Here is a 115,343-nt window from a genome sequence, read left to right on the forward strand (position 1 = left end):
GTCATCAGCCGGTCAAAGGTCAGAAGATCAAGAAACAGGTCTCTGGGTTTGCTCTTGCCAAAGGCTTTGTTGATTACGCGGTTCATACGGTCTTGCCCTTAAACTTCTGCCGCCTGATATGATTTATGCCGACTCATAACCTAATTTCCCGAAAGACATAAGGCCCTATACCTGCCCTACGGTTCTCAGGCGAACCTTGGGGTGGATTTCGTTCTGGCTCATGACCACGGTGCTGCCTCTGAAACGCTCTACGATGGAGCGCACATAGGGCCGCACGCCCGGACTGGTCAGCAGCACCGCCACATCGCCGTTCATAGATACGCGCTCAAACGTATCGCGGACGGCGCGAATGAAGTCCTGTAGCTGCGACGGGGCCATACTGAGCTGGCGTTCTTCGCCCGCCCCAACCAGCGATCCGGCAAAGGCATTTTCCCAGTCATTTGACAGGGTTACGATGGGCAGCGCGCCGTCTTCGGCGCGGTTCTGCCAGCACAGTTGCCGCGCCAGACGCGCCCGCACATGCTCGACCATATGGGAAATGCTTTTGGTGTGCGGAGCGACTTCGCCCAGACCTTCGAGAATGGCCGGAAGGTCGCGAATCGAGACGCGTTCTTTCAGAAGCGCCTGTAGCACGCGTTGCAGGGTGGCGACCGTCACCACAGAAGGGATCAGGTCTTCGATCAGTTTTTTCTGATCGGTCGGGGCATCGCGCAGAAGTTTTGAGACATCGGCATAGGACAGAAGCTCCGGCATATTGTCCTTGAGGATTTCCGTCAGGTGGGTGGTGATGACGGTCGCCGGATCGACAATGGTGTAACCGAGGAAGGTGGCTTCTTCGCGCAGGGCATTGTCGATCCATGTGGCTGGCAGGCCGAAGGCCGGTTCTTTCATATGCTCACCGGGCAGTTCCACCTGACGACCGGCGGGGTCCATGGCCATCAGATGCCCGATACGCACCTCACCGGCACCGGCCTCCATCTCCTTGATGCGTATAGTGTAGCCCTGAGAGTTGAGGCGCATATTGTCCATCAGGCGCACCGACGGCATGACGAAGCCATATTCCTGCGCCAGTGTGCGGCGCAGGGCCTTGATCTGGTCGGTCAGGCGGTGGGCCTCAAGGTCGTTGATCAGGGTCAGAAGGCCGAGGCCCAGTTCGATCTTGACCTCGTCTATGGCGAGACTGGCGGCGATGGATTCTTCTTCGGCTTCGGTCTCGGTCTGTACCGGCACGATTTCTTCGACAACCGGCGGCGGTTTTCGCCCCTGCTTCCAGGCCATAAAACCGGCCGCGAGAGAAATGGCGGCGAACGGTATCAGGGGCATGCCGGGCACCAGCCCGAGAACGCCCGAGGCGGCAGACACCATGCCGAGCACCACCGGATTGGTCGACAGCTGGGCCGCCAGCGCCTTATCGGCGGCCCCATCAACACCGGCCTTGGAGACAAGGAAACCGGCAGCGATAGAGATGATCAGGGCCGGTATCTGCGTTACCAGACCGTCACCAACCGTCAGGCCTACATAGACACTGGCCGCTTCACCGGCAGGCAGGCCGTGGGTGAGGATACCGATCAGAATGCCGCCAACAATATTGATGGCGGTGATGATCAGACCGGCAATGGCGTCACCGCGCACGAATTTCGAGGCACCGTCCATGGCCCCGAAGAAGCTCGATTCCTGTTCGACCTCCTTGCGACGGCGTTTGGCTTCTTCCTGATCGATCAGGCCGGAACTGAGGTCGGCGTCGATCGCCATCTGCTTGCCGGGCATGGAATCGAGGCTGAAGCGCGCCGAGACTTCGGCGATACGGCCGGAGCCCTTGGTGATGACGACAAAGTTCACCAGCACCAGAATGGCAAAGATGATCACGCCGATAATAAAATTACCCTGCATGATCAGCTGGCCGAAGGCCTGAATGACCTGACCGGCGGCGTCAGTGCCTTCGTGGCCATGTGTTAGCACAAGGCGCGTCGAGGCGAGATTAAGCGCCAGCCGGAACAGGGTCGCAATCAACAGAACCGTCGGGAAGGCCGAGAACTCAAGCGGTTTCTTGATCAGCACCGCCGTCATCAGGATAAGCACAGACGAGGTGATCGATATCGCCAGAAGGATATCGAGCAGCATCGACGGCAGGGGTACGATGAGCATCACCACGGTCAGGATGATCCCGACCGCGAGTAAAACCTCGGTACGCTTCAGCCAGCCCCAGATTTCACCGGCCTTGAAGGGCGCTACGCCTGATGTCGCCGTGGCTTCAGCCATTACCGGGCATCCTCCCCTGCGAAGCGGGGGCAAAGTATAAGTTTCGTTAGCGTAGAGTATGGAGCGCAAGCGGACATGACGCAGGAGGCAAAACCACCGCCGCTATGCCCCCTCCGTCGCAGACTTCGCTGCGACACCTCCCCCGCTTCGCAGGGGAGGATGTTATGTTTGATCTCAGGCGACATGGGTGCCGGACTGTGGGGCAGGCACGTCGATGCCGGCGTCGGAATATTCCTTCAGCTTGTTGCGCAAGGTGCGGATCGAGATGCCGAGAATATTGGCCGCATGGGTGCGGTTGCCGAGGCAGTGGCTTAGGGTATCAAGGATCAGGGTCTGTTCGACCTGAGCGACCGTTGAGCCAACAAAGGTGCGGGCGGCGCTTTCGGCGGCTTGTGAGGCGCGGTTGATATAGTCCATGCCGATGGGGGCGGTGGCATTGAGCGGCTGGCCGTCCGGCAGACGGATAGCCTCGGCGTCAATCTCATCGCCCATAGACAGCAGCACGGCGCGGTGCATGGCGTTTTCCAGTTCCCGCACATTGCCCGGCCATGAATGGGCCTGAAGGCGGCGTTTGGCCTCAAGCGAGATGGGTTTGAGCGGGATGGCATTGGCTTCGGAATATTTTTTGGCGAAATAATCCGACAGGGCGAGAATGTCTGCCGGACGTTCCCGCAGGGGCGGCAGGGCCAGATTGATGACGTTCAGGCGATACAGCAAATCTTCGCGGAAAGAACCTTCCTTGACGGCACCGGCGAGATTGCGGTTCGAGGTGGCCAGTACGCGGATATTGACTGGCACAGGCTTTGCGCCGCCGACGCGGTCAATGACGCGTTCCTGAAGGGCGCGCAGCAGCTTGGCCTGCAGGCGCACATCCATTTCCGAGATTTCATCGAGCAGCAATGTGCCGCCGTCAGCTTCCTCGAACTTGCCGATGCGTCGTGCGGCGGCACCGGTAAAGGCCCCTTTTTCGTGGCCGAACAGCTCGGATTCCAGCAGATTGTCAGGGATGGCGGCGCAGTTGACCGAGATAAACGGCTTTTGTGCGCGCTTTGATTTTTCGTGCAGGTATCGGGCAATGACTTCCTTACCGACACCGCTTTCGCCGGTGATCAGCACCGAAGCGTCAGAACCCGCGACCTGATCGGCCAGTTTCAGCACCGCCTGCATGGCCGGATCCTTGGTGACCAGCGGGCGCTGATCATCAGATACAGCGGCCAGCACGGCGGCAATCAGTTCGGCATCGGGCGGCAAAGGAATAAATTCCTTGGCCCCGGCGCTGATGGCCTGAGCCGCCTTGCGCGGATCGGGATTGACGCCACAGGCGACGATCTGAACGTGGATACGTTCGCGCTCATTGGCGGCGATCAGACCGGCAATGTCGAGCTCATAATCGACCAGCAACAGATCCGCGCCCTGACCTTTGCGCAGGGCCTCGGTCGCCTGTTCGACAGTTTCGACATGGGCGACCTTGGCGCCGGTATCCATCGCTATTTTCACAGCGGCGGAAAGCTGACCGCTTAAACGTCCTACAACCAGAAGTCTCATCTTACGGCCTCCTTTCCTTACACATTATCTTCGGATTTGATGATTTCGGTCATGGTTACCCCAAGGCGCTCATCGACCACCACGACTTCGCCACGGGCCACCAGCCGGTTATTGACATAGATATCAATGGCTTCACCGACCTTGCGATCCAGTTCAAGCACGCTGCCCTGACCAAGTTTCAGCAATTGCGAGACCGACATATAGGCGCGACCGAGAACCGCAGAAATATTGACCGGCACATCAAACACCGGCTCAAGATCGGCGGCGGTTTTGTCACCTTCGTCGTCGGCAACGACCGGCAGGGTCTGATCGTCACCGAACTCTTCGAGTTGAAATTGATCATTCGCCATGGTCAGGCTCCTTTTGCGAGGGGTTGCCCCATCGCCTTTTGCTTGTGATAGGCCTCAGCCAGCAGAACCTCTTTCAGGGCGCTGCGCAGGGCCTCATAGACTTTCGAGGGGTCGTAGGCGGCCCGTCCGTCGGGCCACTGGATTTCAAAGGCCCCTTTGGCGGCGTGGGGCTGGTCGCGGAACTGAATGGCACCGGTAAAGCCGGTCAGGGCGGCGGCTTCGCGCACGGCCTTTTGCAGGGCGGCGTCAGGGCTTTGGGCGGAAACGATCAGGCGCGGACTGCCGGAGACTTCGTCGCCCAGTGCCGCAAGCGCCGCCTTGATGGCCGCGTCAGGAAACAGATCAAGCGCGTGTGAGGCAATCTTGTGGGCACAGACCAGCGCCAGCTCAACGCATTCTTCCTTATGCTGCGCCAGAACGCTGTGCAGGGTCTCAAGGCCTTGTCCGGCGGCATCGGCGAGCGCCTGAACGGCCTCGGCCTGTAAGGCCTGCGAAGCGGCCAGCGCTGAGAGTTCGCCCTGTGTGTAGGCCTGCTGGCGAATTTGCTCAACTTCTTCGGGGGTGAAGTATTTTTTCGGGCGTGGCGGCGGGGCAGAGGTGACGCGGCCGCCTTCGTCATAGACCGTACCGAAGTCGAATTTCTTGTATTTGGGGGCATCACTCATAGGGTGTCTCCCTGAAGTGTAGCCGACAATGGGTCTTGGCAGGCATCGCAAGATACCCCACCACCCCGCCGGTGAACCGGCGCGGTCCCCCTCCCCGCCAGAGGCAGGGAGGAGTGAACGGCGACAAAATCACACGCTTGCGCCCTGTCGGTGAAGCCGAGCTTAATAGATAAGTTCATCATCACCTCCCTGACCGGCCAGCATGATTTCACCCTTGGCGGCCAGATCCTTGGCTACCTGAACCATGGTCATCTGGGCGTTATCAACGTCCTTGAGGCGCACCGGCCCCATGGAGTCCATGTCATCGCGCATGATCTTGGCGGCGCGCTCGGACATATTCGAGAAGAACATATCCCTGAGGCCATCCGATGCGCCTTTGAGGGCTAGGGCCAGCTGATCCTTTTCCACGGCGCGCAGCAGGGTCTGGACGCCGCCGGGATCAAGCTTGCCCAGATCCTCGAAGACGAACATCAGGGCACGGATGCGTTCGGCGGACTCGCGGTTTCTTTCTTCGAGCGCGGTGACGAAGCGGCTTTCGGTCTGGCGGTCGAAATTGTTGAAAATTTCAGCCATCAGTTCGTGGGAGTCACGCTTTGAGGTACGTGCCAGATTCGACATGAATTCAACGCGCAGGGTCTGTTCGATCTTGTCGAGGATTTCGCGCTGTACCGGTTCCATGCGCAACATGCGTTGCACGCACTCGAGGGCAAAGTCTTCGGGCAGGGACGACAGAACGCGGGCGGCATGGTCGGCCTTGATCTTGGACAGCACCACGGCGACGGTTTGCGGGTACTCGTTTTTCAGATAGTTGGCGAGGACGGCCTCGTTCACATTGCCGAGCTTGTCCCACATGGTGCGACCGGCCGGGCCGCGAATTTCTTCCATAAGGGCGTCAACCTTATCGGCGGGAAGAAAGGATGACAGAAGGCGTTGGGTCTGCTCAAAGCTGCCCATGATGGTGCCGGACGATGACATGCCCGACACAAATTCAACCAGCAGTTCCTCAACTACGTTTGAGGTCACCGTGCCCAGACCGGACATGGCCTGAGACACTTCCTTGATTTCTTCTTCGTCAAGCTGTGCCCACAGGTCTGTGTGCTCTTCGCCGAGCGCCAGCATCACCACAGCGGCTTTTTCAGCCCCGCTCAGCTTCTTTGGATCATCAATGACATTCGCACGCGCCATGATCTATCCTTGGGTTTCATGCAGCCATGACCGGAGAATCGAGATCGATTCTTCGGGGTGGCGGTCTACAAATTCGGATACCCGTTTGACGGAGGATGCCTTAACCTGACCTTCGATGCGGGCAATATCGATGCGTGAATCCATCTCACTCGGCAGGTTGGCATCGCCATTATAGGCAATGGCGGCATTGTCGCCTGTAGGGCCGGCAAGGGCTGCGCCACCGGCGATAGCTGGCCCGCCCAGCGCAGGGGTTCGCAGACCACCGCCATTGGCCGGATTGATATATTTCAGCATCGGACGGGCGACAAAGAAGATGATCAGCAGGGCGACGAGCGCCAGCACCAGCATCTCGACGGCACGCATGATGTCGTCCTTGGTAAAGTCAAACATGCCCGCACTGGCGGAGGTACCGCCTGCGGCCACGGCGGCATCATGGCTGAAGCGTACGTTCAGTACCTCGACCGTGTCGCCGCGATCGGCACTGAAGCCGACGGCAGCCTTAACCAGCTGATCAAGACGCTGCATGTCCTCGGCTGAGCGCGGGGCATAGGTGGGAGCGGCATTGGCGTCGGCGGCAGGGGTCAGGACGCCATCGACGACCACGGCCACAGCCAGTTTTTTGACGCCGCCGGGCATGATGACTTCGGTGGTGCGAGTATTGGAAATCTCATAGTTGGTCAGTTCGTCGGTCTGATCGCTTGAGGAGCCGTTCACACCGGCACCGGGCTGGGCATTGACGTCGCCGGGGATATTGGCCTCGGCGGTGACCAGACCATCGGGTGACGGCTCGGTTGAGGTATCGGTGGCCGAGGTGGTGCGGGTTGAACGGACAACCTGACCGTCAGGATCGAACTGGGTCTGCTCACGGGTGATGGAGTTCATATCGAGTTCGGCGGTCACGGTGACGCGCGCGGCCCCTGTACCGACCACGCCTTCGACGATTTCTTTAACGCGACGACGCAGGTTTTCTTCGATTTCGGTGCGCTTTTCGGCACCAGCCGCCCCAAGAAGCGGGTCGTCCTCGCCACCGGCGGCCAGAAGACGGTTCTTGTCGTCCACCAAGGTCACATTGCTGGCTTTCAGGCCCGGCACGGCACCGGCCACCAGATTACGGATCGAGCGTACCTGTTCGCCGCTCAGGTCCTGACCGGAGAGGCCGACGACCACTGAGCCGGTAGGCTGGGCGGCTTCTTCCTGAAACAGTTCACGGCGCGGCATGACCAGATGCACGCGCGCAGAACTTATGCCCTTAAGGGAGGCGATGGTGCGGGCCAGTTCGCCTTCGAGGGCGCGTTTGTTATTAATGTTCTGGACAAATTCGGTCTGACCGAGGGCGGGGGCATTATCAAACACCTCATAACCCACCGATCCGGCGGTCGGCAGGCCCTTTGAGGCCAGCATAAGGCGGGTGGAGGCGACATTATCGCGGTCAACCATTACGGTCGAGCCGTCACCCTTGGCCTGATACTTGATGCCCGCCTGATCAAGGGCGGCGGTGATTTCAGCGGCTTCTTTAAGATCGAGATTGGAATAGAGCAGGGATTGCGGCTTGCCGCCCATATTCAGCATGACGGCGGCCAGCACGGCGACCACGCCTATTGCGACGCCCGCAATAGCCGCCAGACGGCCTATACCGAATTGTTTGATAAACGAATCCACGTCCGCTTAGCCCCATAATCCACATGCACGGGACACACATCCACCAGGCTGACGCGATCCACTAGGCAGTAATTTCCCAGTGAAGCGTAAACGAGGTGTTAACGGGCGTTAATTTTTCGGATTATTTGGAGACAAGACGGGGACTTAGGGCCTGGAACAAGGAACCTGTAAGTCCTGAGGTTTGCCTGAGGGTTCGCAGAAACAGAAATGGCCCCGTTCTTCACGCAGGAAGCGGCGGGGCCATCTGATTCGTTTACGCCTTTGAACCGTATTAGCGGTACTGCTGGATACGGGTCGTGCGCAGACCGGCCATGCCATGGCTATCAATAGCCTTTTGCCAGCCAATAAACTCTTCGGAAGTAATGCGGTAACGTTCGCATGCTTCCTCAAAGCTCAGCAGTCCGCCACGTACAGCGGCCACTACTTCTGCCTTGCGGCGGATGACCCAGCGCTCCGTGCCCGGAGGCGGGAGGTCGGAGAGGGTCAGCTTTGCCCCGGTTGGTCCAATCACGTATGTATCGCCTTTGCTATCGCGGCGTTTTTCTTGCAGCATGACTTTTTCACGCCTTTCTTACCATCACCATTGATTAGCAAGTTAGCATGAGGAATCTAACATCCGCTTAACCGCCTTAGTAAATTAAGTCCTAATGACGGTATTTGCAGACGTTAATAAGTCATTTACTTTAAGTAACGCCTGTTATTCATTATTAATCCCTGTTAATACTTATCGCTTGATGTTGAGTAGCTCCTGCAACATCTCATCAGCGGTTGTGATGATCTTTGATGAGGCCGAATAGGCGCGCTGGGTGGTGATCAGGCCGGTAAATTCCTGAGACAGGTCAACGGCTGAGGCTTCAAGGGTGGCGACGCTCAGGAGGCCCGAACCGCTATCGCCCGGAACCTTGAGGACATAGGGGCCGGAGGTGGTGGAGACGCGATAGGCGTTACCTGAGACCGGCACCAGACCGTCGGCATTGACAAAGGTCGCCAGAGCCACCTGAGCGATGTCGCGGGTCGAGCCATTGGTAAAGATGGCGGTAACCATGCCGGTTTCGGAAATGGTGATCTCATCGAGAATGCCAAACGCCGTACCGTTCGAGGTGACCTTATGGGTGACGGAGGACGCATTATACTGCGTGAAGCCTGTGCCCAGCGAGTTGAAGTCAATATGGATGTCCTGACCGGCGACGCCTGTGTCAGAACCCCAGCGCACGCCGGCACCGGCATCCCAGGCACCGATAACCAGTTCGGCATTGCCAAAGGTCGCGCCGGTATAGGTCGTGCCGCCGACAATCATGGTGCTGTTGGCCGGGTCGAGCTTGGCGGTGTTTTCGTCGAACATCAGAATGCCGCTGGCGACCTGACCGTTACCGCTGGTAGTGTCCGAACCCCAGGCGGCACCGGCGGGTGTGCCTGAACCGTTTACGATGTCCGGCGACCAGATTTCATAGGCCCACTGGTTGGCACCGATCTTGACCAGTGACATGGTCAGGTTGCGCTCACCGCCAAGGCTGTCGGCGACGGGGATGGTGATTTCCACGTCGGGTTTGGTGGTCGCCAGTGTATTGGGTGTGTTGATATTGTATTTCGACATGGGTAGCGGCGCGGTCGGCGGCGTAGCCGTCACAGCGGCGGCATAGGCTGCACCACCGGTGGAAACCGCCTGAGCGGCATTGAGGTTGGCGCTCAGGCGTGCCGCACTTGAGGCTTCGGCGGTGCCGCCGATGTCGCTGATCTTAATGGGCGCCAGCTGATTGAAGTCGGACGACGAGGTGTTGACTGCGCCCAGTTCGTTTACCGGCCAACCCTGAAGGTAAAGACCGGCGGCGTTTTTCAGGAAACCGTTTTCGTCAGTCGTGAACGAGCCGTCACGCGTAAACAGGTGCAGGTCATTGGCCGTTGCCGTTGGCGACTGTGTGGTGACAAAGAAGCCCTGACCGTCAATGCCCAGATCAAGATCGCTGTTGGTGCGCGACAGACCGGAGATATTCGAGATGACGTGACGTGTCGCGGCATTGACGCCACCGGCATTGTAGCTGCGTTGCTGGGTCGCCGAAGTGACGATGGCCGAAAAGTCAGTGCGCACGCGCTTATAGGCGGTGGTATTGACGTTGGCGATATTGTTCGAAATCGCCGACAGGGCGGTGGCATTGGCGGCCAGACCCGATACACCGGCTTGCATGGAAGCATTCAGACTCATGAGATTAACTCCTTCGCAGAGATATTTCTTATTATGTTGAGGTTAGCTCGCCTTCGCCTGTTCGACGCCGGTGATATAGCTAAGGGGGATGAGGGACATGCCGACCCGCAGGACGGATTGCCCGTTAATGAATTCGGCGGCATCGACCGTGCCGCGCATATAGACCGCAGATTTGATGTCCGCGCCGCCTGCCGTTTTGGCTGTAACCTGTAAGGTATAGTCACCGGCGCGCACCGTCTTGCCGGACGCGTCCTTGCCGTCCCAGACGAAGGTGTTTTCACCCACATCCTTGCCGTCGGCGGAACCGCTCCAGATGACGGTGCCGTCCTTGTTGGTGACCTTGAGGTCAACGGTCTCGGCGGCGGTGCCAAGCGCGTATTTCCATTCAAGGGGCTGATCCTTGAAGGTTTGCGCATCAATATCGGCGGTAACATTCTTGCCAATAAAGCCGACGACGGCGTTCAAGTTGCTGGCACCTTGCGCCACAAGTGTGGCCAGATGCTCGTTCTGCTTAAGTTGCTGCTCGACCGAGGTATATTGCACCAGCTGGTTCGTCCATTCGGTCGAATCCATTGGGCTTAGGGGGTCCTGATTACGGATCTGTGCCGTCAGGAGGCCTAAGAATGTCTCATAGGTCGAGGCCAGACCGGTCATGCCACCAGTCATGGAGGGGGCGGCGGCATTATTACCAACAGCGGTAACCATAGGGGTGCTCCTTAGACCAGCATACTGAGGGACAGTTGCTGTCCGGATGAATAAAGACCGTCGACAGGCGCACCGGCATAGGGGCGATTGTGAACGGGAAGAGGGGCGGGGATATCATTATCCGTGTCGTTAACAGGCAAGGCAGGGTGCTGCCCGTCACGTGAATGGCGCTCACGCGAGGAGAAGCTTAAAGACCCGTCCTCAAGCTGGAAACCGGCCTGCTCGAGCTGGCGGCGCAGTTCGTCCTGACGGCCGCGGAATTCGCTTTCGCTGATCGGACTGTCGAAGCTCAGGTGGGCCGACAGCTTACCATCGGCATTGATTTCAAGGCGCACATCGACGCGGCCCTGATCGGCGGGCTTAAGCTGCATGTCGAACTGCGTGGTCTTACCGGCCAGTTTGCGCGTGATCTGGGCGCTTAAGGCGGCAATGTTTTCCACGGCATGGGACGACAGGTGTGACCCTTGCGGGGCTGGTGCCAGTGGTGGAGCGGCGGTCATAAGCGCAGGCTGTAGCGGCGCTCTGGGGGCTGACAGTTCAGCGGTGGGCGGGGTGGCCGGAAGCTGGGTCGGGCTTTGCGCCGGTGTGGTTTCAGGCGCAGCGGTATCGGGTTTGGCTATGGCCGAGGCCGCATCAGGGGCAGGTTCAGCCTTAAGGGCGACCGTGGTCTGAGGGGTGGGCTCAGGACGGGCAGAACCCAACGGACTGTGCGGCGGTTTGGTGTCTGCGGGGGCCTGTGCCTCTGCGCGTGTGGCCGCAGGGACAGGGGTTTCGCCGTCCGTTGTATCGTCAGCCGTATCTATAGGGAGGGCCAAGGGTGCTGAGGTTAAAGGCGTCCGGGGGCGGGTCACAGGCGTCAGGGCAGCCTGCACGGCGGCGGGCACAGTTTCAGGCGCGGTTGCAGAAGCGGGTGCGGGCGTGACCGGTGCGCGATCAGGGGCGGCGTCCGTCAGGTCAGTGTCCAGCGAAGCCATGTTGGGTGCGGGTGCGGTTACTGACGGTCTGTCTCTGACCGGCAAGGTATCAGCCTGCACGGTTGCAGACTGTAGGCGCGGTGCGTCCGGTGACGGGGCCTGAAGCTCAGGGGCATCAGAGGGTGTTGCCCATGCGATGTCAGACTGTGCCTGTGTATCCGGGATGGCTCTGCCCTGAACGGGGGCATTGTCAGACGCGTTAGGCTGAGGCGCGTTAGTCTGAGGTGTCTGAACGACGGGCGCAGCGGACGCAAGGGATTGAGACTGAACCGGTGGGGTCGCAGACATATTCACGGGGGTCTGCGGGGTTTGTGGCGTGAGCGTGTCGGCAAAGGGCAGCGACGGCGCGTTGACGGTTAGTTCCGGGGCGTCAGAGGCTGTGCTGGGTTGGGCCATGCTCTGGACCGTCGGGGTCTGAACAGAGGGGGTTTGGTCAGGCTTGTGTGTCGACGGTGTTACGGACAAGGGCGCTGCCTGAAGGGCGGTGTCTGCCGGTGCCGCTACGGATGCGCGGGGCGTTGCGAGGTCAGGCTTGGCCATAGCGGCCTGAGGCGTCTCGGTAACCGGCGTCTGGATCGCCTGCGCAAGCTGAGTTACCGGCTGGGCGAGCGTTTCAGGGCGGTTTATGGTGGGCTGACCCGCAGGCAGGGGCATCTCCGCCGGAGCGTCGATTGCCGAAGCCGGAGTCGATACTGATGGTGTCGATACTGATGGTGTCGATACCGATATTGCGGCATCTGAGGACAGGGCCGCAGCGGGCTGTACCGGTGGCCAGATCAGGGTTTGGGTTTCACCTTCTGCGCCAGGCTCCGGAGCGGTGTGCGTATCCGGTGCGAGGGTGAGCGTGGCCGCTATGTAGGTAAAGGCAGGTAAATCCGGTTGGGTTTGTGCCTGCGTATCGGTGTCCGCCAATACCGTATCCAGAAGTCTGGCGAATGCGCCCGACGTTTCACCCGACGCAGCTGTACCGCTCACCGTCAATGGGGCGGTGGGGCCTTTAAGTTCCGGCAGAGGCAGGAAGACGGACGTCATAAGGGTCAACTTCGCAGAATAAGACACAGCCCGACCGGATTGTTCCGGCTTCTGTATTCGGTGAACGCCTTTTGCGTCCAATCACCATCGGCCTACGCAAGGCCTGTGCCATTTGTTAAGGCATTGAAATTTAATGATATAATTTTAGATAAGGCGCAAAGTGCCTAGGTAAAAAGCGCTTTCGCCGGATCAAATTTGCCGGGTAGGCCGCAGGCTGCCGCAGAGGGCCGTGGGCGATTTTTCGGCCTGAGGGGCGCGCGTGGCATCAGTCTTGAAACCCTGTGGACTGATATTCACTTTGTGCGCAGGCCGTTACAGGTAAGATTTTGAAATATAACAGAAAAATTTTATCGGCTAAAAAAACAACCGGGCAAAATCTGCCCTGTTGCAGGCAGGTCTTGCCTGAATCTCATGCGCTCAGGCAGGAGCCGGTATAGAATATGTCGATCCAGTCGATCTTTAATATAGGCACGTCCGGCCTGATGAACGCGCAAAACCAGTTGCGCATCGTCTCGGACAATATCTCCAACGTCAATACACCGGGCTATATCCGCAAAGTCGGCAGTCAGCAGGCGCAGGTCTTTTCCGGACAGGGCGCGGGCGTCAACAGTGGTCAGGTGACGCTGGCGACCAACAAATATCTGCAAAGTGCCGCGCTCAAGGCCACCGCCGCCAGTTCGCAGGCGCAGGCCTTTTATCAACTGTTTGACCAGATACAGTCGCAGTTCGGTGATCTGACGGATGATGCCAGCCTGTTTAATCTCGGCAGTACGGTTCTGGGGTCACTGACGCGGGCGACGGAAAATGCCTCATCACCCGCCATGCGGCAGGAAATTTTAAGCGGTCTGCAAAGCTTTGTCAGTGAAGGGGCGCGTATCTCTGAGCACATTCAGTCGGTGCGCGATACCGCTGAGGGGGAGATTGCCTCGGTTGTCGATAAGATCAATTCTCTGGCCAAGAACATTGGCGACCTGAATGCGCCGATTGCCCGCGCCTTTGCCGGTGGTACGGACGGGACAGGGGCGCAGAATTCACAGGCCAACTTCATTGATGAGCTGTCGAAGCTGATTGATATCAATGTCGTCAATAATTCGGACGGCAGTGTCACGGTACGTACCCCTTCGGGGGCGGTGCTGGCGGGACCCGGGGCCGTGACCCTGAGCTATAATCCGACCCGACCTGTGGCCAGCGATACGGTTTTCAAGGCCATTGTTGCTACGGGGCCAAACGGTGAGGCGCGGGATTTCAGCGAGCACGTTGGTTCGGGACAGCTTAAAGGGCTTCTGGAGCTGCGCGACAGGGACTCGGTGGCTGTATCGGATCAGTTATCGGAATATATGTCGGCCTTTGCCGAAGAACTGAATGCCGCGCACAATGCCTCAAGTGCCGTGCCGCCGCCGGAAAGCCTTACGGGTAAGGCGATGAATCTGACGCTTGAGGAGGCTCTGGCGGGCTTTTCGGGCACCACCAATCTGGCGATCATCGATCAGAGCGGTAATCTGGTGCGGCAGGTGGAAATCAATTTCACCAGCGGCCAGTTGGAAGTTGACGGTGTGGCGGCGGGGCCTTTCACGCCGGCGAGTTTTGTCGCCGATATCAATGCGGCGCTGGGCGGCGCAGGCACGATCGGGTTTGCTGACGGCAAGCTGTCGTTCAGTGCCAGTGGCGGCAATGGGGTGGCGGTGGCTGAAGATCCGGCCAGCCCGTCGACCAAGACGGGTAAAGGTTTTTCCCATTATTTCGGCCTGAATGACCTGATCCGTGCGGATGTGCCTGTAAACTATGCGACGGGTTTGACGCCTGGCTCTGACCACGGTTTTACGGCAGGCGATACGGTGCGCTTCAGCGTGAAGAACGCGCAAGGCAATGGTGTCGCGCTGGTGGATATTGCCATACCCGCTGGCGGTAGCATGACCGATCTGGTCAATAGCCTGAACAATTCGACCAGTGGTCTGGGGCGGTATGGCACCTTCTCGTTGAATACGGATGGTGTCTTAAGCTTCAAGGGCTTTGGGTCACCGGCCTATCAACTGGGGGTGGCCGAGGATAATACCTCGCGGCTGGGTAACGGGGCTTCTTTGAGCGAATTTTTCGGTCTAGGCGGGAACGCTTCGGCGCGTGCCCAGCATTTGCAGATTGATCCGCATATTCTGGATAATTCCAACCATCTGGCGCTGGCGCAGGTTAAGTTGTCGGTGACCACGGGGCCGGTTCTGGTCGGGTCGGATGGCTCAGGCGCCGGTCTGATGGCGGCCATAGGTTCGAAAAACGTCAACTTCTCGAAAGCCGGTTATCATGGCGGCGGCCTGTCGACCTTAAGCCAGTACGCCTCCAATCTGGCCGGTCAGGTCGGTACGGTGGCGGCCAATGCCGAAAACCGCATGACCGGTGCGCAAACGGTGGCCAATGAGGCGCGTAACCGTTTGTCAGCTTATCAGGGGGTAAACCTTGATGAGGAGGTCATCAAACTGACGACCTTCCAACAGGCTTATGGGGCGTCTTCGCGGCTGATACAGGCGGCGAAGGATATGTACGATGTGTTGCTGGGTCTGGTATAGGAGATAGGCCATGCGGGTATCAACCGGACAGATGTGGGACAGCGCCCTGTTTAATCTTTTGCAGGCACAGTCTCGCCATGCGGACGTCAACAAGCAGATTGGCACGGAAAAGATCGCCACGGATATCGGTGGCTATGGCCGTCAGAGTGAGGTCATCGCCAGTTATCAGTCGTCCGCTAAGTCTATCGACACCTATAAGGATCTGGCCAAGAGCGTCGGGGCGCGGCTTGATGTGCAGAATCTGGCGCTCGAGCAGAGCGGTGAGGCACTTCTGAGTGCGCGCGACAGCCTGATGGATGCGCTGGCGACGGATAATCTCGATAATCTGATGTCGACGCTTGAGAGCCACTATGCGGCCTTTGCCGGTGGGCTGAACACTCAGTATCAGGGCCAGTATCTGTTTGGTGGCGGGCAGGATCGGGACGCGCCACTGGCCTTTGGCTCGCTGTCGTCGCTTGAGACGCCTGCGGTCAGTGAGACGTTTGTTAATGGCACGGTCAAAAAGGTGTCGAAGATTGATCCATCCACCTCATTGCAGACCGGTATGCTGGCCAGTGAACTGGGCAGTGAAGGGGTGGAACTGTTTCGTGAACTTAAGGCCTTTGCCGATGCCCGTGGTGGCCTGTCCGGTCAGATGGATAGCGCGACACGTGACTATATCCAGACCCTGACGACCAGCTTTACCAAGGCCTATGAAGGTATGGTGCAGAAGACGGCTTTGAATGGCTCCTATCAGGCGAAGGTCGATACGACGATCACCGCGCTTGATAACCAGAGCCTGACGCTCAATGGTCTGATTTCTGACAAGACGGCGGTTAATATGGCCGAGGCCTATGTCAAGCTGGAGCAGGCCGATCTGGCCATTCAGGCGTCTGCGCAGATTGTTGCCAATCTGAAATCGACGTCGTTGCTTGATCTGTTGCGCTAGCTTTAGAGTCTTTGACCACCCGTCAGGCCCCCTCACCCTGACCCTCTCCCCGGAGAGGAGAGGGAAGCGGATACCGCTCACTGTTTTGTGAAAATGGGAAACTTGTCCACAGGCTGTAACGGGCGTATTATGGGGTTGTGGAAATCGACAGATGAGCCACGTAAAAGACCCCGCGCGGGGCCATCGGAAAGCCGGATAGTAAGTCTATTTCCTGCGGGAAATCTTACCGTCGTTTCGCGGTGAACAGAAAGAGACCTCGCCCTCAGTGGCGGGGTCTTTTTGTATTTCAGGTATATTTTTTTGGGTTAACTGGCGCCGGACAGGACGTAGGAGGCGACGGTGATATATTTGCGGCCCGCTTCCTGCGCATGGGCGACGCAAGCCGCCATAGGCTCAATCTTACGCAGCGAGGCCAGTTTAATGAGCATCGGCAGGTTGATACCGGCGATGACTTCGGCGCGGGTCTGTTCCATGACGGAAATGGCCAGATTGGACGGGGTGCCGCCGAACATGTCGGTCAGCAGGATCACGCCATCACCGCTGTCATTGGCAAAGGTGGCGTCGAGGATGTCCTGACGGCGTTTGGCGACATCGTCATCCGGGCCAATGCAGATGGCCGCGACTGCATCCTGTGGGCCCACGACATGCTCCATGGCGGAAACAAATTCCTCAGCCAGTCTACCGTGGGTAACAATCACAAGACCAATCATATATAGTCCACTATCCTCAAACATCCGCCCTTAAGAGACGGCGACTTCAGGCACATAAACGGCAATTATAGCGCAAACGCACTGCACTGCAAAAAGAGATTTCAAGGTTTAAGGCGAAAACATGTGCCTGCCAAGTCCGCAAGTGTCGGGCTGTGTTTACTGCCCAAGGGCCACACGCAACTTTGAAACGGTGGAAGTTTCAAGCGGATTCAACCGCAAGGCGGGTATGGACTTTCCAAGGAAGACTGTCTCCATAGGTTCCGGCAGGCGCTCAGGTGCCGTGTTTTGACAGTGGACACAAAGGCTTATGCGGCTCAAAGGGCGGAAGGGGCGGGGTAAAATACCTATGCCGCGCACTTCGATCCGTCCGGCAATGGTGTCCGGTGCGCGCGCATAAAGGTGATGACCCGAAAGCCACAGGTGGGAATAATCATCACTGACCAACTGAAATCCGTCATCAAGTGCCCTGAGTGCCAGATCACTCTTGCCAATGCCGGAAGGGCCCATGATCAGTACGCCTTGCCACTGTCCGCGCATAAAGGTGGCGATGGTGGTGGCATGAACGATGATTGTCTTTGGCGTCAGACTCATTTGCGGGGAGGTCATTTGCGCGTTGGGCCGCCCAGCAAGGGCAGGCAGATGACAAAGCGCGCGCCGGTAATCTCTCCGGTATCATCCAGACGGTTTTCTGCCCAGATGCGGCCATTGTGGGCTTCGACGATCTGACGGGAAATAGACAGGCCGAGACCTGAATTGCGTCCGAAAGACGTGCCCTTGGGACGTGAGGTATAGAAGCGCTGGAAGACGGTTTCGAGATTGTCCGGCGGAATGCCCGGACCGTCATCTTCAACGGAAATCAGCAGGGCAGGCTTTTGGGCCATATCGCTGTGGGACAGGTTTATGCGCACAGAGCCGTCTTCGGGGCTGAAGGAGCGGGCATTGTCAATCAGGTTGCGGAACACCTGCCCGAGCGGGCCTTCGCGGCCATTGACACGCACGCCGTCCTTAAGGGCGGTGCGATTAAAGATGACCGGTGCGCCGGATTCGGCCGGCATGTGCTGATAGAGCGAGATAATGTCCTCAAGCAGGGCAGGGACGTCCACCGGTTTCGGAGCATCACGTGACAGTTCAGCATCGAGACGCGAGGCATTGGAAATGTCGGTGATCAGGCGGTCGAGACGATGCACGTCCTGTTTGACCACATTAAGCAGCCGCAGCTTGGATTTGTCGTCCTTGACCAGATCAAGGGTTTCAAGGGCGCTGCGGATAGAGGTCAGGGGGTTTTTGATCTCATGGCTGACATCGGCGGCGAAACGGTCGATTTCGTCCATCCGACGTGACAGGGTGTCGGTCATGGATTCAAGTGAGCGGGCCAGTGTGCCGATCTCGTCCTTGCGCGCCTCAAGATCCGGCAGGGAGATGGCGCGGGATTTCTGCATACGCACATGGTCGGCGGCGGCAGACAGGCGGTGGATCGGGCGGCTGACCAGCCAGTGCAGCACCAGCGATGAGAAGATGCTCGTGCCTACGGCCACGAGAATGAAGGGCAGCATGGCCCAGCGTTGTGCGGCGACGATCTTGTCGACATCACCGGCCTCGATGGTCAGAACACCCAGCACGGCCTTGACGCGCTTCAGGGGCACCGAGACCGACACCACCCGTTCGCCACGCTCATTATATCGGACGGTGGCGACTTCGCGTCCGGTTAGGGCCTGCTCGACCTCAAGGCTGAGGGCCTCACGGGCGCGCTCAAAATGCTTGTCATGGGCGAGCCTGTTGTCGCCGTCTTCCGGTATCGGCGGCAGGTCGCGCACATCGACGCCTTCGGACACCGTGTAGGAATCGCTGACCAGATGACCTTCGGCGTCAAACAACCGTGCGCGTTGTTCGCGCGGAATAAAACGCGACAGGACAAAGATGGCGCTGCCGACATCAAGCTGTGGCACCGGAACGCCATCAGTGGCGGCATAGGCGATGACCTCACCCATCAGTTCGGCCTGAGAGGTCAGGGCTTCTTTCTGGGTGTCGATCAGGCCCTGACGAAATTCGTTGAGCACCAGTGAGCCGATGGTCAGAACCAGAAGACCCACGGCATTAAGAAACAGGATCAGCCGCCCCAGACGCGAATTGCGTAAGGGTAGCGCGAGGCGTGGCCCGCGTTTTTCAGCGCGGGGCCTCTCACTTTGGGGCGGCTGAGTTTGGGACATCAGACTTCGCGGTAACGATAGCCCACGCCATAGAGCGTTTCGATGGAGTCAAATTCGGGGTCAACGACACGGAATTTCTTGCGCATGCGCTTGACGTGGCTGTCGATGGTGCGGTCATCGACATATACCTGATCGTCATAGGCTGCATCCATCAGGTTGTCGCGGCTTTTGACAAAGCCCGGACGCTGGGCCAAGGCATGCAGCAGCAGAAACTCGGTGACCGTCAGACGTACCGGCTTGCCGTCCCAGGTGCATTCGTGACGGGCGGCGTCCAGCACCAGCTTGCCGCGCTTGAGCGACTTGGCATTAAGGGCTTCGGTGACTTCGGGGGCTTCACCCTGATCGACAATACCGGCGCGACGCAAAACAGCCTTGACGCGTTCCAGCAGCAGGCGTTGCGAAAAAGGCTTATGCATATAGTCGTCGGCCCCGAGATTGAAGCCCAGAACCTCGTCGATCTCATCGTCCTTGGAGGTCAGGATGATGACCGGCAGGTTGGAATTCATGCGCAGGCGGCGCAGAACTTCCATGCCGTCCATGCGTGGCATCTTAACGTCAAGTATGGCCAGATCGGGCGGATTTTTCTCAAGCGCCGCCAGACCGGACGCGCCGTCATAATAGGCTTCGATGGTATGGCCACCGCTTTCAAGCGCCAGGGATACGCTGGTGACTATGTTCTCGTCGTCATCGACCAAGGTAATGCGCGCCATGAAATCTCCTGTAAATGACTGTTTAGCTTAACATACTATCTGCATGACGAAAACGCGGCGGTAAAGAGGCTGAAATCAGGCCCGAAAGCGCTTCAACGCTAATTTAACAGGATTCCGGTAAAAATCAGCGACATAAAGACGATCCTATCAGAAAAGCATACCCGCAGATGTCGGCACAGATCCATTTCGAGGTCTTCTCAAGGAAAACCCCTCAGGCCAGCTGGGTGTTGCAACTGGCGACCGAAGACAAGGAAACGGCGCTGCATACGGCGGATACGCTGATCAATAGCCTGCATGCGGCCGCAGTGCGTGTCAGTCGTGAAGTCTTCAATGCCGGTACGGGCGAATTTCACAGCTATCAGGTCATGCAAAAGGGCACCATAGCCCCGGCGGGTAAGCCCGCGCGGCGGCCTGTGACCGAGCCGGTCTGTACGACGCCGCAGACCCTCTATACCTTGCCGGCGCGCGAAACTATCGGGCGTTTGATGGAGGACTGGCTCAGGCGCTGGCGGGTGACGCCGTTTGAGTTGCTGCATAGCCCAGTGCTGGCCGAAAAGCTTGAGGCGTCGGGGCATGAGTTGCAACACGCTATACAGAAACTGTCGATCCCTGAGGCGCAGGAAACCGGCCAGCCGGTGCACGAGATCATTCGCCGCTGGACGGGCCTGATTGAGCGCGCGGTCGGGCGGGTGATCGAGGACGGTCGCAAGCGGCGCTTTCCCGAGATTACGCCCGAAACCGTGGTGGCAGTGGTACAAAAAATTTCGGGGCAGTCTGATCGTGACTATCTGCTGGGTGGGGCGGTTACCGTTTGGCTTGAGACCGCAAAGGGGGCGGCGGCAAGGTTAGAGGCGTTGCTGGCCCTTGCCGGGCCACTGATCAAGGCGGGGTCATCCTGTGATTGGGCCGTGCGTGTCGTGGAAATTCCGGTCTGTGAGATACTGGCGCAAAAAGGAGCGGTGGCTGATATAAGCGGCACGGGCGCAGAGCCTGGCATGGCTCTGGCGGCGCTGACGCGGTTGCTGGCGGGCAGTGAAATCAGCAAGGCGGCGGCATATGATCCGCAAATTGCCCGGGTTCTACCGCCGGTGAGCGGTGCGTTGCAGGCGTATGCCGTGTGGCTTGAGGTCGGACATTTTAGCGACGTGAAGCGCCAGTCGATCCGGCACATAATCAGTGAATTGCGCGGGCCGCGCCGACTAAGGCCATCGGATGCCGTGTCGGAAATCGAGCTTTTGCGGGCCATGGCTGTGGTGCTGACCATGACCGGTGGCGATGAAGCGCAGCGCGAAGACCTGACGAGTGCGTTTGTGGAACGGTCGCGTATGCTGGTGTCTTCGACCTTTATTGATGCCTTGCTCCAGGGGGCGGATGATGGGGCCGAGGAACTTGAGCGGCTGGTGTGGCTGTGTGAGAATGTCGTCGGCATCTCGAATAAACGCGAAGCCGCCCGCTGGATGCTCACGGCCCTGACGGGGGTGAAATTTGAACGGGTCATGCGCGAAAGCCACCGTCCCGTCGGGCAGAAGCTCAGGCAACTTGCGGGGCTGCAACAGCGGATATCCGGTGCCGGACTGAACGAGAAAGACAGTCAGGAAGCACACGAGCGTCTCGGGCAGATGGGCGCGGTAATGGCGCAGGAGGCGCAGGTCATTAAACAGATTGCGCGCACGCCGCAACCGATGCAAAGAGTGGCGGCGCTCCTGGGCTTCGCCACGGGGCAGGCAGCCCCTGCTGGCCCCCTGAGTGATCAGGCCCGTGCCGAGGTCATGCGGCAATTAAAGGACCCTGATGTCCGTGCCGAATTGAGTAAAGACGGCACGGGCCTTATGGCGCTTAAGCCGCTGTTGCAGAAGATTGGCATCGGGGGGTAAATTTCCGTTGTGTTTTATTCAGATGTAAAGGCAGGCTGATCGCACGAAAAACGGGGGCCGTGAGTCTTGGTTCGACGATGCGCTATCTTGCGCGAGGAGGCCGGTCATGAGTCATGATCTGTTTAGCGGCGCGCCCTCTGGATGTGCTAACAGGACACAGGGAGTGTCGGCGTTCGAAGCTGCGGTGACGCTCATATCCCAGTTGCCGAAGCTTGTGGCCTGAGTTTTCAATCATGCATACCGGATAATTTCTATCTGCGATCACAAAGAAGACATTTTCAAGAAAATTTTAACGAAGCTTAAAGCATGAAAATGCCACATTGGGCGACAGCACCTCACATGTAAGTGCCTCTGCACCCTGTGAATAAATACAGTCCCATTTCATGCCCTTTTCGGCATATCACATCGGCGTGGAGTGGTCTCAAGCCTCCGTGTCGCCCGTTCAAATTGCGTTAGTCTGAGGCTTCCTATGACCCATCCTACCTTCTCACGTCGTACTGGCCGAAAAGCCGCGCTTTATCTGGGCAGTGCCCTGCTCACACTTGCGGCGCAGTCGCCTGTACTGGCTCAAACGGTTACCTGGCAGGGCGGCACAAGCTCAGACTGGCAGGACGGGAGCAACTGGAGCAATGGCCATGTGCCTGCAAACAACACCGTTGTCATCGCGCCTTCCGGAGGGGCGAGCAATCCGGTCGTCGATGGCGGAACGGCAGCGACAGGTACGATTTGGCTCGGGTCTGTAGACGGCGCTAATCTTACCTTCCAGAATGGCGCACAGGCAGAGAGCGGAACGGTTACTATCGGCAACCGGACCAATAATGGTGCCGTAGCAGGTATCCATCAGGAAACCGGCATCGCCACGGCCACCGGAATCGGCACCGTCTGGAATACAGATTCGGTGACGGTGGGTTATTACGGGAAAGGCACGCTCAATGTGAGCGGCGGCGCGGTGGTGAGCAGCGCCAACGGCCTGACCATTGCCAGTATGGCTCTTAATGCTGACGCAACCAATACAGGAACCGTGTCGGTTTCGGGTGCGGGCAGTAAACTTGTGACGACACAGGGCATGAGTGTTGGCGCGGATGGCAAGGGCGACCTGAACGTATCCGGCGGCGGACGGGTCGAAAGCCGTAGCGGCAGCATCGGCACCAACAGTGGATCAAATGGTACGGCAACGTTCACAGGCGATGACAGCTTTTGGAACATAGTCGGCAGCAATCTCACCGTTGGGCAATCCGGACAAGGGTCGCTGACCATTTCCGATGGTGCCGGTGTGCAAACCTCTCACCGTGTGAGTATTGGCAACAGCAATGGTTCAACCGGTAAGCTTACAGTCACGGGTGCTGGTTCGACCCTGACGTCTCTGGCCACCGGTTCAGGGGATTATATTGGTATTGGTATTAACGGCACCGGCGAACTAGAGGTGCTTGATGGCGCAGAAGCTACAGGTATCCGCACCATACTTGGTTATACTTCGGGACGGTCGGGCACCTTAAAGCTTGATGGCACAAACTCGCTTTTCCATCTCACCGACTACGCCATGATCGGGATGTCTGGTACCGGTAAGGCGACGGTATCCAATGGCGCCACCTTACGTGCAGACGGGGTTGGCGGCGTTCTTCTGGGGTACGGAGCAACGGGAAATGGCACCCTGAATATCGGCGCAGCCGCCGGTGATGCAGCTACCGGTGCGGGCACTATCACGGCTCCAAAGATCCAGTTTGGTGCCGGTACGGGCGAGCTAGTGCTCAACCATAATACGGCCAATTATGAACTGACAACCCCGCTTGTCGGCGCCGGCACGATCAGCGTTCTGGCCGGTGATACGACCTTAAGCGGGGACAGCACCCTGTTTACAGGCACTACCACCATAGACGGCGGAATTATCCGCGTAACCGGTACGCTGGGCGGGGCTACAACCGTCAACAATGCGGGCGCGCTGTATGTAGGCAATGGCACGAAAAGCGGCACGCTGACCGGTAATATCGTCAATAACGGGGCTGTGATTTTTAATCCATCAGGCGACAGCAGCTATAGCGGCATGCTCAGCGGTACGGGGAGTCTGAGCCATATCGGCACCGGCACCACGAGACTGACGGGTAACAACAGCCTGTACACAGGCACGGCCTCTGTAACCGGTGGCACGCTTGAGCTGGCGCATCTTTTTGGCGGGGCGGTTACAACCGGCAACGGCGGTACGCTTAAGTTAAGCGATGGCAGCTTCTATAATGGCAGCATCATCAATAACGGGGCCACGGTTTTCAACCGTACCAGCCACTATAACTATACCGGCAGCCTGAGTGGCTCTGGTGAGATTACAAAGCAACAGAGCGGCATTCTTACCCTTACCGGCAATAGTTCCGCCTTTACCGGCACAACCACTGTGGCAGAAGGTGCGGTTTTGCTGACGGGGGCATTGGGTGGATCGGTGGCGATCAATAGCGGCGCGATGTTCCAGGCCGGGAACAACTCGCATAGCATTGGTTTCAATGGCAATGTGCTCAACAATGGCGCATTTCTTCTGAATAACAGCCACGGCAATTACCAACATAGTTTTGCGGGAAATATTTCCGGCAATGGTACCAATACCATCCATACCACCCTCGGCCGCACCCTTATCCTTTCGGGCAACTCAGGTGCCTTTACAGGCACCACCTATTTTACAGGCGGTGGCACCTACTTGACGGGTGCATTGGGTGGCGCTGTGGTGATTAACGCAGATGCCGGACTGGCTGTCGGGAACGGCACGGTAGGTGGTGAACTTCTGGCGACAGACGTGACCAATAATGGCCTGCTTTATTTCTGGCAGCCTGGCCAAACCACCTATGCCGGAAGCCTGTCAGGCAACGGCACCATAGGACAGGCGGGAAATGGCAAAACCATTCTTGCCGGCAACAGCAGCGCCTTTACAGGCACCACAATGGTGCAGACCGGTTCGATTGAACTGACCGGAACATTGGGCGGGTCAGTGTTTGTTTCCAACGGCAGCAGCTTTATTTTCAATCACTCAGGCGACTATGTGCATCTGGGGGCGCTAACGGGTGCCGGGAACCTGTATAAGGAAGGTGATAACAAGCTGATCCTGTCGGCTGATAACAGCGGCTTTACGGGTCTCACGACCGTAGGCGCGGGCACACTGCAACTGATGAATGCGCTGGGTGGCCATATCGCCATAAACAGCGGTGGCGAATTGTCCCTGTTGCGTTCAGGTGATTATAGCTTGACCGGCGGCATCAGTGGTGCGGGCTCATTCCGCAAAGGTCAATCCGGCATTCTGACTCTGTCAGGCAGCACGAACTTCAGCGGCACAACCTATGTTGATGGCGGCATACTGCGTCTGGACAGCGGATTAAGTGGCAATGCCCTTATCTCATCCAAGGGCACGCTTGAACTGGCTAACGGCGCTTATGATGGCAATATCGTCAATAACGGCATGCTGATCCTTAGCCGTGGCGATACCCTTTCAACGAGCCATTCCGGTCAGATATCAGGCGGCGGCGCAATTATTAAACGCACAGCGGGTAATGTCGCCCTGACGGGTGATAATAATGGCTTCAATGGCAATATTACCGTAGAAGCGGGCGCACTGACCGTGGGCAATGTCCTGGGGGGCGCTGCGACCGTTCAAAGCGGCGCGACCTTCGGTATAAACAATAATGCTGTCTTCAATGGCAACATTCTGAACGATGGGACTGTCATTGTGTCCCGCACCACAGATTACGCTTATGGCGGTGTCCTGTCGGGGTCAGGCGAACTTATAAAGCAGCGTGGCGGCACGCTGACCCTGAGCGGTGACAACAGCGGCTTTAGCGGTACAACCAGCGTGACCGGCGGCACCTTGCTTCTGACCAATGCTCTGGGCGGGAATGCCTCGGTAAGCAATGGCGCGACCTTGCGCCTCGGCAGCCAGTTTGGCGGGAATATCGTCAATAACGGTACCCTGAGCTTCGAACAGAGCGGTGACAACACCTATGCAGGCAAGCTGTCCGGCACAGGCGTGATCACCAAGGCGACGACCGGACTCCTGACCTATGCAGGTAACGGCAGCGGCTTTACCGGCACGACCCATCTTGATGCGGGCACCCTGCTTCTGACGGGATCGCTTGCCGGAACCGTACATATCAACGCCAATGGGGCATTGCGTGTGGGTAACGGGACAACGGACGGCGAACTTTTGGCCAATGCCGTCAACAATGGTGTTCTGATCTTTGATCAGACCGGCGATTATGACTATACCGGCGCACTTTCGGGCAATGGCGGGCTGGTCAAGCGGGGGAACGGAACTCTGCTGCTGTCCGGCAACTATAGCTACACCGGCACCACACAGGTTGAAGGCGGGCTGGTCAGGCTTACGTCGCAACTGGATACAGAAACCGACCTCAAAATTGACAACGGGACTTTCGATCTCAGTAACCGGACGCAGGAGGTTTCTGGTCTGAGCGGCAATAGCGGCACACTGGCGCTCGGCAGCACCGGAAATCTGGTGGTCCAGCAGAACGAGAACAGCACCTTCGGCGGCAGCCTGAGCGGCGGCGGCACCTTTACCAAGGCCGGTGAAGGTAATCTCAATCTGACTGGCAACAGCACCTTTACAGGTGAAGTGAACGTCAATGAAGGACGCCTTGCCCTGAACGGCACCCTGCCTGGGCAGGTCAATGTCAATTCCGGTGGCGCACTTGGTGGTACAGGTACAGCCGGACAGGTGACGGTCCGCAGCGGCGGCACCCTGGCACCGGGCAATTCCATTGGTACCTTGCGGGTTAATGGCAGCGTACTGTTTGAGGCCGGTTCTGTCTATTCGGTGGAGGTTGATGCCGCCGGTCAGTCCGACCGCATCGACGCCACGGGTCAGGCCAGACTTCAGGGGGGTATGGTGGAGGTATTGGCCGAAGAAGGCAATTACCGTCCGCAAACAGACTATACCATTCTTACGGCTGTTGCGGGTGTACAGGGCACCTTTACGGATGTTTCGAGCAACTTCGCCTATCTGACGCCGCGCCTCATCTATTCAGCTGATCGGGTTGTGCTCTCTTTGTCCCGCAATGATGTGGAACTGGGCGATATCGCCCGCACGCCGAACCAGATAGCCACTGCCGGTGCTGTAACCAGCGCTTTCTCAGGCATCAGCGATCTCTATATCAACATGGTCGGTCTGTCGGAAGACGGGGCCCGCACGGCGTTTGACAACCTGTCGGGTGAAGTGCATCCGTCCTCTCTGAGCGCGGCGGCAAACCACAGCGAAAGCCTGCGTCGCGCCCTCACGGATCGTCTGGACGTATCGGTTGAAGATGGCGCGCTGATGTGGATCGAGGCGATCGGTGAGCGCGGCGAACTTGAGGCCACGTCTAATACCGCCCGTGTAAGCGGACATAATGCTGGCGGCGTACGTCTTGGGATTGATACGCAACGCGAAGGTGTACGTTTCGGTGTAGCGGCGGGCTTTACGGACTCCAGCCTGAATGTGCATAATCGCAGCAGCTACGCCGATGTGAAAACTGCCCATATTGCTGCCTATGCCGGTGCGCGTGCCGGTGCGGTTAATCTGCGCGGTGGTATCAGCTATAGTGATCTTGACTTCAAAACCCGCCGTCATGTGCGGATCGGCGACCTGTCCCAGCAATTGACGGCGTCCTATGGTGGCAAGGCGACCCAGTTGTTCGGTGAGGCCGGTTACGACCTTAACCTCGGTGGCACGACGGTCGAACCTTTTATCGGCCTCAATGCCCTGTGGCTCAATAATGACGGCTTCAGCGAAAACGGCGGTGATCTGGCCTTGACGGCCCGTGAACAAACCCGTGAGCGCACGTGGTCCACACTTGGGGTCAAAACCCAATACAGCTTCGGTGAGGTGTCGCCGGTGACCGTCAATCTGAAAGCCGGATGGCAACATGCCCTTGGCAAGCAGTCAGTGGCATCCGATCTGGCGTTTGCCAATGGTCAGAACTTTGCGGTTCAGGGTGCCCCATTGGCAAAGGATTCAGCCCTTATCGACATCAGCCTTAACTGGACATTGTCACCATCGGCCAATCTGGGGGTCGGTTATACCGGCACCTTCGCCGATCAGGGCGAGTCTCAGGCGTTGAAAATCGTCGTCGGTGCCCGCTTCTAGAGTATCGTCTGGCCATCCCAGCTGAATCCAAGAATAATGCCGGCCTGAAATATCAGGCCGGCATTATTGCCTTAGCCGCCTTATGGCGCTTAAGCCGTTATTGCAGAAGATGAGGATCGGGGGTAGATTCAGCTTGTGGCTTGTTCAGGCGTGGGCAGGGACAGGCTGATCGTTTGCATGATGCGGTCTGTTTCCGACAGAATTTTGATGATGTTCTGATAGTGTTTAACGTCTTCAAAGCTGAGTTCGCGGCCCTTGCGATCCTTAAGCCATTTCTGGGCTGGTTGATAACCGCCGATATAAAAGCCCCATGAAATATCCGGCACATTATCGAAATACTGGGTGGCATTGATAAACACCTGATTGCCTTCGAAGCGGACCGTTTCCACCCTGCTGTCACCTTCGCCCTTAAAGGGATAGGGGGCCGGGCCGATGGCGGCGGGTTCCATAAGGTGCAGGCGACGAAGTTGCCCGCCCTTGTCCGAGACATCCCAGAATTCCGCCGGTGAGGTCGGCCAGGGAATGCGCGGGAAGTCGATTTTAAGGAACTCGGCATAGGTGCTGCGATAGGCCGGACAATGCAGCACGCCATAGATGTAGTCAAACACCGCCACTTCATCAGGCGTGCCTCGCACATCGTCCGTGGCCAGCTTTTGCAGTTTTTTGTAAAGCTTGGGATCGAAATTGACGCGGCGCGCTTGGTCGAGTTCCCCATCTTCGGGGTAAAGGTATAGGGGAAAAATATAGGCACCGCCGCGCCTAAAAAGGTTAAGGTCTGATGCGTGCCTCGAACTAAATACGGCATCAAAATTCGGTGATCCTATGGCGCCGGAATTTTTGGTAATTATTAAGGAAATATTTTCTTTGTTAATAAAATGCTTAGAGACTCTATGGCGAATATGAACTAATATATTTTTATTGAAAATGCTCCATCTATTATCTAGTGGTCTATATGATACTACGTTTGCTAACGATTCTATGTCTTTAACTTTTATTTCTTGAATCGCCCTAAAATAATTCCACTGCTTTTGAGCGCAAAGACTGAACATTTGTCTCGCATTTTCTTCAGATGTAGACGATAAAAATTTTTCAACTTTGCTTAATGCTTCGACTTTCGAAGATGATATTGCAAATTCATCATGTTGGGTTGCAAATCCTGGGCTTGGGCTGCCATTTCCTGAAAATAGGCCTACAATTGAAATTCCATCCTGATAAGTCGCATCCAGAATTTTATTTACTGACTTGAAGCGCCAAGGCGCGACTTCAGGACTGACATCCTCTGAAGCAAGTTCTGTAACTGTGCCCTTCCATAGCGCCTGATACTTTATTGCGCGGTCACCCCATAAATCACCGTGCAATATTTTGGCAGCTTTTTTTGATGGATTATCATTGCGACGTTTCACCGCAACAATTATAGCCACTCCCTGCATAATATCGAATACATTTTTATCAGGAGTGCCATCTGGGCTGACCTCCTTCTTCTTCGCATTACCATGAAGATCGAGTATATAAATGCGGTCAAAGGTTTGTCGCAAATGATTCCGCATATCAACGAAAGTCGGATTGTCTAGGTAGCCATGATTAGTAATGAAGCCCAGAACGCCTTCACCATTCTTTCCAATCATATGCTCGGCAAAGCGAATAAACTTCACATAGTCGTCTGATAACCATTTAGCTTGTGCTGGCCGTTTTAATTCCGGGCTAACCTTATAATCAGACATAAGGTTTTCAATCCACTCACCTTTATTCGATGAATGACCAGAATAGGGCGGGTTGCCGATGACGCACATGATCGGCATGTCGCGTTTGATGGCATTGGCCTGTTTGACCTCGTTGGACAGCCATTGCGCGAAGGGCAGGGTCTGGTTGGCGGGATCGCCTTCTTCGAGTGAGTTGGTCAGGTAAACGCTCAGGCGCGGTGGCGTGCCCGTCGGCCTATAGCCCATCTCGGTCAGGATCATATCCAGCTTCATGTGGCACATGGCATAGGAGGCCATCAGAAGCTCAAAGCCATGCAGGCGCGGGATCAGGTCGCGTTCGATATAGGATGACCACATGCCTTCGGCGACGCCCTTGATTTTGGGCGCGATCTGCTTGATCGCCTCGGCCAGAAAGGTGCCTGTGCCGGTGGCCGGATCAAGTATCTGAACGCGGTGAACCTCTTTTTTGGTTTTAAGCGGCCTGCCTTTGTTGTCGGTCTGACCGGTGTCCCAGTCGATAGTGACTTTTGACGTGTCTGCCAGACCATCGGGCAGACCGAATTCGGTGATCAGCACCTCATCTACGGCGCGCACGATGAAATTGACCACGGCTTCGGGGGTGTACCAGACGCCGCGCGCTTTTCGCTTCGCCGGATTGTAGGCGGCCAGAAAGGTCTCATAGAAATGGATAAAGGGGTCGCTGCGACCGGTAAGCTCACCGAAGCCGGTCATGATCTTCTGCACATTGGCAGCCTGAAACACATTGGCCAGATCATCGATAATCCACCGAATGCGTTCGTCCAGATCGGGACCGGCAATATAGCCAAACAGGCTGCGCAGGAACGGATTAGATTTCGGCAGCAAATCCAGCGCCTCATGACGCGTAAAGGTATCGAGAGTCGTATCGTGCAGGCGAGCGGCGAACATGCCGTAAGCAATGGTTTCGGCGTAGATGTCGGCAAAGTCTTCGGGCGTGATGTCGTGAATCAGATGCTCACGGAAGGCCTGAAACTGACTGGATAATTCTGTGCGGGCGTCACGGTCCTCTTTGAGTGTATTGTTGAGGATGTCCTTAATCAATGCCGCCTTGCCGGCCATTTTTTCAGCCAGAACCTTAGGCGAGGTGATCGTCTGGGGGCGTTGCGCAATAAAGTCACGCAACAGATTCTCCAGAACTTCAAACTGATCGGGCTTCGGCTGTATGCCTATCAGGAAATCGCCAATGGAAACCGAGGCAATCAACACGCCATTGCGGTAAAAATCCCAGTCCAGACAATTGGTATAGACAAGGTTGGGGAGCGCCTTGAGGTAGCGCTGCTGCTGTGCCTTATTGGCATCTTTCAGCGCGCGCAGGCCGATAGGCAGGTCTTTGGCTTCAATATGGCCGATGCCGATTTGGCCGCGTTGCAGGATAAAGTCAGGCGCCCCAACCGCTTCGCGTTTGGGTTCGTTGATGGCGCAAACGGCACTGTCAAAGCTGTTTATAAGCTTTTGAAGGGCCGGTCTGTAGGAATGTTCAGTGGCTCTGCCCGTCTGGAAATAACTTCATGCAAAAAGACTGTGACAGCTCATAGTTCCCCGGCCCGTTAATCTCGTAGCCAGTGGTATGACGGACTACAAACGACTTTACTCAACCACTATGCAGAGGTGTGCAGCGAAGGCAAGCTATCGGAAAGATTGTTATGGGGAAATTCAGGGGTTGGAGCGTGGTTGCTTTGCAACTGGCTAGCCTATGGTGCCCAGGAGAGGACTCGAACCTCCACGACCGTTAAGTCACTGGCACCTGAAGCCAGCGCGTCTACCAATTCCGCCACCTGGGCAATAGTTAGGCTGCGGGCCGATCGCTTGCGACCGGAGGCGGGTGAAATAGCGATAAAGGCTCATGAGGTCAATGGCCTTTTTCAATAGTTTCGAGATTTCCACAGTCCTGTGCCGATAAAAAGTCCGGACGGGGTCGGCCGAGGGATTGCGCCCCTCAGGGGCATGGGGTAATTGACGATCCATATAGCGCCTGAGCGGTGCAAATGGTTTTAGTATAAAGGTCTTGCCATGACGGGTCTGGTCACGGTTTTCGGGGGTTCCGGTTTTGTAGGTAAGCCGGTTGTGCGGGCGCTGGCGCAAAAGGGCTGGCGCGTGCGGGTGGCCGTGCGTAAGGCCGCCGAAGCCTATGACCTTAAGCCATTAGGCGATGTCGGGCAGATTCAGGTGGTGCGCTGCGATGTGCGTTCCGAAGAGGATGTGGCCAGAGCGCTTGAGGGCGCATCGGCTGTCGTCAATCTGGTGGGGATTCTCTATGAAACCCTGTCGCTCAAGTTCGAAGCCCTGCATCATCAGGCCAGTGCGACCATTGCCCGTCTCGCGGCAGAGCGCGGCATTTCGGCCTTTGTTCAGGTATCGGCTATTGGCGCAAATCCGAAGGCGGCTTCAAAATATCAGGCAACCAAGGGGCTTGGGGAAGAAGCGGTGCGCCGCTTTGTGCCTGACGCGGTTATCGTACGCCCAAGCGTCATTTTCGGGCCGCAGGACGGGTTTCTGACCGGTCTGGCCAATCAGGCGAAACTGTTTCCGCTTCTGCCGTCGATTGGTGGCGGAGAGACCAGGTTTCAGCCGGTATATGTTGGTGATGTGGCGCGCGCTATTGCCGAGGTTCTGGGCAATGCCGAGCATGCCGGAGAGACCTTTGAACTTGGCGGGCCGGGTGTGTTCAGCTTCAATGAGCTGGTGCGCTATGTCGGTGAAGAAACCCATACGCAGCGGCCACTGGTGTGGATGCCGTTTGCTGCTGCCGGATTTATTGGCTTTATCGGCGATATTCATGCCGGTCTGCACGGTATGATTCCGGCTATTCCGGCGCCATTGCTCACTTCGGATCAGGTGAAGCTGCTGAAGAGCGACAATGTCGCCTCAGAGCAGGCCAAGGGGCTGAGGGATTTGGGGATTGCCGGCACGGCTGTGGCGTCGATTGCCCCGTCATATCTGTGGCGTTTCCGCAAGAACGGTCAGTTCGCTGAGGTTGTCGGATAATCAGGCATAATAAATGAAAAAGCGGGCAAGATGCCCGCTTTTTTTGTGTCCGCTTTCCGGGGCCTATTTACAGGCCGATGCTGAGCAGGGTCAGGCCGATAATGCCAACGCCGATACGCCACAGGGCGAAAACGCCATAGCCATTCTTGCTGACGTAATCAAGGACGGCGCGCACGACCAGAAGTGCTGTGACAAAGGCGGCGAGGAAGCCCACCACAATCAGTCCGGCATCATTGAAGTCCATCTGGTCATGCGTCTTGTAGACATCATAGGCAAAGGCACCGGCCATGGTTGGCATGGCGAGGAAGAACGAGAACTCGGCGGCGGCTTTTTTGCCGACCTTCATCAGCATGGCACCGATCAGGGTTGAGCCGGAGCGCGACATGCCGGGGATCATGGCCAGACACTGGAACAGGCCGATGATCAGGGCGGTTTTCCACGTCAGTTTCATGGGGTCTTCATGTTCGGGTGTCGGGGCGTAGCGATCGACCAGCCATAACAATATACCGCCGACAATCAGGCTGACGCAGATCAGGCGCGGGCTTTCGAACAGAACGGTTTTGATGAAATCATGCGCCATGACGCCAATAACGACGGCGGGCAGGAAGGCGACCAGAACCGATATGACGAAACCGCGTGATTCCGGTGAGGTGGGCAGGGTGACCAGCACCTTCCATAGACGATGAAAGTAAAGGCTGAGGAGGGCGAGAACGGCCCCAAGTTGTATCAGAACCTCAAAAGCGCGGCCCGTAGACTCAAAACCGAGAAAATGCGCCAGAAGTAACAGGTGGGCGGTCGAGGATACCGGAATAAATTCGGTCAGCCCTTCGATGAAGCCGAGAAAGGCTGCGATAAGATAGTCCATTTAATCCCCTTGCCGGTTTAGTTGGGCCGGTTTAGCCCGCTTAAGCTGTCGCGGCAGACTTACCCTACGGGGTCGGGTGAGACAAGCGGGGGTTCGCCAATATATCTGAGGCGGACATGGGGGCTTGATCTGGCTTCCATCTGTTCAATGGCATGGGCCAGCCAGCCCGCCGTGCGACCTATGGCATAGAGGGTGAAGGGGGCTTCGCGGGGGAGGTCAAGGTGACGGCCGACCAGCGCCAGAGCCAGCGTAAAGCCTACGGGGCGACCGGTGATATCCTCACCGGCCTGCCATATGGCTTTCAGGTCATCGCCCATATGGGCGGCGGCGGCCATCAGGCTTTCGGCGCGCAAGGCGTCGGATTCTGACTGGTTCGCTTCGAAGCCGGGAAGCTCCTGACCTTGTTTTAATACAGTTTCGGCGGCCAGATGGGCATTGCCCTGACGGCGCGCCTGAGTGACATAGCTTTCGGCGCGCATAATGCGCCCTCCAAGCCCTGCGCCGGTAACCGTGGCGCAGGCGGCGATGACCGAGGCCGCTAACGGGCCGTGCGCAGCAGCGGCAACGCGGGCCGCCAGTGTCGCCTCATCCAGTCCATTATCGGCAGACAGGATCAGGGCACGGCGCAGGAGGTCAACGTCCTGAAGGTTATAGACCTTCCAGGCGCGGGCCAGTCTCTGATGCAGGAACAGGCGCGGGCCGCCATTGGTGACGCCATCGACCATCTCATTGAGGATGCTGGCGGCTTCAGACGGCAGGTTGCGCGGTGCGTGGCGATCCTGAATGGCGTCCTCTTCGAGGCGGCGACTGAGGACGCCCCACAGGCGTGTGCGCGGACTGCCGGGGAAGTTTACGTCCGGACGCGGCTTGATGGCGGCAAAGGGCGTCGGGTTTTCGTCACGCCACAACAAGGTAGCGACGGTTTCAAAATTCTCGCGTTCGCTCAAAGAAAGGGCGTCGTGACGGCGATAATGCGGGCGACCGTTGAAGGTAACGGAAATTTCGGTGTCGAGCACCGCTTCGCCTCTGCCGACGGGCCCGCCGGAGAGGACGCGCGGTGGAGCCGACAGGGCCGGATTGCCACGACCCGGCGTGCGCTGTGACAGGCGCTCTATGTCATCAAGCGCATAGAGGCTTTTGCGGGGGTGTTCAGGGTCAGCACGTGCGGCAACCCTTTGACGACTGACATAGGCATAGAGGGTCTGTGGTTTGACATCGAGGCGTTCAAGCGCCTCGGCGCGGCTAATCCATACACGTGACATAGACAACTCTGATAAAAATTGCCCCTGTAACCGTTCCACCTTCTTAAGGTTTCGGTAACCACAGGGATCAAGATTGATTATTCAGCAGCGAAGTGTGGACGAGATCATATTCCGGATAAGAAATCCATCATGGATTATTTATGCCCTTAAGGTTTTATAGGGAGTTAATGGCGTAAAACCTTCACAAATAGTTTACCATACGGAAGTCTGGCAGCCACATGTCCCTGATTGAGCGATTTTCGTTTAAAAATCTGACACCTGATGAGATGGTTCTGCGGGTATCGGGTCTGTCTCTCTTGACGGCGTTTGTGCTTATTTGCCTGAAAACCGTGGCGGTGATGGCGTCGGGGTCGATGGCGCTTCTGGCGTCTCTGACCGATTCCGGCCTCGATCTGGTGGCCTCCCTTATTACTTTTTTAGCCATCCGCTTCGCCCGCAGGCCACCGGATACCAATCATCCGTTCGGCCATGGCAAAGCGGAAGCCTTCAGCGCCCTGTTTCAGGCGGGGCTGGTGTTTTTCTCGGCGGCCCTGATTTTGCGCGAGGGGGTGGTGCGTCTGTCTGATCCGCCGCCGCTAACCGCCGGTAGTCTGGCGATCGGGGTGATGATTATCTCCATCCTGTTGACGGGGGCATTGGTGACGGTGCAGGGTATGGCGGCAAAGGCGTCGGGTTCGGTGGCCATCAAGGCCGATCGGGCGCATTACATGGTCGATCTTCTGAGCAATGGCGTCGCCTTGCTGGGCATTGCGGCGGCGGTATCGGGATATCCGGTGGTCGATGCTCTGGCCGGTATTGTGATTGGACTGTGGCTGGTCTGGGGGGCAATCGGGGTGCTGCGGGAAGCGTCCGATCACCTGATGGATCATGCCATGGAAGAGGCGGACGTCGATCGTATCCGTATGCTGGTTCTGGCGGATCCGGATATCTTCGATGTGCATCGTCTGCGCACGCGCATATCCGGCCCCTATATACTTATTCAGATGCATATTGTTCTGGGGGCGGATCATAGCCTTGTCAGTGCGCATCAAATCATCCTAAGCGCTGAGAACCGGTTGTTGGCGGCTTACCCGAATGCCGATATACTGATACATCCCGATCCGGAAGGGGCTTCTGAGCCTCACGGCGGCGTCTTCCGGCACAATCCGAACTAGGTCCTGAGTTTTATGAGCCTCCCCCCCCAGCGTTTGCTGCATCATTTTGCCTTTGATCCCCATTCCCGAATGGTCAGGCTGGCGCTTGGCGAAAAGCGCATGGCGTTTGAGGAGTCGCACATCAAATACTGGGAGCCGTCTGACGCCCTGATCCGGCTCAATCCGTCGGGACTGTTGCCGGTTCTGTCAGAGACCTATGCCAATGGGGTGAGCCTGAATATTTGTGAGACACGCGCGATTGTCGAGCATCTGGAGGAGGCCGAGCAGAATATCCGCCTGTGGCCGCTTGATCCACAGGAGCGGGCCGAGGCGCGGCGTCTGACAGGCTGGTTTGAGCGCAAGTTCGACTATGAGGTCAATGCGCTGTTGCTGCACGAAAAGATGGAAAAGCGCCTGATGGGGCTGGGGGCGCCCAATCTGGCCAATCTCAGGGCCGGACGTGAGGCCCTCAGAGATCACTTAAGCTATTTCGAAAGTCTGCTTGAAGCGCGTAACTGGCTGTCGGGGCGACATATCTCCTATGCCGATTTTGCGCTGGCCTCGCACCTTAGTGTCATCGACTATTTTGATGAGATGAACTGGGAGCGTTATAAGCACCTCAAGACCTGGTACATGGTCGTCAAGTCACGTCCGGCGTTCCGGCCATTGCTGGCGGATATATTACCCGGTGTGGCGGCTTCAGCCCATTATACGGAACTGGATTTTTAAGGGACAATGGAAGGGGCCGTGCCGACCTTTTCGTTTATTGTCCTGTCCTATCAGAGCGGACATTATCTGCGGGGGTGTCTTGAGAGCCTGTTTGCGCTGGAGGGGTCTGATTATGAGGTCATTCTGGCCGATAATGGCTCAAGTGACGGCGCACCTCAGGCGGCGGTCAGGGACTTTCCTGATCTGAGGTTTGTCGATAATGGCGCAAATCTTGGCTATGCGGGCGGTAATAATGCGGCGGCAAAAACCGCACGCGGGCAGTGGCTGTGTTTCATAAATCCAGATGTTTTGGTGCATGGGCATTGGCTTGATGCCATGCGGGCCGCGATCTCTGCGTTTCCTGACACGCACATCTTTACGTCATTGCAGATTGATCCTGCGGATCCCTCACGGCTCGATGGGGCCGGTGACGGGATGACGGTGTTCGGCTTTCCCTTCCGTATGGGCTATGGCCAGCCGCGCCCGCGTGATCTTATGGTGAGTGAAGTGTTTTCACCCTGTGGGGCGGCCTTTGTTATTGAACGCCGGTTGTTCGAGGCCCTGAACGGCTTTGATGAGCGGTTTTTCCTTTATTGCGAGGATGCCGATCTGGGCTATCGCGCACGATTGACGGGAGAGCGCACGCTGCTCATCCCTGAGGCGGTGGTTGAGCATATTGGTTCGGCGACGCTTGGGGCGCGGTCGGATGTGGCGCTTTATCATGGCTATCGCAATCGTATCTGGCTTTATGTGAAAAATACGCCTTCGGCAGTGATAGCCTTAACAATCGTGCCACATATCGTCTTTAGCTTGTCTATGGCGCTAAAGGATGTATGGAAAGGACGTGGTTCCGTTGTTGTGCGTGCCCTGAGGGATGCCTTTGAAGGTATGGGCGCGGTGATGCGGGATCGCCAATATGTGCAGACAACGCGCACCTTAAGCGCGGGCGCCTTATTACGACAACTGACCTGGAACCCGCGCGTGATCTTACGGCGCGGGCTTGATCTTCGGAGACCGAAATGACCCTCGCTGCGGCTATTGCCACTCTCAAATCCCGCGCTGATGCTGAACGTGATCTGCGCATTGTCGATCAGTTTGCGGCTGATCCGGCGCGCCTTAAGTCCCAGACCCTTAAGGTCGCGGGGCTTTATGTCGATGTTTCTAAGCAATCATGGTCGCAAGCCGGTTTTGCCGACGCGCTGAAGCTGTTTGAAGCGGCGGGCCTTGAGGCCGCACGTGAGAAGATGTGGACGGGGCAGGCGATCAATGTCTCGGAAAACCGCGCCGTGCTTCATGTGGCCTTACGTGACAGTGATGCGGAAAACAAGCGCCTGCGGGGTGATGAGATTACCGAAGATGTGAAGGCGGCGCGTGAGGCCATGAAGGCCTATGCTGACGGTATCCGTTTGGGGACGATTGTGGGTGCGACGGGCAAACGGTTTAAAACCATTGTCCATATTGGTATCGGTGGGTCTGATCTTGGGCCACGTCTGGTGTGGCAGGCGCTTTCGCCGCTGAAGCCTTTGGTTGACATCCGTTTTGTCGCCAATGTCGATGGGTCTGAGCTGGCGATTGCCACGGCGGATATCGATCCGGCGGAGACGCTGGTGATTGCGGTCTCCAAGACCTTTACAACTCAGGAAACACTGGCAAATTTTCTGGCCGCTCGTGAGTGGCTGGTGACGGGTCTGGGTGAGGCGGCAGCCTCAAAGCATCTGGCGGCGGTGTCGGCGGCACCGGCCAAGACGTCGGCCTATGGCATTCCGTCCGATCGCGTATTTGGTTTCAAGGACTGGGTCGGGGGGCGTTATTCGCTGTGGTCGGCGGTGTCCTTAAGCGTGATTATCGCGGCGGGTTATGAGGTCTATGAGCGCTTGCTCAACGGGGCCTATAAGATGGATCAGCATTTCCTGACGGCACCGGCGGAAAAGAATGCGCCGCTTCTGCTGGCGGCGGCACAGCTTTATAATCGTATCGGGCTGGATCGGCCTTCGCGCGCCGTGATCCCCTATGCGCACCGTCTGCGCCGTCTGGCAGCGTTTTTACAGCAGCTTGAGATGGAATCGAACGGCAAGCGCACGGATGGCTATGGCAAGCTCTTGCCGACCAAGACCTGTCCGGTGGTGTTCGGTGATGAGGGCACCAATGCCCAGCACGCCTTCTTCCAGATGTTGCACCAGTCCGAAGACATCGTGCCGCTTGAGTTTATTGCGGTGAAGACCAATGCCGAGGCGTCTGTTGATATGCAGCAAAAACTGCTGTCGAATGTCATTGCGCAGGGTGAAGCCTTTGCGGTGGGCAAAAGTCTTGAGACATCCGAAGCCGAATGCAAGGCACTTGGGTTCGATGCCGAGAAGACTGCGATCATTGCCCCGCAAAAGGTATGCCCCGGCAATAAGCCTTCGACGCTGGTGCTGCTTGAGGCGCTGACGCCGGAAACTCTGGGGGCGCTGCTGGCGCTTTATGAGCACAAGACCTTTGCCGAGGGCATTGTCATGGGCCTGAACTCGTTTGACCAGTGGGGCGTTGAGCTGGGCAAGACTTTGGCCAATGCAGTGCTTGAGGATATTACCGGTGCCGATATCAAGGCGCATGATCCGTCAACAACGGCGGCGATCAGAGCGGTGAAGTAAGACGGGCCCCTCACCCCGACCCTCTCCCCAAAAGGGAGAGGGGGAATGCCCCCTCCGCCTCGACTTCGCTCGGCACCTCCCCCGCTCCGCAGGGGAGGATGTAAGGGAAAGGGCCATCTGCCTCGGGGCAAGCGGGTGCAGGGCCTGAGGCCCTGCCTGCCTATTTGGTCAGAGCTTCGACCTTACTGGCATCGACTGAATTGACGGCCTTTTTCAGGGTGTCCATTGGGACGCCGGAGCCATCGGCCTCGATGAGGACGCGGCTGCCGATCAGCACGGCGTAGCTGCCGCTCTGGGACGGATTGTCATAGGATTCGGTGATCATGCGGCCGTTTTGGGCGGAAACCTTGCGGTAGCCGTTTTCATCCTTTTCAGAAGATTCCATCTGAACCATACCGGCGACGGCCCCCATGGCGCCGATGTCAGTGAGCTTTAGGGTCACGTGGCCGTCATTCAGGGTATATTCGGCTTCGGCAAGCGAGGTCATATAGCCACCGGCACCCCCCGATGAGGTGCGGGCATTGCTGGCGGCCACGCCATTAAAATTGGCGGGCAGAAGGGCCTCAAGCTGGTCGGCGGCTATGGCCTGATAGGTGCCGTCCTCGACGGCCTTGGCCGCGGCTTCCATCTTCTTTTGGGCTTCCTCAAGGTTGTTAAGGGTGACCTTGCCTTCAGAGGTATTGAGCGTGATGCTGTTGCCTGCCTGATTGGCCAAACCACCGGCCATGCCGGCCCCCATGAGGCCCACAGCGCTGACTGCACCGACAATAGCCCAGATAACCAGATGGACGACAATGGCGATGATGACCACAACCGCTGTAAAGCCCATGCTCTTTTCCGGCGGGCTTTCCATCAGTTTGGGCAGGCCTTTATAGAGCAGATAGAGGCTGTAGAGGCCCAGAATACCAAGCACCGCCAGCATGGGAATGATGGCGAAGATACCGGCAAGCCAGGCGGCGGTTGAGGAATAGGCCGCGACCTTGAAGGCAGCCAGATCATCTTTCTTGCCGTCAAAACTGGGGGACAGGGCATTAATGATAAAGCCCAGAATAAAGACACCTGCGACCGACAGGACATAGGTGAGGATGGCCTGAATCAAGGCGGCAATAAGAGGTGTTTTGGTCGTAATGCCCAGAAGGCTTACGCCGATGAGCGACATGCCGATAAATCCGGCAATGGCCGGAATGGCCGCAAGGATCAGGACATAGCCGGTGGTAATACTGGCCTTTGAGGAAGGCTCAAGCCTGATGCGATCCCACTCAAGGCTGGGTTGCAGCAAGATACCTTTGACGCGGGAAACAAGATTGCCGGTGTCGATCCGGTCGTTTTCAACAGTCATGAACAGCCTCATTAGGTTTGAAATGCGTGTTGGCAAACACGGTTACGCGAAAAAAGAGGCCGGTTCACATCACGGATGTGTGAACCGGCCCCACTCTGATTTGGTCTGTTTAGCTGATTACTGTGTCAGATCGTTATTCTTGCCTTCCTTGACGAGGAAAATACCGATGACAAGGGTAATGGAGGCAATAATGACCGGATACCATAGCCCGTTATATATATTGCCGGTGGCCGCAACCACGGCAAACGAGATGGACGGCAGCAGTCCGCCAAACCAACCATTCCCGATGTGATAGGGCAGGGACATGGAGGTGTAACGGATACGCGTCGGGAACATTTCCACCAGTGCCGCCGCAATCGGTCCGTAAACCATCGTCACATAGACCACCAGCAAGACAAGAATGCCAAGCGTCAGCGGATAGTTGATCTTATTGGGGTCGGCTTCGGGGGGATAGCCGGCATCGCTCAGGGCCGCGCCCAGTGCAGTGGTAAAGCCTGCCTGTTGGGTTATCAGGGCGCTGGACGCCAGACCTTCGCCTTCGAAGGAGGAAACCGAACGGTCACCGATCTTCACCACCGCCACGGTTCCGGCAGGGGCAGCTTCGTTGGTGTAGGAGATGCCCGCCTTGGCCAGATAGGATTTGGCGATGTCACAGGATTGCAGGAATTTTGTCTTACCCACCGGATCGAACTGCGCGGCGCAGGCCTTGGGGTCTGCGAAGACGGTGACCGGTGCGGTGGCCTGAGCCACGGCCAGATCAGGGTTGACGGCATAGGTCAGGCCCTTGAACAGCGGGAAATAGGTGAAGATCGCCAGAAGCAGACCCCCAAGGATGATCGGCTTGCGGCCGATCTTATCGGACAAGGCCCCGAAAAATACAAACAGAGGTGTGGCAATGGCGAGAGCCGCCGCGATCAGACCATAGGCATAGAGGCCATTCAGCTTAAGGGTTTTTTCAAGGAAGAACAGGGCATAGAACTGACCGGTGTACCAGATAACCCCCTGACCGGCGACCAGACCAAACAGGGCAATCAGGACGATTTTCAGGTTACTCCATTTACCGAAAGCGTCCTTAAGGGGGGCCTTGGAGGTCGTGCCTTCTTCTTTCATGGCCTTAAAGACCGGGCTTTCCTCAAGGCGCATGCGGATCCATACGGAAACCCCAAGCAGGACGATGGAACACAGGAACGGAATACGCCAGCCCCACTCACGGAAGGCTTCTTCGCCGACGGCAACGCGGGTGACGCCGATGACCAGAAGGGCGAGGAACAGGCCGAGCGTGGCGGTCGTTTGAATCCATGAGGTGAGGAAGCCGCGTTTACCGGGCTTGGCATGTTCAGCGACATAGGTGGCCGCGCCACCATATTCACCGCCCATGGCCAGTCCCTGAAGCAGGCGCAGGATAACGAGAATAACAGGCGCGGCGATGCCAATCTGGGCATAGGTGGGCAGGAGACCTACGGCAAAAGTCGCCACACCCATGACGACCATGGTCACCAGAAACGTATATTTACGGCCGACAATATCACCCAGATGACCGAACACCAGCGCGCCGAACGGGCGGGCAATGAAACCGGCAGCAAAGGCCATGAGGGCAAAAATATAGGCGGTGGTGGAATTGATTCCTTCGGCTTCGAAGAAATGCACCCCCATAATGGCCGCCAGTGTGCCGAAAATATAAAAATCGAACCACTCAAATACGGTGCCTAATGAGGAGGCGCCGACGACAAGGAACGTATTGTTGGATTTGCCCTTGGGCGCATCTGTGGCGTTGGGTGTGGCCATGTACTGAAAACTCCTACCTGTGTCTCTCACGGCAGGTTGTTTTCTTGATGAAAATCTGTCCCCGTGCCGTGCAGATGAAAAACTACGCACAGTCGGTGCGACTTGACAAGCGGTTCATTCGCATAGGGGATTATAAGCGCCACACTTTTCGGAAAGCGTTTTAAAGCTCAGGGAAGCCGTGGTTGCGCAGTACCGTTTTAATGTCTTCAAGCGTCGTGTCGGGGATCAGGTCAAACTGCATGGCCAGCAGAATCACAACCAGCCCCCCCAGCACCGCGCTAAGCATTTGCCAGGGCCGTTCGGGATAACGCTCAAGGAAGGTGCGCCGTAGCGAGGCCGGTTTTGTCCCATAGGCACCGGTTTCAAGCTTGAAGGCCATTTCAAACCCGTCCTCAAACCGCTCGGTGGCGTCAGGGGCCAGGGCCTGAACGATCAGACTTTCGAGCCAACCCGGTGCGTCCTTGCGGAATTTGGACAGGGATTCCGGGCGTTTCAGGTCGGGTTTGGTGAAGGGTTCGGCCTCACCATAGGGGTAGGCCCCGCCGGAAAACAGGCGGTAAATCGTGACCCCCAACGCAAAGATGTCGGAGCGCTCATCGCCCCAGTTGCCATCAAACATTTCGGGCGCCATGTAATTATTGGTCCCCGGCGGCAGAATGCCTGAGCGTTCATCGAGCGCAGGTAAACGGGCAAAGCCCAGATCGATCAGCTTCAGGCCCCCGTCTTTCAACAGGATGATGTTTTCCGGCTTGATGTCGCGGTGAATAACACCGACGCGATGCAGCGACCCCAGTGCCTTGGCCAGTTTGGTGGCAATATCAATGCCTTCGTCAATGGTCAGTTGCGGCGCGCGTGATAAACGCTTTTCGAGCGTCTCACCGACATAGAAGGGTTGCGCGACATAGAGGCACGACTGGCGTTTCGGCGGCAGCAGAAGCACCGAACCGATCCAGATATGCTGCACACGGCTGGCGACCCATGTTTCCCGCATGAAGGCGGCACGCGCCTGAGTCTCTGCCCCGAGGTTTTGCGGCTTGGGGAATTTCAGCAGGACAGTCGCCTGCGGGCCTGAATGGTCGTTGGCCTTAAGGTCGGTGGCGCGGAATACGCGACTATAGACCCCGTCGGCCAGCATGGCCTCAAGGCGGAAATCGTCTATGACCTCTTTGGTGGATGGCGGCTCACGCATCGGCAGACGCGCCATGGCGGCGTCAAGATCCTGAACCGTTGCGGGCGGCAGTTCAAACACATCGACCACAAGGGCGGTCGTATTGTCATCCGCGCCATGTTCAATAGCCATATCCACAAGCTTTTGCGCGGTCACCTGCGGTGGAGCGCGGTCATTGAGAATGGTGCTGAACTGGGCTTCGGTCAGTATGCCGTGCAGACCGTCAGAACACAGAATAAGCCGGTCATGGGCAAAGACATCGTGGATGCGGTAATCGATGCGCACCACTTCTTCGAAGCCGATAGCACGGGTGATGAAGCTTGCCTCGTCTATGCCGTCGGGTTTGTGGTCGCGCGTCAGTTGCCCGAGGTAACCATCGCGCCAGCGGTACAGGCGCGTGTCGCCGACATGGAAGCTGTGCAGGCGGTTGCCCTTGATGACGATGCCGGTAAAGGCGCAGCTCATGCCCTTGACCTTTTCGTCCTTCTGACCCTGACGATGTATCCAGTAATTGATGCTTTCCAGCGCCCGACCGGCGGTTTTTTGCGGCGACAGGGCTTCGGTCTGGCTCAGGTAATCGTCAATAAAGGCCCGCACACTGAGTTCGGCGGCGACACGCCCGCCCTTGCGGCCCCCGACCCCATCGGCGACGGCGGCTACCAGACCATGATGGGAATGTGCATCTGCCAGACAGGCGGCGGCAAAATCCTGATTGTCATCGCGCCGCCCGATATGAGAGGCGAAACCAATATCAGCTTTAAGGCGGGTGGGGGCAGCGGCGACGGCCATATGGTCTCTTTTGATACGGTTTCCTGTGAAATTTAAATCTGAAAAAAGACGATCTGACAAACCCCTTATGTGCAAAACTGTAACTTTACTTTCATAGTGGCAAATCGCACACTCAGGGGCATAAACATAAAGATCAGGAAATGCCCTCATGAACCGTCGCCAGACCCTCGCCGGCCTTAGTGCCCTTGGTGTTTCGATCTCGACATCACACGCCGGTGCGGCAGGTAAACGCCCGAAGGTCATCACGACGCTCGGCCCCGTAGAGGGGCAGGTAAAATCCGGTGTCAGCGTCTTTTTGGGGCTAAGGTACGGGCAGGATACGGGGCCGGCCCGTTTTCAACCGCCGCGCAGGCCTGAGGTTTGGCGCGATGTCGCAAAGGCGGATCGCTATGGCCCCGCCTGTCCGCAGCAAAGCACGCCCGACGCCTATGGCAAGAGCGAAGACTGCCTGTTCCTCAATGTCTGGACGCCGGAAGCGCAGGCCCGGGTCAAGCGGCCGGTGATGATCTATCTGCATGGCGGGGCCTATAATAATGGCTCAGGCAGCGATCCTTTGTATGACGGGACAAATCTGGCCCTGAGAGGCGATGTCGTGGTGGTGACGATCAACCACCGGCTTAATGCCTTTGGCTATCTGTATCTCAGCCGGATCGAGCGCTTGCTGACCGGTCAGGCGTGGCCGTTGCGCTATTCGGGCAATACCGGTCAGATGGATATCCTTCTGGCGCTGGAATGGATCAGGGACAATATTGCGGCCTTTGGTGGCGATCCGGCCAATATCATGCTGTTCGGGCAATCGGGCGGGGGGGCGAAGATCGCTACCCTGATGGCCACACCCTCGGCAGCGGGTCTGTTCCATAAGGCAGCCACCATGAGCGGTCAGCAGGTGACGGCGTCGGGGCCGGGTAATGCGACGCTCAGGGCCACGGCCTATCTGGCGGCTTTGGGCCTTAAGGCGGATGCGGACAGTTTGGCGAAGGTGCAGGTCCTGCCGATGGAAGCCCTGATGGAAGCGCTCAAGGCCCCTGATCCGGTGATCGGCTCAGGGTCCATGTATTTCGGGCCGGTGGTCGATGAAACCCATCTGATGCGGCACCCCTTCTATCCCGATGCCGCGCCGCAATCGCTGCACATACCAATGATGATTGGTAATACGCGTGATGAGACGCGGGCCTTTCTGGGGGGCAATGCGGCTAATCACAGTCTGACGTGGGACGATTTGCCGACAAAGCTGCCGCCGCAATACCGGGTGGATATTGATCCCTGGCTGGTGATCGATACCTATCGCAGGCTTTATCCGGACATGACGCCGTCGCAGGTGTTTTTTGCCGCAACTGCCGCAGGGCGGTCATGGCGCGGGGCGATTATCGAGGCCGAAGAACGCGCCAAGGCAGGGGCACCGGCCTATGTCTTCCAGACCGACTGGCAAAGCCCGAAGGATGGCGGCAAGTGGGGCGCACCGCACGGAATAGAAATCCCGCTGATTTTCCGCACGACCCATGAGGCGTCATCGGTGACGACAAATTCCGCCGAGGCGCGTCAGATGGCCGATCTGTTTTCGGATGCGTTCGTTGCCTTTGCCCGCACCGGTTCGCCGCAGACACAGGCTCTGCCGCAATGGGTGCCTTACAGGATGGAAAAGCGTGAGACGATGCTGATGGATTTGCCGCCAGCGCTGGCCCCTGACCCGCGCGGCGAAGAACGCAAGCTGTTTGAGAAGGTGCCGTTTATTCAGCAGGGGACGTAATACAGGGTGACTGTGTAATTTTCGGGTCTGCAAAGTAAGAGACCCCATTACCCCCCGGCAAAGCCAGGCATGAATGAAAAGAAAACGGGAAGGCGTGTCCCCCGAAACGCCTTCCCGCCCTGACGCCCCCTCAGGCGTTGCTGCTCAGCACGCGCCCGATCCAGCGCTCAGCCAGATACGGCCAGATATCATGTGTCCCCTCCAGTTCGCGCAGGGCAAAGCCATGCGGGGCCTGCGGGAAGATGTGTGCCTCGACATCACCGCCTGTAGACTGCATCGTTTTGAGCAGGTTCAGAGCGTGATCCAGTGGCACAGCCTGATCATGCAAGGCATATGCCAGAAACACCGGAATCGGCGGAATGCCATGCGGGTCAGCGGCAATGCCGATTGGCCAGTCATTATAGAAGGCCTGCTTTTCTGCGGGGGGGAAGTCGGGCTTACCGGCAGGCGCCTTATAATCCTTATGGTTGGCATTGATCGGGGCATAGGCAATGATCACGCCTGAGGCCTTAAGGTCATGCGGCTGACAGGCCATGACGCCCGCCAGATGACCACCGGATGACAGACCGATATGAAGGAGCGGCAGGGATGACTGGCAACTCAGGAAATCGAGCGCCTTAAGGCCATCGGTCAGGGCGATGTCCTTGGGGAAGACGCCGCCTGCGCCATTATCTGTGCCGGGCAGACGATGCACCAGCACATAGGCATCAAAACCCAGCGCATTGAGCCACAGGGCGACTTCGATGCCTTCCTTGTCGTGTACCAGATTGAGATAGCCGCCGCCCGCATAGACCAGGGCACGGGCGCGGGCCTTGGATCTGGTTTTATATTCATGCAACTCAAGCCGGTTGATCGTGTAGAAACGCCGGTCGGGCCAGCTATCCCCGGCGACGTTTTCCGCCCCTTCGGTCAGGACGATGACGCGATCAGGTTCAGCAGGGGTGGCGGGTAGAACGGGCAGGGGTGTCGCGGGCATTGGTCTTCCTTATCTGGCCTTATAGCTATTGACGAACAGGCTGTCCCAACCGGCTTTAGGCGACATATCCTCAAGATTCCAGTCATCAGGGTTAAAAGAGCGCTGGGTTGGCTTGTAATTCGGATATCCGGTGGATTGACCCTCATGATCGACGATCAGGCCACGGCTCTCGACGACATCGGACAATAGCTTGAAATCCAGCGGATCGCGTTTCCACGGGCGCATGCCTGCAGTAAGTGGGATGACATGCTCAAGGCGCTCTGCCGCCAGCGGTGTGACGCCTTCGGGCAGAAAGGGCGTCTGAGTATAAAGGATACGCGCCTGCGAGGTCGTGTAACGACCGGTATGCGCTACGGGCGACCCTTGCGTATCAACGGCAATATTGTTCTTGAGATGCAGTTCGATGTCACCGACGCCCCCAAGCGTGAACAGGGGCGTATGGGGTACGGTATCCGGCCCCTGACGGTAGACATTGCCAACAAGCGTCAGCCAGCCGGTCTGGAACTCACGACCGCCCCATTCATGGGCCACCAGATTATAATGCACGGCCCTGAGGCCCGGATTATAGATCAGGTTATTGACCATGGCCGCGCGTGAGCCGCCTTTGAACAGGGCGTTGCGCTCATAGTTTGAGGCAAAGACATTGCCATAGACAAAGATCTGATCGGTATTGTCGTGGATCAGCATGCCCTTGGAATGTTCGCCCTTGGGGTGGGTTGATTCCTTCAGACCCTCATAGATCAGGTTGTGGCTGAAGGTAACCTTATAGGCCGCGCCCCGACGCCATTCATCACCAGTCTCACCTTGAAAGCGTTGGCCGGAGGCCGAGAGGTTTTCATCTACCGCCCATGAGAAGCTTGAATGGTCGATGATGATATTATGCACGCCACGCGCCGAGATGCCATCCGGCGACCAGCTGCCGCGTTCGGTTTCACCGGCCTGACCTGGGCGCACGGCGATATGCTGAATGATCACGTCATGGGTCGAAAGATTGAACTCGCCCCGAATGAAAGTGATGCCCGGATCGGGTGCGGTCTGACCCGCAATAGTCAGATAAGGGTTTTTGATGGAGATCGAGGATTTCTCAAGATCGATGACACCACCGACCTCGAAGACGATGATGCGCGGGCCTTCGGCTTCGACGGCTTCACGGAAGGAGCCGTGGCCTGAGGCATTGAGGTTGGTGACCTTAAGGATACGACCACCGGCCCCGCCTTTTGTGTCAGCCCAGCCCTTATGGCCGAAAGTCGCACGGTTAAGGCCTGAGGCATCGCTGGGTGCCTTATCGGGGTTGGTAGTCTGGGCCGTCGCCCCAAAGGGTAAGCCCAGACAAGCCAGTGCAGTGAGGACTCTCAGTCCCTTATTAAGTGTCATCGATACGCTCCCTGTACAGTTTTTATAGTTTATTAGACGTAAGACGCCGGATTAACCGACGGCTTCACGCGACAGAAGATTTTTATAGGCCGTTTCGAGCGCCGAAATAACGGCGGGGTTTTCCGCCAGAGCCTGAGGGAAGACGCTGCGGAGGTTCAGGAAGGCGGTGACATCGCTCACATCGTCCTTAAGGGTTTTGCCGAGCGCGATCAGATCATTCGCCAGCGGATCGGTGAGGGTGTCACCGGAAACGGCCTTTTGGCGGATAAAGCGGAACCATGCCGCCAGAGGCACGCCGAAGCGGCTGACGTCCTGACCTTTTTCCAGCGCTTCGGACAGCGATGACAGAAGGCGGATCGGCAGTTTCTGCGAGCCGTCCCACGCAATTTGCGACAGGAGGTGGCGGATGGCCGGATTGCGGAAACGCGCCAGAATAGCCTCGCTATAGGCCACCAGATCAAGGCCTTTGGGGGCCTCAAGCAAGGGCACCACATCTTTGATCATGAGATCGCGCGCAAGGCTCTCAAGTTCCGGATCGCCAATGGCTTCGGACACGCTTTCATAGCCCTTGTGCAGACCGGCATAGGCGATGGTCGAGTGCGGGCCGTTAAGCAGACGCAGCTTGGCGCGTTCATAGGCAGGTACATTATCGGTCAGGATAACGCCAACGCTTTGCCAGTCAGGGCCGTTGTCGTGGGTGTGTTCCTCGATCACCCATTGAGTGAAGGCTTCGCGCTGGATCGGCCAGGCATCCTCAAGGCCAATGGCCTCCTTGACGCGAGCGCGCAGGGCGTCGTCGGTCGCCGGGGTGATGGAATCGACCATGGTGCAGGGCGAGGACAGATCGGCCTCGATTTTGGAGGCTAAGGCGGCGTCGGATTGGGCGACAAAGGCGACAACGGCGGCTTTGACCCGTTCACCGTTTTTCGGCAGGTTATCGCACGGGATCAGGACGAAGGGCGCAAGGCCTGCGGCGTAACGGCGCTTCAGGCCTTCGGCGACATAGCCAATAAAGGATTTTGGCGTGGCGGGGTTAGCCAGATCGTGCACAATGTCGGGGTGGTTGAGATCGAGTTCCCATTGCGGATTGAGGCAATAGCCTTTTTCGGTCACGGTCGAGGTGACGATCTGCACTTCGGGGCGGGTCAGGCGGGCAAACACCGCTTCGATGTCTTCGGGGCCAACCAGAACTTCGCGGATAGAGCCTAAGATCTGATACTTGATCTCGGCATCAAGGATGGCCAGCGTATATAGCCCGTCCTGAGGTTCAAGCGCGTCGCGCACGCCTTTGGAATGCAGCGATACGCCGCAGATGCCCCAGCGCGGGTCATTGGCCACCAGCGCATCGAGAAACGCCGCCTGATGGGCGCGGTGAAACGCACCCGGCCCGAAATGCACAATACCGACCTTAAGGGCTGCGGGATCATAGGCCGGACGGATGACATCGATATTCAGGGCATTAAGGGTAGCAAAAGACAGGCGGCTCAAAGGGTTACTCCGTTTTTCCAGATCGCGATTTCGCGCTCTTCGTTTTTTTCGTTGTTAGATAGCTGGCCAGAAGCGGTCTTAAGGATCAGATCAAGCAGACCGTCGGCGGTTTCATCAAGTGTCTGACCCTCAAGCGCCTGACCGGCATTGAAATCGATCCAGTGTGGCTTCTTTTCCGCCAGAGCGGTGTTGGAGGCAATTTTCAGGGTCGGGGCCGGAAAGCCCAGCGGTGTGCCGCGACCGGTGGTGAACAGGACAATCACGGCACCGGCGGCGGTGAGGGCCGTGGAAGACACCGCGTCATTGCCGGGGGCCTCAAGCAGGGACAGGCCAGATTGCGTGGCGCGTTCGCCGTAGCGCAACACTTCGGTCAGCTGGCTGGTGCCTGCCTTTTGCACAGCGCCTAAGGATTTTTCCTCTAAGGTGGTAATGCCGCCCGCCTTATTGCCCGGTGACGGGTTCTCAAACACCGGCTGATTGTGGTCGAGGAAATATTGTTTGAAGTCGTTGACGATATCGACAATGCCTTCAAAAATCTGTGCGTCTTTGGCGCGGGCCATAAGCAGCCGTTCGGCACCGAAGACTTCGGGTATTTCGGTCATGATGACCTTGCCGCCGGCAAAGGCTACGTGGTCAGCGACCCGGCCCACAAGCGGATTGGCGGTCAGGCCGGAGAAGCCGTCCGAGCCACCGCATTTGACGCCAATCGCCAGATCAGACAGGGCGCAAGGCTCACGCCGGTCGTTTTCAGCAATGGCCACAAGCGATTCCAGTGCCTCAAGACCGGCCTCGTGTTCATCCTCAACCATCTGGGCGGCGAAATATTTGAGACGATCCGGTTCGCGGCCACTGATCTCAGCAATCAGTTGGGTAAGCTGGTTGTTTTCGCAACCCAGCCCCACAATCAGTACGCCACCGGCATTGGGATGGGCTGCGAGCGAGGCGAGAAGTTTACGCGTGTGGCTGAGGTCGTCGCCAAGCTGTGAGCAGCCAAGCGGGTGGGTCAGGGCATGGACGCCATCGACGCGGCCTTTGAAGCGTTCATTGGCCACCTTGGCCAGACGCTCAGAGGTGCGGGCGACGCAGCCCACCGTGCAAATGATCCAGATTTCGTTGCGGATGCCGACGCGGCCATCGGGACGGCGATACCCCATGAAGCTGTGCGTCGTGTCAGGGTGCGAACCCGGCCCTTCGGCAGGTTGCGGCAAATAACTGTAATCTTCAACGCCGCTTAAGGTGGTTTCCATATTATGGCTGTGAATATGCTCACCCGCTGCCACCGGTGTCGTCAGACGTCCGATAACAAAACCAAGCTTTAAGATCGTCTGACCGGCAGGCAGATCATAAAGAGCGATCTTGTGGCCCTTGGGGATATCGGTTTTCAGGGGCACCAACAGGTTGCCTATATCAATGACCGTACCAGCGCTTAAGGCTTCGAGGGCAACCGCCACATGGTCTTTGGCATGAACGCGCATATAGGGTTTTACCCCGGACGGCGTTATATCGCGTGGGCCAGGTGTGGCGCAGATTGTGGGGTCCTGTGGCATTGGCTTCGGTGGGCTCCTGAAAAAGTTTCCAGTTAGATTATGTTTTGTTATGGAAACCGGTGTCATAACGCAAAAAGAGGTGTATAAGCAAGTCCGCTGTCTGATAAATCCGAACCCTTGTGAGCGGGTGTTTCCAGTGGGCGCAACCGCGTCACAGGTCACGGGCTATGGATTTACCTTTCGGTTTGTTTGTATATGGTGACGCGTTTCTTTATCCACAATCTATAATTATAAGCCGGGAATATGGCGTCTGTAAAAAACACACAGGGCACAAAAACGTCACAGGCAGTGGTGGATACGGCGGCAGATGCCGTTGAGGAATTCATCCGGCGCCGCAAAAAGGCGACCATCAATGACGTGGCGCGTCTGGCGCGGGTGTCGAAAAAGACCGTTTCGCGGGTCATTAACAACTCACCGAGTGTGCGTAATGAAACGCGCGAACAGGTCAACGACATCATTGCCCGCATAGGGTTTAGACCTGATCCTCAGGCACGTGGTCTGGCCTTCAGGCGGTCGTTCCTTTTTGGTCTGATCTATGACAATCCGAACGCGCAATATATCGTCAATATCCAGTCCGGTGCACTTGATCGCATGCGCGGCACGGGCTTTGAGCTTGTGGTGCACCCGTGTGACAAGGAAAGTGACGACTTTCTTGAGGAAATCAGGGAATTTGTTGAGTTGCAGCGTCTGGCCGGGGTGATCCTGCTGCCGCCGATTGCTGAAAATCGTGCGCTTCTGGCGGTGCTTGAGGATCTGGATGTGCCCTATGTGCGCGTCACGGCCATGCACGGGGCGGAGAATGATCCGCCGATCCTGTCGCCGCAGGTGGTATCACGTGACCGGCATGGCTGTATGCTGGCGGCGGAGCATTTGCTCGCCCTGGGACATAAGCGGATCGGTTTTGTCACCGGGCCTGCGGGCTATGCGTCGGCCCGCGAACGGCGTCAGGGGTTTAATGAAGGTCTGAGCAAACAGGGCCTGTCTATTGATCCGGCACTTGAGGTTGAAGGGGCTTATTCGTTTGAATCGGGCCTTGAGGCGGGGCTTAAGCTGCTTGATCGGCCTGACCGGCCCACGGCGATCTTTGCCAGCAATGATGAAATGGCTATCGGCGTCTATCGCGCGGCGTTTCAGTTGGGCCTGCATATTCCCGATGATCTGAGCGTGATCGGTTTTGACGATACGCCAGCCGCCGGACGGGTGCAGCCGCCTTTGACAACGGTGCGTCTGCCCATTCGGGATATGGGGCGTGCGGCGGCGGAAACGCTCATTGATCCTGAGGCGGAACGACGGGCATCGACCATTGTGAGCGCCAGCCTGACGGTACGCGATTCCACCGGCCCTGCGGAAACTATATTTAAACCCTGAGTTCGCTGGATTGCCCTGAGTCTGCCAGATTGAAAGAGTTTCATAAAAACCTGTTGCCAAAATTCATGACACCGGTTACCTAATGGGCGGGGAATGTAGCGGCAGGTTGAAAATAAAAACCCTCGATGGTTTGGCCTGTGCCAGAATTTTTAAATAACGGTTATAGATTATGTCCAAGCCACTGAAACTGAACCCTGACCGTCTGTTTGCGGCTGATCCGGCGCAGCGCGCCGTGGCGCGTGAGCTTTATGATCTGGTCAAGGCCTATCCCATCCTGTCGCCCCACGGTCACACCGACCCGCAGTGGTTTGCCGACAATGAGAATTTTGGCAGCGCCACGGAACTGTTCCTCAGCCCCGACCATTATATTTACCGCATGCTCTATTCACAGGGTCATGACCTTGAGGATATTGGAGTCGCGTCGAAGGCGGGGCCGTCAAAGGCGGATCACCGCAAGGCGTGGAAGCTGTTTGCCTCCAATCAGCACCTGTTCCGCGGCACGCCGACCGCCATGTGGACCAGCCATGTTTTCGGCGAGATCATGGGCTTTGATGTGCAGTTGTCGGCCGAAACAGCCGATCATTATTTTGATCGCATCGGTGAGCTTCTGGCGTCCGACGCCTATAAGCCGCGCGCCCTGTTTGAGCGCTTCAACATCGATCTTCTGGCGACGACGGAATCGCCGACCGATACGCTTGAGCATCACGTCAAAATCCGTGACTCCGGTTGGCAGGGTCGTGTGGTCACTGCCTACCGCCCTGATCCGGTGATCGACGCTGAACACGAAGATTTCCGTGAAAAGATGCAGGTCTTTGCCGAATTGTCGGGCGAGGATGTCTATACGTGGAAGGGCTATCTTCAGGGGCACCGTGTGCGCCGCGCCTTCTTTAAATCATTGGGCTGCACCTCATCTGACCATGGTCACCCGACCGCCCGCACGGCCAATCTGTCGTCGGCGGATTCCGAGGCTCTGTTCAACCGCATCATCAAGGGGGACTTTACGGCAGCAGATGCCGAGTTGTTCCGCGCCCAGATGCTGACGGAAATGGCCCGCATGAGCCTTGATGACGGGTTCACGGTTCAGATTCACCCCGGCTCATACCGTAATCACAACCAGAAAATCTTTGAGACCTATGGCCGTGACAAGGGCTGCGATATCCCGATGGCCACGGGTTATGTCAATGAACTGAAGCCGTTGCTTGATGCCTTTGGTAATGAAAAAGACCTGACGGTTATTCTGTTTACGCTCGATGAGACCTCTTATGCGCGTGAACTGGCGCCATTGGCGGGTCATTATCCGATCCTGAAGCTTGGCCCCTCATGGTGGTTCCACGATTCCCCCGAGGGCATGACGCGCTTCCGCGAGCAGGTCACGGAAACCGCTGGTTTTTACAATACGGTGGGGTTCAATGATGATACCCGCGCCTTCCTGTCGATACCGGCCCGTCACGATGTGGCGCGTCGTATCGACGCCAATTTCCTGGCGCGACTGGTGGTTGAGCATCGTCTGGATATTGATGATGCGGCCGAAACCATCAAGGATCTGACCTATAATCTGCCCAAGGCGGCCTATAAGCTTTAAGCTTTGCGGGTACCCAACCTGAACAAGGAAGTGCGAGGGAAAACTCTCGCACTTTTTTTATGATCAATCACGAAAATTACGGAAAATGTGATGATGTTCGTGGTTGAAAAAGAAGGTTTGCCTGTGAAGCTGGTTGAAAATGACACCGGTTTCCTATACAGATCGATACAATACAAAAAACAAAAAAGCATAATGGGGAAACGTGGTGACCAATAGTGTCAAACTCACCGACGTCAAAAAGTCCTTTAATGGCCATGAGGTCATCAAAGGTGTGTCCTTGGAAGTCAAAAAGGGCGAACTGGTTGTCTTTGTCGGGCCTTCGGGCTGCGGGAAATCGACGCTTCTGCGTTTGATCGCGGGCCTTGATACACCGACTTCGGGCGAAATTCATATCTCGAACAAGGACGTCACCTATGCTCATCCGTCCAAGCGCGGCGTGGCTATGGTCTTTCAGTCCTATGCGCTTTATCCGCATATGACGGTGGCGGATAATATCGCCTTTGCCCTGAAAATTCAGGGCCTTCCCCGTGCTGAGGTTGATGCCAAGGTGGCCGAGGTCGCGGAAATTCTGCAACTGACGCCGCTGTTGAAGCGTCGTCCCAAGGCGCTTTCGGGTGGCCAGCGCCAGCGGGTGGCCATTGGCCGCGCCATTGTGCGTCAGCCGGATGTCTTCCTGTTTGATGAGCCGCTGTCGAACCTTGATGCCTCGCTGCGTGGTCAGATGCGGGTCGAGATTGCGCGGCTTCATGCCAAGCTGGGGGCGACCTCGGTTTATGTGACTCACGATCAGGTTGAGGCCATGACTCTGGCCGATAAGATCGTCGTTTTGAACGCCGGTCATATTGAGCAGGTGGGTTCGCCCATGGAGCTTTATCGTCGTCCGGCCAATCTGTTTGTGGCGCGCTTTATCGGTTCGCCCAATATGAACATCCTGTCGGTCAAGGTGGCGGGGGCTGCGGCGACCACGGTGACGCTTGAGACGCCTCAGGGGCTGCTTGAGATCCCGCGCACAGGCGTGGTTGCGACGAATGGCGACACGGTCAGTCTTGGGCTGAGGCCGGAAAACCTGCATGTGGCTGCTGACGGTGAGGCTTCACACCTCAAGGGGCATGTGGTTCTGATTGAGCGTTTAGGCGGCGAGACCTTCGCCTATGTGGCGCTGAAGGATTTTGGCAATGATCCGGTGATTATCAAGCTGTCGGGTGAGGCTGACCTGCACAACCATCAGGAAGTTGGTCTCAGGGTCGATCTTGATCGGGCGCACCTGTTTGATGCGCAGGGACTGGCGTTAGGGCAGCCTTTGGGCGCAGCGCCGGATGTGGGGGCGGGGCATGTATAACAACAAGCTGATAGGGTCGATGTATGTCACGCCCTTTATTATCGGTTTCCTGCTGTTCACTGCCTTTCCGTTTATCGCCTCCTTTGTGCTCAGTCTGACGGATGCCCGCTTGCAGGATCAGCTGGGGGCGGCGAACTTTACGGGTTTGGCCAACTATGGCGAGATGGCTGGTGATGCGACCTTCCAGAAATCGCTGGGGGTGACGTTTTTCTATGTGTTCGTCACGGTGCCGCTGAAACTGGCCTTTGCCTTGCTGATCGCCGTGATTTTGAACTTCAAGCTCAGGGGGATCGGTTTTTTCCGTACCGCCTTTTATCTGCCATCCATTCTGGGGGGGTCGGTAGCCATTGCGGTGGTCTGGCGCTTTGTTTTCGCCGGTGACGGCCTGATCAATCAGGCGTTTGGCGTGCTGGGGTTCGGCGGTATCAACTGGCTGGGTGAGCCGGATACGGCCATGTTCTCGATTGTGCTGCTGCGTTTGTGGCAGTTCGGCTCGGCCATGGTGGTGTTTCTGGCCGGTCTTAAGGCCATTCCTGAAGACCTTTATGAAGCCGCCGATATTGACGGCGCCTCACGCTTTAAGCAGTTCTGGATGATCACCCTGCCGCTTCTGACGCCGGTGTTGTTCTTTAACTTCATCATGCAGATTGTTCAGGCATTTCAGGAGTTTAACGGGCCATACATCATTACCGCCGGTGGGCCGCTCAAGTCGTCCTATCTCCTGCCGCTGATGATCTATGAGGAGGCGTTCAAATACTTCAATCTGGGCTATTCCTCGGCCCTGTCCTGGGTATTGTTCGTCATTATCGCCATATTTACCGCCGTCGCCTTCTGGTCGCAGAAACACTGGGTGTTCTATGCGCAGGAACGGGACGACAATAAGGGAGGGCATTAATCATGGCCTCAACGACATCTCATGCCCCCGATGCGGGGTGGCGCAAACATCTGCCGGTGCTTAATGCGCTGCTGCGTTATGGTATTCTGATAATTATCGGTTTCCTGATGCTCTATCCGCTGTTCTGGATGATCGGCGGATCGTTCAAGAACAACCATGAAATCTTTTCGAGCATTGGCTTTATCCCTAAGGAGCCGACGCTTGACGGGGTGATCAATGGCTGGAAAACTTCGACGGAATATACCTTCGCCACCTATCTGATTAACACCTTCAAGATCGTGATCCCTAAGGTCATTGTGACGGTGATTTCTTCGGTGATCGTCGCCTATGGCTTTGCCCGCTTTGCCATTCCGGGCCGCAAATATCTGTTTGCGCTGCTTATGGCTACGGTACTTCTGCCGAAGTCGGTGCTGCTCATCCCGCAGTATCTGATGTTCCGTGAGTTCGGCTGGCTTGATACCTATCTGCCGCTCTATATTCCGCAGGCTTTTGCGGTTGAGGGCTTCTTTGTCTTCATGATCATCCAGTTCATGCGCTCGCTACCGCTTGAGATGGAAGAGGCGGCGGTGATGGATGGCTGTAACTCGTTTCAGGTGCTGACGCTTATTGTGGCACCGGTGATCCTGCCGGCGATTATTGCCGTGGCCCTGTTCCAGTTTATGTGGAGCATGAACGACTTCCTTCAGCCGCTGATCTATCTCTCAAGCGTTGAGAAATATCCGGTGGCGCTGGCGCTCAAGATGTCGATTGATGTCACCGAAGCGACCTCATGGAACGAGATTCTGGCCATGTCTACGATTGCCATTGCGCCTTCGCTGATCCTGTTCTTTGCCGCGCAAAAATATTTTGTCGATGGCATCACCTCCGGCGCGGTGAAGGGGTAAGGCTATGGGACATATGCTTAATCGCCGTCATCTTCTGGCCGGAACTGTGGCGGCGGGGGCTGCGACAGCCCTTGCGGGGTGCAGCCCGAAACAGGGCGCTTCGGACAGTGAATTGCGCATCAGCTGGTGGGGCGGGTCATCGAACCACCGCGCCACGCTTGAGGCTCTGCGCCTGTTTGAGGAAGCCAATCCCGGTGTGCGTGTCAAGGGCGAATATACCGGCTTTTCCGGTCACCTTGAACGCCTGACGACGCAGCTGGCGGGGGATACGGCACCCGATGTCATGCAGATCAACTGGTACTGGCAGACCCTGTTCTCTCGTGACGGCAAGGGGTTCTTTGATCTGAACGGATTACGTGACATTATCGACCTGAGCCAGTTCGATGCGCGCACCCTTCAGATGGGGACGACCAATGGGCATCTGAACGCACTGGCGGTAACCAATGCCGCCCGTCTGTTCTATTTCAATGCCACGACCTTTGATAAGGCGGGCGTGGCCTTGCCTGCGACCTGGGATGAACTGAAGGCTACAGGCCCGCAGATGCACAAGGCGCTTGGGGATGCCTATTATCCGATCGATGGCACCTTTCAGGATTTTGCCGCTCTGGCGCGGTCCTATGTGGTGCAGAAGACCGGCAAGCCGCTCGTTGATACGGCCACCAAGAGCCTGAACTGCTCGCCTGAGGATATGCGCGAGGTGGCGCAGCTCTATACCGATCTGACACAGGGTCATACCTGGCCTGCGGCACGAGTGCGGGCCTCTTACGGCAATGTGCCGCAACAGGAAATGCGTCCGTGGATCAATGGCGAATATGCCGGTACCTATCAGTGGAATAGCGCCATTGATAAATATACCGACACGCTCAGTCCCGGTCAGACGGTAAAGCTGGCGCCCTATCCCATGCGTGACGGCGCGACCGATGCGGGGCTTCTGTATCGACCGGCCATGCTGTTTGTGATTAACCGCAACTGCAAGCAACCGGAAGCGGCGGCGCGGCTGATCAACTTCCTGCTCAATGATCCGGTGGGTGTACGGGCCATGGGGCTGATGCGCGGGGTGCCGGTGTCGGCTATTGCGCAAAAGACGCTGAAGGATGACGGACTGCTGGATGGCCTCAAGCTTGAGAGCGAAGCCCAGATTGCCGACCTGCCCAAGACCGTACTGGAAAGTCCCTATTTTGAGCATCCGCGCGTGCGGGATGGCTTTCAGGATATCCTTGAGGGGCTGGGTTATGGTCGCGTGTCACAAAAGGAGGCCGGTGAGCGTCTCTATACCGACATCAATGCCATATTGCATCGGGTTGTACGCTAATCATGTCTGACCAGACTAAGCCTGAGTTGCGCCTTATTGCGGATTTGCCTACGGCCCTGACCTTTGAGGTGTGTGACGGCAGTGTGTATCAGGCAGGCGGCCCGCGGCAGGTCTGGGTCAATGATCAGCCGGTTCTGGAGACGGCACTGAATGTCTTTACCCTAAGGGAGCTAAGCCCGGATACGGTCTATCGCGTACGGGTCGACGGACTTGAGGTGGTGGTGCGCACCGAAACCCTTAAGGCGATTGTCGATCCGAAGCGCTTCGGGGCTAAGGGTGATGGTGTTACGGATGATACCCATGCGCTTCAAGCGGCGATTTCGGCCTGTCCGATCAACGGGCTGGTGCGTCTTGAAGCGGGTCAGTATCTGACGGGGCCGTTGTTCCTCAAAAGCTGTATGGCACTTGAGATTACAAAGGATGCCCGTTTGCTGGGGCAGCGCGATATCAGCCGCTGGCCTATATTGCCCGCCATATTGTCCGATGCCAGTGGCGCAGACGGGGCTTATCTGGGGACATGGGAAGGCGAGGCTTTTGATTGCCATGCCGGACTGATCAATATCCTGTCGGCCCATAATGTCAGTATTTATGGTGAGGGTGTGATTGACGCGCAGGCCGGTTTTGACAACTGGTGGAGCCGTCCGAAAACGCCGTTTGAACAGGGGGAACTGACCGCCTGGCGTCCGCGCCTGTTTTTTGCGGTCGATTGCGAGCACATCACCGTCGAAGGTATCACTGTGCAGAACAGTCCGTCATGGACGGTGCATCCGGTCAATTCGCGCTGGCTGACCTTTGCCAATATGAAAATCAAAGCCCCGGCCGATAGTCCGAACACGGACGGGCTCAATCCCGAAAGCTGCACCGATGTCACCATTGCCGGTGTACATTTTACGGTCGGCGATGACTGTATCGCGCTTAAGTCCGGTAAGATCAGCATGGCCAAAAAACGCCTGCGTCCGACGCGGCGTGTGACGATCTCAAACTGCTGGATGCAGGATGGTCACGGGGCAGTGGTGATCGGTTCAGAGATGGCTTGCGGCGTTTATGATGTAAGCGTGAAGAACTGCCTGTTTACCGGCACGGATCGCGGCCTGCGCCTTAAGACACGTCGTGGACGCGGGAGTGAGGCGGTGGGGCGTAATATCCGCTTTGAAAACATCCTGATGAAGGGCGTGGGGACGGCCTTTGTTATCAACAGTTTCTACTGGTGCGATCCGGACGGCAAGACCGACTATGTCGCCGACCGCAAGGCGCGGCCTTTGGATGAGGGGACGCCGTCTCTGGGCGGGGTGTCTTTGAAGAATGTGCGTTGCGAAGGGGTGCGCCACGCCGCCATCTATCTGCTGGGACTGCCGGAACAGCCGATAGATGGGGTTGAGGTAGACGGGTTTTACGTCCGCTATGACCCTGAGGCCGAAGCCGGGGAACCCGACATGGCCGCCACTATTCCGCCCGTGCGCCATGTCGGCGTTTATATTTCTGCGGCAAAAAACATCCGCCTGAATGGCCTCGATATCGAGGGGCAGGACGGTGAAAAAATTATACTGGAAGATGTGACATGACGGCAAAACTGGATTTAACCCATACAATTCCTGAGGATGTGGCCAACGCAGCGGTGCAGCGCGATCTGACCCTGAGCGCCGAAACGGCGTCGGCCCTGTCGGCATTTGGGGCGCAGGTGCCGGTGTTTCTGCAAAACTATCTGCGCACATGGTCGCCTTATCGTCCCTGGTGGAACTATGAGGACGGACTGATCTGGAAGGGGGCGCTTGATCTCTATGGCGTGACCCGTGATCAGGCCTTGCTGGACTATGTGCTGGCGGAAATGGAGACGCGGGTTCTGCCTGATGGGTCAATGCCGACCTTCCTGCCCAAGGAATATAATATCGACCATGTAAACGGCGGCAAGATTCTGTTTCCGCTATACGCGTTTACGGGCGAAGAGCGTTTCCGCAAGGCAATGGATGTCCAGTTTGCCCAGCTTAAAGAACATCCCCGCACGCAGTCAGGCAATTACTGGCACAAGCAGATCTATCCGAATCAGGTCTGGCTGGATGGCCTGTTTATGGCGCAGCCTTATCAGGTCGCCTATGCAAAGATTACAGGCGATGAGGCCTTGTTTGCCGATAGCGTGCAACAGTTTCTGAACGTCGAGTGCCTGCTGAAAAAGACAGAAAACGGGCTTTACTTCCACGGTTGGGACGAAAGCCGGGCCGAGCGCTGGTCTGATCCGGATACCGGTTTGTCACCCAATGTCTGGGGACGGGCGATGGGCTGGTGGATAGGCGCATTGGTCGAGGTCTATGAGGCTTCGGAGGGGCTGGATCTGAATTTGCGTGGCGAAATCGCCCGCATTACCCGCGATACCTTAGGGGCGCTGATGACGTACCGCTCTGAAAATGGCCTGTGGTATCAGGTCGTCGATCAGGGCGCGCGCGAAGGCAATTACGAAGAAGCCTCGGCTTCGGCCATGATCGCCTATGGCTTGCTTAAGGCCGCGCGCTTTAAGGTGGTCGGGCCGGAACTGGGGCGGGCGGGTCTTGAGTCGCTGAAGGCGGTTACGGCACGTTTTGTGACCCCTTCGGCGCTGAACGGTATCTGTGGGGTGGCGGGGCTCGGCAATACGCCCTATCGTGACGGTTCATACGAATATTATCTGTCTGAAAAAATCACACCCAATGACCCGAAGGGGGTCGGGGCGTTGATGTGGGCACTTACTGAAGGTTTAAAAGCGTGAATATTGATAAGATTGCCTCGTCGTTCGTAACGGCCCGCCGCGAAGCCCGCGCCCTTGATGGCTATCCGGGCGACGTGCCCGCACATTTATCGACTTCCTATGCCATTCAGGAAGAGGCGATAGGCCTGTGGAACCGTCCTGTCATTGGCTGGAAGATCGGGCGTCTGGCACCGGATTATCAGCCGGTGCATCAGACGGAGCGACTGGCTGGGCCGATTTTTGACACGATGTTCAAGCCATCAGCAGGTGAGGTTGAGGTGCCGGTATTTGATGGTGGGTTTGCTGCTGTCGAGGCCGAATATATCTTTCGTGTCGGCCATGACGCCGATCCGGCAAAAACGGACTATAGCGAATCCGAGGCGCATCAGCTGATTGATGCGCTGTTTGCCGGTATTGAAATGGCTGGCTCGCCTCTGGCGACAATCAATAAGCTGGGGCCGACCGTGGTGGTTTCGGATTTCGGCAATAATTTCGGGCTGATATTGGGGCCGGAACTGCCTTTCGATCCGGCCAAAGTGTCGGACATGCGGGCGGAAACGGTCATTGACGGCCAAAGCGTCGGTACAGGTGGATTACACGCCATGCCGGGCGGGCCGCTGGCGGCGATTGGCTGGCTGGCCGGGCATCTGGCGCGTCGCGGCAGGCCACTGCGCAAGGGGCAATTGATTTCATCGGGGGCCACGACCGGTATTCATGACATAGTTGCGGGTCAGGCCTCTGTTGTTACTTTTGAAGGGCCGGATCATGCGCCGGTCGAAATCAGACTTAAGGCGGTGCCGTTAACCGCATCGGCTGCGGAACTGGCCTGATACATAAGCTGAAATATGGCAGATATGTCACTTTTGGCATCTTGTTGATATTTCAGCCTTGTCATCACGCCGGAATTATGGCTAGCTAGCCTCAATTGACACCGGTTACCTATGCTCAGCGGTGACACCGGTGTCAATAATGGATCATTAGGAAAGCCCATCAACGGGCATCACAATGTCTGTACGACATTTGCCACAATAAGGCGAAGCGGGCAGGCATATACGGGGAGTTATCTATGACTAAACCAATTCACACCAGACGTGTGTCTGCCTTTATTCGTTATGGTGCCTCACTGGCGGCCATGATGTCCGTCTGCGCCGCCGGTCAGGCCTTTGCGCAGGCGCAACCGGTCGAAGAAGATATCGAAACCGTCGTGGTAACCGGTTTCCGTGGCTCATTGCAGTCATCAATTGCAGCCAAAAAACGTGAAAACGCTATTGTTGACGTTATTACTGCCGAAGATATTGCGGATTTTCCGGACAACAATCTGGCTGAATCCTTGCAGCGTATTCCCGGTATCGCTATTGACCGCGATGGCGGTGAAGGTCGCTCGATCACCGTGCGTGGTCTGGGACCGCAGTTTACACGTGTGCGTATCAACGGTCTGGAAGCTTTGGCGACGACCGGTGGTAAGGATACAACCGGTGCCAACCTGGATCGCGGCTTCGACTTTAACGTTTTCGCCTCAGAATTGTTCCGCTCGTTGACTGTACGTAAGTCGCAGTCGGCGATTGTCGACGAGGGATCGCTGGGGGCAACGGTTGATCTTCAGACATCGCGTCCTTTTGACTATAAGGGCTTCGTCATGGCTGCCGGTGTTCAGGCCGCCTATAATGACCGCTCCAAGGATACTTCACCCCGCACCACCTTCCTCATCTCGAACCGCTGGGCGGATGGCAAGATCGGGGCTTTGCTGTCGGTAGCCTATTCCGAGCGTAATATCTTCGAAGAAGGCCCTTCGACGGTGCGCTGGGAAAATGCCTATAACCAGTCTAATGGCCTGCGCTTCCAGAACTATTCGACGGATGGCGGCGCAACATTTACAGCCATACCGACCAGTGGCACCCTTACCGGCGAAGCGCTTCGCATTTCTCAGGCCCTGCACCCGCGTATTCCACGTTATGGCCGTATGAGCTATGACCAGTCACGTCTGGGTGTAACTTCGGCAATTCAGTTCCGTCCTTCTGAGGCGACGCTTGTTACCCTTGAAGGGCTTTATTCAAAGTTCCGTGCTGACCGTACGGAGCATTATCTTCAGGCGCTGTCGTTTAGCCGTGGTGGTGCAGGTAATCCGATCACCGATATTTATGATTACACCATTTCTGATACGGGTGTAATCACTAAGGCCAGCTTCAATGATGTGGATGTACGCTCCGAGACCCGCTTCGATGATCAGTCTTCGACCTTTGGCCAGTTGAGCCTGACGATTGATCACCGTTTCACAGACAAGTTATCGGCCTCATTGCGCGTCGGTTCATCTAAATCGGTACAGAATAATCCACGCCAAACCACTATTACGCTCGATGCCTATGATATTGATGGCTACAGCTATGATTTCACAAACCGTGAAAAGCCAGTGTTTAATTACGCCACGAATAATGGTGTAGGGGTTGATAATCTGGCCTATTGGACCTTTTCAGGGTCAGCGGCTCTGGGTGATGCATCGATTATCCGTATTCGCCCAAATAAAACGAATAACCGCTTTGATAACCTTGCACTTGATTTCACGTATGATCTGAATGACAGCCTGACCCTCAAGTTCGGGGCATCGCAGAAGAAATTTGATTATGATACGTCGCAACAGCGCCGTAGTTCCGAAGCTATTCCAGCGGCCGATGTTGCCATTCTCAATGCAGATATCGCACGCTACACCCATACTGTTTCGGGTTTTGGCAACACATGGTTTGTGCCTGATCTGGATGCTATACAGGACGCCATCAATTACGAGGGCGGCCAGGGTGCTTATGCTACAGGTGGGGCGTCCGTGGGCGGCGCTCGTGGTCTGAATCGCGATGCCAAGGAAAAAGATACGGGTTATTATGTGCAGCTTGACTTCCGCACCGTGCTGGGCAGCATTCCGGTTCGGGGTGACATCGGTGTGCGTCAGGTCAAAACCGAACAGACTACGCGTGGATGGACATCGGCGACCAATTTTATCACGGCGCAACGTGAATATGACGATACCTTACCGTCTTTGAACGTAGCCATTGAACCGCTGGACAACTTCTTTGTTCGTTTTGCGGCGGCAAAAACCATGGCCCGTCCTTTGCTGGGCAACCTGACGCCGGGTGGGACGCTTAATACCAATACACGTGTCTATACCGGCGGCAACCCTGCGCTTGATCCGATCCGGTCAACCAACTACGATCTGAACTTCGAATATTATGCGAGCTCAGAAGCTCTGTATTCTATCGGCTTCTTCCAGAAGGACATCGATTCCTACATTCAGGTTCGTCGTTATTCCGCACCGTTCAGCAGCATAGGTCTTGATCCAAGCGAACTGGCGGGTACAGGCCAGAGCCCTAGCGATCTTTATGATATCCAGAACCCCATCTCGACACCGGGTGGTACTCTGAAAGGCTTTGAAGTCAATATTCAGCAACCATTTACGTTCTTGCCGGGCATTTTGCGTAATACAGGTGGTATCTTCAACTATACTCAGGTCGAGTCCAAGATTGAATACTATACCTCCCCGACGATCGCGACTACGCGGACAGAGAACCTTCTCGGCCTGTCGCCGAAATCCTGGAACGCTACACTGTACTATGAAGATTCCAAGTTCTCAGGGCGTGTATCGGCGGCCTATCGTGACAAGTATCTGGTCAGTCTGCTGCCGGGTTCAGGGGCTGACTTCTACGGCAAGAATGAGACCCTCAACTTTGATGCGGCGGCAAGCTACAAGATTTCAAACCGCGTAACCCTTACGTTTGAGGGCATCAACCTGACCGATGAAGCCGACGATCGTTATGTGTCCTACGCACAAACGGCGACAGGTAACACGGAACAGAACGCCTTGCTGGAATACAGCCAGTCAGGTCGTCAGTTCATCTTTGGTCTGCGTTACAAATACTAGGGCCTCAGAGATGGCCCGTCTTTTCGGAGGCGGGCCTCTAGTAAGCGTTTTCCTTTTCTTTTTCCAAACTATACCTCTGGCGCCGGAGCAATCCGGCGCTTTTTTTATGGAATATGTCTCGACCGGACGGACCAAAGGTTCTAAATCCAGATCATCTCATAAATACGGAATGCCGCTGATATGTCTGACGCCTTTACCTGCTTTGGCGAACTCCTGATCCGTCTGACGACGGCGGGACGTGATCCGCTCTATAGCCTGCCTGAATTGACGCCCTATGTCGGCGGGGCGGAGGCCAATGTCGGCGTCGGTCTGACGCGACTGGGCCACGATGTGCGCATGATCAGCGTGGTGCCTGACAATGATCTGGGGCAGGCGGCTTTGGGCAACCTGCGCTATTGGGGCGTGGACACAAGTCGCGTGAAGGTTTTACCGGAAGGCCGCATGGGCCTGTACTTCCTGACGACCGGCGGCATTCATCGTCCGTCGGATATTCTTTATGATCGTGCCGGTTCGGCCTTTGCTGAGGCGGATTTTGCCGCTTTTGACTGGGCGCAGTTGCTGGAGGGCTCAGGCTGGCTGCATGTGTCAGGCATCACGGCGGCGCTGGGGCAGAATGCGTTTGAAGGCGCGCTTAAGGCTATGAAGATGGCGCGGACACTGGGCGTTAAGGTGTCGTTTGACTGTAATTATCGTCCGAAGCTGTGGGAAGCCTGGGGCGGGGATGCGCCGACGCTGATTAAGCAACTGATGGCGCAGTCCGATCTGATCTTTGGTGGCTATCGTGACATTGAACTGGTGTTTGGTGTTGTCTTTACCGGTGAGGCCGGAAGCCATGAGCGTAACCGCGCCGCAGCCGATCATGCCTTTGCCGCCTTCCCTGATCTCAAGCGTCTGATCTCAACGCGCCGTGAGCAGGTCAATGTCGATCACAACCGTCTGGCGGGGCTGATGTTCACGCGTGAGGCGTCGCTTGAGACAAAGACCTATGATATCGCGCGTATCATTGACCGGATCGGTGGTGGTGACGCCTTTGCCGCCGGGGTGCTGCACGGTATTCTGTCGGGTAAAACCGATCAGGAAGCGCTCGATCTGGGGATTGCGGGTGGCTGTCTGAAGCACGCCATGCCGGGGGATTTCGCGCTGGCGACGCCCGCCGAGCTTGAGGCGTTTCTCAGCGAAGACGGGTTTGACGTGAAGCGTTAAAGCACGCCCCTGACGGTGGTGACCAGCAGGTTGAGATCCTGAGGTCGCGACAGGCGGTGATCGCCGTCTTTTATCAGCGTCATCCGCACGTCATCCGAGGTGAGGTTTTCCATCAGGCGCACGCCATGCGTCCACGGCACCACATCGTCCTTCATGCCGTGCAGAATGCGTACCGGCCCGTCAAACCGGATAGGGGTGGTCAACACGCGATGATCGGCAGCCTCATCGAAAAAGGCCTGTGACATCAGCACATCGTCTTCATAGCCGGTGAGGTTAAAGGCCCCTGCGGTATTAAGCGCGTGGCGGTCTTCGGGCGACAGGTTCGGCAGCATCAGTTCGGTGGCGAAATCGGGCGCAGGGGCAATGAAGACGGCCGCCTTTACCCGCTCGGGCCGGTCTTTGATCAGCAAGCTGGCCATCCAGCCGCCCATGCTTGAGCCGACAAGGATCAACGGGCCGTCGGTCAACCGATCCACGACCTCAAGCACGTCCTGACGCCATGTGCCGATGCGGGCATCTTCCCAGCGGCCCTTGCTTTCGCCGTGTGCCGAATAGTCAAAACGCAGATAGCTCCAGCCCTCAGAGCGCGCGGTGTCGGCCAGAACCTGCGCCTTTGAGCCGGTCATGTCCGATTTAAAACCACCGAGCCACAGGACGGTCGGGCCATGGCCCTCAATGCGGCGATAGGCAACGCGGTCGTTCAGGAATTGCGTTTGGTCTTGATTTGCGGGGGCGGGCATGGTCATAAGCCCTGAATAGCCCTGTGTCTTCTGCCGGACAAGTCCTTCATGTCATCTGCCTTTCCCTATACGGTTTTACAGGTCGTGCCGAACCTTGATACGGGCGGCGTGGAGCAGACTGTGCTCGATATGGCCAAGGCCATTACCGAGGCGGGCGGGCGGGCTATTGTTGCCTCACAGGGCGGGCGTCTGGAGGCGGCCTTGGCAGAGACGGGTGCAGTGTTTCACCGGATGCCGGTACATTCCAAAAACCCCTATGTGCAGTTCAAGAACTACTATGCGCTTCAGGCCCTGATCCGTCAGGAAAAGGTCGATATTGTCCATGTGCGGTCGCGCGCGCCAGCCTTGGCGGCGATTGGCGCGGCACGGGCGTCGGCCATAAGGTCGGTGACCACCTATCACGGTATCTATAAGGCTAAGGGCAAGCTCAAGCACTGGTATAATGGTCTGATGACGCGGGCAGATATCACGATTGCCAATTCTGACTATACGCGGACACATATCCTTGAGACCTATCCGGTTGAGGCGGCGCGTGTGGTGTCGATACCGCGTGGGGTTGACCTGAAACGCTTTGATCCAGCGCAGGTGTCCGATGAGCGCAAGACGGCGCTGGCGGCGGCGTGGGGCCTAGATCCGGCGGATGAACGTCCGCTGTTTGTGCTGGCCGGACGGCTGACGCGCTGGAAGGGGCAGGTGCTGATCCTTGAGGCCTTTGCGCGGCTGAAAGACCTGCCGTGGCGGCTGGTACTGGCCGGTGACGATCAGGGGCGGCGTGATTATCGCGCCGAACTGGAAAATTTGATTGCCCAAAACGGGTTTTCAGATCGGGTCTATCTGACGGGGCATTGTGCGGACATGCCTGCCGCCTATGGTTTGAGTGATTTTGCGCTGGCCCCTTCGCTTGAGCCGGAAGCCTTTGGCCGCACGGCGGTTGAGCCTCAGGCCATGGGGAGGCCCGTTTTGGCGGCGGCGCACGGGGCCACGACAGAGACGGTGGAGGACGGTGTGACCGGCTGGCTGGTGACGCCTGCGGAGGTTGCGGCATGGGCCGGGGCGCTTGAGCGCGCGCTGGCGACGCCCGAAACCCTAAGAGCCGAAATGGGTGCGCTGGGCCGTCAGCGCACCGAAGCGCGTTTCAGCCTTGAGGTCATGTGCGCCCGCACCCTTGAGGTCTATCGCACACTGATGACACCGGCGGCATAATTCCGGTATTCTGATTTACGGTATTCTGATTTTACGGTAATTCGGGGGGATTGCGGGAATTAACGCCATTGGGCATAATTGGGGCCTATGCTTTGGCTGCGTTTCGCGCTATGTGAACGTGGCTTTAAAATTAGCCCTTTCCTATAACTGCTATGGAGACTGACCTATTCGTCGCCCTATCCAAACTCCGCCGACCAAAGACGGCCCCCGTATCAATCAGGACATCAAGGTTCCCCGCGTTCTTCTGATCGATCACAATGGCGAAAAACAAGGCATCATGCCGACTTCTGCGGCCCTTGAGGCCGCTGAGGAAGCCGGTCTTGATCTGGTAGAGGTCTCTCCCACCGCTGACCCGCCTGTCTGCAAAATCCTTGATTACGGCAAGTACCGTTTCCAGGAGCAGAAGAAAAAGGCCGAGGCGCGTAAGAAGCAGAAGGTCGTCGAAATCAAGGAAATCAAGCTGCGTCCGAATATCGACAAGCATGATTACGAGGTCAAGGCCAAGGCTATGCATCGCTTCTTTGACGAAGGCGACAAGGTTAAGGTTACCTTGCGTTTCCGTGGCCGTGAAATGGCGCACCCTGAACTGGGCATGAAACTGCTCAATCAGGTGAAGGCCGATTTCGAGGAAACCACGCGCGTTGAATATGAGCCGCGCATGGAAGGCCGCCAGATGATTATGATTCTGGCCCCGAAGTAGGTTTTGCCAAGATTGCGTTATGAAAGGGGCCGTTTGCGGCCCCTTTTTGCTGCCATTAGTCCAGCGCCCCGATATAGGGCAGGCCGCGCCATTTACCGCCGTCATCAAGGCCATAGCCGACCAGATAGCGTTTAGGCGCTTCCCAGGCGACAAAATCGGCCTCAATGGCACGTGCGACGGGTTTGGCGGCCATAACCGCCGTCAGAACCTCAGTGGCACCGGCGCGCAGCAGGTGGTCGCGGGCAAATTTCAGGGATGCGCCGGTATCAAGCACATCATCCATGATCAGTACCTGACGACCGGAGACCGGGCGTTGCAGATCAGCACGCAGGATCATTTCGCCGCTTTCATGTCCGTCGCCATAGGAGGACAGCCACAGGGAATCAAACGCCAGCCCCAGCCCCAGACGGGCCAGTGCGCGGGTCAGGTCGGCGGAAAACCAGATGCCGCCGGTCAGAAGGCATACGGCGATCGCATCGCCCGACAGGCGTGGTGCCATCTGTGCCGCAAGGACTTCTATGCGGGCGGCAATCTCGGTCTCACTGAGCAGAATATCAGGCATGATGATTAATTATGCAGATCGGCGCTCGTCAGGGCCGGACGCAGGGCCAGATTAGAATGGCTGGCCACGGGTTCTGGCTGATGCGCCGGTTCGTGGGCGGGGGCTTCTTCAACTAGAGGGGCGGCGTGTGTTTCTGTGACGGGCGTCTGTCTGACGACCGGCGCAGGCTGGGCCGAAAGTTGTGACGGGCGATACTGCGCCAGTTGTTTTAGCGCCTGAAGGTCAAAACTGAGATCAAGGCTTGAGGCCATGTTTCCGGCGTCGGCGACATCGAAGGTCAGGGTACGCTCGGCACCGGCCTCGACCTTAAGGCCGTGTGGCGGGATCAGGCTTTCGCTGATGATCTTGCCATCGGCATTCAGCACTCTGGCGCGAACGGGCGGCACGGGGGTGTCTTCATCGCGCAGGTTTTTGACCACGGCATTGACGCTGACGACGAAGCGGCCACCGCGCAAGGTCGGTTCGGCTTTATATGAGACAAATTCAAGGCCGGTTGGATTTACCGGTACGCCAGCGCTGGCGTAGGCGCCCGCCAGACGCGGGAAGGCGCGCACTATGTCGATGCGCAAAAAATAGGCCGTACCGATCATGGCAACAAAGGTTGCCGCCAGAGCGCCCCAGATCATGGCCTGACGCATCAGGGCCTTATGGCGTTTCTGGCCTTCCAGCATCTGACGGTACATGCCGGGCAGACGCTTGGCCTTGACCTCCTCAAGCGCCTCAACCGGCGCTTCGACCGGTTCGGGCATCGGCAGGTCCATAGGTTCCTGTACCGCCTCGGCATGCCAGGTGGTTTTGCATGACGCGCAACGCACAGTACGCCCTTGCGGCCCCAGACGGGCATCATCAATGGCGTAGCTCAGGGTACAACTCGGACAGGTCAGGATCATGATTTGGCGAATCGCTTCATAAAACCCATATTAACCAAACAGTGGTTAATCCTTTTTGTCCTGAAACTCTTAACAAGTGATCAAGCGCCTTGCCGCCACAATCCCCTGAAGACGATATTTTTACACCTGATGACCGTCAGGTCGTGACCTTTCGTGGCGTAGGGCTGGGCTATGACGCGCATAGCCCGCATCTCCATGCGACCGGCCATGATCCGGAGAACTTTATTTTACGCGATCTGAATTTTGATCTGCCTGCCGGTTCGTTTCATTTTCTGACCGGCCCGTCAGGGGCAGGCAAGACATCGCTTCTGCGCATGATCTTTCTGGCGCAGCGCCCGTCGGTGGGCGAGATTTCCTTGTTTGGTGAACGCATCAACTATGCCGACCGTGCGCAGGTGGCGCAGCTTCGTCGCCGGATCGGCATTGTGTTTCAGGATTTCCGCCTGCTTGATCATCTGACGGTGTTTGATAATGCCGCCTTGCCGTTATTCGTGCGGGGCGAAGACCCGAAGCGGTTTGAATCAGATGTGTCTGAACTTCTGACGTGGGTGGGCTTGAAATCCCGTCTTCAGGCCATGCCGGAAACGCTTTCGGGGGGTGAGAAACAAAGGCTGGCTATTGCGCGGGCGGTGGTCAATCGCCCGACCCTTATTCTGGCCGACGAGCCGACGGGCAATATCGATTACGCCATGGGTTTGCGCATCATGCGCCTGTTTATCGAGCTTAATCGTCTGGGGGCGACGGTGCTGATTGCCACCCATGATGAGGGCCTGATACGGGCTTCGGGTATGCCTGTGCTTGAGTTGAAGGACGGGCGCATACATCGGCGCGACCTGACGGCTGATCTTGAGGAACGCCTGCGTGGGCATCAGCCTGAGGGAGGTCATCCATGATCCGGGCCTTTAATATGCGCAACGACTTGTTGCCAAAGCAGGATGCGCGGGAAATTTCGCTGCATTATGTGATTGCGGTTCTGTGTTTTCTGGCCTCTCTGGCAGCGCTTGTGGCCGTGGCCTCAGACCGTGCTGCCAGTGGCTGGGCCAGAGAGATCAGGGCAGAGGTAACGGTGCAGGTGCGCCCGACCGGCCTTGAAAGCGGTTCAATGGCGGCCGCCCGTGCGGCGGAAATTCTGGCAGGCGTTAAGGGTGTCGAGGAGGTGGCGGCGGTTGAACCGGAAAAGGCCAAGGAGCTGATCCGGCCCTGGTTAGGGGACGCCATACTGACCGATCTGCCGATCCCCAATCTGGTGACCGTCCGGCTTGATCCGGACAAACCGGCTAAACCGGCGGCTCTGATGGCGGCACTGAGTGCACGGGATATGGATGCGTCGATTGATGATCACAGTATCTGGCTTAAAGATATTGAACAGGCCGCTCTGATTATCCGACTAATTTCTATAAGTATTTTTCTTCTGATTGCCACGGCGGCAGCGGCTATCGTTGGTTTTGCGACGCGAGCTGGTTTGACGGCGCGGGCGAATATCATTGAAGTCTTAAGCCTGTGCGGGGCGTCCGACTGGTTCATCGCCCGCCGGTTTCAGTTTCGCTTTGCCCAGATGGCCGGTGTGGCGGGCCTGATTGGCTCAGGAGCGGCGGCGGTGATCATGATCATCCTGAAAACCACAGCCCTGTCACAAAGCTTTTTGCTGGCCCTTCCCTTTTCATGGTACGACCTGCTAATATTGATACCGTGTCCGGTGCTGGCGGTGGTGATTGCCGCCTTTACGGCGCGGACGGTGACGCTCAAAATCTTGGGGGCGGGTTTGTTGGGAGAAGGCGTCTGACATGCGTGTTGTGATCGCTTTGCTGCTGGTTGTCCTGTTGTGGGCGGCGGGGCTGCTGGCCTTTGCCGAGCGGGTCATTGACTCGACACCGGCCACAGAGCCCGCAGAACCGGCGCAGGCGATTGTTGTCCTGACTGGTGCCTCTGACATGCGCATCAAGGAAGGTATGCGGCTTCTGGAGCGGCGCAAGGGTACGCGACTGCTGATTTCGGGGGTCAATCGCGAAGTGCGACGGCCTGAGCTTCTGCCGGTGACCGAAGGCTCACGACAGCTATATGAATGCTGTGTTGATCTCGGGTTTGAGGCGGAAAATACTATTGGCAATGCGCAGGAAATTGCTGCCTGGGCGCGGGCCAAAGGGTTTGAGGAGCTGATTGTCGTCACTTCGGATTATCACATGCCGCGCAGTCTGCTGGAGATCAAGGCCGCGCTCCCTGAGGGGCGGTTCCATGCCTATCCGGTCGCCAGCCCCAGTCTGGATGCGCGGGCCTGGTGGAAATCGACAACCGCCTCACGCACATTGATTATCGAATATTCAAAATATCTGGCGATCCTTGGTCGCGACATGCTGAACGGGATTACCCGTCATTTCAGCAAGGATAATTCAGAGGCTGGTGCCGTGCCTGAGACTGATACTGAGACCGAGTCAGGTCAGGCCGCCTCCGGACGAGTAAAGGGCGTATTGTGATTCGTTTCAGATCTGTGGTTTTTGTCATCTGGCTCTATGGTCTGGTGGCGGTGGTTGGCCTGTTGGGGACGCCGTTTATGCTGGTGTCGCGAAAGGCGGGCATGACGGTCATCCGTATCTGGGCCAGCCTTGTGCTGTGGGGGGCTAAGGTCATTTGCGGCCTTAAGGTCGAATTCAGGGGCCTTGAGCACATCCCGAAAGGCGGAGCGCTGGTTGCCGGTAAGCACTTAAGTATGCTGGATACGATCGCGCCTTTTACGGTATTGGATTATACCTGTTATGTGCTGAAAAAAGAGCTGACCTTTTTGCCGTTTTTCGGCTGGTATATCTGGCGCACGCGCATGATCCCCATTCAGCGCAAGGATGCCGCCAAGGCGCTGAAAGCTATGGTGACGGATGCCCGAGATCGGCTGGCCGATGGGCGTCAGATACTGATTTTTCCCGAAGGGACACGTTCGAAAGTCGGGGAAGATGCGGCCTATAAGCCGGGCGTTGCCGCCCTTTATCGTGACCTTGAGGTACCGTGTCACCTGCTGGCGACCAATTCCGGTCAGCTGTGGCCGGCGCACGGCATTGATCGCAAACCCGGCACGGTGGTGTTCGAATTTTTGCCGCCTTTGCCCGCAGGGCTTAAGCGCGGTGAGTTCATGACGCAGATGAAAGAACGGCTTGAGGCGGCGTCAAACGCGTTGATTGAGGAAAACTCAAAAGCCTGAGGGTGCGTTATGCGGCATAATAACGTAGCCCTTACCGACATAATAGTCCTGCTCAAGCGACGAGAGGGGCTGCGCACCATTGCCGCTGCCGTTCAGATAGACGCCGCCATTGGTGCCGGAGGAGCGCGCTCGCGCGCGCTTTTGCGGAACAGCCGGCGGGCATCCGCCTCGTTTGGCCGCACAGAATGTATTACGCGCCAGCCAGGTTATTTCTTCCTGTAGCCAGGCGTTCACCGTCGGGTCGGTGACGGCATCAATCATATCGGGTTGAGCGACCTCAAGGCGAGGGCCTTTGGCATAAAGCATCTCAAAGGTGAAATGGCTTTCTTCAAGATAGATGATTTCGCCGGTTTGGCCTGAGACGCGCTGAAGCATGCTGCGCTTATGTCCGGTACGGGCCGGATGATTTTGTTCAATATAGTAGACGCTGAACGGATTGCCGAATTTCAGCGGGCCGTTGGACAGACGTTCCATTACCCGATCTCCGTCGGCCATGACACGTCCGGCCTGACGATATACAACCGGATCGCCGGGATTCGGTCGGGGTGACATAATGGTCAGGCGGCAGGCAAAGCCTTTTTGTGAGCCGTTATCTGCCGTGACCGGATAGGCAAAGAAAAATGCCCAGCGGTCTCCAAAGCGGCGCACATAGGCATTATTATCCCGTTCATAGCCCTGTGCCGTGGCAAGGGCGTTAAGGTTGCCGCCCGCCTCGGTGGCCAGACAAATATTCAGTGTCCGTATGGCCAGTGTTTCCATACTGTCGGCGGGGGCGGTATTTTGGGCGCTCGCCGGAGCAAAGCCCAGAAGGCCCAGACCCAGACAGGTGATCATCAGGCGGCGCACGGCCTTAATCCGCTTCGCGCGCAAGGCCGGTCAGGCGCAGGGCCACCGGCGTTTGTTTTTCAACCCATCCTTTTTGTCCGGGCTGTGCCGAACAGAAAACCTGCAAAAGATCATCGCCATCACTGACCAGTATTGTGCGCATGACGATTTCGCGATCGACACCGATAAGTTCCAAAAGCTTGCCGCGCTGATCGAACTGAATGGCCTGAACCGGTGTGCCCGTGACACCCGGTGGATTGGGCAAGGAGATGATCTGGGGTTTAATGACCGGATAGGCTGGATTGCGGACGCGTTCAATCAGCGCGTCCTTACGCTCGATCAGTGCCTTTGGGGCGGTGGTAGGGGCGGTGTCGCCCAGATCATTGAAAACGCCGCGGTTGACCATAGCGCTACAGGTAATCTGGGGCTGGCCCGGATAGCGGTACAGGCGATCGCGTGAGAGTGAGTCGCCAAAAAAATCGGTCATGGTAACCGGATAGACCAGCTGCCAGCGGCCTTTGCGGTCGGTGTAAACGGCATCTTTCCAGATGTTTTTACCATCACGAGTCAGTACCTGACCCCAATGGGCCTGTTGCGGTACGGGCCAGAGGGCTTCGCCGGTCGCTGCGGCACCCGAAAGGCTGGAGGCCGCCGGAGCGTTTTCGTCAATTTGATCCTGAGCCAGAAGGGGCGAGGCGCTTGCAAAGACCATAAGGCCTGACAGGCCCAGACATAGATTGCGGATCGATAACATGCGGCTCCCCTTTTGTGACAAGCCATAATGGGCAAGCCAAAGCGATGATGCACCCCCTGAACAGGGGGGGGCAGGGGCGTTTTATCAGTTGAGGCGTTTGTTGGGTTTGGCGTCCGGAGACGATGCCGCAGGCAGGGGGGCCGCAGGCAATGGGGCGACGGGGATGCCATCATCGACCAGCGCCTTGATGTCCTTGCCGCTGGCTTCGCCATAGATGGGGCGTTCGGGCGTGGTGCCTTCGTGCATGTCACGGGCTTCCTGAGCGAAGCTGTCCCCGACATAGTCGAAGTTGGTCTCAACATGTTTGCGGATCTTGTGCGCGGCCTCCATCAGGGCCTTCTGGGCGCTCATCTGGCGGTTTTCAACGGTTTCAGAGGTGCGCACCATAGGGGCCATAATTGCCTTACCCACATTGACGGTGCCGCAATGCGGGCATTCAATCAGATGCCTTGTCCTCTGGTCGTCATAGGCGTCCGAATTCGAAAACCACGCTTCGAAATCATGATCAAACTCACATTTTAACGCATACCGGATCATGTAGAGGTAAAGGTCCTGTCGTGTTTAAGCTGGGCAATGGCGGCCCGTGCGCGGCTGACTTCGGTCAGGTCAATCTCGGCCATCAACACGGCCGGATGGTCGTGGTTGAGTCTGGCAATGACCTCACCCCAGGGATTAATGACCATTGACCGGCCAAAGGTGCGGCGGCCATCTTCGTGCTGACCACCCTGCGCCGGAGCGAGGATAAAGGCACCGGTTTCAATGGCGCGCGCCCTGAGCAGCACTTCCCAGTGCGCCTGGCCGGTCGGCACGGTAAAGGCGGCGGGCACGGCGATCATGGACGCACCCATTTGCGCCAGTGCGCGATAAAGATAGGCAAAACGCACATCATAACAAATGCTTAGGCCAAGATCACCAAAAGGGGTTGAGGCGGTGACGGCGCGTTCGCCGCCACGGATACCGCTGCTTTCACGGTAAACATCCCCGTTTGGGGTGGTGGCGTCAAACAGGTGAATCTTGTCATAAAAAGCCGAAATATCGCCTTTTTCGTCAAAATAAAGCGCACGGTTTACCGCCCGTTCTTCGCCCTCAAGGTCGCTTTTGACAATGGCCGAACCGAGCAGGGTTGGCACGACATAGCGTTTGGCCAGCGCCCTTATCCCCTGTACGCAGACGTCATCTTCGACGGTCGTGACGGCGGCGGCTTTTTGCGCCGGTCGCTGTTCCATGAGGTTGGAACATTCCGGCGTCAGGATGAGTTGCGCGCCCTGAGCCACGGCGGTTTCATAAAGCGGCGTCAGCTGGGCCAGTGCCGCCGTGGCGGTAGCCGGTGACGTGGCCTGAAGGAGGGCAACCTTAAAGGTCATGCGGCGCCTTCCAGAAGCGGATCGAGACCGCCACGGGCCTCAAGCGCCAGCAGATCATCACAACCGCCGACATGCAGGCCGTCGATGAAGATTTGCGGGAAGGTGTTACGACCATTGGCACGTTCGTTCATCTCACGGCGCAGGTCAGGGTCGCTGGAGGCTATGATTTCCTTAAAGCCAGCGTTTTTCTTTTCAAACAAATCCTTTGCGCGCTCACAATAGGGGCACCAGGGTTTGGTATAGATTTCAATGACGGCCATGTTACTCACTGAGTTAAAAACACTATTGTGTCATATAACCCTATATAGGCAAGGCAGACGACATTTTAAAGCCAGTGTTTATAGAGGCGCGGTCTGCGTGGCGGCGCGGGCGAGCACCAGACAGTCCACCCGCCGCACACCGCCTTTAAGGAGGGCCTCGGCACAGGCAGACAAAGTCGCGCCGGAGGTAAAGACATCATCGATCAGCAGAACATGCCGGCCTTTGAGGCGGCGCTCACCGGCCTCAGACAGGGCAAAGGCGTCTTTGACATTGGCCATGCGATCGGCCATGCGGCCTTTGGCGGTGCGTGCCTGACTAAGTTGTTTGTGGGTCGGGCGAATACGGCGCAGGGCATCGGCTGAATAGTCGCGTTTGTGCTGGCGGGCCAGAGGACGGGCCAGTTCGGCGGCCTGATTGAAGCGCCGTTCAAACAGGCGGGACGGATGCAGGGGCACGGGCACCACGATATCGGCCTGAGACAGCAGATCATTTCCGGCCCTTGACAGCCAGCCAAGCAGAACCGGCCTGAGGTCAAGGCGGTCGGCATGTTTAAAGGCCAGTATCAGGCCGCGTGACGCCTCATCATAGAGGCAGGCGGCGCGGGTGTGTTTGAACGGAAAAGGGGTCTGGCTGCAAAAGGTGCACAGGGCATCCGGCCCCATATAGAGGCCACCTTCGAAGGGACGGGCGCACATGGCGCAGCCTTCGTCACTGAGGAAGCGGATGGATGACCATGCCCCGGCGCTTAAGCCCGTGGCCTGAACTGTTCGGGGCGGCGCGGCGAAGTTGATGACATCGGGGTCGGTATCGAGCGCCTGACGCGGGTAGAGGACTTCGATCATCTGGTCACAAGCGCTGCGCAGGCGTGGCAGAAGCGCCTGTTCGCTGACAAACCGCTTCACACTTTTCGGAATGCGCTTTAAATGATCACGCAAAGTCGATCCCCCGTAAAGCCCCTTGCAAAGATAGCTTATGACAACACCACGCCTGTTTGATCGTCAACTGCTGAGAGGTCGCCTGAAACGCACAGCGGCAGATTTTGGTCAGGCCAATTTTCTGAAGGTCCGGGCCATTGAGGATTGTCTGGACACCCTGTCAGCGATTAACCGCCTGTTTCCGGTGGCACTGGATATCGGCAGCCGTGACGGCAGTTTTAGGCGCGAACTGGCGTCGTCGCCGGTGGCCCCGAAGATCGGCTATCTGATCGAGGCGGATATGATTGCCGGATCGGCGCAGGTGGTGATGGATGAGGAGGCCCTGCCTTTTGCCGATAACGCCCTTGATCTGGTGGTGTCGTCATTAGCGCTGCACACGGTCAATGATCTGCCGGGGGCGCTGGTGCAGATCGGGAGGGCGCTGAAGCCGGATGGTTTGTTCATAGCTTCGATCTTTGGTGGTGAGACGCTGAAGGAGTTGCGTGGCGTGCTGATGGAGGCCGAGCTTGAGGTGCGCGGTGGGGCGGGGGCGCGGATTGCCCCCTTTGCCGAAAGTTTTGACTGTGTGGATTTGCTCAGACGTGCCGGTTTCAATATGCCGGTCGTCGATAGTGACAAGGTCAGTGTCAGCTATGCGCACCCGTTGAAACTATTGCAGGATTTGCGGGCCATGGGCGAGACCAATATCCTGTATGACCGGCCACGCAAGGGATTGAATCGCGCCATTCTCGAGCGGGCCTTTACACTGTATGCCGAGCGGTTTCCGGCTGAGGACGGCGGGATTACGGCGACGTTTGAAATCATTACCCTGTCAGGCTGGACACCTCATGAAAGCCAGCAAAAGCCCCTGAGGCCCGGATCAGCCAAGGTAAGGCTGGCGGATGCGTTAGGGGTTAAGGAAGGCAAGCTTTAGCGGCCGCGATAGGGCTCGCAGGCAATGCCATCATTATCGCTGTCCATGTGTGCGCCATATTCCGGTTCGTGACTGTAGATGGGGGCGATACCACGGGCGCGGGCTTCGGCACAATTTCGGGGGACAATAGCGGCGTGATGACGCGTCACAATAGGTGCTGGTTCTTCGAGAAAATTATCGGTGGCTGGCGGCTCTGCCTGTCTGGCGACGTGTGCCGGTCTATCCTGATAAAAGGTAACCGGAGTAAGGTCTTGTGCCTGAGCGGCTGTGGGTTGCGCCTGAAGCAGATTTTGCAGGGGGACTTTGCCGGTTACCACATAGATGAATATGAAGCCAAAAATCACCGCTGCCAGTACATAGTCAAGACCATTGGCCTGACGTCTGTTGGCTTGACGCTTTTCGCGATTATGTGATGCCGGTCTGCGCAACCTGTTTCCCCTTAGCTGTTTGCCAGAGTAAGGGAGCGCGCTTAATCTATGGTTGCATTTTATGGTTAGCGGGCATCAAATTTTCAATGCCTGCTCCAGTATATCCAGGCCTTCGGAGAGTATGGCGTCAGAGGCGGTCAGAGGGGCCAGCAGACGGATCGTATTGCCGAATACTCCGCATGACAAAAGGATCAGGCCGAGATCCTGAGCCTTTGTGGTGACGGCTTTGGTGGTGGCGGCGTCGGGTTTGCCGTCCGCATCGACAATATCAAAAGCAATCATTGCCCCTAGTCCGCGAATGTGACGGATGGGCAGGCTGGTGTTTTTCTGAGCGAGGACATCAAGGCGCGACAGGATGGTTTTGCCCTGACGGTTGGCGGCGTCGAGCAGGTTTTCAGTATCGATGACCTCAAGCACCGCGAGAGCCGCCGCGCAGGCGACCGGATTGCCACCGTAGGTGCCGCCCAAGCCGCCGGTAAGGGGGGCGTCCATGACCTCGGAACGGCCTATGACACCGGAAATCGGATAGCCGCCGCCGAGCGATTTGGCGATGGTGATGAGGTCAGGTTTGATAGGCGCATATTCAATGGCGAACATCTTGCCGGTGCGGCCAAAGCCGGTCTGAACCTCATCGACAATCAATAGGATACCGTGCCGGTCGGCAATGTCGCGCAAGGCGCGCAACAGTTCAGGCGGGGTGATGAGGAAGCCGCCTTCGCCCTGAACCGGCTCGATGATAAAGGCGGCCACGGCGGTTGGGTCGATGTCGGCACGGAACAGGAAATCGAGGCTTTTGAGGGTATCGGCGACAGTGACGTCAAAGCTGTCGTGCGGGAAGGGCAGGTGATAGACGCCGGCCTGCGGCGGGCCGAGGTCTTTTTTATAGGGCTGCACCTTACCGGTCAGGGCCGAGGTCAGGGCGGTGCGGCCATGAAAGCCGCCGCTGAAGGCGATAATGCCGTCGCGTTCCGTATAGGCGCGGGCGATTTTGATGGCGTTTTCGACGGCCTCGGCACCGGTGGTGAACAGGGCCGTCTTGGCGGGGCCATCAATCGGGGCCAGTGCGTTCAGTTTTTCGGCCAATTTGATATAGGTTTCATAGGGCGCGACCTGAAACGCCGTATGGGTAAAGGCGTTCAGTTGTTCAAGGATGGCGGCCTGCACCTTAGGGTGGCGGTGGCCGGTATTGAGCACGGCAATGCCGCCGGCGCAGTCGATATAGCGTTTGCCTTCGACATCCCACAGTTCGGCGTTTTCAGCACGGGCGGCATAGAGGGTGGTGGCATGTCCTATGCCACGCGGTACGGCCGCGTTACGACGGGCAATCAGGTCAGCATTGGTGGGCATGGACACGGCTCCCTCTGTTCCGGATAAGAGAGAGTACGCCAGTCCTGAAATGCGGCAAGCCGGATTGTGATCACAATTTGGCGAGGTCTGGCGCAGGATTTGCCCCCTCCGGCGAGACAAGCTCGCCACCTCCCCCGTAAACAGGGGAGGATGATTAGATTGCGCCGAGGTTTTTCAGGCTGGCTATGCCTTCGCGGGCAACGATCAGGTGATCGTGGACGCTGATTTTCAGCGGTTTTCCAGCGGCGACAATGGCGCGGGTCATGTCGATATCGCCCTGCGACGGCATGGGGTCACCTGAGGGGTGATTGTGCACAAGGATCACAGAGCTGGCAGAGAGTTCAAGGGCGCGGCGCATGATCTCACGCGGATAGGCGGGGGCATGATCGACTGTGCCGTGGCCCATGACCTCATCGGCGATAAGCTGATGCTTTTTATCAAGGAACAGGCAGCGGAACTGTTCACGCGGTTCGTGGGCCAGCGTCACCTTGAGGTAGGATAAAAGCGCCTGCCATGAGGCGATGACGGTGGTACGTTTCAAAGGCTCGGCCAGAAGCCTGCGGGTCGCCTCGAACATCAGGTGTAGATCAAGGGCGATGTCGCGGGTCATGTTGAGGCTGCGGCCCCTGTTGTCGAGTGCTGACACCTGAAGCATGTCTTCAAGCGGGGCCGACAGGACAGCGGGGAGATTGCCGAAACGGGCAATCAGGGCCTTGGCCAGCGGTTTGACATCGCGCTGGGGGATCGAGCGGAAGAGGAACAGCTCAAGGATTTCATAGTCGGGCAGGGTCGAGACGCCGGATTTACGGGCGCGATCACGCAGGCGCTGACGGTGGCCGCCATGATCCGGGGCTAAAGGCTCAGACTCAAAGCACCCCTCAGCCATGAATTACAGTACCGGTTGCGGGCGGAACAGGGCCGAATCCGTAAAGATTTCAATGCCGTCTTTGGTGACGCCGATGCTGTGCTCGCATTGGGCGGTCAGGGATTTGTCACGCGTTACCGCGGTCCAGCCGTCGCTTAGGACCTTCACGTCCGGACGGCCGAGATTGATCATAGGTTCAACCGTGAAGAACATGCCTTCCTTGAGGACGGGGCCTGTGCCCTTACGGCCGAAATGCAGGACATTGGGGGTGTCGTGGAAGACGCGCCCCAGACCGTGACCGCAGAAATCACGCACCACTGAACAGCGCTGGGCCTCGGCATAGGTCTGAATGGCGTGGGCGATGTCGCCAAAGGTGTTACCGGGCTTGATTTCAGCCAGACCGAGACGCATGGATTCGTAGGTCACATCCACGAGACGCCGTGATTTGGGGTTAACCTGCCCGACTTCGTACATGCGGGAGGTGTCGCCGTGCCAGCCATCGACGATGACGGTGACGTCGATATTGGTGATGTCGCCTTCCTTCAGGGTCTTATCGGAAGGGATGCCATGGCAGACGACGTGGTTGGTCGAGATGCATACCGTATGCTGATAGCCGCGATAATAGAGGCAGGCCGGAAGGGCGCCATTATCAAGGACAAACTGACGCGCCAGATCATCGAGGTATGCGGTTTTGACGCCCGGAACGACATAGGGGATCAGCATATCAAGGCATTCTGAGGCCAGTTTACCGGCGCGGCGCATGCCTGCGAAATCCTCAGGGCTATGGATACGAATCGAGTCGGAACGGGTGAGATAATCGGAATCTGTGGTCATGGGCGGCAATATAGTCGCTCCGGCACGCCATTTCCAGAACCTATTTTACAAGGGTTTACGCTATGATGCACATGAATCCTTGCGCCAAAGGTTAACGAAAGATTGACGCGGGCCTTAAGTCGCCCGACATTATGCGCTGACCGGCGAAGGTGAGTCGGGGGTGGAGTAGGGCTTATGTCAAACGCGCGTATTCTGGTATTTGGCAATGAAAAGGGCGGCGCGGGTAAATCGACCGTCGCCATGCATGTGGCTACGGCCTTGCTGCATCAGGGAAAGAGGGTCGCGATCATTGATCTTGATCTCAGGCAGCGGTCGTTGTCGCACTTCTTTGAAAACCGCAAGAAGTGGGCGGCGGCCAATGAGAAAATCCTGCCGCATGCGACGGAGCCGTTTTTGCACAAAAATCCGGCGGAGCTGCTGAAGGTGCCGGAGGCTGAGGCCAAGGGCATTTTTGATCGGGCCTTAAGCGAGGCCATCGATACGGCAGACTATGTGATCATTGATACGCCGGGCGGCGATCATGTCCTGTCACGCCGCGCCCATGCGGTGGGGCATGTCATCATCACGCCGATGAATGACAGCTTCATTGACTTTGATCTGCTGGGGCAGGTCGATCCGGTGACGTTAGAGGTCAAGCGGCCGTCTATTTATGCTGAAACCGTGTGGAATTCGCGCAAGCAGCGCGCGCAATGGGACGGCAAGACGATTGACTGGATCGTGCTGCGTAACCGTCTGGCGACCAATGAGGCACGCAACCGTAAACGCGTCGATGAACGGGTCAGGGCCTTAGGCAAGCGTATCGGATTTCGTGTCGCCGCCGGTCTGCGTGATCGGGTGATTTACCGCGAACTGTTTCCGTTTGGTTTGACGGTGCTTGATCTGTCGGCGGATATTCGCCCTGTGCCGACCTCACTGGCGCAGGTATCGGCACGGCAGGAGCTTAGGGCGGTGATGATGGAGCTTGAGCTGGAAAACGATGACGTCGTCAGCGCCCAGATTACCGAACTCGGTGAGGCTGAACCGTTTGAGGCCGATGAGGACGATTATGAGGCGGTAGATTAGTGTACCTTCTGATCGGCGCTGCGGCGGCGCTTGTTTTCTTTATATGGCTGGGGCGTCGGGCGAAGTCCGGTAAGCTGAAAAAAGGCCCGTGGTTCCGGCAGGGGCGCACGATTGCCGCTGTGTTTGCCGTCGGTTTAGGGATTGCGGCGGTAGTGGCCTTTATGCGCGGGCAGTGGATACTGGGGTCGATACTGGGGTCGCTGTCGGCATCGGTGGCCGGTGGCACGCGTTATAACTGGCGGATGGGAGATGAGGCGACAGAGCCTCAGGTCTATACGCTGGCGGAGCGGGAGGCCTTTCGCACACTGGGCCTCGAGGTCGGTGCTGATCGTAAAACCATTATCGCCGCCTGGAAAAAGCGGATGAAATCGGCACATCCGGATCAGGGCGGTGACGCGCAGAGAGCGGCGCGTCTGAATGCGGCACGAGATGTGTTGCTTAAGCGGCGTTAAGGCGATTGGTCTATAGACGCCGATACAATTTTTCTGCATTGTATTTATCCATGAGTAAGCTGTCATCCTTATTGCCGAAACTGATCCTGCCTGAGGGGGGGGCGCTGGTGCATGAGCGTCTGGCCGAGGCTTTGGCGGCGGCGATCCATGACGGGCGCTATAAGGCCGGAGATCGTCTGCCGACCCATCGGGAGCTGTCGCGTCATGCCGGGGTCTCTATCGGTTCGGTGACGCGGGCGATTGATCTTCTGACGCGGCGCGGGCTGGTGCGCGGTGAGGTCGGGCGGGGCACCTTTGTGAATGCCCTTCAGGCCAGTGGTGCCAGCGGTTTGCCGATTGATCTGACAATCAATATGCCGCCGCCGGTGATTGATGAGGCGGTGTTTGCCGATGCCATGCACGATGCCCTCAGTCACGCCTTGCGGATTCCTTTGGCGGGTTATGCTGATTTTCGCGGTACTGACGCGCAACGTCAGGTCATGGCCGACTGGTTGAGTGCGGATCGTCTCAAGGTGTCGGCGGACGATATTTTGCTGACGGTGGGCGGGCAGCAGGCGGTGCATCTGGCCTTTGCCGACATTAAAGACCGGTCGCCGGTTATCCTGACGGAGGCGGCAACCTTTAGCGGGGCCATTGTGGCGGCAGCTAATCTTGGGGTCAGGTTTGATACGGTGGATCATGACGCCGACGGGATGCGGCCGGATGATCTTGAGCGGGCGATCAGGGCGACGGGGGCGCGGGCGATCTATACGGTGCCGGTCTGCCAGAACCCGTTCGGATTTGAAATGTCCGAAGCGCGCCGCCGCGATATTCTCAGGGTCTGCGAACGCCACGATGTGATGATTGTCGAAGACGATATCTATGGTGTTTATGCGTTTAAGCAGAGTGCTACCTATAAGGCACTGGCGCCTGAGCGGGTCTATTATCTCACCAGCCTGTCGAAATGTCTGACGCCTCTGGTACGGTCAGGCGTGCTGGTCCCGCCGCCGGATCGACGGGCGGTCCTGACCCAGCGTATTCGTGCCGAGGTCTGGGGGGCGGCACCGGTGGCGATTGAAACCGGATGTGCCCTTGTCCGTAACGGCGCTGCGGACACAGCGCGTACGCGCCTGAGGCAGGAGGCCAGGGCGCGCGTGCAATTATCTGCGGAAATACTGGGGCTTAGGGAGGTAGCGATGCCCGAAGGGGCGCCACATATCTGGTTACCCATGCCCGCGCTTGAGGCCGAGCGTCTGGCACGCCGGTCGGCCGAGAACGGTGTGCGGGTAACCCCGCCGGACAGTACCTTTGTCAAGGGCGATAAGGCCTGGGGGGTGCGGCTGTGTATCATGGCTCCGACGCAGCGTCAGGATGTGCAGCAGGCATTGAAGATCGTGGCCGAACTGATGCGCACGCCGGATGAGGTGTCTATTTAGATGGCGCTGGTGAGGCCAGTATGAAACCCTCCCGTCATTTAAGCCTTCGGCTCAAATGCCACCCTCCCGCAAGCAGGAGGGAGAAGAGGGTGCGGCTTATGGTTTTGAATTTACGGCGGGGGCGACGATCAGTTTGAGCAGATAGACCGGTGCCAGCCACTGCCAGCCTGACTGAGGCATATAGGCCATGAGTATCAGACACAGGGCGCACAGGCCGAGGCTCAGGCCGCGCTTAAGCTGATCCGCTGAGGCGGCGACCAGAAGTGTGGCCGCAACGGCAGTGACCCATAACAATATGGCCTGTGGCCAGATGAGGCCCGGCAGGCAGGCGGCTGCGATCAGCGGGTGGATATGCAGACAGGCAAAGCCCACGGGCCTGAGCGGGGCAGGCTCATGATCGGCGGCATGGCGCAGGCGTTCGTGGCGGGTGACGGCAATCATACCGCCGCCCAGATCAAAGGCGAGAACCCACAGCAGGCCCCATTGCCAGAGCGCCGGTTCATAGCCCGCTGTCTTAAGGTTGAGGCTGGCCAGCACGGCGCAAATCGCGCCCACCGCCATGGCCGTCAGGCGAAAGCTGTGGGTTTTATGTGTGCCGAAAACGAAATGGCTCAGGGTGTTGGCGCCAGACATGGGATTATCCGATAATTGTATCTAATATTGCAGATACAATAATTATATTGTATTTTTATTGTTAGAGTCAATCGAGAGAAAAAAGGGGGCGCTATGTCGGGGTTACGCGTGATCAAGGCTGCCGAGGCACCGTTACGGCAGAGGGCGTCAATCTATCCGCCTGAATTTGCCGTGCGGATGGCGGGGCGGGCCAAGCGGCCTTTGGGGGATTTGTTCGGACTTGGCAACTTCGGGGTCAACTATACGGAACTGAGGCCGGGCGCGGTGTCGGCCCTGGCGCACGCCCATAGCCGTCAGGATGAATTCATTTATGTTCTGCAAGGGCAACTGGTTCTGGTCACCGATACGGTGGAGACGCTGATATGCGCCGGTGACTGCGCCGGATTTCCGGCGGGCGGGGATAGTCATCATCTGGAGAACCGGTCAGATGAGATAGCGATCTATCTGGAGGTTGGGGACCGTACAGCGGGAGATGTCGTGACCTATCCGCAGGATGACCTTAAGGCCGTGAATGAGAGCGGGGTCTGGGTGTTTACGCGTAAGGACGGGACGCCGTTCTAATCGTCTTTGCGCGGTCGCAGGAGCCAGATAAGGCCACCAATAATGACCATGACCGCCAGTAAGCCTGTGACGCGAAAGCCAAACAGTTCGGGGCCTGTGTTCAGCAGACTGGGGGCCAGACCCAGGGCAAAGGCGGCAGCGATAATCGCTACGCCCAGACGGGTGGCGGCGCGTTCAATATGTCGGCCTATGTGTTCAATGCCCTGAAGTTCGACGGCGGCGTGGATTTTGCCCTGACGCAGGCGGTGGATCAGCAGGCGCAGGGCCGACGGGGTTTCGCGCGCCAGACCATAGAGATCAAACGCGGCGTTTTGCGCCTGCCCGTTAAGGGCTTTCAGGCCGAAGCGCTGACGCAGGGTCTGGGTGACCAGCGGTGCGGAGGCCTTGATGATGTCGAAGTTGGGGTCAAGACGGTGCATAACGCCGTCAGCGGTAATCAGGCCTTTGAATAACAAAGCGAGATCGGACGGCATAACCAGTTCGTGCGTGCGGGCCAGTGTCATGAAATCGGTGACGGCCTGCGCCAGTTGCAGTGGGCCGGTCTTGAGTTTGACGACATAGGCTTCGGCGGCGGCTTCAAGGGCGCGCAGGTCGGTTTGGTCATTCGACCAGTCCAGCAGCACGGTGTTGAGTCCATCGGCATTGCCGCTGATCATGGCCGACAACAGGGTCAGAATCTGTTCGCGGCGGTTGGCCCCGAGCCGACCGACCATGCCGAAGTCAATGAAGCCAACGCGGTTATCGGGTAAGGCCCTGAGGTTGCCGGGGTGCGGATCGGCGTGGAACAGGCCGTCTATCAGGGCCATGTGCAAAAAGGCTTCGGCCCCGCGTTGGGCCAGTGTCGGGCCGCTCAGGCCCGCATCGGAAATGGCTTTGGCATCGGTGGGGGTGATGCCATTGACAAAGCCCTGAACCAGCAGGGTTTCGCCGCTATAGTCCCAGTAGATCGGCGGGATTTCTATGTCAGGCTGATCTTTCAGGTTTTCGGCAATGGCTTCGCAATTGCGGCCTTCGGCGGTGAGGTCAAGCTCCTCATGCATGGCTTCGCTGAGGTGGCGAAGAATATCTTTGGGGCGAAAGCGCGCAACGTCAGGGTTTTCGTTTTCGATCAGGCCCGCGAGGTGGGACAGCAGTTTGAGGTCGGCTTCGACCTGCGGGCGCAGATTGGGGCGGCGGACCTTGACGATAACGTCTTCGCCAGTTTTCAGGCGGGCGCAATAGACCTGAGCGATGGAGCCTGCGGCCAGTGGGATGGGATCAAAGGTGGCAAAGACATCGGCGGGGGCGGCCCCGAGATCGGCCTCAACCTGCGTTTTCAGTTCTTCCCACGGGGCCGGGGTGACATGGCTCTGGAGCTTTTCCAGTTCCTCAGTCCATTCGGGTGACAGGAGGTCAGCGCGGGTCGAAAGGATCTGGCCGAGTTTGATAAACACCGGCCCCAGTGCCTCAATGGTCAGGCGCAGGCGTTCGGGGGCGGTCAGGTCGTTTGTGGTATTGTCACGTTCAGAGGCGGCACCTTTGAGGAGGGCAGAGAGGCCAAGCCTGCGGGCAAGATCGTCTGCACCATACCGGATCAGGATGGCGGCGATTTCCCCAATGCGTTTACGATAGCGGGCGGCGATGACGGCGGTATCGAACATGCCGTCATTTTTACGCACAAAAAATAAGTTGGATATGTGGCTTTGGGGCGATTGTAAGATACCCCACCACCCCGATCCTGACGGATCGCGGTCCCCCTCCCCGCCAAAGGCAGGGAGGAGTGAACTATGGTTTTTTAGCTTGCAGGGGTATCATCAAGGAATTCCGGTTCCTCGATCTGGGTGCGGGTCACCTTGGCGACGCGCAGGGCATTGGTCGAACCTGATTTGCCGAACGGCATGCCGGCGACAATGACGATTTCCTGACCGGCTTCGGAAATACCTTCGGTGCGCGCGATCTTGGTGGCTACCTGTACGGTTTCAGACATCGAGTGTGTGACCGGCGCGGTTGAGGCATGAACGCCCCACGTTACCGCCAGACGGCGTGTGCTTTCGATGTTTGGCGACAGGGCGAGGATAGGGGAGCTTGGGCGTTCGCGGGCCACGCGCAGCGCTGTGGCCGCGGAATTGGTCAGGGCGACAATGGCCGAGGCATTGATGGTCTGGGCTACCTGACGTGAGGCGGCGGCAATGGCGCCTGACATATTGGGCTCAGGCGCGGGGCGGCGTTCGTCGGTCTGCTTACGCCAGTCCTCGTCCTTTTCGACGCGGGCGACGATGCGGTCCATGATGGTCACGGCCTCAATCGGGTACTGACCGGCAGCGGTTTCGGCGGACAGCATGACGGCGTCTGCGCCATCGAACACGGCAGTGGCTACGTCAGAGGCTTCGGCGCGGGTAGGCGTCGGGGCCGAGATCATCGATTCCAGCATCTGGGTCGCGACGATGACCGGCTTGCCCAGATTGCGGGCAGCCTTGATGATGCGCTTTTGCGCCAGAGGCACTTCTTCGGGCGGCAGTTCAACCCCAAGGTCACCGCGCGCCACCATTACGGCATCGGACAGGGCGAGGATTTCGTCGAGATTATCGAGTGCCTGAGGTTTTTCGAGTTTCGACAATACCCAGGCGCGGCCCTTGATGATTTCCTTGGCTTCAAGCACATCTTCGGGGCGCTGCACGAAGCTCAGGCCGATATATTCAACGCCACGTTCAAGCGCGAAATCGAGGTCGGCGCGGTCCTTTGTGGTCAGGGCCGGAATGGGCAGCACTACGTCGGGGACATTGACGCCCTTACGGTCAGACAGGCGGCCGCCGTTGATGACCACGGTTTCCAGATGGTCTTCGCGCACATGGGTGACGCGCAGTTTCAGCTTGCCATCATCGAGCAGCAGGTGCGAACCGATCTGCGCGGCGGCGATAATTTCAGGGTGAGGCAGGCTGACGCGACGCACGTCGCCCGGTGTCGGGTTGAGGTCGAGGCGGAATTCCTGACCCTGATTGAGGACAACCGCGCCGCCCATAAAGCGGCCCACGCGCAGTTTTGGCCCCTGAACGTCGGCAAGGATGCCAATGGGGCGTTTTGTTTTTTCTTCAAGGGCGCGGATCAGGTCGATGTTACGCCCGTGATCTTCGTGGCTGCCGTGGGAGAAGTTGAGGCGGAAGACATCGGCTCCGGCCTGAAACAGCTGCGCCAGCATTTCGGCGTTGGAACTGGCGGGGCCAAGCGTGGCGACAAGCTTGGTGCGACGGCGACGTAAAATTTTCAAGGCTTCACTCATAATAGGGGTGACGCCGCTGGCATTGTCAGGCACTGCGCCCTGTTTGTACAAGGTCTGGCCGATGCGGGTCGGTCATGTTGTTATCACCCTGACAAAACCCTGTTCCGCCCACAGGTCAAGTGAATTTTTATTACCGCACAAGGCGTTCGATCAACTTCTGTGAGGCCTGATCGCAAAGTTTGTAAACGGCCTCGAAATCACGGGTGTCACCGTAATAGGGATCAGGCACATCGCGTTTTAAATCCTGCGCTTCTTCGAGGTAAAGGGCGACGCGTGAGGGATGGGTAATCATGTGCAGGCGATTGATATCGATGACATTTTGCCGGTCAAGACCAAGGATAAGGTCGAAGCGTTCGAAATCTTCCATGCGCAGCTTACGGGCCTTCTGGGCGGAGATATCGACGCCGTAACGCGCGGCGACGGCGACGGAGCGATGGTCGGGGCCTTCGCCTTCGTGCCAGCCGCCGGTGCCTGCGGAATCGATCAGGAAACGGTCGGTGAGCTTAAGGCGTTCGACATGGTGGCGGAACAGGCCTTCGGCGAGGGGCGAGCGGCAGATATTACCAAGGCAGACAAACAGAACGGAGGTCATCAGGTCTATTTAATATCCGTGAAGCGGGTGTGGGCAGTAGAGCATTTAAAAGTCAGTTGGCAAGCTGGCGGGGCTTTGGTGTAATAGCTTTTGCCCCCTCCGTCAGCGACTACGCGCTGACACCTCCCCCGCTTCGCAGAGGAGGATGTTAAGGAAGACTATGTCAAAACCTGCCTCTGAATTGATCGACCGTCTGTTTACGCGTTTCGAGGCGGCCAGCCCCGATCCGAAAACCGAGCTGAATTTCGTCAATCCGTTTACCCTTGTGGTGGCGGTGGCGATTTCGGCACAGACGACGGATGTGGCGGTCAACAAGGCGACGAAGCCTCTGTTTGAAATCGCCTATAATCCGTTTGATATGGTGGCGCTGGGGGAGGAGCGGCTGATGGAGATGATTTCGTCCATCGGGCTTTTTCGTAACAAGGCGAAGAATGTCATTAAGCTGTCGCAGATACTGATTGATCAGTATGGCGGGCAGGTGCCGCTCAATCGTGAGGCGCTACAGGCCTTACCCGGTGTCGGGCGCAAGACGGCCAGTGTCGTACTGAATGAACTGGGCATTGAGCCGTCGATTGCGGTCGATACCCATGTGTTTCGTGTCTCGCATCGCTTAGGCATTTCCGATGCCCTGACGCCTGACAAGACCGAGGCGCAATTGATGGCCATTATTCCCGATAAATGGCTGACGCGGGCGCATCACTGGCTGATTTTGCACGGACGTTATGTCTGTCTGGCGCGCCGCCCGAAATGCGAGGTCTGTATTGTTGCCGATCTCTGTCCGAAGATCGGGGTTGAAAGCGGTGTCGTGTTTAAGCCTTGAGGTTTGTGGCCCAAAAGGCTAAACCCGCCTCAAACTTTCCTTATCAGTATGTAAAGGGTGCGGCAGAAACTCATGGCGCAACAATATATCTTTCAGATGCAGGGCCTGACCAAGCATTACCCCGGTGGTAAGAAGGTCTTTGAAAACATCTGGCTCTCTTTCTATTCCGACGCCAAGATTGGTGTGGTCGGGGTCAACGGGTCGGGTAAATCGACCCTGCTCAAGATCATGGCCGGTATCGACAAGGAGTTCTCCGGTGAGGCGCGTGCCGCCGAAGGCACCAAGATGGGCTACCTGCAACAGGAGCCGCATCTCGACGATTCCAAGACCGTCTGGGAAAACGTCATCGACTGGTGCGAGGAAAAGAAGATCGTTGATCGCTTCAACGAAGTCGCCATGCAGATGGGCGAAGAATATTCCGACGAGTTGATGGAAGAAATGAACAGCCTTCAGGAAATCATCGATGCCGGTGACCTGTGGGACATCGACAGCCGCATCGAAATGGCCATGGACGCTCTGCGCTGTCCGCCAAACGATTCCGCTGTCACCAAGCTGTCGGGCGGTGAAAAGCGCCGCGTGGCTCTGGCGCGGCTTCTGCTGTCGAAGCCTGATATGCTGCTGCTTGACGAACCGACCAACCACCTTGATGCGGAATCGGTGGCCTGGTTGCAGCACCATCTGGAAAACTTCCCCGGCTGTGTGATCCTTGTGACCCACGATCGTTACTTCCTTGATCAGGTGACCAAGTGGACGCTTGAGCTCGATCGCGGCAAGGGTGTGCCTTACGAGGGCAACTATTCCGGCTGGCTTGAGCAAAAGCAAAAGCGCGTGGTGCAGGAACAGTCCGAATCCGAGGCGCGTCAACGGGCGCTCACCAAGGAACTGGAGTGGGTGCGTTCGGGTGCCAAGGCCCGTCAGTCGAAATCCAAGGCCCGTCTGGCGGCCTATGATGACATGGTGCGCGAACAGGAAAATTCGCGTCAGGCGCAGTCCTTTGCCACGATCCAGATTCCGCCGGGGCCACGCCTTGGCAATCTCGTGCTTGAGGTCGAAGGCCTTGAGAAGGAATTTGGCGAAAAGGTTCTGTTCAAAGACCTGAGCTTCCGTCTGCCGCCCAATGGCATTGTCGGGATTATCGGGCCGAACGGTGCGGGTAAGTCGACCCTGTTCAAGCTGATTACCGGCGTTGAAAAACCCGATGCCGGTACCATCAAGCTCGGTGAAACCGTAAAGCTTGCCTATGTCGATCAGTCGCGTGACGATCTGAATCCCGATCATACCGTGTGGCAGGCCATTTCCGGCGGCACAGACATCATGGTGGTCGGCAAGAAGGAAATCAACTCGCGCGCCTATGTCGGCGGGTTCAACTTCAAGGGCGGCGATCAGCAGAAAAAGGTCGGGCTTCTGTCCGGTGGGGAACGCAACCGCGTGCACCTGGCCAAGACGCTGGCCTCTGGCGGTAACGTCATTCTGCTCGATGAACCGACCAACGATCTGGATATCGAAACCTTGCAGGCCCTTGAAGAGGCGCTGGAGGAATTCGCCGGTTGCGCCGTGGTCATCAGCCACGACCGCTGGTTCCTTGACCGTCTGGCGACGCACATTCTGGCGTTTGAGGGTGACTCACACGTCGAATGGTTCGAAGGTAACTTCGAGATGTATGAAGAGGACAAGAAGCGCCGTCTGGGGGTCGATAGTCTCATTCCGAAGCGTATCAAGTTCCAGAAGTTTGCCCGCTAACAGGGTCGCGGACCCTGTACCCGTTTTTTGGAGCGGGTTGCAGGCGCTTCATGCGTCATATCCAGCGTGAGTGCGTGATGAATAGTAAAAAAGCACCGGTGTTAAGGCCGGTGCTTTTTTGCGTCTTAGGGTTTGAAATCGCCCGCTTCGGGTTCTTTTTCGGCGGTGAAATATTTGCGGGTATGTCGCCCGATGAACTGTGCCATGTCATCGACCAGCGTATAGGCCGTCGGCACAAAGATCAGGCTGAGGAGCGTTGAGGTAATCAGGCCGCCGATCACCGCAATGGCCATAGGCGAGCGGAAGGCGACATCTGCCCCCCAGCCAATGGCGATAGGGAACATGCCCGCGCCCATGGCCACAGTGGTCATCAGGATCGGACGCGCCCGTTTATGGGCCGCATCGATCAGGGCATCGTGCCGGTTAAGCCCGCCTGCGCGGGCTTCGATGGCATATTCGACCAGCAGAATGGAGTTTTTCGCGGCGATCCCTGTCAGCATGATCAGGCCGATCAGGGCGGGCATGGACAGGGCGTTGCCACTGACGAGCAGCAGGAAGAAGGCGCCGCCGAACGACAGCGGCAGGGCGGTCATGATGGTGATGGGGATAGTGAAGCTTTTGAACAGAAGCACCAGCACGACATACATCAGCAAAATGCCGGTCGAGATGGCCATGATAAAGCCTGCGCCCATTTCGGCCTGGGCTTCCTGTTCGCCGGTGACCAGTTCCTGTGTGCCCGCGGGCAGGTTTTTCATGATCGGCAGGTTGCGCACGGCGGCCTGTGCATCTCCCGAAGGCACACCGGCCATCAGGTCGGCCTTAATGGTGGCGCTGCGCGAGCGGTCAATGCGCATCAACTGGATCGGGCCGGAACCAAAACTAATGTCGGCTACGGCGGACAGGGGCACGGCTGTGCCATATTTGGTGGGCACCTTGAGGTCTGCGAGGGTTTCAAGTGTGGTGCGGGCTTCGGTATCCATCAGGACGCGGATCGGCACCTGACGGTCGCCCAGCGTATACTTTGCCAGTATCTGATCGAAATCGCCAACCGTTGCCACCCGTGCCGCCTGTGAGATGGCTTCGGCGGAAACGCCCATCAGGGCCGCCTGATCAGGTTTTGGGGTGACGAACACTTCGGGGCGCGTCAGGTTGGAGACCGAGGACACGTTACTTAGCTGTGGCAGGCCACGCATCTGCCGTTCCAGTTCGCGTGAGGCTTCCTCAAGCTCTTTGGGGTTATCAGACACCAGTGTGAACATGATGCCTGCGCCGCCCATTTCACCTTCGAAGGCGAAGGAGGTGCGCACGCCGGGGAAACGGCTGACGAGCGGATTGAGCTCGGCCTCAAAGGCCTGTTTGCTTAAAGCGCGTTCATGGCGCGGCACCATATTGGTGGTGATGGTCGCCTTGGTCAGGCCGATACTGGCGAAGGTTGATTTAACTTCGGGTCGTTTTTCCAGCTCGGCCATCAACTCCTTGACCACGGCGTCGGTTTCATCAAGGCGCGATCCGGGCGGCAATTCGATGGTCAGGAAAGAGCGGTTATAATCGCCCGCCGGAATGAACTCACCCGGCAGTTTCTGAGCGACAAACATCGACAGGATGAAGAAGCCGATCCCCAGACCCAATATGCCCCAGCGCATGTGCATGATGTCCTGACCATGCTTGCGGATCTGGTGCACGAGGGCGAAAATCAGTGCGCCGGCAATCAGCACAACAATGGCTGAAGAGATAAAGAAGGCCGTGTTGTATTGGGTGGTGGCTTCAGGTGCCAGTGGCGCGGTCAGGGTCATGACAACCCATGCCGCCAGCACGAAAATCAGCAGGCTCAGGCCTTGTTTGGCGCGCACCGGATGACGCCCGAACAGTTTGGACAGGATCAGGCCCGCCGCCAGTATGATGAGGCCTGCGATACCCACCGGAATGGCTTCGGCCTTGCCGCCGACAATGCCTTCAAACAGGCCATCAAGGATCAGCACGCCCCCAACCCCGATCCCCAGCGCCAGAAACACGCCGCGCCATTTCAGATCGACCGTCAGCACCCAGTTGAGGAATTTGAGATAGCGCGCCATCCAGAAGGGTTCGTCATGTTCCTTGCCCTGCTGGGAGCGCATCAGATAGGCCCCCATCAGTGGCGTCAGGGTCCGCGCCACCACCAGAGAGAAGAAGACCGACACGCAGGCCGCCAGAGCAAAACTTTTGAAGAACTGACCGACAATGCCCGGCATGAAGCCCACGGGGGCAAACACGGCAATGATGGTGGCGGTGGTGGCGACGACCGCCAGACCGATCTCGTCGGCGGCTTCGATGGCCGCATCAAAGGGCTTTTTGCCTTCGCGGATGTGGCGGACAATGTTCTCGATTTCCACAATCGCATCATCGACCAGTATGCCTATGGTCAGCGACAGGGCCAGAAGACTGACGACGTTGAAGGAGTCGTTCATCAGATACATGATGAAGAAGGTCGGCAGCAGCGACAAAGGCATGGCCATGGCCGAGATAAAGGTTGCCCGCAGATCGCGCAGGAACAGCCAGACGACAAATACCGCCAGCGCCGCGCCTATGGCCAGTGTTTCAATGGCGGCAAAGAAGCTTTCGTTGACCGCGTCGACGGAAGAAGTGATTTCCTCGATGACGATATTCGGATGGGCTTCGCGCATCTCCTCGATGGTCTTGCGCACACCGGCGGCGACATCGACTTCGGAGGAGCCTATGGTGCGGTAGACGGCAAAGCCCACCACTTCGGCCCCGTTGAAACGTGCCCGTTCACGGGGTTCGGCCCAGGTATCAAGCACCTGTCCCAGTTCGCCGAGGCGCAACGAGCGGCCGTTTTGCAAAACAATGCGGGTATTGCGCAGAGCCTCAACGGAGTCGGCATTGCCCAGTGTGCGGATCGACTGTTCCGAGCCGCCGATCTCAAGCCGTCCGCCGGGCAGGTTGATGTTGGTTGAGCGCAACTGGTAGGAGATTTCGCCTGCGGTTATGCCCTGTGCCGCCAGAAGCGAAGGGTCAAGCTGAATGCGAATTTCCCGATCTGCACCCCCGATGCGGGTGACCTTGGCGACACCGCTATTGGCGAGGATTTTCTTGGAAATATCATTAGTGACAAACCACGACAGTTCCTCAGGATTCATGCCGTCGGCGCGGATAATATAGTTGAGCAGGGCCTCACCGGAGGCTTCTTCGCGGCGGATCACCGGCTCCTGAATATCGGCGGGCAGGTCTGAGCGTATCTGGGCCACGGCATTACGCACATCATTGGTGGCTTTTTCCAGATCGACCCCAAGCTGGAACTCGATGACCGTCGTCGAAGAACTGTCGCTGATATAGGAGTTGATATGCTTGACCGAGCCAATGCCGGAGACCGCATCTTCGACGCGGCGTGTGACCTGTGTTTCCAACTCGGTCGGAGCCGCACCTGATTGTACGTAGGTGACCGTAACCACCGGCAGGTCGATGTCGGGGAAGTTGTTGATGCGCATGCCATTATAGGCGACCCATCCGGCAATGGTCATGACGATGAAAAACAGCACCGTCGGGATGGGGTTGCGGATCGACCATGAGGATATGGTGGCGCGCTCAGGGCGTGGCGCGGGTCGTTTCGGCGCGGGAGATTCTGACATTACTTCTCTCCGCCGCTTTGGACTTTTTTGTCAGGGACACGCACCGTATCGCCATCGGACAGGAAGCCTGCGCCTGCGGTCACGACCTTTTCGCCGACCTTAAGGCCATCGGTGATGATGATATGATCCCCCATCAGCCCGCCGGTGACGAGTTTGCGTGCCGTGACCTTGTTGGCGGAGCCGACGACGAAAACGACCGGCTGGTTCTGCTGATAGACAATGGCTTTTTGCGGAATGACCACGGCTTCATGATTGCCGACGGTGATCGAAGCGCGGGCGAACATACCGGGCTTAAGGCCCTTGTCGGCGGGAATGGAAATGCGGGCATAGCCAAGACGCGTCTGCGGATCGACGACCGGTGTGACGACGCGGATAGTGCCGGTGACGGTTTCGCCGTTTTCACCGACGACCTCGGCCGTCTGACCGGCACTGAGACGTGCCAGACCGGTTTCGACCACCTCAAGGTTCATTTCGATGCGGTTGTCACGGACAATGCGGAACAGTTCCTCGCCCGGCGTGACGATCTGACCGGCCACGGCGGTGCGTGAAGTAATCAGGCCGGATATGGGGGCGCGGACCGTGGCCTGAGACAGGCGCGTGGCCACTTCGGAGCGGGCGGCGTCGGCGGTGGCGACCTGCGCCTGAGCGGTTTTCATAGAAGCTTCGCGCTGATCGAGGGCGGCGCGGGCATAGTAGCCTTTGTCAAACAGCTCCTTTGCCCGCTGATAGGCGCGTTCGGCCTCAACCGCCTGTGCGCGCGCACTCTGGAGGCCAGCTTCGGCCTGACGCAGTTGCGCCTGAAGGACGGTATCGCTCATTTTCAGAAGCGGCTGGCCTTTGGTGACATATTGCCCTTCGTCCGCCAGAACCGCCGTGGCGGTCAGGCCGCCAACCTCGGCCCCGATGGGCGCTTCCTGCCAGGCGCTGACCGTGCCCGAGCCACTGATGACCAGAGGCGCGGTGCGTGTTTCGGCCACCACATAGTCGATGAGTGGCTTTTGCCCGTTCTCATCCTTTTTTTCAGGGGCGCCGTGGCAGGCCGCAAGCCCTGTCGTCAGGGCTGCGGCAAACAGAAAATGACGGAAAAAACGGGTCAGGACAGGCGCGCGCATGCAGGGGATATTCCTGAAACTTGTAATCGATGGCCGATGGTTATAAATTCATTGACCGAACAGTCAACGAAATGAATATTAAAAATTGTCCACGAAGCGTACCCCCGATCCGAAAGACGTCAATAGCGCCGACCCTTGCCGGTGTCCGTTAGATCGCATCGGCGAGCATTTCGGCATAAGGCAGCGCACCAAGGCCTTGCGTCCGTTCCAGATTCTCGATGCCGCCCTCGATGAATTCTGTACTAAGGGCTATGACGCCACCCGCGTAGAAGACATCGCCAAACGGGCCAAAATTTCCAAGGCGCTGGTCTATGTCTATTATCCGACCAAGATTGATCTGTTTCTGGCGGTGGCGGAGCGACTGATCGAACCCTATAGGCAGGCGGAAACCGAATTCAGGCTTGATCCGGCCCGATCCGCCGAGGCGCAACTGAGGGAACATCATGACCTGTTTTATCGCACCATTGCCTATGACCCTCAGGCCCTGAGCATTTTTCGCCTGATGGTCGCCGAAAGCGCGCGTGCCCCTGAGATTGCCGTTTTTTACCGGCGTAATTTTCTGGGGGGCAAGGTTGATGCTATCCGCAGTCTGATCGCGCATGGTGTGGCGCAGGGTGAGTTTTCGCCGGTTTCCGAAACGCAGCTTGAGGGCATCGAAGATATACTCGGTGGCCCCGCGGTCATGGTCATGCTGGTGCAGGTGCTCACCGGAGAGACCGGCGTTTATAATCATCAGCGCTGGCAGGAGACGCACTGGGAGATGATCATGGCGTTTCTGAAGCGGCCCTGATCCATCTTGTGCCGTTTGAAAACACCGCTAAACTATCCGCCGCAATGAGGGAGTGTTCAGATGGTCAAATGGCAGGGCGGACGGCGCGGCGGGGTCGAAGACCGGCGCGGCATGGGGGCCGGAACGGCAATCGGTGGCGGGGGCATCGGCATGGTGCTGATTGCGCTGGTCGGTTACTTTGTTTTTGGCATCGATCCGCAGGTTTTGCTTAGTCAGACCGGCGGCACGCAGGGCGAACAGCAACAGGTTGGCGTCAGTAATCCCGATGACGAAGCCGCCGCCTTTGCTGATGTCATCCATACCTCGGCTAACGATGTCTGGACGGGTATCATACGCGGCTATCGCCCTTCGACACTGGTGCTCTATACCGGTGGCACCCAGACGGCCTGTGGCAGCGGGCAGGCGGCGATGGGGCCGTTCTATTGTCCGGCAGATGAGCGCGTTTATCTTGATCTCAGCTTTGCCCATACGCTTGAGCAGCAACTGGGGGCCAAGGGCGATTTTGCGCTGGCCTATGTGATTGGCCATGAGGTCGGCCACCACGTTCAGACCCTGACCGGTGCCAGCGCCGAAGTGCAGAAGGCGCGTCAGAACTCATCCGAGCGCGTGGCCAATGCCATGTCCGTCAAGCTGGAGTTGCAGGCCGATTGTTATGCCGGTATCTGGGCCAGGCGATCGGACGCGCAGATGAACTGGCTTGAGGCCGGAGACCTTGAGGAAGCCATTGGTGCGGCCGAAGCGGTGGGGGATGATACCCTGCAAAAGCGCTCAAGCGGTCAGGTGGTGCCCGATTCCTTTACGCACGGTACGTCGGCGCAGCGCGTCCACTGGTTCCGTCAGGGCTATGACAGCGGTGATCCCAATGCCTGCGATACGTTTCGAAGCTAAGAATTGGCCAGAACGGCCCCGGTAATGCCCCCGTAAACAGGGGAGGATGAAAGTGATTAAACCGTCGCCTGTTCGGGTTCGCTGCGGGGGGTAATCATGGCACCGGGACGCAATGAGGCATGGGTCGCACCGGCCAGACGCGCCACGGCCATCTGGCGATAGCTTTCAAAGCCCTGCACCATAAAGGCACCGACCGAGGCGCGCGCCACCGCCCCCAGACTGCTCAGGTAGTCGTTGAGGGCGTCATCTTCGCGGCGCACGCCATCATATTCGATACATACTCCCGACAGGCCGCATTTATTGAGTGCGGTAATCGCCTTGCGATCGGCACTGACGTGACCGACAACGGTCATGCAGAAGGGTTTGATCAGCGAGACGATCTCAAGCACGCGATGGGGCGGTACGCCATCGAGTTCACGGATTTCAAACAGCACTTTCAACCCCAGTTCACTGGCGGCCCTGGCGACATCCTGCGTGATTTTCTGGCGGGCGCGTTGTGAGGCAAAGGTCGAAAAGGCCGCGGGTACAACCATCATCATCTTGCGCTGTTCGGCGGTGCGCGTACGCAATATGCGCAGGCCCTGTTCGATATTCATCATATCGACCTGTTCGCGCAGGCCCCAGTCCAGGCTGGTCAGCGCCTTGCGATCCAGAAGCGTATGATCGGCCTCTTCCATCACCATCGGTTCAAGCCGGTGACCGATAAGCATCATTTTCTTCAGTTCAAACAAGGTCTCGTTTGCACTGGCCACCTTGAGGTTTCGTCCGGCAAAACTCAGGCTGTTGGCGACAATGAGCGGACGCTGGATTGAGGTCATACGCGGGGTTACTCCATTATCGGAAGAGGCCTCAGGGGAGACCTCTTCCTCTTCTTCACGGTCGAACCATGTTTTCAGATTGATCGGGCTTAAGGCCAGACCGTCTATGTCGTCCGCCCGCACCGCATACAAAGGCACAGGCAATTGTCCCAGATTGCCGACAAAGAAGCCGATCAGTTCCTGCCACAGGCGCTCTATGGACACGGCACCTTTGCGGGACCCTGTGGTCGGCATAACGGCCAGCCAGGCTTCGTCGTTTGCGGGGATGCACCAGTCAGGTTCCTGAAAGCGCTGCTCAAACCCGGTTTTCAGATATTCAAACACCAGATCGCGTTTGGCGTCCCAGCGATGGCCCAGCCTGACGATCAGTGTGTCGAGTTTCAGCAGGAAGGCGCGGCCCATCTCATCGGCATGGGTATCACGCAGACGTTCGACAATCACTACCCCGTCAGCCTGCTGCAATTGCAGCCGCTCAACACCTGTTTCTTCTGAGACTGAGGACATCTTCCGTCCTGAATTATATGACACCAATAAGAGCCTAAAGCTAAGTTCGCAGCGTTGAGACAAGATTAATATGCACGCGAAACAGGCAAAAAATCATATGACCTGTTCTCTTTTTGGGTATCTGAGGCCGGATCAGGGGCGTGTTAAGAAACTGTTCACCATAAGTCTCAACACTCTGTAAACTATAAGAATCCTGCGAATCAGCCGATAGTCTTCGGGTATCGCATACGGGAACTGCCCTTGACCTCTGCCGCGCCCATGAAAGTCAGTTCTGCCGCCGTGCCTGTCAGGCCTGTAGTTGCGGGTGCGCGTCAGGAGACACCCGTCAGGGCGTTGCTGCGGCTTTTGCAGATTGCTTCCTATAAATCGGCCAGCGGAAAGCCGGTCGATCTGACTCATATGTCGCGTCAGGTGGCGGAGTTGATCCTGAAAGCGCCGCCTGCCGAGCAGGTGAGCCATATCGCGTCCCTGACCCATGCCGACTGGCCTCATGCGGAACTGATTGCCGCCTTGTGTGCTCTGCCTGCCAGTCTTTGTGCGCCGTTGCTGCGTCATTCGCCGGTGCTTGATCAGGGCTGGCTGTGGAAAATTGTGCAGGCCGGTGAGGAAGGCCATGCCTTAAGTATTGGCGCCCGGACGGATTTAGGGCCTGATCTGCTAACGGCCTTGATAAGGCGTGATCAGCCTGCCCTGTGGCTGGCCCTGCTTAACAATCCGCATATTTTGTGGTTGAATGAGCATATGGACGTCCTTGTCGAGCGGGCGCGCAACCATCTCAGTTTGCGGGGGGCACTGGTGCGTCATCCGGCCTTAAGCGCCGTTCAGGCTGAGCGGTTGCTGGGGTTTGTCGGCCCTGTGCTTAAGACTCAGCTTTTGAAGCGCATTGCGCCGTCCGGCGGGCAGGTGATACCGGCGGCGCCCCGGTTTGCCGCTGCCAAGGGGAGCTGGCTTAATCGTTTACAGCATGGCGACCTTGAGGGGTGCCGTACGGCCATGGCCCGTCAGCTTAATCAGCCGGTTGCCGTGATTGACAAGGCGCTGCGCTCTGCGGCGGCGGTTGCCCTATTGTTAAGGGCGCTGGGGGTTGATCCGGCGGCCTTTTCGTCATTGTTTGAGCGGTTACAGGGGCTGAATGACGGACAGCCCAAAGCGACGCCTGCACAAAGGCGATTGCTCACGCCCTTATTGCAGATATCTGAGGATGAGGCGCTGAAACGCCTTAAGGCGCTTAAGGTCTCATGATTTTTGCAGATTTACACGGCGTAATGGGCTAAGACGGCAACATGTTCCAGACGTACTTAGGGTTGCCGCTTTGAAACTTGCTTTTACCGCCAGTGAACGCCCTGACGCCATCAGTGCCTGCGAACGGCTTAAGGCGCGGTACGGTCAGTCCGAAACGCCTGATGTCGTGATTGCTCTGGGCGGCGATGGCTGGCTTTTGGAAACCGTGCATAACTATTTCCGTCAGGGCGTGCCGATTTTTGGCATGAACCGCGGCTCGGTGGGTTTTCTGCTCAATGAGTTTTCGGAAGACGGGCTGATTGAACGCATCGAAAACGCCGAACGCACGCGAATTAATCCGCTCAGGATGCGGGCGGTGACCACCTCAGGTGACGTGCACGAGGGGCTGGCCTTCAATGAGGTGTCTTTGTTGCGTCAGACGCATCAGAGTTCAAAGCTGCGCATTATCATCGATGACAAGGTGCGGCTGGAGGAGCTGATTTGTGACGGTATCCTGCTGGCGACGCCTGCCGGATCGACGGCCTATAATCTGTCGGCGCATGGCCCGATTGTGCCCCTGACGGCGCGGGCATTGGCTTTGACGCCGATCAGTGCCTTTCGCCCAAGACGCTGGCGCGGGGCCATATTGCCGCATACCGCCAAGGTGCGTTTTGAGGTGCGTGAAGCCACCTTGCGACCGGTCAGTGCCTCGGCTGACAGTTTCGAAGTGCGTCATATCTGCGAAGTGGAAATCGAGGAAGCGCCGGACGTTCACGCCACCTTGCTGTTCGATGCCGGTCATGGCTATGACGAACGGGTCATGGCCGAGCAATTCGCCTCGTAAAACGGTTAAGGAAATTTTGTCCTTATTTAGGGGTTCTTAAGCCGCTGGCGTCTATGGTGTGGGTGTTACACTTCTTTTTTGCGTGAAAGATCGAGCCTCATGTCGGAAAAAGCCGAGATTATTCAAGTGCCTAATACCTTGCGCGCCAAGGTGGGCGGCAAGCTTGCGGCGATTGATCCGAATCTGGTGGAAAAAGCCGAAGCCGCCCTGTCGTCGCTTTCGGAGAATTTCGGCGACTGGCTGAGCGACGAGGTGGAAAAGCTTGAAGCCGCCCAGACGCGTATCCGCAACGAGGGCTATACGACCGAAACCGCCGAGGCGCTGTATTTCCGTTGCCATGACCTTAAAGGGTTGGGGACGACCTATGGCTATCCGATTGTCACGCGGCTGGCCGGTTCGGCCTGCAAGATGTTTGATGATCCCGAAGTGCGCATGAAAGCGCCGCGCCTGCTGATTGATGCCCATATTGACGCCATTCGGGCGGCAGTGCGGGGCGGTATTCGTGAGGAAAATAATCCTACTGGCCGTCTGCTGGCCGAGGCGCTTGAGGCCCGCGTGCGGGAATTTCTCGACAGCCTGAAAGCCTGATCTCTTTTTCTTATAGGCACTCATGCCCGCCTTGCATCCCGGCCTGACCACCGTCCTTTTGCTGATCGGTTCAAACCTGTTCATGACCTATGCCTGGTATGGGCATCTGAAGGACAAGTCACAAAAGCTCTGGGTCGTTATACTGATCAGCTGGGGCGTGGCGTTTTTTGAATATTGCCTGATGGTGCCTGCCAATCGTATCGGTTATGGCACCTTCAGCGCCGCCCAGCTCAAGACCATTCAGGAGGTTATTACCCTGACGATCTTCGTGGGCTTTTCCGCGCTGTATCTGGGGGAGGCTATCCGCTGGACGCACATTGTCGGCTTCTGCTTCATCGCTACGGGCGCGGCCTTTATTTTCTATAAGGGTTAGGTAGGGGGCGGACACATCAGTAAGATACCCCCTCTGCCTCGCTGCGCTTGGCATCTCCCCCATCAAAGATGGGGGAGTATGATGGAGACGTTTAGTGTGCGCCTTCGGAGATCAGGAAGTCGCGGATCGAGGCGGGGGAGACGTCTTTGGCGACAAACGCATCACCGATGCTGCGCACCAGCACAAACACCAGCTTGCCGCCTTCGGCCTTTTTGTCGTGGCCCATATGTTTGACCAGCACGTCGGCCCCGAAGGCTGCGTTTCGGATCTGGTTCATATGGGTGGGCAGGCCGGAATGGGCGATAGCGGCAATAGCGCGGTCGGCATCGGCCTGAGGACACAGGCCTTCGCGGGCGGAATAGCGGAAGGCCATAGCCATGCCGATGGCTACGGCTTCGCCATGCAAAAGCGCATCGCCAAAGCCCAGTTCGGCCTCAAGGGCATGACCGAAGGTATGGCCGAGATTGAGAAGGGCGCGCTGGCCGCCTTCGCGTTCATCGGCGGCGACGATCTCGGCTTTCATTTCCACCGAGCGAGCGACCGCATGGCGGATGGCTTCGGGTTCGAGCGCCAGAACCGCCTGATCATTGGCTTCAAGCCAGTCGAAGAAGGTCTTGTCGCCCAAGAGGCCGTATTTGATAACTTCAGCGTAGCCGCAGCGGATTTCACGCGCTGGCAGGGTTTTCAGCAGATCAAGATCGCAGAGCACCAGACGCGGCTGATGGAAGGCGCCGATAAGGTTCTTGCCCTTGGGGTGGTCGATGGCGGTTTTGCCGCCGACGCTGGAATCGACCTGCGCCAGAAGCGTGGTCGGGATCTGGATGAAGTCGATGCCGCGCATATAGATGGCGGCGGCAAAGCCTGTCAGGTCGCCGATAACGCCGCCACCGAGGGCGATGATCACGTCCTTGCGGTCAAGGCCCGCATCAACAAAGGCGTCGGTGACCAGTTCAAGCCCTTCCCATGATTTGGAGGCTTCTCCGGCAGGGACACGCAACAAAGGCGCGCTGATGCCCGCCTGTTCAAAAGCTGCCGCCAGACGTTCGCCATGCAGCGGGGCGATGGTCGTATCGGTGACGATCAGGGTACGCCCGCTTTTAAGGAAGGGCGAAATACGGCTAACGATGTCTGTCGTCAGGCCGGTATCGACATCGACCTGATAGGGGCGGAAATCGCCGCCGGATACGGGAATAGCAGTCATTTTGTTCCTAGATGGGCTTTCAGGGCCTCAATAACGCGTTCGACGCTTTTGGCATGGCTGACATCACCGGTATCTACCGTCAGGTCGGCCAGCGCATAGAAGGGATAGCGGTTTTTCTCATGCTCACGCAGCACGTCCATCGGGTTGCGATTGTGCAGGAGCGGGCGGTGTGAGCGGTTAGCTACGCGTCGCGCCAGAACCCTGAGGTCCGTTTTCAGCCAGATGGTGATGGCTTTTTGCTTAATGATCTCACGCGTGCCGGGCTGGACAAAGGCCCCGCCGCCAGTGGCGAGAATATGCGGGCCTTCGTCGAGCAGGCGGGCAATGACCTTCTGCTCGCCGTCGCGGAAACCGGCTTCGCCGTAATGGGCAAAGATATCGGTTATGCTTTGACCGGCAGAGCGCTCGATTTCTTCATCGGCATCGCGGAAAGGCACGTGCAGCAGCTCTGACAGCCGTTTGCCGATGGTCGTTTTACCCACGCCCATAAGCCCGACCAGAGCAATCGGCCGGTCGAGGGTAAGGCCTGAAACATCAGGCAGGTGTTCGTTCAGGGTTTCAGACATGGCGCGATCTTCAGGCCACACATGCAAAAATCTGGATCATGTCATGTGCTTTACACGATGTTTAGGGGTTTTAGCCAGACTGAATGCATGAAGACCCGTGACCCGTTGAACTCTTTTTTGCAGATGCTGAGTGTCGAGCGTAACGCCTCGAAACGCACCCTTGAGGCCTACGGGCAAGATTTGCAGGATTTGCAGGTGTTTGCCGGTCGGCCGCTTATGGGGCTGAATGAGGCCGATATAGCGGCTTTTTTCGAGAATCTGAGTGAACGCGGCATGGCCTCAAGCACTTTGCAGCGCAAGCGGTCGGCGGTGCGGCAGTTTTATCGGTTCTGTGTGCTTGAGGGGGGGCTAGAGGTCGATCCCAGCCGTAAGATACCGGCAGCAAAAATGGCCAAAACCCTGCCGAAGATATTGTCGCGGCAGGAGGTCGATGCCCTGATTGTGGCGGCGGAAGCCAAGGATGCACATCAGGCGATACGTTTGCAGTGCCTGATTGAGATCGCCTATGCGTCGGGGATGCGCATATCGGAGATTGTCTCGCTCAGGCTCGATAGTGTGCAGAAAGACCCGGCCTTTCTGATTATCAGAGGTAAGGGCGGGGTGGAGCGGCTGGTGCCGCTTAATCCGTCGGCGCGCGCGGCGATTAAAGACTATCTCGATATCCGGCCCCTGTTTCTGGGGGCCAGGGACAAGGCCAACCCTTATCTGTTTGCCTCACGCGGGGCGGATGGCTATCTGACGCGTCGCCGCGTCGGGCAGTTGCTCGATGAGGCGGCGATTGAGGCCGGTATCGATCCGGCACGGGTGTCGCCGCACGTGCTGCGCCATGCTTTTGCCACTCATCTGCTTGAGGGTGGGGCGGATTTACGGGTGGTGCAGACGCTTTTGGGTCATGCCGATATTTCCACCACTCAGGTCTATACCCACGTGGCCGGTGAGCGCCTGAGGGCTGTGGTTGAGGCGCATCATCCCTTGTCACGGCGTAAAGTGCCGTCGTAAAAATGTCTTTGCGCGGCGGGCGGTTTACTTTAAAGCCTGTCCGTTGATCCTAATCGACACGGATATTGTAAGACCTCACCCATGCGTCATTATCTCGAATTTGAACGTCCGATTGCTGATCTTGAAGCCAAGATCGAGGAACTGTCTGCCCTGTCTCAGTCGGGCGGCACCAATCTGGATGCCGAAATCAGGGGCTTGCGTGAGCGTACTCAGGTGCTGATCCGCGAGACCTATAATGGTCTTGAGCCCTGGCAGAAGACGCTGGTGGCGCGTCACCCTGAGCGTCCGCATCTGGTCGATTACCTTGAGGGGCTGATTGAGGATTTTGTTGAACTGCGCGGTGATCGCAAATTCGGTGACGATCAGGCGATTGTCGGCGGTCTGGGGCGTTTTCGCGGTCAGTCGGTAGTGATCATGGGCCATGAAAAGGGCTATGATACCAATACGCGTCTGCGGCACAATTTTGGTATGGCGCGGCCTGAAGGCTATCGCAAGGCGGTGCGCCTGATGGATATGGCCGAGCAATATGGCCTGCCGGTGGTGACGATTGTCGATACGGCGGGGGCCTATCCCGGTATCGGGGCCGAGGAACGCGGTCAGGCCGAGGCCATTGCGCGTTCGACTGAGCGCGGTCTGACGCTGAAATCACCGTCCGTAGCGGTGGTGACCGGCGAAGGCGGATCGGGCGGGGCTATTGCGCTGGCGGCTGCTAATCGTGTGCTGATCCTTGAACATTCGATCTATTCGGTGATTTCGCCCGAAGGCGCGGCATCGATCCTGTGGCGCGACGGTTCGCGCGCCAAGGAAGCGGCGGATCAGATGAAGATCACCGCGCCTGACCTTCTTAAGGTCGGTATTGTCGACCGCATTATCCCTGAGCCTGCGGGCGGGGCGCATTCGGATAAGGACGCGGCCATTAAAGCCGTAGGGGATGCCATCGAAGCCGAGCTTCAGGCCTTAAGTTACCTGTCGCCGGAACAGCTTGTGGCCCAGCGGGCTGAGCGTTTTTACAAGATCGGACAGACGGGGCTGGTCTGATTTAAATACTATTGGGGGGAATAATGAAAAAAGCGGTTTTTATCGTGACCAGATCAACCACAGCCAAAAAGAGGCTGAGGTATTCTAAGCCGTTTCCGACACCGTGGTTTGTGGCAAAACCGGATGTTTTTCCATCGTGACCTGATGCGGGTAGGGGATGGAAATGTTGTGGGCATCAAAGGCCTTTTTGATATCCAGCAACAGATCGGCGCGCGCCTGACCGTAGGTGTCAACTCTTGTATGAGCCAGCAGTTTTATGACTACCGAAGAATCTTTGAACGCCTCAAGGCCTACCCAGACTTCGGGGTTGGGCAGGACTAACGGATGGGAGCGGGCGAGAACCCGCACCAGTTCCATGGCGGCGTCAATGTCTGTGTCATAATCGACATCGAGCAGCAGTTCGATGCGGCGGGTGCCATTGTGGCTGATATTGACGATGCGGTCAGAGAATATCTTGGCATTGGGCACATAGATCCGATGGTTGTCACCATTGGTGATTTCAGTTGAGAACAGACCAAGCCGATGGATGATGCCGGTGGTGTCACCGATGGTGACAATATCCCCTATGCGATAGGGCTTTTGCGCCAGCAGTAAAATGCCGGTGGCAACATTAGACAAGGTGCCCTGAAGCGCCAGACCAATGGCCAGAGACATGGCCCCCAGTACCGCGACAATTGAGGTTGTCGAAACGCCAAACCTTTGCAGGACCGCAACAGCCCCTATAATCCAGATCAGCCAGTTCACCAGCTGCGCGAAGAACTCAGGCAGGGTACGGTCAGCGCCGGTGTGGCTCAGGCGACGGGCAAAACGGCGCACAATGCCGGACAGCCAGCGGGCGACAAAAAAGGTCAGGGCAAGGATGAGGCCGACGACAATCAGGTTGGTGATAATGTCGTCGGCGTTCTGGCTAAGGCGGTCGACCTGACGTTCCAGAGCTTTCTGAGAGGTTTGCAGATGGGTGGTGATGGTGTCGATGTGAACGGGAAGGCTCATGAAAATCTCTGGTGATCAGGTCTTCTGACGGCGGGCTTTGAAAAAGGTTTTCAGCAATTGCCCGCAATCGTCCGCAAGAATGCCTGAGGTGACCTTTGGCCGCCAGTGACAGGTTGGCTGATCAAAAAATCTTGGTCCATGATCTATGGCTCCCCCCTTTGGATCAGACGCGCCATAGATGACCCGGCCTATGCGGGCATGGGAAATAGCGCCGGCGCACATAGCGCAGGGTTCCAATGTGACATAGAGCCATAGGTCTGTCAGGCGGTAATTGCTTAAGTGTTCCGCTGCCATACGCAAGGCAAGTATCTCGGCGTGGCCGGTCGGGTCATGACGCGATATGGGCGCATTGTTAGCAACTGAAACAACAGTTTTACTTGACGGATCGAAGATTAGAGCGCCTATCGGCACTTCATTGGCCAGGGCTGCCTCACGGGCGGCCTCAAGCGCCATGCGCATTAAAGAGTCGTCATCTAAGTCCATGTCAGTGTTCATGCGCTTTTAAACAGACCCTTTGCCTTGCGCGTCAAGTAGAAATGGCGTTTCACCTCGCCGCCACATACATAGAAAGTCATGTCCGTGACCACTGAAAGTAACGCTGGAGAGCGTAACGAAGATAACGTCCCCGCCGAGGGCGAAGCCACACAAAACTGGAACCCGAGCCAGACTGAACAGACGGCGTCGTCTGAGGACAGGCCGCCCCGGGCGCCCAAACCGTTTACGGACAAGAAGGGCTTTGACAAGAAAAAAGGCCCTAAAAAGCCACCATTGCCGCAGGAGCGCATCGCCAAGGTGCTGGCGCGGGCCGGTCTGGCGTCACGCCGAGAAGTCGAGCGCCTGATCGGGCTTGGCAAAATCGCCGTGAATGGTCGTATCCTTGAGACACCGGCAGTGACGGTATCGACGGAGGACGTCATTACGGTTGAGGGCAAGCCTATCCGTAAGGCGGAACCCACCCGCGTCTGGCGCTATCACAAGCCGGTAGGCCTGATGACCACCCATGCCGACCCGAAGGGCCGCGACACGGTATTTGCCTCATTGCCTGCGGATCTGCCGCGCGTGATCTCGGTTGGGCGGCTCGATCTCAATTCCGAAGGCCTGCTGCTTCTGACCAATGATGGCGAACTGGCGCGGGCGCTGGAATTGCCAGCGACCGGCTGGACGCGCATCTATCGCGCCCGTGCGCTTGGTCGTACGACGCAGGAAAAGCTCGATACGCTGAAAAATGGCGTGACTATCGAAGGCGTCACCTATGGCCCGATCGAGGCGAAGCTTGATAAGGCACAGGAAAAGGCCGATGGCCGCGCCAATCTGTGGATCACGGTATCCCTGACCGAAGGTAAGAACCGCGAAGTGCGTAAAGTGCTGGATTCGCTGGGGCTTAAGGTCAACCGCCTGATCCGTCTGGCCTATGGGCCGTTCCAGTTGGGTGATCTTGATGGCGGCGACGTCGAAGAGGTCGGGCCGCGCGTCGTGCGCGAACTGCTGGCCGACAAGATCGATCCGCGTAACCTGCCGCCGGAAACCGCTACCCAGACGCGTGGGCCGCTCAAGTCGCGCCGTCCGGAAGGGGCGGGAGCTGCGGAAGGCCGTCGCGGGGGTGGCGACCGCTTTGCCGCCAAGAAGCCGTTTGGGGCTAAGGCATATGGCGACAAGCCGCGTGGCGAACGTAGCTTTGCTGAAGAACGTAACTATACGCCGCGTGACTTTGATGAGCGTCCGCGCTTTGAAGGGGATGGAGAGGCGCGTGATCGTCGCCCTGAGCCGAAACAACGCGAATGGACGCCGCGTCCGGAACGCCCCCGTGGTGAGTTTAAGCCCCGCGCTGAGGGCGAGAGCCGTGGCGAGTTCAAGCCGCGCGGTGATTTCAAGCCAAGAGGCGATTTCAAACCGCGTTCAGAAGGTCCCCGTGGTGAACGCAGCTTTGGTGACAAGCCGCGCTTTGATCGTGGCCCGCGCCGTGACGCGGAAGATCGTAGCGAGTTCAAACCCCGTGGCGATTTCAAGCCACGCGGCGACTTTAAACCACGTTCGGATGGCCCCCGTTCGGACGGCCCACGTGGTGAACGCAGCTTTGGTGACAAGCCGCGCTTTGATCGCGGTGGTGACCGTGGTCCACGCCGTGAAGGTGAAGATCGTGGCGAGTTTAAACCCCGTGGTGATTTCAAGCCACGTGGCGACTTTAAACCCCGCTCGGACGGCCCCCGTGGTGAACGCAGTTTCGGTGACAAGCCACGCTTTGATCGCGGTGGTGACCGTGGTCCACGCCGTGAAGGTGAAGATCGTGGTGAGTTCAAACCCCGTGGTGATTTCAAGCCACGTGGCGATTTCAAACCCCGCTCGGACGGCCCACGCGGTGAACGCAGTTTCGGTGACAAGCCACGCTTTGATCGTGGTGGTGACCGTAGCCCGCGTCCCGAAGGTGCTGGTCGGGGTGAATTCAAACCACGCGGTGAATTTAAACCGCGTTCAGACGGCCCTCGCGGTGAGCGCAGCTTTGGTGACAAACCGCGTTTCGGCGGCAAGCCGTCTTTCGGTGGGCCCAAGCGCGACTTTAAGCGTGGCGGTGCGCCGGATCGGGGCCCGCGTAAGCCACGGGGTGAGTAATCATCATGCGTATCGTCGGCGGTAAATTCAAAGGGCGCGCACTGGTCGCGCCCGATGGCCGTTCAACGCGTCCGACCTCTGATCGGGCGCGTGAGGCGGTGTTCAATATTCTTGAACATGCCGAATTTGCCCCTGATCTTAGTGGCGTGCGGGTCATGGATGTCTTCGCCGGTTCCGGTGCGCTGGGGCTTGAGGCCCTGTCGCGGGGGGCGTCCTTTTGTCTGTTTGTCGATACGGATGATGAGGCACGCGGGGCGATCCGCGAGAATGTTGAAGCCTTTGGTCTGTTCGGCAATACGCGAATTCACCGGCGTGATGCGACCCGTCTGGGGGTAAGGCCGGGGTCGCAGGCCGAGGCTTTTGGTCTGGTCTTTATGGATGCGCCCTACCATAAGGGGCTGACCGAGCAGGGGCTGGACTGTCTGGCGAATGGGCAATGGTTAAGCGAAGACGCGCTGATTGTTGTTGAGGTGGCCGCCGATGAGTACATTAATATCACGCATCTGTGGCAGGTAATCGACAGTCGGGCCTATGGCGCGGCGCGAATTTTATTTCTTAAGCAAAAAATTCATAATCAATAATCTGCTGATTTTAATAATTAATTTTGAAATTATTAAACGAATGTGGCAAAATTAACGCTTAAATAGAAAATCCGTCTTGACGGAATTTTTATTATGCCCTCACTATGTCCTTAACAAGGCGTAAATAAAGCGCCTGACTGATCCTTACCCTTGGCGGGGAGGGGAAACTTGTGGGACTGTTATGGTGGGGTGATGAGATATGACGACAGAATCCGTAAGGGTTAAGTCCGATAAGGGGCGTCCCGAGGGGCTGAAGCTTCTGCTTCTGGCGGGACTTAGTGTACAGGCGTGGGGGGTATTGGTCGGTGTCAGCCTGATCGTACTCAATATCGCAGGTTTACAGGCACTCTGATCGGCTCTGGCCTTAAGGGACCAGACGTTGCGTTAGCGTTGATAAATGGGTTCTGACCGAAGTTGCGAAAGCGCCGCTGCGGTCAGATGGTATGGCTGATAGGTATGAATTTCGCCTGTTGGGCGAGTTAAGTGCCAAACAGTTACGCCATTGGCGGGGGAGTTCGGAAAAGACGCGGAAGGGCAATTGGGGGCTAAGGGGGAGTCCGCGTCTTTTTCGAATGTTTCAGGTTTTTGCAAGGCTGGCAGAGGGCGGGATATCCCTTCGTCAGCTTTGCCGCCATCTTGCGGTGCAGATGGCTTAGCGTCGGCCGAACAGCTTTTCGATATCTTTCAGCTTAAGTTCGACATAGGTCGGGCGTCCGTGGTTGCACTGACCGGAATGGGGGGTGGCTTCCATCTGACGCAGCAAGGCATTCATTTCATTGGCATTGAGGCGACGACCGGCGCGTACCGAGTTACGACACGCCATATTGCCGCAAATCTCGGCCATGCGTTCCTTTAAGGCCAGGGCCTGACCGTGTTCAGCGATCTCATCGGCAAGATCGCGGATGAGACCGGCAACGTCGCCATCGCCAATCAGGGCGGGGACTTCGCGCACCAGAACGGTTGTTGGGCCAAAGGCTTCGATCATCAGGCCATAGGCTTCAAATTCATCCTTAAGACCGATCAGGCGCGCCGTATCCGAGGCATCGAGATCAACCGCTTCGGGGATCAACAGGGTCTGACGTGCCACATTGCCGGTGGCCATCATCTGCTTCATCTGTTCATAGACTAGGCGTTCATGGGCGGCGTGCTGATCGACGATCACCAGACCGTCCTGCGTCTGGGCCAGAATATAGGTTTCATGTAATTGCGCCCGTGCCGCCCCCAAGGGGAAGTGCGTGGCTTCAGGGGCGGGGGCAAAGCCTGATGTGGCCGTGTCGGACAGGCCGAACGGTTCGGCTTCGACGCGGGCAGAGGGCGCGAAGGCGGGTATGTCACGGTTATAATCAGGTTGATAATTGGGGTGGGGCTGTTCAGGTGTGGCATAGACCTGAGGGGCAAAACCAACCGAACTATAGGCCGAGGGCGTATATCCGCCATTCAGTGTCAACGGCGGCTGAACCGGCGCGCGGTAGCCGCTGGTGAGCGGGTTAAAGGCGCTCAGGGCCTGATCGGCGACGGTTGTCGCGGCGCGGTGTCCGGCGGCGGCCAGCGCATGTTTCAAAGCGCCGACAATCAGGCCACGCACCAGTGAGGGGTCACGGAAGCGTACTTCGGTCTTGGCCGGATGGACGTTTACATCAAGGTCTTGCGGGTCGATATCGACATAGAGCACGGCCATCGGATGCCGGTCACGCGCCAGAAAATCGGCATAGGCACCGCGTAAGGCCCCTTGCAACAACTTGTCGCGCACCGGACGTCCATTGACGAACAGATACTGGTGCTGGGCATTGCCGCGCGAAAAGGTCGGCAGGCCCGCATAGCCGCTCAGGGTGACGCTTTCGCGGTTCTGGTCGATCAGCAGGGCATTATGACCGAAATCATCACCCAAAAGCGCCGCCAGACGTTTAAGCCGTCCTTCAAAGCCTTTGGATTCGGGGTAAAGCCTGAGGCTGCGCTTGCCATCAAGGGTGAGGGAAAAGCCGACGTCTTCGTGGGCCATGGCCTGACGTTTGACTTCTTCGGAAATGGCCATGTTTTCCGAACGATCCGTCTTCATGAATTTCAGACGTGCCGGTGTGGCGTAGAACAGGTCTTTTAATTCAACGCGTGTGCCGTGCGGGCGTGAGAAGGCGGCGGGACGCAGAGGGCTTATGCGTCCGGCATCGACTGTTATGGCTAAGGCAGTTTCCTGACCGACGGCGCGTGAAGTGATCTCAAGGCGCGCCACTGATCCCATTGACGGCAATGCCTCGCCACGAAAGCCGAGGGTTTGAATGTGCAGAAGATCCCATGTGCCGTCGGCCTGAGGTTTCAGTTTCGAAGTGGCGTGGCGTTCGACGGCCAGCGGCAGGTCAACCTCATCCATGCCGCGACCGTTGTCCTCAATGAGGATGCGCGACAGGCCGCCGTTTTCGGCGGTGATATCAATTTGCGTTGCGCCCGCATCAATGGCGTTTTCCACCAGTTCCTTGATGGCCGAGGCGGGGCGCTCAACGACCTCACCGGCGGCGATGCGGTTGATAGTATCCTGAGGGAGACGAGCAATAATGGACATGGACAAAAGGTGTATTTCTAAAGGAGGTGGGTAGCAAACTTGTCGATAAGGCCTTCGAGCAGACGGCCTTCGTCATTCAGATTATAGTTTGCATCAAAACCGGAAGCCGCCAACTGTTTGGTAAAAGCGTCATTACAGTTCTCAACCATTTCGTCAGATAGGGTGACGAAATACGCTGAGGAAGCATCCGGCCTGAAGTACTCGGTAAAGGGAAAATCCACGTTGCTGAGATATTCGTTTTCAGAGGGTGTGATGTGAATTCTTCTCATGCCATGCGCTTAGTATATGGAAATCCAAAGAGCTTGAACTTTCGGGTGAGTCCCGCGTAACCACCAACAAAAAGGGCCGTCTTACGACGACCCTTTCAGCTAATATTTAAATCCCGTAACGCCTTAAAGTACACTGAGCGTAGCGAAGGCCTTTAAGGCGAGGTCTATAGGCCTGGCAGTTTGAAGGTTTTTTCCTTCTTCTGCTGGATGACCACCGAATTGTCGCCGATCAGGCCACGGATGCGGGCGGCTTCGGCGTCAGCATTAACCGCAGCGGTTTCATTACCCAATGCGGTATTGGCGGCTGCGTCAGGGTTCGGCTGGTCGTTCTTGCGCCAGAACAAGACCTTATTGGCGAAACTTTCGTCCTTATAGGCCAGATCGCCGAATTCATCATCCACCACATAGCGGGCCAGCGGGTCAGCCTTATCGGCACCGGCCTTACCGGCCAGAAGTCTTTCGCCGTCCGAACGCGTAGCGGCCTGACGTTCACCAAACAGGGCTTCACGAGCCGCGCTGTCGGGTTGCAGTTCCTGCGGACGGGGTTCACCCGGTGCCGGTGGGCGCAGGGCGAAGTTAGGCGGCACCGTCAGGGGGGCCTTGGTGACGATGCGGAATTCGTCAGGGACCACCTTGTTCATGCCGAGCGCGTTGCGCGTGGAGTTGCACCCCGTCAGGCTCACAACAGCCATCAGCGCTACCCCCGCCACCAAGCTAACCGATTTCATATTCTGCTCCGCATTCCTGTCGTTGCCCTTATCTGAAAAGGGGACGAAAACTGTTACTTGCTTTTGTTGCCCCTGCCAAGGGGCACTTAACTGTGTTTGGTGTCGTCTTTGGTTTCCGAACGGCTCAGCAGGAACACGTCCAGAAACAGGCAGGCGACCCCGATATTGATGGCGGCATCGGCGATATTAAAGACCCACGGGAAATATAGCCCCGAAAAATCCAGAAAATCGACGACCGCGCCGTAGTAGATCCGGTCAATGGCATTGCCGATAGCCCCGCCGGCCACCAGCGCCAG

Annotated in this window: 99 protein-coding genes and 1 tRNA gene (2 of these 100 running past the window's edge); 46 read left to right on the plus strand and 54 right to left on the minus strand. The window is 57.5% G+C overall.

From position 1 onward, the window contains the following. From E5201_RS02560 to E5201_RS02610, 11 genes are all read right to left on the minus strand, one after another. Nucleotides 1–86: the beginning of a DUF4282 domain-containing protein gene (locus E5201_RS02560; protein WP_140984426.1), read on the minus strand. It extends 424 nt beyond the left edge of the window; only the first 86 of its 510 coding nucleotides appear in the window; its start codon is at nt 84–86; its stop codon lies off the left edge, out of view. 79 nt (nt 87–165) lie between these two features. Continuing rightward, on the minus strand, nt 166–2,259 hold the full coding sequence (gene flhA, locus E5201_RS02565) for a flagellar biosynthesis protein FlhA (protein ID WP_140984427.1): 2,094 nt from the start codon (nt 2,257–2,259) through the stop codon (nt 166–168). 174 nt (nt 2,260–2,433) lie between these two features. Then, entirely contained in the window at nt 2,434–3,804 is a 1,371-nt protein-coding gene (gene flbD, locus E5201_RS02570; RefSeq protein ID WP_140984428.1) for a sigma-54-dependent transcriptional regulator FlbD, read from the minus strand. A 17-nt stretch (nt 3,805–3,821) separates the two neighbouring features. After that, complete coding sequence (gene fliN / locus E5201_RS02575; protein WP_140984429.1) at nt 3,822–4,154, minus strand: flagellar motor switch protein FliN; 333 nt, start codon at nt 4,152–4,154, stop codon at nt 3,822–3,824. Between the two features lie 2 nt (nt 4,155–4,156). Continuing rightward, complete coding sequence (locus tag E5201_RS02580) at nt 4,157–4,819, minus strand: FliH/SctL family protein (RefSeq protein WP_140984430.1); 663 nt, start codon at nt 4,817–4,819, stop codon at nt 4,157–4,159. 162 nt (nt 4,820–4,981) lie between these two features. Beyond that, on the minus strand, nt 4,982–6,004 hold the full coding sequence (fliG, locus tag E5201_RS02585) for a flagellar motor switch protein FliG (RefSeq protein WP_140984431.1): 1,023 nt from the start codon (nt 6,002–6,004) through the stop codon (nt 4,982–4,984). Nucleotides 6,005–6,007: 3 nt separating this feature from the next. Beyond that, nucleotides 6,008–7,663, minus strand: coding sequence for a flagellar basal-body MS-ring/collar protein FliF (gene fliF / locus E5201_RS02590; protein ID WP_140984432.1), 1,656 nt, complete (start codon nt 7,661–7,663; stop codon nt 6,008–6,010). Between the two features lie 271 nt (nt 7,664–7,934). Beyond that, nucleotides 7,935–8,216: a CtrA inhibitor SciP gene (gene sciP, locus E5201_RS02595; protein WP_140984433.1), complete on the minus strand. Its 282-nt coding sequence runs from the start codon at nt 8,214–8,216 to the stop codon at nt 7,935–7,937. A gap of 171 nt (nt 8,217–8,387) precedes the next feature. Then, nucleotides 8,388–9,863: a flagellar hook protein FlgE gene (locus E5201_RS02600; RefSeq protein WP_140984434.1), complete on the minus strand. Its 1,476-nt coding sequence runs from the start codon at nt 9,861–9,863 to the stop codon at nt 8,388–8,390. 42 nt (nt 9,864–9,905) lie between these two features. Beyond that, entirely contained in the window at nt 9,906–10,568 is a 663-nt protein-coding gene (locus E5201_RS02605) for a flagellar hook assembly protein FlgD (protein WP_140984435.1), read from the minus strand. 11 nt (nt 10,569–10,579) lie between these two features. Beyond that, nucleotides 10,580–12,574: a flagellar hook-length control protein FliK gene (locus tag E5201_RS02610; RefSeq protein WP_140984436.1), complete on the minus strand. Its 1,995-nt coding sequence runs from the start codon at nt 12,572–12,574 to the stop codon at nt 10,580–10,582. Between the two features lie 440 nt (nt 12,575–13,014). Between E5201_RS02610 and flgK the strand changes: the two genes are divergently transcribed. Further along, complete coding sequence (flgK, locus tag E5201_RS02615; protein WP_140984437.1) at nt 13,015–15,132, plus strand: flagellar hook-associated protein FlgK; 2,118 nt, start codon at nt 13,015–13,017, stop codon at nt 15,130–15,132. Nucleotides 15,133–15,142: 10 nt separating this feature from the next. After that, entirely contained in the window at nt 15,143–16,060 is a 918-nt protein-coding gene (locus tag E5201_RS02620) for a flagellin (protein WP_140984438.1), read from the plus strand. 305 nt (nt 16,061–16,365) lie between these two features. On the opposite strand, the gene E5201_RS02625 is transcribed toward E5201_RS02620, so the two are convergent. From E5201_RS02625 to E5201_RS02640, 4 genes are all read right to left on the minus strand, one after another. Beyond that, nucleotides 16,366–16,770, minus strand: a complete 405-nt coding sequence (locus E5201_RS02625; RefSeq protein WP_140984439.1) for a PTS sugar transporter subunit IIA — start codon at nt 16,768–16,770, stop codon at nt 16,366–16,368. Nucleotides 16,771–16,926: 156 nt separating this feature from the next. Continuing rightward, nucleotides 16,927–17,361 (minus strand): HPr kinase/phosphorylase, encoded by a 435-nt coding sequence (locus E5201_RS02630; protein WP_140984440.1) that lies wholly within the window; start codon nt 17,359–17,361, stop codon nt 16,927–16,929. Between the two features lie 11 nt (nt 17,362–17,372). Next, nucleotides 17,373–18,977: an ATP-binding protein gene (locus tag E5201_RS02635; RefSeq protein ID WP_140984441.1), complete on the minus strand. Its 1,605-nt coding sequence runs from the start codon at nt 18,975–18,977 to the stop codon at nt 17,373–17,375. Further along, a complete protein-coding gene (locus E5201_RS02640; protein WP_140984442.1) occupies nt 18,977–19,687 on the minus strand; it encodes a two-component response regulator ChvI in 711 nt (236 codons plus the stop codon). The genes E5201_RS02635 and E5201_RS02640 overlap by 1 nt, the downstream gene beginning before the upstream one ends. Nucleotides 19,688–19,854: 167 nt before the next feature. Here E5201_RS02640 and E5201_RS02645 point away from each other — a divergent pair, with 167 nt between their 5' ends. Together E5201_RS02645 and E5201_RS02650 are read left to right on the plus strand one after the other, a co-directional pair. After that, nucleotides 19,855–21,561: a hypothetical protein gene (locus E5201_RS02645; protein WP_140984443.1), complete on the plus strand. Its 1,707-nt coding sequence runs from the start codon at nt 19,855–19,857 to the stop codon at nt 21,559–21,561. Between the two features lie 469 nt (nt 21,562–22,030). Next, entirely contained in the window at nt 22,031–27,670 is a 5,640-nt protein-coding gene (locus tag E5201_RS02650; RefSeq protein WP_140984444.1) for an autotransporter domain-containing protein, read from the plus strand. A gap of 128 nt (nt 27,671–27,798) precedes the next feature. On the opposite strand, the gene E5201_RS02655 is transcribed toward E5201_RS02650, so the two are convergent. Continuing rightward, the gene (locus tag E5201_RS02655) at nt 27,799–30,531 is read right to left on the minus strand and encodes a type ISP restriction/modification enzyme (RefSeq protein WP_219993532.1); all 2,733 of its coding nucleotides are present in this window, start codon (nt 30,529–30,531) and stop codon (nt 27,799–27,801) included. On the opposite strand from E5201_RS02655, the gene E5201_RS14850 reads away from it, so the two are divergent. Then, a complete protein-coding gene (locus E5201_RS14850) occupies nt 30,511–30,960 on the plus strand; it encodes a hypothetical protein (RefSeq protein ID WP_219993533.1) in 450 nt (149 codons plus the stop codon). The genes E5201_RS02655 and E5201_RS14850 overlap by 21 nt on opposite strands. 143 nt (nt 30,961–31,103) lie before the next feature. Here E5201_RS14850 and E5201_RS02660 read toward each other — a convergent pair. Further along, nucleotides 31,104–31,190 (minus strand) — tRNA-Leu (locus E5201_RS02660). Between the two features lie 229 nt (nt 31,191–31,419). Between E5201_RS02660 and E5201_RS02665 the strand changes: the two genes are divergently transcribed. After that, a complete protein-coding gene (locus E5201_RS02665) occupies nt 31,420–32,394 on the plus strand; it encodes a complex I NDUFA9 subunit family protein (RefSeq protein WP_140984445.1) in 975 nt (324 codons plus the stop codon). Between the two features lie 67 nt (nt 32,395–32,461). Here the strand turns inward: E5201_RS02665 and E5201_RS02670 are convergent, their stop codons facing one another. Together E5201_RS02670 and E5201_RS02675 are read right to left on the minus strand one after the other, a co-directional pair. Continuing rightward, the gene (locus tag E5201_RS02670) at nt 32,462–33,259 is read right to left on the minus strand and encodes an undecaprenyl-diphosphate phosphatase (RefSeq protein ID WP_140984446.1); all 798 of its coding nucleotides are present in this window, start codon (nt 33,257–33,259) and stop codon (nt 32,462–32,464) included. 59 nt (nt 33,260–33,318) lie between these two features. Continuing rightward, complete coding sequence (locus tag E5201_RS02675) at nt 33,319–34,521, minus strand: citrate/2-methylcitrate synthase (RefSeq protein ID WP_140984447.1); 1,203 nt, start codon at nt 34,519–34,521, stop codon at nt 33,319–33,321. A gap of 218 nt (nt 34,522–34,739) precedes the next feature. Here E5201_RS02675 and E5201_RS02680 point away from each other — a divergent pair, with 218 nt between their 5' ends. The 4 genes from E5201_RS02680 to pgi are packed head-to-tail and all read left to right on the plus strand — an operon-like array spanning nt 34,740 to nt 38,995. Then, nucleotides 34,740–35,675: a cation diffusion facilitator family transporter gene (locus E5201_RS02680; RefSeq protein ID WP_140984448.1), complete on the plus strand. Its 936-nt coding sequence runs from the start codon at nt 34,740–34,742 to the stop codon at nt 35,673–35,675. A 12-nt stretch (nt 35,676–35,687) separates the two neighbouring features. Further along, a complete protein-coding gene (fzlA, locus tag E5201_RS02685) occupies nt 35,688–36,383 on the plus strand; it encodes an FtsZ-binding protein FzlA (protein WP_140984449.1) in 696 nt (231 codons plus the stop codon). 18 nt (nt 36,384–36,401) lie between these two features. Further along, nucleotides 36,402–37,385 (plus strand): glycosyltransferase family 2 protein, encoded by a 984-nt coding sequence (locus E5201_RS02690; RefSeq protein ID WP_246050359.1) that lies wholly within the window; start codon nt 36,402–36,404, stop codon nt 37,383–37,385. Then, the gene (gene pgi / locus E5201_RS02695; protein ID WP_140984451.1) at nt 37,382–38,995 is read left to right on the plus strand and encodes a glucose-6-phosphate isomerase; all 1,614 of its coding nucleotides are present in this window, start codon (nt 37,382–37,384) and stop codon (nt 38,993–38,995) included. The genes E5201_RS02690 and pgi overlap by 4 nt, the downstream gene beginning before the upstream one ends. A gap of 160 nt (nt 38,996–39,155) precedes the next feature. Here the strand turns inward: pgi and E5201_RS02700 are convergent, their stop codons facing one another. From E5201_RS02700 to E5201_RS02710, 3 genes are all read right to left on the minus strand, one after another. Next, nucleotides 39,156–40,334, minus strand: coding sequence for a Yip1 family protein (locus E5201_RS02700; RefSeq protein ID WP_181404509.1), 1,179 nt, complete (start codon nt 40,332–40,334; stop codon nt 39,156–39,158). Between the two features lie 117 nt (nt 40,335–40,451). Beyond that, nucleotides 40,452–42,119: an MFS transporter gene (locus tag E5201_RS02705; RefSeq protein ID WP_140984453.1), complete on the minus strand. Its 1,668-nt coding sequence runs from the start codon at nt 42,117–42,119 to the stop codon at nt 40,452–40,454. Between the two features lie 160 nt (nt 42,120–42,279). Beyond that, nucleotides 42,280–44,076: a bifunctional protein-serine/threonine kinase/phosphatase gene (locus E5201_RS02710; protein ID WP_140984454.1), complete on the minus strand. Its 1,797-nt coding sequence runs from the start codon at nt 44,074–44,076 to the stop codon at nt 42,280–42,282. Between the two features lie 148 nt (nt 44,077–44,224). Between E5201_RS02710 and E5201_RS02715 the strand changes: the two genes are divergently transcribed. Continuing rightward, nucleotides 44,225–45,823: a carboxylesterase/lipase family protein gene (locus E5201_RS02715; RefSeq protein WP_140984455.1), complete on the plus strand. Its 1,599-nt coding sequence runs from the start codon at nt 44,225–44,227 to the stop codon at nt 45,821–45,823. 130 nt (nt 45,824–45,953) lie between these two features. Here E5201_RS02715 and E5201_RS02720 read toward each other — a convergent pair whose 3' ends face one another. Genes E5201_RS02720 through E5201_RS02735 form a run of 4 tightly spaced genes read right to left on the minus strand, consistent with a single transcriptional unit; the run spans nt 45,954 to nt 51,136 of the window. Next, nucleotides 45,954–46,799, minus strand: coding sequence for a prolyl oligopeptidase family serine peptidase (locus tag E5201_RS02720; RefSeq protein ID WP_140984456.1), 846 nt, complete (start codon nt 46,797–46,799; stop codon nt 45,954–45,956). 9 nt (nt 46,800–46,808) lie between these two features. Continuing rightward, the gene (locus E5201_RS02725; protein ID WP_140984457.1) at nt 46,809–48,173 is read right to left on the minus strand and encodes a pectate lyase family protein; all 1,365 of its coding nucleotides are present in this window, start codon (nt 48,171–48,173) and stop codon (nt 46,809–46,811) included. 51 nt (nt 48,174–48,224) lie between these two features. Then, on the minus strand, nt 48,225–49,661 hold the full coding sequence (locus E5201_RS02730) for a mannitol dehydrogenase family protein (RefSeq protein ID WP_140984458.1): 1,437 nt from the start codon (nt 49,659–49,661) through the stop codon (nt 48,225–48,227). Further along, entirely contained in the window at nt 49,658–51,136 is a 1,479-nt protein-coding gene (locus E5201_RS02735) for a UxaA family hydrolase (protein ID WP_181404523.1), read from the minus strand. Before E5201_RS02735 ends, E5201_RS02730 begins: the two co-directional genes overlap by 4 nt. 315 nt (nt 51,137–51,451) lie before the next feature. On the opposite strand from E5201_RS02735, the gene E5201_RS02740 reads away from it, so the two are divergent. From E5201_RS02740 to E5201_RS02790, 11 genes are all read left to right on the plus strand, one after another. After that, a complete protein-coding gene (locus E5201_RS02740; protein ID WP_140984460.1) occupies nt 51,452–52,576 on the plus strand; it encodes a LacI family DNA-binding transcriptional regulator in 1,125 nt (374 codons plus the stop codon). Nucleotides 52,577–52,745: 169 nt separating this feature from the next. Continuing rightward, on the plus strand, nt 52,746–54,158 hold the full coding sequence (gene uxaC, locus E5201_RS02745; protein WP_140984461.1) for a glucuronate isomerase: 1,413 nt from the start codon (nt 52,746–52,748) through the stop codon (nt 54,156–54,158). 205 nt (nt 54,159–54,363) lie between these two features. Then, complete coding sequence (locus E5201_RS02750; protein ID WP_281280192.1) at nt 54,364–55,497, plus strand: ABC transporter ATP-binding protein; 1,134 nt, start codon at nt 54,364–54,366, stop codon at nt 55,495–55,497. Continuing rightward, nucleotides 55,490–56,392: a carbohydrate ABC transporter permease gene (locus E5201_RS02755; RefSeq protein ID WP_140984463.1), complete on the plus strand. Its 903-nt coding sequence runs from the start codon at nt 55,490–55,492 to the stop codon at nt 56,390–56,392. The genes E5201_RS02750 and E5201_RS02755 overlap by 8 nt, the downstream gene beginning before the upstream one ends. Before the next feature lie 2 nt (nt 56,393–56,394). Next, nucleotides 56,395–57,276 (plus strand): carbohydrate ABC transporter permease, encoded by an 882-nt coding sequence (locus E5201_RS02760; RefSeq protein WP_140984464.1) that lies wholly within the window; start codon nt 56,395–56,397, stop codon nt 57,274–57,276. 4 nt (nt 57,277–57,280) lie between these two features. After that, nucleotides 57,281–58,588 (plus strand): ABC transporter substrate-binding protein, encoded by a 1,308-nt coding sequence (locus tag E5201_RS02765; protein WP_140984611.1) that lies wholly within the window; start codon nt 57,281–57,283, stop codon nt 58,586–58,588. Nucleotides 58,589–58,590: 2 nt separating this feature from the next. Beyond that, the gene (locus E5201_RS02770; protein WP_140984465.1) at nt 58,591–60,150 is read left to right on the plus strand and encodes a glycoside hydrolase family 28 protein; all 1,560 of its coding nucleotides are present in this window, start codon (nt 58,591–58,593) and stop codon (nt 60,148–60,150) included. Then, nucleotides 60,147–61,325 carry a glycoside hydrolase family 88/105 protein gene (locus tag E5201_RS02775; RefSeq protein ID WP_140984466.1) on the plus strand — a complete coding sequence of 393 codons (1,179 nt, stop codon included), beginning with the start codon at nt 60,147–60,149 and terminating at the stop codon, nt 61,323–61,325. Before E5201_RS02770 ends, E5201_RS02775 begins: the two co-directional genes overlap by 4 nt. Continuing rightward, entirely contained in the window at nt 61,322–62,134 is an 813-nt protein-coding gene (locus E5201_RS02780; protein WP_140984467.1) for a 2-keto-4-pentenoate hydratase, read from the plus strand. Before E5201_RS02775 ends, E5201_RS02780 begins: the two co-directional genes overlap by 4 nt. Before the next feature lie 236 nt (nt 62,135–62,370). After that, on the plus strand, nt 62,371–65,208 hold the full coding sequence (locus E5201_RS02785; RefSeq protein WP_140984468.1) for a TonB-dependent receptor: 2,838 nt from the start codon (nt 62,371–62,373) through the stop codon (nt 65,206–65,208). Nucleotides 65,209–65,388: 180 nt separating this feature from the next. After that, complete coding sequence (locus E5201_RS02790) at nt 65,389–66,411, plus strand: sugar kinase (RefSeq protein ID WP_140984469.1); 1,023 nt, start codon at nt 65,389–65,391, stop codon at nt 66,409–66,411. Here the strand turns inward: E5201_RS02790 and E5201_RS02795 are convergent. Continuing rightward, complete coding sequence (locus E5201_RS02795) at nt 66,408–67,151, minus strand: alpha/beta hydrolase (RefSeq protein WP_246050360.1); 744 nt, start codon at nt 67,149–67,151, stop codon at nt 66,408–66,410. The two genes, E5201_RS02790 and E5201_RS02795, sit on opposite strands and share 4 nt — an antisense overlap. 48 nt (nt 67,152–67,199) lie before the next feature. On the opposite strand from E5201_RS02795, the gene E5201_RS02800 reads away from it, so the two are divergent. Continuing rightward, entirely contained in the window at nt 67,200–68,354 is a 1,155-nt protein-coding gene (locus E5201_RS02800; protein WP_140984471.1) for a glycosyltransferase family 4 protein, read from the plus strand. A 178-nt stretch (nt 68,355–68,532) separates the two neighbouring features. Next, complete coding sequence (infC, locus tag E5201_RS02805; protein WP_140984472.1) at nt 68,533–69,054, plus strand: translation initiation factor IF-3; 522 nt, start codon at nt 68,533–68,535, stop codon at nt 69,052–69,054. A gap of 55 nt (nt 69,055–69,109) precedes the next feature. Here the strand turns inward: infC and E5201_RS02810 are convergent, their stop codons facing one another. Then, nucleotides 69,110–69,616, minus strand: a complete 507-nt coding sequence (locus tag E5201_RS02810) for a phosphoribosyltransferase (protein WP_140984473.1) — start codon at nt 69,614–69,616, stop codon at nt 69,110–69,112. Nucleotides 69,617–69,621: 5 nt separating this feature from the next. After that, nucleotides 69,622–70,506 (minus strand): MJ0042-type zinc finger domain-containing protein, encoded by an 885-nt coding sequence (locus E5201_RS02815; RefSeq protein WP_140984474.1) that lies wholly within the window; start codon nt 70,504–70,506, stop codon nt 69,622–69,624. An 89-nt stretch (nt 70,507–70,595) separates the two neighbouring features. Here E5201_RS02815 and E5201_RS02820 point away from each other — a divergent pair, with 89 nt between their 5' ends. The 4 genes from E5201_RS02820 to E5201_RS02835 are packed head-to-tail and all read left to right on the plus strand — an operon-like array spanning nt 70,596 to nt 73,693. Beyond that, nucleotides 70,596–71,399 carry a cell division ATP-binding protein FtsE gene (locus tag E5201_RS02820; protein ID WP_140984475.1) on the plus strand — a complete coding sequence of 268 codons (804 nt, stop codon included), beginning with the start codon at nt 70,596–70,598 and terminating at the stop codon, nt 71,397–71,399. After that, the gene (locus E5201_RS02825; protein WP_140984476.1) at nt 71,396–72,289 is read left to right on the plus strand and encodes a cell division protein FtsX; all 894 of its coding nucleotides are present in this window, start codon (nt 71,396–71,398) and stop codon (nt 72,287–72,289) included. Before E5201_RS02820 ends, E5201_RS02825 begins: the two co-directional genes overlap by 4 nt. Before the next feature lies 1 nt (nt 72,290). Continuing rightward, a complete protein-coding gene (locus E5201_RS02830) occupies nt 72,291–72,977 on the plus strand; it encodes a YdcF family protein (protein ID WP_140984477.1) in 687 nt (228 codons plus the stop codon). Next, entirely contained in the window at nt 72,974–73,693 is a 720-nt protein-coding gene (locus E5201_RS02835; RefSeq protein WP_140984478.1) for a lysophospholipid acyltransferase family protein, read from the plus strand. The genes E5201_RS02830 and E5201_RS02835 overlap by 4 nt, the downstream gene beginning before the upstream one ends. On the opposite strand, the gene E5201_RS02840 is transcribed toward E5201_RS02835, so the two are convergent. The 6 genes from E5201_RS02840 to E5201_RS02865 form a co-directional block, all read right to left on the minus strand. Beyond that, nucleotides 73,682–74,563: a hypothetical protein gene (locus E5201_RS02840; protein ID WP_140984479.1), complete on the minus strand. Its 882-nt coding sequence runs from the start codon at nt 74,561–74,563 to the stop codon at nt 73,682–73,684. The two genes, E5201_RS02835 and E5201_RS02840, sit on opposite strands and share 12 nt — an antisense overlap. Further along, entirely contained in the window at nt 74,544–75,272 is a 729-nt protein-coding gene (locus E5201_RS02845) for a hypothetical protein (protein WP_140984480.1), read from the minus strand. Before E5201_RS02845 ends, E5201_RS02840 begins: the two co-directional genes overlap by 20 nt. A gap of 84 nt (nt 75,273–75,356) precedes the next feature. Next, entirely contained in the window at nt 75,357–75,809 is a 453-nt protein-coding gene (locus E5201_RS02850; RefSeq protein ID WP_140984481.1) for a DUF1178 family protein, read from the minus strand. Next, nucleotides 75,806–76,636, minus strand: a complete 831-nt coding sequence (locus E5201_RS02855) for a carbon-nitrogen hydrolase family protein (RefSeq protein WP_140984482.1) — start codon at nt 76,634–76,636, stop codon at nt 75,806–75,808. Before E5201_RS02855 ends, E5201_RS02850 begins: the two co-directional genes overlap by 4 nt. Further along, the gene (grxC, locus tag E5201_RS02860; RefSeq protein WP_140984483.1) at nt 76,633–76,896 is read right to left on the minus strand and encodes a glutaredoxin 3; all 264 of its coding nucleotides are present in this window, start codon (nt 76,894–76,896) and stop codon (nt 76,633–76,635) included. The genes E5201_RS02855 and grxC overlap by 4 nt, the downstream gene beginning before the upstream one ends. A 78-nt stretch (nt 76,897–76,974) precedes the next feature. After that, the gene (locus E5201_RS02865; protein WP_140984484.1) at nt 76,975–77,832 is read right to left on the minus strand and encodes a ComF family protein; all 858 of its coding nucleotides are present in this window, start codon (nt 77,830–77,832) and stop codon (nt 76,975–76,977) included. Nucleotides 77,833–77,869: 37 nt separating this feature from the next. Here E5201_RS02865 and E5201_RS02870 point away from each other — a divergent pair, with 37 nt between their 5' ends. Beyond that, nucleotides 77,870–78,745: a methyltransferase domain-containing protein gene (locus E5201_RS02870; protein ID WP_140984485.1), complete on the plus strand. Its 876-nt coding sequence runs from the start codon at nt 77,870–77,872 to the stop codon at nt 78,743–78,745. On the opposite strand, the gene E5201_RS02875 is transcribed toward E5201_RS02870, so the two are convergent. The 4 genes from E5201_RS02875 to map all read right to left on the minus strand — a co-directional run bounded on the left by E5201_RS02875 (nt 78,742) and on the right by map (nt 82,219). Beyond that, nucleotides 78,742–79,173: an excalibur calcium-binding domain-containing protein gene (locus E5201_RS02875; RefSeq protein WP_219993534.1), complete on the minus strand. Its 432-nt coding sequence runs from the start codon at nt 79,171–79,173 to the stop codon at nt 78,742–78,744. The genes E5201_RS02870 and E5201_RS02875 overlap by 4 nt on opposite strands. Before the next feature lie 75 nt (nt 79,174–79,248). Continuing rightward, nucleotides 79,249–80,520 (minus strand): 4-aminobutyrate--2-oxoglutarate transaminase, encoded by a 1,272-nt coding sequence (gene gabT, locus E5201_RS02880; protein ID WP_140984486.1) that lies wholly within the window; start codon nt 80,518–80,520, stop codon nt 79,249–79,251. Between the two features lie 154 nt (nt 80,521–80,674). Then, nucleotides 80,675–81,406 (minus strand): RadC family protein, encoded by a 732-nt coding sequence (gene radC / locus E5201_RS02885; protein ID WP_140984487.1) that lies wholly within the window; start codon nt 81,404–81,406, stop codon nt 80,675–80,677. Nucleotides 81,407–81,409: 3 nt separating this feature from the next. Further along, complete coding sequence (gene map, locus E5201_RS02890) at nt 81,410–82,219, minus strand: type I methionyl aminopeptidase (protein WP_140984488.1); 810 nt, start codon at nt 82,217–82,219, stop codon at nt 81,410–81,412. Between the two features lie 174 nt (nt 82,220–82,393). Here map and E5201_RS02895 point away from each other — a divergent pair, with 174 nt between their 5' ends. The 3 genes from E5201_RS02895 to E5201_RS02905 are packed head-to-tail and all read left to right on the plus strand — an operon-like array spanning nt 82,394 to nt 85,148. Beyond that, on the plus strand, nt 82,394–83,281 hold the full coding sequence (locus E5201_RS02895; RefSeq protein ID WP_140984489.1) for a division plane positioning ATPase MipZ: 888 nt from the start codon (nt 82,394–82,396) through the stop codon (nt 83,279–83,281). After that, a complete protein-coding gene (locus E5201_RS02900; protein WP_140984490.1) occupies nt 83,281–83,733 on the plus strand; it encodes a J domain-containing protein in 453 nt (150 codons plus the stop codon). The genes E5201_RS02895 and E5201_RS02900 overlap by 1 nt, the downstream gene beginning before the upstream one ends. Before the next feature lie 50 nt (nt 83,734–83,783). Next, entirely contained in the window at nt 83,784–85,148 is a 1,365-nt protein-coding gene (locus tag E5201_RS02905) for an aminotransferase-like domain-containing protein (protein ID WP_140984491.1), read from the plus strand. A gap of 96 nt (nt 85,149–85,244) precedes the next feature. On the opposite strand, the gene E5201_RS02910 is transcribed toward E5201_RS02905, so the two are convergent. Further along, nucleotides 85,245–85,781, minus strand: a complete 537-nt coding sequence (locus tag E5201_RS02910) for a hypothetical protein (protein ID WP_140984492.1) — start codon at nt 85,779–85,781, stop codon at nt 85,245–85,247. Nucleotides 85,782–85,874: 93 nt separating this feature from the next. Between E5201_RS02910 and E5201_RS02915 the strand changes: the two genes are divergently transcribed. Continuing rightward, the gene (locus tag E5201_RS02915; RefSeq protein WP_140984493.1) at nt 85,875–86,342 is read left to right on the plus strand and encodes a cupin domain-containing protein; all 468 of its coding nucleotides are present in this window, start codon (nt 85,875–85,877) and stop codon (nt 86,340–86,342) included. On the opposite strand, the gene E5201_RS02920 is transcribed toward E5201_RS02915, so the two are convergent. The 3 genes from E5201_RS02920 to E5201_RS02930 form a co-directional block, all read right to left on the minus strand. Then, a complete protein-coding gene (locus E5201_RS02920; protein WP_140984494.1) occupies nt 86,339–87,982 on the minus strand; it encodes an ABC1 kinase family protein in 1,644 nt (547 codons plus the stop codon). The two genes, E5201_RS02915 and E5201_RS02920, sit on opposite strands and share 4 nt — an antisense overlap. A 134-nt stretch (nt 87,983–88,116) precedes the next feature. Continuing rightward, the gene (gene pyk, locus E5201_RS02925; protein WP_140984495.1) at nt 88,117–89,598 is read right to left on the minus strand and encodes a pyruvate kinase; all 1,482 of its coding nucleotides are present in this window, start codon (nt 89,596–89,598) and stop codon (nt 88,117–88,119) included. A 130-nt stretch (nt 89,599–89,728) separates the two neighbouring features. Beyond that, nucleotides 89,729–90,190 (minus strand): low molecular weight protein-tyrosine-phosphatase, encoded by a 462-nt coding sequence (locus tag E5201_RS02930; RefSeq protein WP_140984496.1) that lies wholly within the window; start codon nt 90,188–90,190, stop codon nt 89,729–89,731. Between the two features lie 160 nt (nt 90,191–90,350). On the opposite strand from E5201_RS02930, the gene nth reads away from it, so the two are divergent. Together nth and ettA are read left to right on the plus strand one after the other, a co-directional pair. Next, nucleotides 90,351–91,010, plus strand: coding sequence for an endonuclease III (gene nth, locus E5201_RS02935; protein ID WP_246050361.1), 660 nt, complete (start codon nt 90,351–90,353; stop codon nt 91,008–91,010). A gap of 72 nt (nt 91,011–91,082) precedes the next feature. Then, nucleotides 91,083–92,750, plus strand: coding sequence for an energy-dependent translational throttle protein EttA (ettA, locus tag E5201_RS02940; protein ID WP_140984498.1), 1,668 nt, complete (start codon nt 91,083–91,085; stop codon nt 92,748–92,750). A gap of 125 nt (nt 92,751–92,875) precedes the next feature. On the opposite strand, the gene E5201_RS02945 is transcribed toward ettA, so the two are convergent. Both E5201_RS02945 and E5201_RS02950 read right to left on the minus strand, forming a co-directional pair. Beyond that, a complete protein-coding gene (locus E5201_RS02945; protein WP_140984499.1) occupies nt 92,876–96,373 on the minus strand; it encodes an efflux RND transporter permease subunit in 3,498 nt (1,165 codons plus the stop codon). Continuing rightward, a complete protein-coding gene (locus E5201_RS02950) occupies nt 96,373–97,485 on the minus strand; it encodes an efflux RND transporter periplasmic adaptor subunit (protein WP_140984500.1) in 1,113 nt (370 codons plus the stop codon). Before E5201_RS02950 ends, E5201_RS02945 begins: the two co-directional genes overlap by 1 nt. A gap of 85 nt (nt 97,486–97,570) precedes the next feature. Here E5201_RS02950 and E5201_RS02955 point away from each other — a divergent pair, with 85 nt between their 5' ends. After that, the gene (locus tag E5201_RS02955; protein WP_140984501.1) at nt 97,571–98,275 is read left to right on the plus strand and encodes a TetR/AcrR family transcriptional regulator; all 705 of its coding nucleotides are present in this window, start codon (nt 97,571–97,573) and stop codon (nt 98,273–98,275) included. Nucleotides 98,276–98,335: 60 nt separating this feature from the next. Then, complete coding sequence (gene ypfJ, locus E5201_RS02960) at nt 98,336–99,163, plus strand: KPN_02809 family neutral zinc metallopeptidase (protein WP_140984502.1); 828 nt, start codon at nt 98,336–98,338, stop codon at nt 99,161–99,163. Nucleotides 99,164–99,219: 56 nt separating this feature from the next. On the opposite strand, the gene E5201_RS02965 is transcribed toward ypfJ, so the two are convergent. Then, nucleotides 99,220–100,485, minus strand: coding sequence for a hypothetical protein (locus E5201_RS02965; protein WP_140984503.1), 1,266 nt, complete (start codon nt 100,483–100,485; stop codon nt 99,220–99,222). Between the two features lie 240 nt (nt 100,486–100,725). On the opposite strand from E5201_RS02965, the gene E5201_RS02970 reads away from it, so the two are divergent. The 4 genes from E5201_RS02970 (at nt 100,726) to E5201_RS02985 (ending at nt 103,511) form a co-directional block, all read left to right on the plus strand. Further along, nucleotides 100,726–101,727, plus strand: a complete 1,002-nt coding sequence (locus E5201_RS02970) for a DUF2336 domain-containing protein (RefSeq protein WP_140984504.1) — start codon at nt 100,726–100,728, stop codon at nt 101,725–101,727. Between the two features lie 70 nt (nt 101,728–101,797). Next, nucleotides 101,798–102,550, plus strand: a complete 753-nt coding sequence (locus E5201_RS02975) for an NAD kinase (RefSeq protein ID WP_140984505.1) — start codon at nt 101,798–101,800, stop codon at nt 102,548–102,550. Nucleotides 102,551–102,649: 99 nt separating this feature from the next. Then, nucleotides 102,650–103,138, plus strand: coding sequence for an Hpt domain-containing protein (locus E5201_RS02980; protein ID WP_140984506.1), 489 nt, complete (start codon nt 102,650–102,652; stop codon nt 103,136–103,138). Between the two features lie 22 nt (nt 103,139–103,160). Beyond that, nucleotides 103,161–103,511, plus strand: coding sequence for a DMT family protein (locus tag E5201_RS02985; RefSeq protein WP_140984507.1), 351 nt, complete (start codon nt 103,161–103,163; stop codon nt 103,509–103,511). 91 nt (nt 103,512–103,602) lie between these two features. Here the strand turns inward: E5201_RS02985 and aroB are convergent, their stop codons facing one another. Together aroB and E5201_RS02995 are read right to left on the minus strand one after the other, a co-directional pair. Continuing rightward, nucleotides 103,603–104,712, minus strand: a complete 1,110-nt coding sequence (aroB, locus tag E5201_RS02990; RefSeq protein ID WP_140984508.1) for a 3-dehydroquinate synthase — start codon at nt 104,710–104,712, stop codon at nt 103,603–103,605. Next, a complete protein-coding gene (locus tag E5201_RS02995; RefSeq protein WP_140984509.1) occupies nt 104,709–105,278 on the minus strand; it encodes a shikimate kinase in 570 nt (189 codons plus the stop codon). Before E5201_RS02995 ends, aroB begins: the two co-directional genes overlap by 4 nt. A gap of 87 nt (nt 105,279–105,365) precedes the next feature. Here E5201_RS02995 and E5201_RS03000 point away from each other — a divergent pair, with 87 nt between their 5' ends. After that, on the plus strand, nt 105,366–106,277 hold the full coding sequence (locus E5201_RS03000) for a tyrosine recombinase (protein WP_140984510.1): 912 nt from the start codon (nt 105,366–105,368) through the stop codon (nt 106,275–106,277). An 81-nt stretch (nt 106,278–106,358) separates the two neighbouring features. After that, nucleotides 106,359–107,315, plus strand: coding sequence for an acetyl-CoA carboxylase carboxyltransferase subunit alpha (locus E5201_RS03005; RefSeq protein ID WP_140984511.1), 957 nt, complete (start codon nt 106,359–106,361; stop codon nt 107,313–107,315). Nucleotides 107,316–107,399: 84 nt separating this feature from the next. Here the strand turns inward: E5201_RS03005 and E5201_RS03010 are convergent, their stop codons facing one another. Beyond that, nucleotides 107,400–108,308 (minus strand): mechanosensitive ion channel family protein, encoded by a 909-nt coding sequence (locus tag E5201_RS03010; RefSeq protein ID WP_140984512.1) that lies wholly within the window; start codon nt 108,306–108,308, stop codon nt 107,400–107,402. A 15-nt stretch (nt 108,309–108,323) separates the two neighbouring features. Continuing rightward, nucleotides 108,324–108,791 carry a tRNA adenosine(34) deaminase TadA gene (gene tadA, locus E5201_RS03015; protein ID WP_246050362.1) on the minus strand — a complete coding sequence of 156 codons (468 nt, stop codon included), beginning with the start codon at nt 108,789–108,791 and terminating at the stop codon, nt 108,324–108,326. Between the two features lie 90 nt (nt 108,792–108,881). Between tadA and E5201_RS15065 the strand changes: the two genes are divergently transcribed. The 3 genes from E5201_RS15065 to E5201_RS14745 all read left to right on the plus strand — a co-directional run bounded on the left by E5201_RS15065 (nt 108,882) and on the right by E5201_RS14745 (nt 111,848). Then, on the plus strand, nt 108,882–110,915 hold the full coding sequence (locus E5201_RS15065; RefSeq protein WP_140984514.1) for a pseudouridine synthase: 2,034 nt from the start codon (nt 108,882–108,884) through the stop codon (nt 110,913–110,915). A gap of 5 nt (nt 110,916–110,920) precedes the next feature. After that, nucleotides 110,921–111,496 carry a 16S rRNA (guanine(966)-N(2))-methyltransferase RsmD gene (gene rsmD, locus E5201_RS03025; RefSeq protein ID WP_140984515.1) on the plus strand — a complete coding sequence of 192 codons (576 nt, stop codon included), beginning with the start codon at nt 110,921–110,923 and terminating at the stop codon, nt 111,494–111,496. Between the two features lie 199 nt (nt 111,497–111,695). Continuing rightward, on the plus strand, nt 111,696–111,848 hold the full coding sequence (locus E5201_RS14745; protein WP_181404510.1) for a hypothetical protein: 153 nt from the start codon (nt 111,696–111,698) through the stop codon (nt 111,846–111,848). Between the two features lie 300 nt (nt 111,849–112,148). On the opposite strand, the gene mutL is transcribed toward E5201_RS14745, so the two are convergent. From mutL to lspA, 4 genes are all read right to left on the minus strand, one after another. After that, a complete protein-coding gene (gene mutL / locus E5201_RS03030) occupies nt 112,149–114,050 on the minus strand; it encodes a DNA mismatch repair endonuclease MutL (protein ID WP_140984516.1) in 1,902 nt (633 codons plus the stop codon). Between the two features lie 17 nt (nt 114,051–114,067). Beyond that, nucleotides 114,068–114,319: a hypothetical protein gene (locus E5201_RS03035; protein WP_140984517.1), complete on the minus strand. Its 252-nt coding sequence runs from the start codon at nt 114,317–114,319 to the stop codon at nt 114,068–114,070. A 164-nt stretch (nt 114,320–114,483) separates the two neighbouring features. Further along, nucleotides 114,484–115,047, minus strand: a complete 564-nt coding sequence (locus E5201_RS03040) for a DUF3035 domain-containing protein (protein WP_140984518.1) — start codon at nt 115,045–115,047, stop codon at nt 114,484–114,486. 86 nt (nt 115,048–115,133) lie between these two features. After that, nucleotides 115,134–115,343, minus strand: partial view of a signal peptidase II gene (lspA, locus tag E5201_RS03045; RefSeq protein ID WP_140984519.1) — the 3' portion only. The gene runs 318 nt beyond the window's last position; only the last 210 of its 528 coding nucleotides appear in the window; the start codon falls outside the window, past its right edge — the gene reads right to left on this strand; its stop codon occupies nt 115,134–115,136.

The organism is Asticcacaulis tiandongensis, from assembly GCF_006475605.1.
GTDB classification, from domain to species: Bacteria; Pseudomonadota; Alphaproteobacteria; order Caulobacterales; family Caulobacteraceae; genus Asticcacaulis; species Asticcacaulis tiandongensis.

Excerpts from the sequence above, each read along its gene's own strand:
- flhA (WP_140984427.1), bottom strand. The coding sequence starts at position 2,259 with ATGGCTGAAGCCACGGCGACATCAGGCGTAGCGCCCTTCAAGGCCGGT.
- flbD (WP_140984428.1), bottom strand. The coding sequence starts at position 3,804 with ATGAGACTTCTGGTTGTAGGACGTTTAAGCGGTCAGCTTTCCGCCGCT.
- fliN (WP_140984429.1), bottom strand. The coding sequence starts at position 4,154 with ATGGCGAATGATCAATTTCAACTCGAAGAGTTCGGTGACGATCAGACC.
- E5201_RS02580 (WP_140984430.1), bottom strand. The coding sequence starts at position 4,819 with ATGAGTGATGCCCCCAAATACAAGAAATTCGACTTCGGTACGGTCTAT.
- fliG (WP_140984431.1), bottom strand. The coding sequence starts at position 6,004 with ATGGCGCGTGCGAATGTCATTGATGATCCAAAGAAGCTGAGCGGGGCT.
- sciP (WP_140984433.1), bottom strand. The coding sequence starts at position 8,216 with ATGCTGCAAGAAAAACGCCGCGATAGCAAAGGCGATACATACGTGATT.
- E5201_RS02600 (WP_140984434.1), bottom strand. The coding sequence starts at position 9,863 with ATGAGTCTGAATGCTTCCATGCAAGCCGGTGTATCGGGTCTGGCCGCC.
- E5201_RS02605 (WP_140984435.1), bottom strand. The coding sequence starts at position 10,568 with ATGGTTACCGCTGTTGGTAATAATGCCGCCGCCCCCTCCATGACTGGT.
- E5201_RS02610 (WP_140984436.1), bottom strand. The coding sequence starts at position 12,574 with ATGACGTCCGTCTTCCTGCCTCTGCCGGAACTTAAAGGCCCCACCGCC.
- flgK (WP_140984437.1), top strand. The coding sequence starts at position 13,015 with ATGTCGATCCAGTCGATCTTTAATATAGGCACGTCCGGCCTGATGAAC.
- E5201_RS02620 (WP_140984438.1), top strand. The coding sequence starts at position 15,143 with ATGCGGGTATCAACCGGACAGATGTGGGACAGCGCCCTGTTTAATCTT.
- E5201_RS02625 (WP_140984439.1), bottom strand. The coding sequence starts at position 16,770 with ATGATTGGTCTTGTGATTGTTACCCACGGTAGACTGGCTGAGGAATTT.
- E5201_RS02630 (WP_140984440.1), bottom strand. The coding sequence starts at position 17,361 with ATGAGTCTGACGCCAAAGACAATCATCGTTCATGCCACCACCATCGCC.
- E5201_RS02635 (WP_140984441.1), bottom strand. The coding sequence starts at position 18,977 with ATGTCCCAAACTCAGCCGCCCCAAAGTGAGAGGCCCCGCGCTGAAAAA.
- E5201_RS02640 (WP_140984442.1), bottom strand. The coding sequence starts at position 19,687 with ATGGCGCGCATTACCTTGGTCGATGACGACGAGAACATAGTCACCAGC.
- E5201_RS02645 (WP_140984443.1), top strand. The coding sequence starts at position 19,855 with ATGTCGGCACAGATCCATTTCGAGGTCTTCTCAAGGAAAACCCCTCAG.
- E5201_RS02650 (WP_140984444.1), top strand. The coding sequence starts at position 22,031 with ATGACCCATCCTACCTTCTCACGTCGTACTGGCCGAAAAGCCGCGCTT.
- E5201_RS02665 (WP_140984445.1), top strand. The coding sequence starts at position 31,420 with ATGACGGGTCTGGTCACGGTTTTCGGGGGTTCCGGTTTTGTAGGTAAG.
- E5201_RS02670 (WP_140984446.1), bottom strand. The coding sequence starts at position 33,259 with ATGGACTATCTTATCGCAGCCTTTCTCGGCTTCATCGAAGGGCTGACC.
- E5201_RS02675 (WP_140984447.1), bottom strand. The coding sequence starts at position 34,521 with ATGTCACGTGTATGGATTAGCCGCGCCGAGGCGCTTGAACGCCTCGAT.
- E5201_RS02680 (WP_140984448.1), top strand. The coding sequence starts at position 34,740 with ATGTCCCTGATTGAGCGATTTTCGTTTAAAAATCTGACACCTGATGAG.
- fzlA (WP_140984449.1), top strand. The coding sequence starts at position 35,688 with ATGAGCCTCCCCCCCCAGCGTTTGCTGCATCATTTTGCCTTTGATCCC.
- pgi (WP_140984451.1), top strand. The coding sequence starts at position 37,382 with ATGACCCTCGCTGCGGCTATTGCCACTCTCAAATCCCGCGCTGATGCT.
- E5201_RS02700 (WP_181404509.1), bottom strand. The coding sequence starts at position 40,334 with ATGACTGTTGAAAACGACCGGATCGACACCGGCAATCTTGTTTCCCGC.
- E5201_RS02705 (WP_140984453.1), bottom strand. The coding sequence starts at position 42,119 with ATGGCCACACCCAACGCCACAGATGCGCCCAAGGGCAAATCCAACAAT.
- E5201_RS02710 (WP_140984454.1), bottom strand. The coding sequence starts at position 44,076 with ATGGCCGTCGCCGCTGCCCCCACCCGCCTTAAAGCTGATATTGGTTTC.
- E5201_RS02715 (WP_140984455.1), top strand. The coding sequence starts at position 44,225 with ATGAACCGTCGCCAGACCCTCGCCGGCCTTAGTGCCCTTGGTGTTTCG.
- E5201_RS02720 (WP_140984456.1), bottom strand. The coding sequence starts at position 46,799 with ATGCCCGCGACACCCCTGCCCGTTCTACCCGCCACCCCTGCTGAACCT.
- E5201_RS02725 (WP_140984457.1), bottom strand. The coding sequence starts at position 48,173 with ATGACACTTAATAAGGGACTGAGAGTCCTCACTGCACTGGCTTGTCTG.
- E5201_RS02735 (WP_181404523.1), bottom strand. The coding sequence starts at position 51,136 with ATGCGCGTTCATGCCAAAGACCATGTGGCGGTTGCCCTCGAAGCCTTA.
- E5201_RS02740 (WP_140984460.1), top strand. The coding sequence starts at position 51,452 with ATGGCGTCTGTAAAAAACACACAGGGCACAAAAACGTCACAGGCAGTG.
- uxaC (WP_140984461.1), top strand. The coding sequence starts at position 52,746 with ATGTCCAAGCCACTGAAACTGAACCCTGACCGTCTGTTTGCGGCTGAT.
- E5201_RS02755 (WP_140984463.1), top strand. The coding sequence starts at position 55,490 with ATGTATAACAACAAGCTGATAGGGTCGATGTATGTCACGCCCTTTATT.
- E5201_RS02760 (WP_140984464.1), top strand. The coding sequence starts at position 56,395 with ATGGCCTCAACGACATCTCATGCCCCCGATGCGGGGTGGCGCAAACAT.
- E5201_RS02765 (WP_140984611.1), top strand. The coding sequence starts at position 57,281 with ATGGGACATATGCTTAATCGCCGTCATCTTCTGGCCGGAACTGTGGCG.
- E5201_RS02770 (WP_140984465.1), top strand. The coding sequence starts at position 58,591 with ATGTCTGACCAGACTAAGCCTGAGTTGCGCCTTATTGCGGATTTGCCT.
- E5201_RS02775 (WP_140984466.1), top strand. The coding sequence starts at position 60,147 with ATGACGGCAAAACTGGATTTAACCCATACAATTCCTGAGGATGTGGCC.
- E5201_RS02785 (WP_140984468.1), top strand. The coding sequence starts at position 62,371 with ATGACTAAACCAATTCACACCAGACGTGTGTCTGCCTTTATTCGTTAT.
- E5201_RS02790 (WP_140984469.1), top strand. The coding sequence starts at position 65,389 with ATGTCTGACGCCTTTACCTGCTTTGGCGAACTCCTGATCCGTCTGACG.
- E5201_RS02795 (WP_246050360.1), bottom strand. The coding sequence starts at position 67,151 with ATGCCCGCCCCCGCAAATCAAGACCAAACGCAATTCCTGAACGACCGC.
- E5201_RS02800 (WP_140984471.1), top strand. The coding sequence starts at position 67,200 with ATGTCATCTGCCTTTCCCTATACGGTTTTACAGGTCGTGCCGAACCTT.
- E5201_RS02810 (WP_140984473.1), bottom strand. The coding sequence starts at position 69,616 with ATGCCTGATATTCTGCTCAGTGAGACCGAGATTGCCGCCCGCATAGAA.
- E5201_RS02815 (WP_140984474.1), bottom strand. The coding sequence starts at position 70,506 with ATGATCCTGACCTGTCCGAGTTGTACCCTGAGCTACGCCATTGATGAT.
- E5201_RS02825 (WP_140984476.1), top strand. The coding sequence starts at position 71,396 with ATGATCCGGGCCTTTAATATGCGCAACGACTTGTTGCCAAAGCAGGAT.
- E5201_RS02830 (WP_140984477.1), top strand. The coding sequence starts at position 72,291 with ATGCGTGTTGTGATCGCTTTGCTGCTGGTTGTCCTGTTGTGGGCGGCG.
- E5201_RS02845 (WP_140984480.1), bottom strand. The coding sequence starts at position 75,272 with ATGTTATCGATCCGCAATCTATGTCTGGGCCTGTCAGGCCTTATGGTC.
- E5201_RS02850 (WP_140984481.1), bottom strand. The coding sequence starts at position 75,809 with ATGATCCGGTATGCGTTAAAATGTGAGTTTGATCATGATTTCGAAGCG.
- E5201_RS02855 (WP_140984482.1), bottom strand. The coding sequence starts at position 76,636 with ATGACCTTTAAGGTTGCCCTCCTTCAGGCCACGTCACCGGCTACCGCC.
- grxC (WP_140984483.1), bottom strand. The coding sequence starts at position 76,896 with ATGGCCGTCATTGAAATCTATACCAAACCCTGGTGCCCCTATTGTGAG.
- E5201_RS02870 (WP_140984485.1), top strand. The coding sequence starts at position 77,870 with ATGACAACACCACGCCTGTTTGATCGTCAACTGCTGAGAGGTCGCCTG.
- gabT (WP_140984486.1), bottom strand. The coding sequence starts at position 80,520 with ATGCCCACCAATGCTGACCTGATTGCCCGTCGTAACGCGGCCGTACCG.
- radC (WP_140984487.1), bottom strand. The coding sequence starts at position 81,406 with ATGGCTGAGGGGTGCTTTGAGTCTGAGCCTTTAGCCCCGGATCATGGC.
- map (WP_140984488.1), bottom strand. The coding sequence starts at position 82,219 with ATGACCACAGATTCCGATTATCTCACCCGTTCCGACTCGATTCGTATC.
- E5201_RS02895 (WP_140984489.1), top strand. The coding sequence starts at position 82,394 with ATGTCAAACGCGCGTATTCTGGTATTTGGCAATGAAAAGGGCGGCGCG.
- E5201_RS02905 (WP_140984491.1), top strand. The coding sequence starts at position 83,784 with ATGAGTAAGCTGTCATCCTTATTGCCGAAACTGATCCTGCCTGAGGGG.
- E5201_RS02910 (WP_140984492.1), bottom strand. The coding sequence starts at position 85,781 with ATGTCTGGCGCCAACACCCTGAGCCATTTCGTTTTCGGCACACATAAA.
- E5201_RS02915 (WP_140984493.1), top strand. The coding sequence starts at position 85,875 with ATGTCGGGGTTACGCGTGATCAAGGCTGCCGAGGCACCGTTACGGCAG.
- E5201_RS02920 (WP_140984494.1), bottom strand. The coding sequence starts at position 87,982 with ATGTTCGATACCGCCGTCATCGCCGCCCGCTATCGTAAACGCATTGGG.
- pyk (WP_140984495.1), bottom strand. The coding sequence starts at position 89,598 with ATGAGTGAAGCCTTGAAAATTTTACGTCGCCGTCGCACCAAGCTTGTC.
- E5201_RS02930 (WP_140984496.1), bottom strand. The coding sequence starts at position 90,190 with ATGACCTCCGTTCTGTTTGTCTGCCTTGGTAATATCTGCCGCTCGCCC.
- nth (WP_246050361.1), top strand. The coding sequence starts at position 90,351 with ATGTCAAAACCTGCCTCTGAATTGATCGACCGTCTGTTTACGCGTTTC.
- ettA (WP_140984498.1), top strand. The coding sequence starts at position 91,083 with ATGGCGCAACAATATATCTTTCAGATGCAGGGCCTGACCAAGCATTAC.
- E5201_RS02945 (WP_140984499.1), bottom strand. The coding sequence starts at position 96,373 with ATGTCAGAATCTCCCGCGCCGAAACGACCCGCGCCACGCCCTGAGCGC.
- E5201_RS02950 (WP_140984500.1), bottom strand. The coding sequence starts at position 97,485 with ATGCGCGCGCCTGTCCTGACCCGTTTTTTCCGTCATTTTCTGTTTGCC.
- ypfJ (WP_140984502.1), top strand. The coding sequence starts at position 98,336 with ATGGTCAAATGGCAGGGCGGACGGCGCGGCGGGGTCGAAGACCGGCGC.
- E5201_RS02965 (WP_140984503.1), bottom strand. The coding sequence starts at position 100,485 with ATGTCCTCAGTCTCAGAAGAAACAGGTGTTGAGCGGCTGCAATTGCAG.
- E5201_RS02980 (WP_140984506.1), top strand. The coding sequence starts at position 102,650 with ATGTCGGAAAAAGCCGAGATTATTCAAGTGCCTAATACCTTGCGCGCC.
- E5201_RS02985 (WP_140984507.1), top strand. The coding sequence starts at position 103,161 with ATGCCCGCCTTGCATCCCGGCCTGACCACCGTCCTTTTGCTGATCGGT.
- aroB (WP_140984508.1), bottom strand. The coding sequence starts at position 104,712 with ATGACTGCTATTCCCGTATCCGGCGGCGATTTCCGCCCCTATCAGGTC.
- E5201_RS02995 (WP_140984509.1), bottom strand. The coding sequence starts at position 105,278 with ATGTCTGAAACCCTGAACGAACACCTGCCTGATGTTTCAGGCCTTACC.
- E5201_RS03000 (WP_140984510.1), top strand. The coding sequence starts at position 105,366 with ATGAAGACCCGTGACCCGTTGAACTCTTTTTTGCAGATGCTGAGTGTC.
- E5201_RS03005 (WP_140984511.1), top strand. The coding sequence starts at position 106,359 with ATGCGTCATTATCTCGAATTTGAACGTCCGATTGCTGATCTTGAAGCC.
- E5201_RS03010 (WP_140984512.1), bottom strand. The coding sequence starts at position 108,308 with ATGAGCCTTCCCGTTCACATCGACACCATCACCACCCATCTGCAAACC.
- tadA (WP_246050362.1), bottom strand. The coding sequence starts at position 108,791 with ATGGACTTAGATGACGACTCTTTAATGCGCATGGCGCTTGAGGCCGCC.
- E5201_RS15065 (WP_140984514.1), top strand. The coding sequence starts at position 108,882 with ATGTCCGTGACCACTGAAAGTAACGCTGGAGAGCGTAACGAAGATAAC.
- rsmD (WP_140984515.1), top strand. The coding sequence starts at position 110,921 with ATGCGTATCGTCGGCGGTAAATTCAAAGGGCGCGCACTGGTCGCGCCC.
- E5201_RS14745 (WP_181404510.1), top strand. The coding sequence starts at position 111,696 with ATGACGACAGAATCCGTAAGGGTTAAGTCCGATAAGGGGCGTCCCGAG.
- mutL (WP_140984516.1), bottom strand. The coding sequence starts at position 114,050 with ATGTCCATTATTGCTCGTCTCCCTCAGGATACTATCAACCGCATCGCC.
- E5201_RS03035 (WP_140984517.1), bottom strand. The coding sequence starts at position 114,319 with ATGAGAAGAATTCACATCACACCCTCTGAAAACGAATATCTCAGCAAC.
- E5201_RS03040 (WP_140984518.1), bottom strand. The coding sequence starts at position 115,047 with ATGAAATCGGTTAGCTTGGTGGCGGGGGTAGCGCTGATGGCTGTTGTG.